Source organism: Pseudomonas sp. GW821-FHT10C09 (assembly GCF_059415465.1).
This window is the reverse complement of record NZ_JBWKNG010000006.1, coordinates 1-96,958: the sequence shown is the minus strand read 5'-3', so window position 1 is coordinate 96,958 and position 96,958 is coordinate 1. Positions and strand designations below refer to the sequence as shown.

83 protein-coding genes and 2 pseudogenes are annotated in these 96,958 nt (G+C 55.4%); 56 read left to right on the top strand and 29 right to left on the bottom strand.

Annotation, left to right across the window (positions count from 1 at the left end):
• Nucleotides 1-368: 368 nt before the first annotated feature.
• The 4 genes and pseudogenes from AC07N8_RS07590 to AC07N8_RS07575 all read right to left on the bottom strand — a co-directional run bounded on the left by AC07N8_RS07590 (nucleotide 369) and on the right by AC07N8_RS07575 (nucleotide 8,811).
• Nucleotides 369-4,190 (bottom strand): hypothetical protein, encoded by a 3,822-nt coding sequence (locus tag AC07N8_RS07590; RefSeq protein ID WP_493142905.1) that lies wholly within the window; start codon nucleotides 4,188-4,190, stop codon nucleotides 369-371.
• A 640-nt stretch (nucleotides 4,191-4,830) separates the two neighbouring features.
• Nucleotides 4,831-6,265 (bottom strand): annotated as a pseudogene (locus AC07N8_RS07585) (IS1182 family transposase).
• A 1,200-nt stretch (nucleotides 6,266-7,465) separates the two neighbouring features.
• Nucleotides 7,466-8,092 (bottom strand): hypothetical protein, encoded by a 627-nt coding sequence (locus AC07N8_RS07580; RefSeq protein ID WP_493142903.1) that lies wholly within the window; start codon nucleotides 8,090-8,092, stop codon nucleotides 7,466-7,468.
• A gap of 266 nt (nucleotides 8,093-8,358) precedes the next feature.
• Nucleotides 8,359-8,811: a hypothetical protein gene (locus AC07N8_RS07575; protein WP_493142902.1), complete on the bottom strand. Its 453-nt coding sequence runs from the start codon at nucleotides 8,809-8,811 to the stop codon at nucleotides 8,359-8,361.
• A gap of 91 nt (nucleotides 8,812-8,902) precedes the next feature.
• Between AC07N8_RS07575 and AC07N8_RS07570 the strand changes: the two genes are divergently transcribed.
• Nucleotides 8,903-9,157 (top strand): helix-turn-helix domain-containing protein, encoded by a 255-nt coding sequence (locus tag AC07N8_RS07570; protein ID WP_493142900.1) that lies wholly within the window; start codon nucleotides 8,903-8,905, stop codon nucleotides 9,155-9,157.
• A 7-nt stretch (nucleotides 9,158-9,164) separates the two neighbouring features.
• On the top strand, nucleotides 9,165-9,401 hold the full coding sequence (locus AC07N8_RS07565) for a hypothetical protein (protein ID WP_493142898.1): 237 nt from the start codon (nucleotides 9,165-9,167) through the stop codon (nucleotides 9,399-9,401).
• A gap of 819 nt (nucleotides 9,402-10,220) precedes the next feature.
• Here AC07N8_RS07565 and AC07N8_RS07560 read toward each other — a convergent pair.
• Together AC07N8_RS07560 and tnpB are read right to left on the bottom strand one after the other, a co-directional pair.
• Nucleotides 10,221-10,355 carry a hypothetical protein gene (locus AC07N8_RS07560; protein WP_493142896.1) on the bottom strand — a complete coding sequence of 45 codons (135 nt, stop codon included), beginning with the start codon at nucleotides 10,353-10,355 and terminating at the stop codon, nucleotides 10,221-10,223.
• A gap of 169 nt (nucleotides 10,356-10,524) precedes the next feature.
• Nucleotides 10,525-10,788, bottom strand: coding sequence for an IS66 family insertion sequence element accessory protein TnpB (tnpB, locus tag AC07N8_RS07555; protein ID WP_493142895.1), 264 nt, complete (start codon nucleotides 10,786-10,788; stop codon nucleotides 10,525-10,527).
• A gap of 978 nt (nucleotides 10,789-11,766) precedes the next feature.
• Here tnpB and ltrA point away from each other — a divergent pair.
• From ltrA to AC07N8_RS07490, 13 genes are all read left to right on the top strand, one after another.
• A complete protein-coding gene (gene ltrA / locus AC07N8_RS07550) occupies nucleotides 11,767-13,053 on the top strand; it encodes a group II intron reverse transcriptase/maturase (protein WP_493142893.1) in 1,287 nt (428 codons plus the stop codon).
• A 590-nt stretch (nucleotides 13,054-13,643) separates the two neighbouring features.
• On the top strand, nucleotides 13,644-15,314 hold the full coding sequence (hutU, locus tag AC07N8_RS07545; RefSeq protein ID WP_493142892.1) for a urocanate hydratase: 1,671 nt from the start codon (nucleotides 13,644-13,646) through the stop codon (nucleotides 15,312-15,314).
• 142 nt (nucleotides 15,315-15,456) lie between these two features.
• Nucleotides 15,457-16,248: an ABC transporter ATP-binding protein gene (locus AC07N8_RS07540; RefSeq protein WP_493142890.1), complete on the top strand. Its 792-nt coding sequence runs from the start codon at nucleotides 15,457-15,459 to the stop codon at nucleotides 16,246-16,248.
• Nucleotides 16,249-16,625: 377 nt separating this feature from the next.
• Entirely contained in the window at nucleotides 16,626-18,716 is a 2,091-nt protein-coding gene (locus AC07N8_RS07535; RefSeq protein WP_493142889.1) for a hydantoinase/oxoprolinase family protein, read from the top strand.
• Nucleotides 18,713-20,392: a hydantoinase B/oxoprolinase family protein gene (locus tag AC07N8_RS07530; protein ID WP_493142887.1), complete on the top strand. Its 1,680-nt coding sequence runs from the start codon at nucleotides 18,713-18,715 to the stop codon at nucleotides 20,390-20,392. Before AC07N8_RS07535 ends, AC07N8_RS07530 begins: the two co-directional genes overlap by 4 nt.
• 81 nt (nucleotides 20,393-20,473) lie before the next feature.
• Nucleotides 20,474-21,196, top strand: coding sequence for an ABC transporter permease (locus AC07N8_RS07525; protein WP_493142885.1), 723 nt, complete (start codon nucleotides 20,474-20,476; stop codon nucleotides 21,194-21,196).
• Entirely contained in the window at nucleotides 21,196-21,921 is a 726-nt protein-coding gene (locus AC07N8_RS07520) for an ABC transporter permease (protein ID WP_493142883.1), read from the top strand. Before AC07N8_RS07525 ends, AC07N8_RS07520 begins: the two co-directional genes overlap by 1 nt.
• The gene (locus tag AC07N8_RS07515) at nucleotides 21,918-22,697 is read left to right on the top strand and encodes an ABC transporter ATP-binding protein (protein ID WP_493142882.1); all 780 of its coding nucleotides are present in this window, start codon (nucleotides 21,918-21,920) and stop codon (nucleotides 22,695-22,697) included. The genes AC07N8_RS07520 and AC07N8_RS07515 overlap by 4 nt, the downstream gene beginning before the upstream one ends.
• Nucleotides 22,698-22,746: 49 nt before the next feature.
• Nucleotides 22,747-23,619 (top strand): transporter substrate-binding domain-containing protein, encoded by an 873-nt coding sequence (locus tag AC07N8_RS07510; RefSeq protein WP_493142880.1) that lies wholly within the window; start codon nucleotides 22,747-22,749, stop codon nucleotides 23,617-23,619.
• Nucleotides 23,620-23,934: 315 nt separating this feature from the next.
• Nucleotides 23,935-24,099 carry a hypothetical protein gene (locus tag AC07N8_RS07505; protein WP_493142878.1) on the top strand — a complete coding sequence of 55 codons (165 nt, stop codon included), beginning with the start codon at nucleotides 23,935-23,937 and terminating at the stop codon, nucleotides 24,097-24,099.
• Between the two features lie 231 nt (nucleotides 24,100-24,330).
• Nucleotides 24,331-25,134 (top strand): N-formylglutamate deformylase, encoded by an 804-nt coding sequence (gene hutG, locus AC07N8_RS07500; protein WP_493142876.1) that lies wholly within the window; start codon nucleotides 24,331-24,333, stop codon nucleotides 25,132-25,134.
• A 169-nt stretch (nucleotides 25,135-25,303) separates the two neighbouring features.
• Nucleotides 25,304-25,876, top strand: a complete 573-nt coding sequence (locus AC07N8_RS07495; protein ID WP_493142874.1) for a HutD/Ves family protein — start codon at nucleotides 25,304-25,306, stop codon at nucleotides 25,874-25,876.
• Nucleotides 25,877-26,307: 431 nt separating this feature from the next.
• On the top strand, nucleotides 26,308-26,562 hold the full coding sequence (locus tag AC07N8_RS07490) for a hypothetical protein (RefSeq protein ID WP_493142872.1): 255 nt from the start codon (nucleotides 26,308-26,310) through the stop codon (nucleotides 26,560-26,562).
• A 412-nt stretch (nucleotides 26,563-26,974) separates the two neighbouring features.
• Here the strand turns inward: AC07N8_RS07490 and AC07N8_RS07485 are convergent, their stop codons facing one another.
• The 3 genes from AC07N8_RS07485 to AC07N8_RS07475 all read right to left on the bottom strand — a co-directional run bounded on the left by AC07N8_RS07485 (nucleotide 26,975) and on the right by AC07N8_RS07475 (nucleotide 29,068).
• Nucleotides 26,975-27,883, bottom strand: a complete 909-nt coding sequence (locus tag AC07N8_RS07485) for a MurR/RpiR family transcriptional regulator (protein WP_493142870.1) — start codon at nucleotides 27,881-27,883, stop codon at nucleotides 26,975-26,977.
• A 220-nt stretch (nucleotides 27,884-28,103) separates the two neighbouring features.
• Nucleotides 28,104-28,649, bottom strand: coding sequence for a cucumopine synthase-related protein (locus AC07N8_RS07480; protein WP_493142868.1), 546 nt, complete (start codon nucleotides 28,647-28,649; stop codon nucleotides 28,104-28,106).
• Nucleotides 28,649-29,068 carry a hypothetical protein gene (locus AC07N8_RS07475; protein WP_493142866.1) on the bottom strand — a complete coding sequence of 140 codons (420 nt, stop codon included), beginning with the start codon at nucleotides 29,066-29,068 and terminating at the stop codon, nucleotides 28,649-28,651. The genes AC07N8_RS07480 and AC07N8_RS07475 overlap by 1 nt, the downstream gene beginning before the upstream one ends.
• 203 nt (nucleotides 29,069-29,271) lie before the next feature.
• Between AC07N8_RS07475 and hutH the strand changes: the two genes are divergently transcribed.
• The 11 genes from hutH (at nucleotide 29,272) to AC07N8_RS07420 (ending at nucleotide 43,051) form a co-directional block, all read left to right on the top strand.
• Nucleotides 29,272-30,840, top strand: coding sequence for a histidine ammonia-lyase (hutH, locus tag AC07N8_RS07470; RefSeq protein WP_493142864.1), 1,569 nt, complete (start codon nucleotides 29,272-29,274; stop codon nucleotides 30,838-30,840).
• Nucleotides 30,841-31,348: 508 nt separating this feature from the next.
• Entirely contained in the window at nucleotides 31,349-32,593 is a 1,245-nt protein-coding gene (locus AC07N8_RS07465) for an OprD family porin (RefSeq protein ID WP_493142862.1), read from the top strand.
• A gap of 228 nt (nucleotides 32,594-32,821) precedes the next feature.
• Complete coding sequence (locus AC07N8_RS07460) at nucleotides 32,822-34,465, top strand: acetolactate synthase large subunit (protein WP_493142861.1); 1,644 nt, start codon at nucleotides 32,822-32,824, stop codon at nucleotides 34,463-34,465.
• 508 nt (nucleotides 34,466-34,973) lie between these two features.
• Complete coding sequence (locus AC07N8_RS07455; RefSeq protein ID WP_493142859.1) at nucleotides 34,974-35,807, top strand: MinD/ParA family protein; 834 nt, start codon at nucleotides 34,974-34,976, stop codon at nucleotides 35,805-35,807.
• Between the two features lie 346 nt (nucleotides 35,808-36,153).
• Nucleotides 36,154-37,260, top strand: coding sequence for an HD-GYP domain-containing protein (locus AC07N8_RS07450; protein ID WP_493142857.1), 1,107 nt, complete (start codon nucleotides 36,154-36,156; stop codon nucleotides 37,258-37,260).
• A gap of 250 nt (nucleotides 37,261-37,510) precedes the next feature.
• Nucleotides 37,511-38,410, top strand: coding sequence for an AAA family ATPase (locus AC07N8_RS07445; protein WP_493142855.1), 900 nt, complete (start codon nucleotides 37,511-37,513; stop codon nucleotides 38,408-38,410).
• Nucleotides 38,407-38,886, top strand: coding sequence for a CBASS system Cap8 protein (locus AC07N8_RS07440; RefSeq protein ID WP_493142853.1), 480 nt, complete (start codon nucleotides 38,407-38,409; stop codon nucleotides 38,884-38,886). The genes AC07N8_RS07445 and AC07N8_RS07440 overlap by 4 nt, the downstream gene beginning before the upstream one ends.
• Nucleotides 38,883-39,383 (top strand): hypothetical protein, encoded by a 501-nt coding sequence (locus AC07N8_RS07435; protein ID WP_493142852.1) that lies wholly within the window; start codon nucleotides 38,883-38,885, stop codon nucleotides 39,381-39,383. The genes AC07N8_RS07440 and AC07N8_RS07435 overlap by 4 nt, the downstream gene beginning before the upstream one ends.
• Entirely contained in the window at nucleotides 39,383-40,282 is a 900-nt protein-coding gene (locus AC07N8_RS07430; protein WP_493142850.1) for a CBASS oligonucleotide cyclase, read from the top strand. Before AC07N8_RS07435 ends, AC07N8_RS07430 begins: the two co-directional genes overlap by 1 nt.
• A 6-nt stretch (nucleotides 40,283-40,288) precedes the next feature.
• Entirely contained in the window at nucleotides 40,289-41,842 is a 1,554-nt protein-coding gene (locus AC07N8_RS07425; protein ID WP_493142848.1) for an SAVED domain-containing protein, read from the top strand.
• Between the two features lie 843 nt (nucleotides 41,843-42,685).
• A complete protein-coding gene (locus tag AC07N8_RS07420; protein ID WP_493142846.1) occupies nucleotides 42,686-43,051 on the top strand; it encodes a histone-like nucleoid-structuring protein, MvaT/MvaU family in 366 nt (121 codons plus the stop codon).
• Nucleotides 43,052-43,466: 415 nt separating this feature from the next.
• On the opposite strand, the gene AC07N8_RS07415 is transcribed toward AC07N8_RS07420, so the two are convergent.
• On the bottom strand, nucleotides 43,467-44,498 hold the full coding sequence (locus tag AC07N8_RS07415; RefSeq protein ID WP_493142844.1) for a LacI family DNA-binding transcriptional regulator: 1,032 nt from the start codon (nucleotides 44,496-44,498) through the stop codon (nucleotides 43,467-43,469).
• 290 nt (nucleotides 44,499-44,788) lie between these two features.
• Here AC07N8_RS07415 and AC07N8_RS07410 point away from each other — a divergent pair, with 290 nt between their 5' ends.
• The 3 genes from AC07N8_RS07410 (at nucleotide 44,789) to AC07N8_RS07400 (ending at nucleotide 48,387) form a co-directional block, all read left to right on the top strand.
• On the top strand, nucleotides 44,789-45,688 hold the full coding sequence (locus AC07N8_RS07410) for a nitrilase family protein (protein ID WP_493142842.1): 900 nt from the start codon (nucleotides 44,789-44,791) through the stop codon (nucleotides 45,686-45,688).
• Nucleotides 45,689-45,700: 12 nt separating this feature from the next.
• Nucleotides 45,701-46,915, top strand: a complete 1,215-nt coding sequence (locus AC07N8_RS07405; RefSeq protein ID WP_493142841.1) for a hypothetical protein — start codon at nucleotides 45,701-45,703, stop codon at nucleotides 46,913-46,915.
• 110 nt (nucleotides 46,916-47,025) lie between these two features.
• Nucleotides 47,026-48,387 carry an amidase gene (locus AC07N8_RS07400; protein WP_493142840.1) on the top strand — a complete coding sequence of 454 codons (1,362 nt, stop codon included), beginning with the start codon at nucleotides 47,026-47,028 and terminating at the stop codon, nucleotides 48,385-48,387.
• Between the two features lie 387 nt (nucleotides 48,388-48,774).
• On the opposite strand, the gene AC07N8_RS07395 is transcribed toward AC07N8_RS07400, so the two are convergent.
• From AC07N8_RS07395 to AC07N8_RS07380, 4 genes are read right to left on the bottom strand one after another with little or no spacing between them, the layout of a single operon-like run.
• The gene (locus AC07N8_RS07395; protein WP_493142838.1) at nucleotides 48,775-50,190 is read right to left on the bottom strand and encodes a tyrosine-type recombinase/integrase; all 1,416 of its coding nucleotides are present in this window, start codon (nucleotides 50,188-50,190) and stop codon (nucleotides 48,775-48,777) included.
• Nucleotides 50,187-50,792, bottom strand: a complete 606-nt coding sequence (locus tag AC07N8_RS07390; RefSeq protein ID WP_493142837.1) for a hypothetical protein — start codon at nucleotides 50,790-50,792, stop codon at nucleotides 50,187-50,189. The genes AC07N8_RS07395 and AC07N8_RS07390 overlap by 4 nt, the downstream gene beginning before the upstream one ends.
• Nucleotides 50,789-52,816: a site-specific integrase gene (locus AC07N8_RS07385; protein ID WP_493142835.1), complete on the bottom strand. Its 2,028-nt coding sequence runs from the start codon at nucleotides 52,814-52,816 to the stop codon at nucleotides 50,789-50,791. Before AC07N8_RS07385 ends, AC07N8_RS07390 begins: the two co-directional genes overlap by 4 nt.
• A gap of 37 nt (nucleotides 52,817-52,853) precedes the next feature.
• A complete protein-coding gene (locus AC07N8_RS07380) occupies nucleotides 52,854-55,142 on the bottom strand; it encodes a hypothetical protein (protein ID WP_493142833.1) in 2,289 nt (762 codons plus the stop codon).
• Nucleotides 55,143-55,231: 89 nt separating this feature from the next.
• Here AC07N8_RS07380 and hrpB point away from each other — a divergent pair.
• Nucleotides 55,232-57,367, top strand: a pseudogene (hrpB, locus tag AC07N8_RS07375) (ATP-dependent helicase HrpB); the annotation flags it as partial.
• A gap of 201 nt (nucleotides 57,368-57,568) precedes the next feature.
• Here the strand turns inward: hrpB and AC07N8_RS07370 are convergent.
• Nucleotides 57,569-58,489, bottom strand: a complete 921-nt coding sequence (locus AC07N8_RS07370) for a LysR substrate-binding domain-containing protein (RefSeq protein WP_493142831.1) — start codon at nucleotides 58,487-58,489, stop codon at nucleotides 57,569-57,571.
• Between the two features lie 225 nt (nucleotides 58,490-58,714).
• On the opposite strand from AC07N8_RS07370, the gene AC07N8_RS07365 reads away from it, so the two are divergent.
• The 5 genes from AC07N8_RS07365 (at nucleotide 58,715) to AC07N8_RS07345 (ending at nucleotide 64,611) form a co-directional block, all read left to right on the top strand.
• Nucleotides 58,715-60,205, top strand: coding sequence for an aldehyde dehydrogenase (locus AC07N8_RS07365; protein ID WP_493142830.1), 1,491 nt, complete (start codon nucleotides 58,715-58,717; stop codon nucleotides 60,203-60,205).
• A 33-nt stretch (nucleotides 60,206-60,238) separates the two neighbouring features.
• Nucleotides 60,239-61,609 carry an aspartate aminotransferase family protein gene (locus AC07N8_RS07360; protein WP_493142828.1) on the top strand — a complete coding sequence of 457 codons (1,371 nt, stop codon included), beginning with the start codon at nucleotides 60,239-60,241 and terminating at the stop codon, nucleotides 61,607-61,609.
• Between the two features lie 378 nt (nucleotides 61,610-61,987).
• Nucleotides 61,988-62,974: an ABC transporter substrate-binding protein gene (locus tag AC07N8_RS07355; RefSeq protein ID WP_493142826.1), complete on the top strand. Its 987-nt coding sequence runs from the start codon at nucleotides 61,988-61,990 to the stop codon at nucleotides 62,972-62,974.
• A gap of 9 nt (nucleotides 62,975-62,983) precedes the next feature.
• A complete protein-coding gene (locus AC07N8_RS07350; RefSeq protein WP_027924262.1) occupies nucleotides 62,984-63,787 on the top strand; it encodes an ABC transporter permease in 804 nt (267 codons plus the stop codon).
• Complete coding sequence (locus AC07N8_RS07345; RefSeq protein WP_027924261.1) at nucleotides 63,775-64,611, top strand: ABC transporter ATP-binding protein; 837 nt, start codon at nucleotides 63,775-63,777, stop codon at nucleotides 64,609-64,611. The genes AC07N8_RS07350 and AC07N8_RS07345 overlap by 13 nt, the downstream gene beginning before the upstream one ends.
• Nucleotides 64,612-64,739: 128 nt before the next feature.
• Here the strand turns inward: AC07N8_RS07345 and AC07N8_RS07340 are convergent, their stop codons facing one another.
• Both AC07N8_RS07340 and AC07N8_RS07335 read right to left on the bottom strand, forming a co-directional pair.
• Entirely contained in the window at nucleotides 64,740-65,816 is a 1,077-nt protein-coding gene (locus AC07N8_RS07340) for an endonuclease/exonuclease/phosphatase family protein (RefSeq protein ID WP_483843021.1), read from the bottom strand.
• A gap of 66 nt (nucleotides 65,817-65,882) precedes the next feature.
• Nucleotides 65,883-66,557, bottom strand: a complete 675-nt coding sequence (locus AC07N8_RS07335) for a YciC family protein (RefSeq protein ID WP_027924259.1) — start codon at nucleotides 66,555-66,557, stop codon at nucleotides 65,883-65,885.
• A gap of 178 nt (nucleotides 66,558-66,735) precedes the next feature.
• Here AC07N8_RS07335 and AC07N8_RS07330 point away from each other — a divergent pair, with 178 nt between their 5' ends.
• The 3 genes from AC07N8_RS07330 to AC07N8_RS07320 all read left to right on the top strand — a co-directional run bounded on the left by AC07N8_RS07330 (nucleotide 66,736) and on the right by AC07N8_RS07320 (nucleotide 68,749).
• Nucleotides 66,736-67,497 (top strand): DUF2076 domain-containing protein, encoded by a 762-nt coding sequence (locus AC07N8_RS07330; protein WP_493142822.1) that lies wholly within the window; start codon nucleotides 66,736-66,738, stop codon nucleotides 67,495-67,497.
• Nucleotides 67,498-67,635: 138 nt separating this feature from the next.
• Nucleotides 67,636-68,115, top strand: coding sequence for a LabA-like NYN domain-containing protein (locus AC07N8_RS07325; protein ID WP_483843019.1), 480 nt, complete (start codon nucleotides 67,636-67,638; stop codon nucleotides 68,113-68,115).
• Nucleotides 68,116-68,137: 22 nt separating this feature from the next.
• Nucleotides 68,138-68,749: a 3'-5' exonuclease gene (locus tag AC07N8_RS07320; protein ID WP_493142820.1), complete on the top strand. Its 612-nt coding sequence runs from the start codon at nucleotides 68,138-68,140 to the stop codon at nucleotides 68,747-68,749.
• A gap of 124 nt (nucleotides 68,750-68,873) precedes the next feature.
• On the opposite strand, the gene AC07N8_RS07315 is transcribed toward AC07N8_RS07320, so the two are convergent.
• Nucleotides 68,874-69,332, bottom strand: a complete 459-nt coding sequence (locus AC07N8_RS07315) for an Lrp/AsnC family transcriptional regulator (protein ID WP_483843017.1) — start codon at nucleotides 69,330-69,332, stop codon at nucleotides 68,874-68,876.
• Between the two features lie 163 nt (nucleotides 69,333-69,495).
• On the opposite strand from AC07N8_RS07315, the gene yedA reads away from it, so the two are divergent.
• Both yedA and rhlE1 read left to right on the top strand, forming a co-directional pair.
• Nucleotides 69,496-70,422 (top strand): drug/metabolite exporter YedA, encoded by a 927-nt coding sequence (gene yedA / locus AC07N8_RS07310; protein WP_483843016.1) that lies wholly within the window; start codon nucleotides 69,496-69,498, stop codon nucleotides 70,420-70,422.
• Nucleotides 70,423-70,500: 78 nt separating this feature from the next.
• A complete protein-coding gene (rhlE1, locus tag AC07N8_RS07305; protein ID WP_483843015.1) occupies nucleotides 70,501-71,835 on the top strand; it encodes an RNA helicase RhlE1 in 1,335 nt (444 codons plus the stop codon).
• A gap of 117 nt (nucleotides 71,836-71,952) precedes the next feature.
• Here the strand turns inward: rhlE1 and AC07N8_RS07300 are convergent, their stop codons facing one another.
• Nucleotides 71,953-73,194, bottom strand: a complete 1,242-nt coding sequence (locus tag AC07N8_RS07300; RefSeq protein ID WP_493142817.1) for a TIGR03862 family flavoprotein — start codon at nucleotides 73,192-73,194, stop codon at nucleotides 71,953-71,955.
• 194 nt (nucleotides 73,195-73,388) lie between these two features.
• A complete protein-coding gene (locus AC07N8_RS07295) occupies nucleotides 73,389-74,309 on the bottom strand; it encodes a histone deacetylase family protein (RefSeq protein ID WP_493142815.1) in 921 nt (306 codons plus the stop codon).
• A gap of 74 nt (nucleotides 74,310-74,383) precedes the next feature.
• Between AC07N8_RS07295 and AC07N8_RS07290 the strand changes: the two genes are divergently transcribed.
• The 3 genes from AC07N8_RS07290 (at nucleotide 74,384) to AC07N8_RS07280 (ending at nucleotide 76,522) form a co-directional block, all read left to right on the top strand.
• Nucleotides 74,384-74,953 (top strand): GNAT family N-acetyltransferase, encoded by a 570-nt coding sequence (locus tag AC07N8_RS07290; RefSeq protein WP_493142813.1) that lies wholly within the window; start codon nucleotides 74,384-74,386, stop codon nucleotides 74,951-74,953.
• Nucleotides 74,954-75,062: 109 nt separating this feature from the next.
• Complete coding sequence (tesB, locus tag AC07N8_RS07285) at nucleotides 75,063-75,932, top strand: acyl-CoA thioesterase II (RefSeq protein WP_483843011.1); 870 nt, start codon at nucleotides 75,063-75,065, stop codon at nucleotides 75,930-75,932.
• A complete protein-coding gene (locus tag AC07N8_RS07280; RefSeq protein ID WP_493142810.1) occupies nucleotides 75,929-76,522 on the top strand; it encodes an HAD family hydrolase in 594 nt (197 codons plus the stop codon). The genes tesB and AC07N8_RS07280 overlap by 4 nt, the downstream gene beginning before the upstream one ends.
• 114 nt (nucleotides 76,523-76,636) lie before the next feature.
• Here AC07N8_RS07280 and AC07N8_RS07275 read toward each other — a convergent pair whose 3' ends face one another.
• Nucleotides 76,637-77,584 (bottom strand): alpha/beta hydrolase, encoded by a 948-nt coding sequence (locus AC07N8_RS07275; protein WP_493142808.1) that lies wholly within the window; start codon nucleotides 77,582-77,584, stop codon nucleotides 76,637-76,639.
• Entirely contained in the window at nucleotides 77,585-78,478 is an 894-nt protein-coding gene (ypfJ, locus tag AC07N8_RS07270; protein WP_027924247.1) for a KPN_02809 family neutral zinc metallopeptidase, read from the bottom strand.
• Nucleotides 78,479-78,505: 27 nt separating this feature from the next.
• Here ypfJ and AC07N8_RS07265 point away from each other — a divergent pair, with 27 nt between their 5' ends.
• From AC07N8_RS07265 to AC07N8_RS07255, 3 genes are all read left to right on the top strand, one after another.
• Nucleotides 78,506-78,694 (top strand): hypothetical protein, encoded by a 189-nt coding sequence (locus AC07N8_RS07265; RefSeq protein WP_483843008.1) that lies wholly within the window; start codon nucleotides 78,506-78,508, stop codon nucleotides 78,692-78,694.
• Nucleotides 78,695-78,739: 45 nt separating this feature from the next.
• Nucleotides 78,740-79,516, top strand: a complete 777-nt coding sequence (locus AC07N8_RS07260) for an IclR family transcriptional regulator (RefSeq protein ID WP_493142805.1) — start codon at nucleotides 78,740-78,742, stop codon at nucleotides 79,514-79,516.
• A 123-nt stretch (nucleotides 79,517-79,639) separates the two neighbouring features.
• Entirely contained in the window at nucleotides 79,640-80,518 is an 879-nt protein-coding gene (locus tag AC07N8_RS07255; protein ID WP_493142803.1) for a DMT family transporter, read from the top strand.
• 49 nt (nucleotides 80,519-80,567) lie between these two features.
• Here AC07N8_RS07255 and AC07N8_RS07250 read toward each other — a convergent pair whose 3' ends face one another.
• Nucleotides 80,568-81,869, bottom strand: coding sequence for an MFS transporter (locus AC07N8_RS07250; RefSeq protein WP_483843005.1), 1,302 nt, complete (start codon nucleotides 81,867-81,869; stop codon nucleotides 80,568-80,570).
• Nucleotides 81,870-82,188: 319 nt separating this feature from the next.
• Here AC07N8_RS07250 and quiC point away from each other — a divergent pair, with 319 nt between their 5' ends.
• Together quiC and AC07N8_RS07240 are read left to right on the top strand one after the other, a co-directional pair.
• Complete coding sequence (gene quiC, locus AC07N8_RS07245; RefSeq protein ID WP_493142801.1) at nucleotides 82,189-84,090, top strand: 3-dehydroshikimate dehydratase QuiC; 1,902 nt, start codon at nucleotides 82,189-82,191, stop codon at nucleotides 84,088-84,090.
• A 102-nt stretch (nucleotides 84,091-84,192) separates the two neighbouring features.
• Nucleotides 84,193-84,870 (top strand): TetR/AcrR family transcriptional regulator, encoded by a 678-nt coding sequence (locus tag AC07N8_RS07240; protein ID WP_483843003.1) that lies wholly within the window; start codon nucleotides 84,193-84,195, stop codon nucleotides 84,868-84,870.
• A gap of 48 nt (nucleotides 84,871-84,918) precedes the next feature.
• On the opposite strand, the gene AC07N8_RS07235 is transcribed toward AC07N8_RS07240, so the two are convergent.
• The 3 genes from AC07N8_RS07235 to AC07N8_RS07225 form a co-directional block, all read right to left on the bottom strand.
• Nucleotides 84,919-85,773 (bottom strand): shikimate dehydrogenase, encoded by an 855-nt coding sequence (locus tag AC07N8_RS07235; RefSeq protein WP_483843002.1) that lies wholly within the window; start codon nucleotides 85,771-85,773, stop codon nucleotides 84,919-84,921.
• A 5-nt stretch (nucleotides 85,774-85,778) separates the two neighbouring features.
• The gene (aroQ, locus tag AC07N8_RS07230) at nucleotides 85,779-86,219 is read right to left on the bottom strand and encodes a type II 3-dehydroquinate dehydratase (RefSeq protein WP_483843001.1); all 441 of its coding nucleotides are present in this window, start codon (nucleotides 86,217-86,219) and stop codon (nucleotides 85,779-85,781) included.
• 141 nt (nucleotides 86,220-86,360) lie between these two features.
• Nucleotides 86,361-87,272, bottom strand: coding sequence for a LysR family transcriptional regulator (locus AC07N8_RS07225; RefSeq protein WP_493142799.1), 912 nt, complete (start codon nucleotides 87,270-87,272; stop codon nucleotides 86,361-86,363).
• Between the two features lie 116 nt (nucleotides 87,273-87,388).
• On the opposite strand from AC07N8_RS07225, the gene AC07N8_RS07220 reads away from it, so the two are divergent.
• The 3 genes from AC07N8_RS07220 (at nucleotide 87,389) to AC07N8_RS07210 (ending at nucleotide 88,677) form a co-directional block, all read left to right on the top strand.
• Nucleotides 87,389-87,592 carry a tautomerase family protein gene (locus AC07N8_RS07220; RefSeq protein ID WP_493142797.1) on the top strand — a complete coding sequence of 68 codons (204 nt, stop codon included), beginning with the start codon at nucleotides 87,389-87,391 and terminating at the stop codon, nucleotides 87,590-87,592.
• A gap of 213 nt (nucleotides 87,593-87,805) precedes the next feature.
• Nucleotides 87,806-88,234, top strand: coding sequence for a DUF4160 domain-containing protein (locus AC07N8_RS07215; RefSeq protein ID WP_493142795.1), 429 nt, complete (start codon nucleotides 87,806-87,808; stop codon nucleotides 88,232-88,234).
• A complete protein-coding gene (locus AC07N8_RS07210) occupies nucleotides 88,231-88,677 on the top strand; it encodes a DUF2442 domain-containing protein (protein ID WP_493142793.1) in 447 nt (148 codons plus the stop codon). The genes AC07N8_RS07215 and AC07N8_RS07210 overlap by 4 nt, the downstream gene beginning before the upstream one ends.
• A 54-nt stretch (nucleotides 88,678-88,731) precedes the next feature.
• On the opposite strand, the gene trmA is transcribed toward AC07N8_RS07210, so the two are convergent.
• Together trmA and AC07N8_RS07200 are read right to left on the bottom strand one after the other, a co-directional pair.
• Nucleotides 88,732-89,811: a tRNA (uridine(54)-C5)-methyltransferase TrmA gene (gene trmA, locus AC07N8_RS07205; RefSeq protein ID WP_483842997.1), complete on the bottom strand. Its 1,080-nt coding sequence runs from the start codon at nucleotides 89,809-89,811 to the stop codon at nucleotides 88,732-88,734.
• Nucleotides 89,808-91,103, bottom strand: a complete 1,296-nt coding sequence (locus AC07N8_RS07200; RefSeq protein WP_483842996.1) for an NCS2 family permease — start codon at nucleotides 91,101-91,103, stop codon at nucleotides 89,808-89,810. Before AC07N8_RS07200 ends, trmA begins: the two co-directional genes overlap by 4 nt.
• 223 nt (nucleotides 91,104-91,326) lie before the next feature.
• Between AC07N8_RS07200 and AC07N8_RS07195 the strand changes: the two genes are divergently transcribed.
• Entirely contained in the window at nucleotides 91,327-91,773 is a 447-nt protein-coding gene (locus AC07N8_RS07195) for a DUF4879 domain-containing protein (RefSeq protein WP_483842995.1), read from the top strand.
• Between the two features lie 80 nt (nucleotides 91,774-91,853).
• Nucleotides 91,854-92,405, top strand: coding sequence for a DJ-1 family glyoxalase III (locus tag AC07N8_RS07190; protein ID WP_483842994.1), 552 nt, complete (start codon nucleotides 91,854-91,856; stop codon nucleotides 92,403-92,405).
• Between the two features lie 7 nt (nucleotides 92,406-92,412).
• Here AC07N8_RS07190 and AC07N8_RS07185 read toward each other — a convergent pair whose 3' ends face one another.
• Nucleotides 92,413-93,651, bottom strand: coding sequence for an MFS transporter (locus AC07N8_RS07185; RefSeq protein ID WP_123433484.1), 1,239 nt, complete (start codon nucleotides 93,649-93,651; stop codon nucleotides 92,413-92,415).
• Between the two features lie 481 nt (nucleotides 93,652-94,132).
• Here AC07N8_RS07185 and AC07N8_RS07180 point away from each other — a divergent pair, with 481 nt between their 5' ends.
• The 3 genes from AC07N8_RS07180 to AC07N8_RS07170 all read left to right on the top strand — a co-directional run bounded on the left by AC07N8_RS07180 (nucleotide 94,133) and on the right by AC07N8_RS07170 (nucleotide 96,818).
• Nucleotides 94,133-95,569 carry a cytochrome ubiquinol oxidase subunit I gene (locus AC07N8_RS07180; RefSeq protein WP_493142790.1) on the top strand — a complete coding sequence of 479 codons (1,437 nt, stop codon included), beginning with the start codon at nucleotides 94,133-94,135 and terminating at the stop codon, nucleotides 95,567-95,569.
• Between the two features lie 3 nt (nucleotides 95,570-95,572).
• Nucleotides 95,573-96,580: a cytochrome d ubiquinol oxidase subunit II gene (gene cydB, locus AC07N8_RS07175; protein WP_109786316.1), complete on the top strand. Its 1,008-nt coding sequence runs from the start codon at nucleotides 95,573-95,575 to the stop codon at nucleotides 96,578-96,580.
• Nucleotides 96,581-96,650: 70 nt separating this feature from the next.
• Nucleotides 96,651-96,818: a DUF2474 domain-containing protein gene (locus AC07N8_RS07170; protein ID WP_123433487.1), complete on the top strand. Its 168-nt coding sequence runs from the start codon at nucleotides 96,651-96,653 to the stop codon at nucleotides 96,816-96,818.
• Nucleotides 96,819-96,958 lie beyond the last annotated feature (140 nt).

Below are 96,958 nucleotides of genomic sequence, written 5' to 3'. Positions count from 1 at the left end.
AGCGGCGCGCAAAAAAGGCGTTTTCAGCCGTCAGTATGCGGGCAGTCTGGAAGAACCGACTTTTTCAACAGAATCGGTCGTTTTCTGCCCTTCACGAAGGGCGGCTTTGGATCGGATAGTGACGGTCTAGCATCGACCGTCACTATGGATGATCAGACTTCCGTCTGTTCTGCCATTTCCAGGGCATCATCGACTTGATTCCCAGGTATCTGACAGTGCTTTCAAGCTTCGTATAACCAAGCAGGAGTTGGACAGCTCTCAGGTTCTTCGTCCTGCGATAGATCAACGATGCCTTGGTTCTCCGTAGCGTGTGGTGGCTATCAAACCAGGGGCGATTCACATAACTATTGAAAGCGGCCTACAACACATCAGGCTTTTGACTCGTCCGGCTCGCCCTCCTCCGGCGTCGCTGCTGATGGGGGAGAAAAATGCAAATTGATTAGAAGGTGATAGAAAACAATATCTTTGCGATCCCGCCGGCGGGTTTCCGTTCCCAGCCAAATGTGGTCGGTGTCGCATAACGCTGTCACCTCTCCTGGCGAATCCTCGGCGACTGTATAGCCAACGTATTGCTGTTTCGAAACGTATGGACCATACCCCGTAACGAGTTCGGAGAACTTTTTAACATCGCAGTATCCGACCATGAACACTGGACTCAGGGACTCAGCGTCATAACCCGCGATCTTGTTTAGGTGCTGAGAGATAACCGTCGTGTCGAGCGAGAATAGACGGAATGCTTCGAATATCGCGATCCGCGTATTGTCGCTTGAAGTGATAAACCCATCGATCTCACCTGGGCTTTTACCGGACGCTGAGTGACCGCCCCGTTTTTGATCTCTAAACCCTACCCGCGCTTGCGCCATCCGATGGTCAAACAACGAAGTAAACCAGTCGTTGATCAAATCCTCCAACATGATCCGGTAGCTCGTTTTTCCTTTTGCATTGTCTTCGACTTGCAAATTGCGCTTACGCAGTACGAGTTCGCGAGCTACCGCCAGGACCGCGTCCTTTAGGTATTCGTGTGGCGGCTGGTCTGGCCTGACAATTTCGACGTAGGTTTCAAAATCTTTGGCAATGACCTGGGCGTAGTGCTTCTGGAGCTGCAGAATTGAGCGCTGAGATCCCTCATTTAAGAGCTGAACCAGATCTTTCATGGAAGGCAGGTCTGCCTCCACTTTAGAGAGTTCAGAGATCAAATCATCAATGCCCAAGTCATCAGGTGTCGACTGATTGAGTTCCTGATAACGCGCCAGTACCTTACGTGCCGTGAAGGCATCGCCACGCGCTATAAGCGCGCTGCAATAGGGTGTAAGAATCTGAAGCCGCGTATGCTGCTCAGCAGAAAGCCTCATCCAAAAACTGTCGATCTCTGGAGCACCGATCAGTCGGTAAGCATCCAGAATGGTGGCCACCCAGGTTTCGCTCATCTGCTCGGGTTCGATTCTTCCTGCACCGTCGAGGAAATAGGCTAAGGCGTGCTGAAGACGGGTATTGTCTTTATCGACCGCGTACAACTGAAGGTGTCCGTAGAATAATACGAAACCATGGTGACCTCGCTTGGTTTGCCGGTAGAGGGAATCCATGAACCGGACACTCTTTGCAGGGTCAGCATCGCTGAAGGCCATAGCGATTATTTGTCGTCTGAAATGGTCGCAGTCCTCGTAGTGCGCGCGATCAGTGGATTGCCCCAATGATCCTTTCCGCTCATGCGGAATAGGCAATTTATCTGCCACTTGCTGAAAACTGGCGGGGTCTGATTTATTGGCTTCGTACAACTCCAAGAGCTGCCATTTGTACTCGTAGCTCTGCCAGACGTTGCGAATGCGAACGATGTTCTGATTGCTGGAGTTCGCAAATCGCTCCTGTGCGAGGATCTCTTTCGCTGACTCTAGTAATCGAGCAGCAGTCTCAGTTCGCCCCGCATCACATGCGGACGTGAAGGCTTGCTCCAGCCCCGTCAGACCCAGGTCATCACTTGCGTAGGATTGGCGAACGTCGATCGCTTCATGCAGTAGTCGTGCGCGGGCGATAACAGCGCATCTCTCCAATAAAACGAACAGATGATCCAAGGGAATAGAAGGTACACACCGAGCAACGAACTCCTCATACAGCTCATCGCGAAATGAATTGGAGTAAGAGCAGAACTGTTCCCAAAGATCGTATTTGTCCGACCCAGGCATTTCTCCAAATAGATGGACGAACTTCTCCCGAGGGCCAAACCCACAAGACCGCACAATCTCCTGCACCCTCGTCGCGACGCCACGCAGCGGTCCGGGAAACGGGGTCGGTCTGCCGAGACACATCAGGACCTGAATATATTGGCTCACCGCTGAAGCCACATCAAACGGATGCGGACTACCGTAAGCAAGAGCCTGCTTCCATTCATCACATCTGTTGGACAAAGATAGAAGGGAGCTCGGCCCCGTCTCAACAATGAGTTTTCCCCACGGCAAGGTGGCAAAGAATGCACTGGGCTCCAGGCTACACAAGCCTTCCAAGTTTGCCGCGAACTCAGCACCGTAATACGCCTGAATTGATTCACGTAACGCTCGGCATGTTGCTCCGGTTGGATCGATCCCTGAGCTTTCCAGACGATCGATAAGCCAGAATCCCAACAGATATTTGTAGTGCTGACGTGACTGCTCGTACCGCGAACCTTCAATCCGTGCGGGAAGATCTGTAAACGCCTGCGCCAACTGGACAACCTGCTGATGTCCAAGGGCGTCTAGGAGGTTCAGCAAGAAACGGTATTCGAACCCTTTAGCGAAATCGGGAGACCTGAACGCGCACTGGTCGCCCAACACCCTCAAAACGGATAGGACGCGAGCGATAAAATCTGGTTCCTTTTCGACAGAACGAATGTACTCTCGGCACACCAGCTGTTGATACCCGTCTTCCAGATTCTGGACATAGGACATATCGCTATTCCGCGAATGTTCAAAGATTTGTTTGGCGAGGTAGTAGAACGCCACGTCGCAGGTCGCAGAGCGGGCGAGTAGCAACACCATGTAGTTCGAGTGCTCGTATCTGGGCAGGACGATGAACAGTATGTATTTGAGGATCGGCCGGCTGTCTGCAAGCTTCACCAAGTCCTCAGTGAAACCTGAGGAAATAAGATGCTGACCCTGGATTCGAATACTGGCATCGACCACGCTGGACAGCAGCCAACTGTAGAAGAGCTCGCTGCGCCCGCGCATTCTTGAGCGATGAAGATCAACAACGAATTCGAGATTGTTTGATGCATCGCCTACCTTCGGCGGGTAAACATCCTCAAGCGAACTCAGCGTCGGCTTAGGAAGCTCCATCGTTCGGGTGGAGCCTGACCTGCTACCTTGGTCACTGACGACAAACTCATGGTGGATTTCCATCGGCCGGATACGGCCTGAGAAATCCTCTTCGTTGATCGATTGCTTGATGTAAAAATCGACATCTAGAGCAAGCTCGGCGTCTTCAGCTAAAAACCTCAAAAGCTGCTTATTGAATTCCTTGCGTTCCTCATGCTGCTGTTGGTCAAAGATGACCGGCATGCCCCATTCGCAATTGACGCGGAAGCACATCATCCAGTGAGAAAAAGCCTCCTCTGGGGTCTGCGTGTTGCGCAGGGTCAGCCATAAACGAGTACTGATCAGTGAACTGAAATTCTGATTACCGGGCGATAGGCTAAAAACGCCGTCCTTAAGCTCGAGTTCCGCAAGGAGCTGCTCCACGGTCAGGTGATCACCAAACTCCACATGCAGCAGCTGCCTAAGCTCTGCCTCTGGACAGGCATAATGAGGCTGGATGCAGCCGTTTCGACCGTAGCGGATGTCTTTAAGATGATTGATTGCCTCAATCAGCGGCACCAGGCTTGGGTCTACTGCGCCCAGATCTCTCACAGAGTCACTGTGAGTGGCGCACCATCCTGCGTAGAAAGAGACCAGCCCCCACTTTTCGAACTGCGAGAGCGGAATGTCAGTGCCAGCAAATGGCATGCCGGATGACCGCGGCCATTGGAGTGTGCCGGCGAGAACAGCCTCCACCGTTTCCCTGTCCAGCATTGGTGTCGCCAGCTTGGCATGTACCAGAAAAATGGAGAACGCCTTGGCCTGACGTTGCTCCTCGTACGAATAAACCTCGACGTCGCGATCCCTCGTCGCATATCCCGCCAATATTGCTTTCAGGTGTCGCCAATTTTCCGAATATTCGTTCATGGTGGTTGCCGGTCCATTGCAAAAAAAGAGTCGCGTAGCTTCAACCGCGCATTATGTTGACCACCCGGCGCGCCGGACAATAGCGTAGAAAGTCGTATTTTTACCCATGATGATTTCTCGCCCGCCCCTAGTGCCGTTGTCAGTTATCTGCAACTCGCCAACAACCTTAGTAATTAGTTGAAGAGGCTCATGCCTTCAACTTCCCACAGGTAGGAAAAACAAGCCTAGGTCGAACGACCGCTATTGGCCGATTCTGTTGAAAAAGTCGGGCATGGTTTGCGCGTCGGAAAAGTACGCGTCCGAGATTGAAATTTTTACTTTTAGCAGAGGCTTCCGGACTCGGATTTCACGTAGCAGCGTGCAAAAAAGGCGTTTTAACCAGTCAATGTTCAGGCAGTTTGGGCAGACCGACTTTTTCAACAGAATCGGCCGGTTTCTGCCTGTTGCGAAGGGCAGCAGCCGACCCAGGCTGTGTGAAAACGTACTGAATACGTCGAAAGTTGAGAACTACGGGCGTTGTCTGCGACAACCAGCAGACGGAAGCGCGAATTGCCTTAGTCAGCTACATAGACGTTCGTAATGCTGTTTGGGCCGCGTCAGCGGCCCAAACGGCTACTAACGGGCGAGCAAGTGACTGGATTTACGTCCTGATCGCCTCAAGCAGTCCTACTATGCCGAAGATGCTCATCATTCGTTTGAGGTTGTAGGCGAGTACATGAAGACTCATTTCGGTACTTACCCGCGGAAGTGTTTTGGTCAGGAAGTGGGTGGCTCCCATCCAATATTTGAGTTCCAAAAGGATGCTCAACAGTCTGGCGGCGAACCTTCATCTTCCCCGGGTCATGTTCCAGCCGAACCTGCATCGCGTCGATTACCGCCTCATGTTCCCAGCGCTTCACACGGCGTTCCTTACCCGTCGTACATTGCTTTTGCATTGAGCAGGACTGGCAGCCCGAGAAGTAGTAACAATGCAATAACATGCCGTCTTCCATCGACGAATGCCGCCTGGTCAGTAGCTGCCCCGCAGGGCATCGATACTCGTCCGACGCAATAAGATAGATGAAATCCTGTTTGCCGAATCGGCCTTCGGCTTTGTTGCCAGATGTGAGGGGTTTCGGTACGAAGGTAGTGATGCCAGCTTGCTCGCAAGCATGGATTTCCAGACCTTTGTAATAGCCTCGGTCGGCCACCACCGTTAGCGATTCAGCCTTGATTTCTTCACGCGCTTGGTTCGCTATATTGCTCAGTTGCGTCCGATCATTACAAACGTTGGTCACCGCATGGGCAACGATCAGATGGTGTTTGTCGTCGACAGCTGTTTGTACGTTGTAGCCAACCGTTCCGGTGCCTCTGCCGCTCGTGGCCATTGAGCGTGCATCTGGGTCTGTGAGGGAGATCTGCTGATCTGGACTGTCGTGGAGCTGCGCCTCGATGTCCTTGAGTTTCTGCATCTGCTTTTTCAGTGTTTCTATCTTTTCTTTAAGCCGCTCTGCTTTGGCCTCGGCTACTTCGGGCGTTGCCCGATCCGCCGAATCCATCGCCGCCAGATATCGATCAATGCTCTGCTCGATCTGCTGCATGCGTGCCTTCACCTTGCCCTGAGTGAAGTTGCGGTCGCGATTATTGACGGCTTTGAATTTGCTGCCGTCGATGGCGATGATCGATTGGGAGAAGAGATTGAGGTTGCGACAAAGAACTACGAACTGACGGCATACGCTGCGAATGGCTTTGCCGTTGTCCTTGCGAAAGTCGGCAATGGTTTTGAAGTCCGGAGCCAAACGCCCCGTTAGCCACATCAACTCGACGTTGCGCTCAGCCTCACGCTCAAGCCGGCGGCTGGACTGAATCTGATTGAGGTAGCCGTAGATATAGATCTTCAGCAAGACCGCTGGGTGGTAGGCCGGACGCCCCGTCGCGGCAGGATCGACGCCCTCAAACCCAAGTGCGCCCAGGTCGAGTTCATCGACGAAAACGTCGACCACTCGCACTGGATTTTCTTCGGCTACGTAATCGTCCAGACACTCCGGCAGCAAGGTGACTTGCGTCCGGGCCTCGCCTTCAATGAATCGCTTCATGATCGCCCCTGCTACGATCTCGACGATGAAAAGGTTAGACGATTACTGGCCCTTTCTCACAGCCTGGCCCCAAAGAGGACGTAAGCTTGCCCCTCATCTCGTGGCATAGCAGCATAGTGAGAATTTACTCCTTCGCTATCACCTATCACGCACCTCCAAGGTCACCATGTCCATAAATCTTGATGAGCTACTGAAAACCGTAGACGACGAACAATCATTCATCGGCTTCATTGAAGCTCTAGGTATGGATTTCGCCGAGGAGCGTTTGCTGGAGGAGACCTCTCCGTCGTCTCCCTATGGACCGGGGGCGTTGGGGTGGGAAATCAACTGAGCCAACCGATCATTGATCAGTGCTTGTTGCGAGCTGAAAAGTAGGCATTGTGCGTTGAAAACACTAAGTTGCTATCCGGACCAATTAGCTCGACAACGAACGGTCTTTGCTGCTGGAGCGGCGAATGGCCGCTCCTGGCCGATTGTGTTGAAAAAGTCGGCCATGGTTTCCGCAGCTGAAAAGTACGCGTCCGAGATTGAAATCTTTACTTTCGTCAGAGGTTTTCAGACGCAGATTTCACGTAGCAGCGTGTAAAAAAGGCGTTTTCACCGGTCAATGATCAGGCAGTTTTGGATGGCCGACTTTTTCAACAGAATCGGCCGTTCTCTGCCGGTCATGTCTCCACAAGTCTTGCTGGTCAAATACGGTGCACATGACTGGTCAACTCGAAAGCAAATGGGGGGCAACCTCGTGCAATTACCCAACTGTGATCTGAATATGGCCGAGAGCAAAATTCTCATGCTCTGAGGAATCCATTCAAAGCATCTGGTCAAGTCCCATGCAAACAGCTGGTCAGGTCCAATGCAAATGGGTGGTCATGCGCCTCTGAATGTGGGTTGTCGATTCAGTCTTCCCGTCTGCTTTCTCCTCTGCGTCCGCGTCAACCAACCGTATGCGTGCGGAGAACATACCTTCCTGAGCTCAAAGCCAAAGGCAATGGTGTCCACCTAAGTTGAAGTGGACAGTTTTAGCTTTATACAAACGCAAGGGTGTCAGAAAAAAGAAAGGGTTTGGTGGCTACTGCCTGTCGGCCTCGCTAGTTAGCGCCAGTGTAAAAGTGGCGTTCGATCAAGATCGAACGCCATTGAATATTCAACATTCTGCTTGGCAGGTCTAACTCGGTGTCTGGGGCACTTGGGGTTCATGACTTAGCCATGGGTAATGCCCGCTACCTCGTCCTTTGCGGCTTCAATAACCCGCTGCGGATATGTGACTAGCAGGTCTTGTGGTCGCTCGCCTCCAAGCAGGCTGCTGACTGAGGCAAACCAGTACGCCATGCCCCAACTGCTCTTCTTGGTTGCCAAGATCTTGATGACTTCCCGCATCACTGGAAGCGGGCGATACGCGGCGTCCTTATCGAGCCCGTAGACGGGGAAGTAATCGCAACCGTTGTGCCGGATCGCGAATAAGCGATTGTCTCGCTTCCATTTGTTGGGTTGCGAGCTGGGGTTGCGCGAGCTGTACTGAGCGAGATGCGCGATCTCATTGGCCGTCACCCAGTCGTTACTTTGAAGGATCTCGGTTTTCGCCTGTGCCTGCATTCGGGCCTCGCGCAGTAACGTCGACGGCACCGGCTGCTTAGGCACCATCAGGGCGACGATGGAAGCAATCGTATCGGCAGGGAGGGGGTGCAGGCGGGCGCAGAATGCTTGGGTGAGCATGTCTATGGAGCATACGTAGGCATCGACCATTTCCTGTGATTTCGCATCCACGGTAATGACAATCTTGTACCTAGAACCCTCAGCGTCTTGAGGTGCGGATTCAATTTCAATCACAGGCGATTCTCGATCGGATACCAACGGTATCGGTATTGAAAGTCATACTGACCTCCGAAAGTTATCGGCGCGATCAAGTTTTGCCAATAACCTATCTATCTTTGAAGGTTGGTTGTCGCAATCACCGCTTGGCAGTAACAACGGTACCTCCTTTGAACTCGGCTGGGGGCATTGATGTTGGTGCTTACTCCGAATTGATCCAGTTGCTGAGTGTCGCTGTACAGATCAGCAAGATGTCGACTTAATCCGGGATTCTCTATAACCGTTCACAAGTGTCGCGTTCGCCCGTACAGTAAATACGGCTCAGTGTCTGGAGAGTTCTCTGGAATCCTATCAGTATAAATACCATTTTCTGTTTCATAGCTATAACCGAAATCCTGAGTCGTGTGGTTAATCATTAATTTAGCGCATATAAGTGTTTCAACCGACCATCCTCCGGAATTTGTCATTTTTTCCGGTAATGCAATAAATACACGATCAATACCTACTTTTTTGCTGAACGAGTATGTGGTTAAAACCTCTTTCAACTCTTTGGCATCGGAAACGATAGAGAGCCGGCGGCTGGTTTTCAGCTCGTCGCCGTGCCAATAGAAAATAAGGAAAATCGGATTGTCACCATCGTACTCTACGCGACGGGCGGTACGCTCCACGTCCTCAAAATGCTCACTGGTCCCCAGTACATCCCAGAGCATTCCGAACTGATCCACTACGTTGAACATAAGCTCTTTCTTACTCCTAAAAATTTCCCAACAAATTCACATTATACTGTGAAGACTGTGGCGGCAAGGTGGACCACAGTTCCTCCCCTCAATGGAGGGGTTTGTGAACGTCGCAACAGCTTTTGGTTTGGTCTTACGAACTGTGAGGAAGCGAGCAAGCCTCACGCAAGAGCAACTGGCTCTTCAGTGCGGTTATCAACGGAACTACATCAGTTTGATGGAGCGCGGACATAACCAGCCTACCTTAGAAACGCTTCTGTCTCTCGCTAACGCTCTACGTTGCGATCCTGCTGATTTGGTGGTGGACACAGTCCGTGTGTTGGCATCCGGCTGCCCTAGCGATTAGACCGTCTATGATCAAGCTGGTACGGCGTTTAAATTTCCCGCTATCCGATTTGTTTTCAGAGCCATTGCCTCCTCGAAGCCATTGTCGATTGGATCGCAAGCTGCATTTGAAGCGTTCAGCTATGAATAACGAAGGCGACCCGCAAACAGCCAGCACAGCTCGGTATCTGGTGCGGCAGAAAGGGCTTCGTCCAAAAAACGGCGGGCTTTCTGAAGACGTTTTGCTGAGAAGCAAACACGCTTAAACCGACACTGCTTGGCCAGGAACCACTTTATTGTTCTGCTTTGCGCTTGCCTTACTAGGCACGTAGGTCAAATACGCCTGGTGTCAGTCCGTTTAGCTTGATTAGTACCAGGCTGTGGGTGTTCAGTTAACGAATCGCGCAGAGAGACGGTGCGAGGTCGGTTCGACTGGAAGCGCTAGCTCAGTCTGGTTGATTTCCCGTTCCTCAAGATCCAGTTGGAGCTAGTCGATAATCATCTCCCGATGCTCGAAGCAGTGTATGCGTCCGGCCAAGTCATCTACCCATGTGTTGCCCTAGCACCTACCTTGTTAGGAAGCAGCGGTGTATGAGTTCGACTGCAGCGTCTCCGTTCGCCTCATACAAGCCGCAAGCTGGCCTGGTCCGTAAGCGAATGAAACTTGAAATAATTTTAGAAGGCCTGGCCGAGTCGCTGTTGCTCGAAGTCACCTCGTTCCCAAGCGACCAGAAAATTCTTATATTTCGAGGCTTCAATCTCGTACACGGCAACCTCCGTAACTTCAGCGAGCCCTTACCGACAAGCTTCATTTTTTGAATTGATGAGCCTCGCATAGTGGACGTTATGGGTAAATTCAGCTCCGGGGCTTCGCTATTTCGGCGCTAAATTCGTCGATCACGACGGCAAAGCTACCATAGCGTCATATTATGCGAACTATCGGATCACCTCGTGGGGCTCTGCCCGATGCTTTTCACCACCGTGGAACTTGAGGACAGCTGAAATTGAGGCTGCCCTTCGACAGGCAGAAAAATGACTTTATAGACGATTATAGAGTGATTATAGAGTGATGATAGAATGGCCCCTCAGCGAGCCTCATCAGCCTCGAACGGCCTCAGGTGAATGGCTTCTTCTGCATCGATACGAATTTTGGCACGTGCAACAATAACCAACGCCTCGGCAATCCAAGCCGCGTCACCGGTGTCATAAGCATCAGCCAAAGGCCTCCACCATTTCCCAGCTATCCAAGTAATCCACTGGGTCAAAAACAGTAATTTTCCTAAGCGTCCGCTGAAGAAACCTTAAGTGACTCAGGCCGGCACCCATTAATGCGGCAGCAGTTGATCAATCTCACTGGCGCGCTGCGTTGGCACCAACGCTTGAAGTTGCTCAGCATCCAGCTCCCATCTCGCAGCATTGTCGAATGCCGGGCCAGTGAAACTTGCCTTGGTTCAATCGGCGAGCAGCCAGCCAGACTCCAAACCCGTCATGCACCAGCACTTTCATACGAGTGGCTCGGCGGTTGGCAAACAGATAAGCGCAGTGCGGCTTCGCCGCACCGAACACCGCGATCACCCTGGCCAGCGCAGTTTCAGTGCCGGCACGCATGTCCATGGGCTCGGTGGCAAGCCAGATGGCCTCGATGCGAATCATTGCGTGAGTCCACGGACAAAGCGGGCACAGCCTTTAGGATCAGACGTTAGCCATTTCACGAACATTGATTGCTCGCCAAATGGCAGCTCAATAATCGCCGACCCTTCTGCCTGCTGTTTGGGTGTAGGTCTCAACGGAACGAAAGCCGGCAACGCCGCTGGCAGCTGATCTCGGTAAAGCGGTAGCCACTTGGGGATCACGTTGGCGTTGATGCCGTGGCTGATGGCAACACTGTATAGGGTGCGCCCGGTTGCAGGCATTCCTGAACAACCTGGGCCTTGAAGAGTTTCGGGTAAAAGCTTCGTTGGCGCATGGAAGTCCTGACGTTAAGGGTGATCGCGTTCGCTCAAATATACGCGCACACCATCGCCCTTAATGCTGGAGTTCGGAAGGTGTGTTGGCTGGACGCTTAGAGCGCCAGTTAAAGCTGGCAGAGGATAGTCGATGAAAGTTCGATACTGGTAAGAAATGGCGAATCAACCAGACCCCGAGTCATGCACGTTGCACCGCGAGGTGCAGGGTGAAGCGTTGACAGGGGAAACCGATGGGCCAGCCATTGAGCCGCGTAATCAGGAATTCGGGATGCCGATGCTGTTAAGCGAAGCAGAAGGCAATACGGAGCATGGCGTTATACGCCAGTCATGCTCTGATCCCGCGCGGTCGGAGACCCTGTGCACGTCGGGAAGTCCTTTGCACAGAAACTGGGAGATCTCAGCGGTGCCCGATGCGCAAGCACCGGGCGGAGCAGGAAAGGCCAAAAGCCGTAACCCTGCTGCCCACGCTGCTGAGAAGTCGGATACGTCCGTAGTACCTGAGAAGCCATAGAACAAAGGGCCGATCCCTGCGGAGATAGTAGAGGAAAGGGACGTAGCCAAGGGAAACAACGACAGGCCTCCCGCGCCCCGGACACAGAGCCGGATCAGTTGCGAGTCGATGGGACTTGAAGGTGTACGTGAAGCAGCCCGAAGGAACAAGGGCATGCAGTTCACGGCATTGCTGCACCACATCACACCACAGTTATTGGCGCAGAGCTTTTATGCCCTGCGCCGCGATGCTGCGGTGGGCGTGGACGGCATGTCGTGGCGAGACTATGAGGAAGGTCTTCTCCAGCGTGTGACCGAGTTGCACGGAAGACTTCACAAAGGAGCCTTCCGGGCAACGCCATCGCGGCGGGTCTACATTCCCAAAGCCGATGGCAGGCAACGCCCGTTGGGTATTGCTTCTTTGGAGGACAAGATCGTACAGCAGGCGGTTGTTACCGTTCTGAATTCGATCTATGAGGAAGACTTTCTTGGATTCTCGTATGGGTTTCGACCGGGCCGCAGTCAGCACGATGCGCTGGATGCGTTAACGGTCGCGCTGAAAAGCCAAAAGGTGAACTGGATACTTGATGCGGATATCACGTCGTTCTTTGATGAGATCGACCATGAATGGATGCTGATGTTTCTGGGGCACCGGATTGCAGACCGGCGCTTGCTCGGGCTTATCTGCAAATGGCTTCAAGCGGGTGTTGTGGAGGATGGCCGTAGGGTAGCTGCGACCAAGGGGACGCCCCAAGGCGCAGTGATATCACCGCTCCTGGCGAATATCTATCTTCACTACGTGCTGGATCTATGGGCAAGGCAGTGGCGCGAGCGCCACGCCCGTGGCGATGTGATTGTCGTGCGCTACGCGGATGACAGTGTGGTGGGGTTCAGGACGAAAGTGCAGGCTCAGCAGTTTCTGGTGCAGTTGCAGGAACGGTTGGCCAGGTTCGGCCTATCGCTCAACGCCTCGAAAACACGACTGATCGAGTTTGGTCGTTTTGCTGTGACGAATCGCAGGAAACGAGGTTTGAGAAAACCGGAGACTTTTGATTTCCTGGGTTTCACCCACTGTTGTAGTGTCAGCCGACGGGGTGACTTCCAAGTACTGCGGCTGACCGTCAAAAAGCGTATGCGTGTGACGCTTCTTGCTATCCGCGAGGAGCTGAGTCGCCGGCGTCATGACCTTGTCCGGGTTCAAGGGCAATGGCTCAAACGTGTGGTAAGCGGTTACTTCAATTACCACGCGGTACCGGGGAACCTGATACGTCTTGGTGGTTTTCGTTTGGCGGTGTGCCGTCTCTGGCGGCAAGCCCTTAAGCGTCGCAGCCAGCGTAATCGGCTTCAATGGTCACGTTACGGACGCCTTGCCGATCTCTATATCCCGAGACCTAGAAATGCACACCCTTACCCTGAGGATCGCTTTGCGTCACATACCCGAGGCAGGAGCCGTATGCGGTAGTTCCGCACGTACGGATCTGTGCGGGGGGTGGCAGGTGACTGCCGTTCCTACCGCGACCGAAGCTGTAACCGAAATGTGTGCTACGCGGCTTGGCGATCGTCATTTTCAACCGCTTGTGGAACCATTTGTAGCTATCTTGGCAGTCGTGGTTAAGCTAATCAGGAGTATGACGGTAAGCGTATTTTTTTGGTCACTCACCAAAAACCTTCAACGTAGAGGTGCATTGCAGGGATGCATAAAATTATTTGAAATCTGCGCGCCAGCGACTATCCAAGCCTTTCAAATGGTAACCGAGTTACTCATTTTTCCGCATTTTGGCTGAATTATGTCTCTTAATGAGTAATTTCGTTACGCGCCGTGCCCGGCATGGACACATCCTCACAACAGTGATTCGCAAAAAGCTCTCAATAAAAAATTAATTTGAAATCATAGTTGATTGTTTTTTATAGATTTTTTGTATTTCATGAAAAAAATTATTCATTGAATACCACTCTGGCCTCTGGCTTGCATCAGCCTGTATATACAGGATGATGTAAGTGCGCTCTTCATTTTATTCCTGTCCAAACAAACAAGCGCACAGGAGTTGAACCATGTCCCACAGCAAATTCCGCGACGTTGTTATCCGTGCATCACGTGGTAATCAGCTAACCGCCAAATCGTGGTTGACCGAAGCGCCGCTGCGCATGTTGATGAACAACCTCGACCCTGAAGTCGCCGAGAGCCCTAAAGAACTGGTGGTTTACGGTGGCATCGGTCGTGCGGCGCGTAACTGGGAATGCTACGACAAGATCGTCGAAAGCCTGACCAACCTGAACGACGATGAGACCCTGCTGGTGCAATCCGGCAAGCCGGTCGGCGTGTTCAAGACCCACACCAATGCCCCACGCGTGCTGATCGCCAACTCCAACCTGGTGCCACACTGGGCGAGCTGGGAACACTTCAACGAACTGGACGCCAAAGGCCTGGCCATGTACGGCCAGATGACTGCCGGCAGCTGGATCTACATCGGCAGCCAGGGCATCGTCCAGGGCACCTACGAAACCTTCGTCGAAGCCGGTCGCCAACACTACAACGATGATCTGAAAGGTCGTTGGGTCCTGACCGCAGGCCTAGGCGGCATGGGCGGCGCTCAACCTCTGGCCGCGACCCTGGCCGGCGCTTGCTCGCTGAACATCGAATGCCAGCAGGTCAGCATCGATTTCCGTTTGAACAGCCGTTATGTCGACGAGCAGGCCAAAGACCTCGATGACGCGCTGGCTCGCATCGAAAAATACACCAAGGAAGGCAAGGCGATTTCCATCGCGCTGCTGGGTAACGCCGCTGAAATCCTGCCGGAAATGGTTCGTCGTGGTGTGCGCCCGGACATGGTCACCGACCAGACCAGCGCCCACGACCCGCTCAACGGTTACTTGCCCGCCGGCTGGACCTGGGAAGAGTACCGCGCTCGTGCCAAGACCGAGCCGGCTGCCGTGGTCAAAGCCGCCAAGCAATCGATGGTTGTACACGTTAAAGCGATGCTGGATTTCCAGAAAATGGGCATCCCGACCTTCGACTACGGCAACAACATCCGTCAGATGGCCCAGGAAGAAGGCGTGGAAAACGCATTCGACTTCCCAGGCTTCGTACCGGCTTACATCCGTCCACTGTTCTGCCGCGGCATCGGTCCATTCCGTTGGGCTGCACTGTCGGGCAACGCTGAAGACATTTACAAAACCGACGCCAAGGTCAAAGAGCTGATTCCGGACGACGCCCACCTGCACAACTGGCTGGACATGGCCCGCGAGCGCATCAGCTTCCAGGGGCTGCCGGCACGTATCTGCTGGGTTGGCCTGGGCCTGCGCGCCAAGCTGGGCCTGGCGTTCAACGAAATGGTGCGCAGCGGTGAATTGTCCGCGCCCATCGTGATCGGTCGTGACCACCTGGACTCCGGCTCGGTCGCCAGCCCGAACCGCGAAACCGAATCGATGCAGGACGGTTCCGACGCTGTGTCCGACTGGCCACTGCTCAACGCGCTGCTGAATACGGCGAGCGGCGCGACCTGGGTTTCCCTGCACCACGGCGGCGGCGTCGGCATGGGCTTCTCCCAGCACTCGGGCATGGTGATTGTCTGCGACGGTACTGACGAAGCGGCCGAGCGTATTGCTCGCGTGCTGCACAACGACCCGGCGACCGGCGTCATGCGTCACGCCGATGCGGGTTACCAGATCGCCATTGACTGTGCCAAGGACCAGGGGCTGAACCTGCCAATGCTTTCGAACTGACAATAATAGTTTGGTCTTCAAACACCGCCCTAGGCGTGCATTTGAAGTGTTCCCAATGGTATTGAGAGCATGGGGTATTCCTAGTGGTGTGAAATACACTCGTCCATGCTCCCCCCTTCTCCTGAGATCAGCGGAGCTAGTCATGATTTCTCAACGCAGCGCAGCCTTGTCAGTATCAAATATTCATAAAGCTTTCGGCGCAAGCAAGGTGCTGAACGGAATATCGATGGATGCGCATAAAGGGGATGTAATCTCCATTCTCGGGGCTAGTGGGTCAGGCAAAAGCACATTGCTTCGTTGTATCAATTTGCTGGAGACTCCAGACGAGGGCTCCATTGTGGTAGATGGTGAAACCATCGAAATGAAGCGCCGCGGTGATGGAGGTCAGTCGCCGCGCCACGTTCGGCAAGTAGAAAAAATTCGTAGCAAATTAGGAATGGTTTTTCAGGGTTTCAATCTCTGGTCGCACATGACCGTTTTGCAGAACGTTATCGAAGGTCCACTGCACGTGCTGAAGCACTCACGTTCGGAATGTGTAGAGGAGGCCCACAGGTTGCTGCACAAGGTGGGGCTTTATGAGCGGCGCGATTCTTATCCTGCTCATCTTTCTGGTGGTCAGCAACAGCGGGTGGCGATCGCACGGGCATTGGCCATGAATCCCCAGGTGATGTTGTTTGACGAACCCACGTCTGCACTCGACCCTGAGCTGGTGGGGGAGGTGCTCCGAGTAATGCGGTCGTTAGCGGAAGAGGGTCGCACGATGCTAGTGGTGACGCATGAAATGGGCTTCGCACGTAATGTCTCGAATCGTGTGTTGTTCATGCAAGACGGCAAAATCGACTGCCAAGGTACCCCGGCCGAGCTGTTCGAGGGGCTGCCAACGGATCGTTTTCGACAGTTTGTATCCAGTCATCAAGAGCGCAGCGCTGGGTGATCTCTGCGGTGGTTCAAATCTTGATAGTTCCTACACGATAGAGCTAGGCGAAAGCAGAGCTAAATTCGTAGGCGACGTTTGTCCGTGGATGTAGTAGTGCGTCTCGGTATGCAGAAACGAGTCCATTTTCAAGCAATCTCAGGATGGCGAATGCGGAGAATGGCTCGCGTTTCGGGCAGCATATTCAGCGACGTTTGACGCTGTCGCCGCTCAGGTCCGGCAGGGGGTTGAATATGCGGATTGATACAAGCTGTAAAGCAGGGCGTGCTCGTTGTCTGAATGCATAAATTTATACTTGCATTGGATGAATAGATAGTTACAATTCCTTTTAGTGGCTTGTAAAACGCTACACATAAAAATAATTTTGGAGCGCATCTATGCTCGACTCAACCGCTGACCGACTACGTCTTCGCATTGGCGTCGATTCTGGAGGCACCTTCACAGACATATGTATGTTTGATGAAATCAAAGGCGAAATTTCTGTCTGGAAGGTGAGCAGTACCCCTCAGGACCCTTCTATGGGCATCGAAGTCGCAGTCGAGCAGGGGTTGCGAGAAGCCTCACGAGTTTCCGGTCGCGCTGCGGATGTCCATTACTTTGGTCATGGCACGACAGTTGCGACCAACGCTCTTATTGTGGGCCGAGGTGCGGAAACGGGCCTTATCACGACGGCAGGCTTCCGCGATATTCTTGAGTTGCGTCGTCAGAAGCGGGACTCGCTCTACGACTTGCAGATGGAAAAACCAAAGCCCATTGCTTCACGCGATAGATGCTTTGAGGTGGACGAGCGGGTCTTGTTTGATGGGGCTGTTTTCAGAGAGTTGGATGAAGGTGGTGTTCGTGCTGTTGCGCGGAAGCTGCGTGATGAGGGTATCCAGTCAATCGCGATCTGCTTTCTGTTCAGCTACGTCAACCCAGAGCATGAGCTTCGCGCCAGACGAATCGTCGAAGAAGAGATTCCTGGCGCCTACGTCACCCTTTCGCACGAAGTTGCGCGGGAGTTCCGTGAATACGAACGGTTTTCTACTACCGTTGTGAATGCTTACCTAGGTCCGGTCATCAAGAACTATCTACAACGCTTGAAGCCGAGGCTTGCCGAGATTGGCGTCGCGTCGCCCGTGCATCTGACTCAGTCCAACGGTGGGATTATCTCATCCGAATCGGCACAGCGTTTTCCGGCCAGGACAGTGCTTTCAGGTCCCGCCGCAGGCGTGATGGGCACTCTTGCCATCGCGAAAACAGCTGGGTTCGATAATCTGATTACGTTCGATATGGGGGGGACCTCTACGGACGTATCGCTTATCAAAGATGGCACTCCAAGCATTTCGAACTTGGCTATCGTCCATGGCCATCCGCTTAAGCTTCCGATGCTTGATATTCACACCGTTGGTGCTGGTGGCGGCTCAATTGCATATGTTGATGCGGGTGGTCTTTTGCAAGTCGGGCCGCGTAGTGCCGCAGCAGATCCCGGACCTATTTGCTTTGAGCGCGGGAACGACGATGAGCCGACTGTGACCGATGCAAACGTCGTCCTCCAAATTCTGAACCCGGTTGCTTTGCTCAATGGACGTTTACCTGTCAATCGGGCGAAAGCTGAAGCGGCTATCGCGAGACTTGGAGAACGGCTCGGATTGGGCGTAATGGAAACTGCGCAAGGTATTATCAGCGTAGTGATTGCTAACATGGCAAAGGCTATCCGAGTGGTCTCTGTTGAACGCGGACATGACCCTCGCGACTATGTGATGTTTGGCTTCGGTGGCGCCGGCCCGATCCACTCCTCGCGATTGGCGCGTGCGCTCAACATGCCGAAAATCGTTATACCCAAGTATCCAGGGATTATGTGTGCGCTAGGCTTGTTGTTGACCGATCTGCGCACGTCCACATCGTTGACTCGCCTGCTTCCTCTTCAAGAAAGCAGCTGCAAAAGCCTAGAAACAGGTTTCGCAGAATTAGAAGTAGATATTGCCCACTGGTTTGAAGAAGAGGAGATTGAAGAGGAGCGCCGTAGAGTCGAATGGTCCTTGGACATGCGCTACGGCGGTCAAGGTTTCGAATTAGCTGTACCTTGCCCTGTAGGCAAATTTGATCGCGACACGATTGAGGCGTTGCGCCAAGCATTTGAAGATGCCCACCTACTTGCGTATGGATACATCGCGAAGACAGAGCCAATCCAAGTGACCACACTTCGGATTGCTGCTGAAGGCCGTGTAGAAAAAGCGAAATTCCCAACCCAGCCGGTATCTGTCTCGAGAGTTGAAGATGCTGTCGATGAAGTTAGGGACGTTTGGATTCCTGAGTCTGGCGGGTTTACGTTGTGTCCCCTGTACGACAGAGAGAAGCTGGGACCAGGACATGCCATTGATGGTCCCGCCATCATCAATCAAATGGACTCAACGACCCTGATTCTTCCCGGCCAGATTGCGCGTGTCGATTCTTACCTCAATCTGATTATCGAGGAGCGTGTATGAACCTCAATAAGTCGACCTCAGTCTTGCAGTCGGAAAATCAGTACGCTGTGAAGCTTGATCCAATTACTGTTGCAGTCATCGGGAGCGCGCTTTCAACCATTGCGGAAGAGATGGGTAAGGCGGTTATCCGAGCGGCATATTCTACGAACATCAAGGAACGTCAGGACTGCTCAGCTGCGCTGTTTGACAACGCCGGAAATACGATAGCCCAAGCTGAACACATTCCTATTCACCTTGGTTCACTGCTGGGGATCGTTGCATACGTGATTGAGCACCACGATATGTCAACGGTTCGTCCAGGTGACGTTTTCATCGGTAACGATGCATACACGGGTGGGGGGACTCACCTGAACGATATTGTCCTGATGGAGCCAGTGTTCTTCAAGGATGAAATGGTTGGATGGGTTGCCAACCTCGCTCACCATTCGGATTTTGTTGATCGCGGCCACGCTCATATCTTTCAGGAAGGGCTTCGTATCCCGCCGGTTCGACTTTATAGAGAAGGTAATCTCCAAGATGGCGTGATGGATCTCATCCTCCTCAACTGCCAAGTGCCCCATGAGCGTAAAAGTGACTTCCGCGCGCAGATGGCTGCCAACCGCCTCGGTGTCCGACGCTTTCAGGAGTTGTGCGAATGCTATGGCAGTCAACTGGTTGCTGATGTTTCTGCAGAGATTCTGAACTACACGGAACGTCGAACCCGTGCTGGCATTGCTCAGATCCCAGACGGCGTCTATGAGTTTCAGCATGAGTTTGACACGAATCTGATTGACGAAATACTGGACCTGAAGGTGCGAGCTACTGTCCAAGGAGACGACTTGTTCCTTGAGTTTCCGGATGCTCCGCCTCAGGTGCGGGCACCTATCAATATGGTGTTTACCGCTCTGCAGGCAACGGTCTTTTTCGCAGTCAAAGCATTGGTCGACCCTGGAATACCGGCGAACTCGGGATTTCATAGGCCAATCCACATTTCGGCTCCTGTGGGAAGCGTGTTGAACTCGATAGCACCTGCCGCTGTTTATAGCCGAACTGATATTGCCATGCGCCTGGTTGACATGATTTTCGCTGCATTTTCACCAGTATTGCCGGAGCGTGTAGCTGCCGCGTCCACCGGAGGCATCCTGCTTACAACTAGCGGTATGCACCCAAGAACCGGCAGATTCTATGTCTATAACGAAATGCAGGGCGGCGGTATGGGAGCACGGGCAGGTAAAGATGGGCTTGATGGAGTCCAGGTGAATACAACCAATAGTGCAAACCTGCCCATTGAAGCACTGGAGACAGAGCATCCGGTTATGGTCGAGTGCTATGAGTTTGTGCAGGACTCAGGCGGACCTGGCAAATTTCGCGGCGGAATGACGATGAGACGTCGTGTGAGAGTACTGGGTCATGTTGCGAACATCTCGGCTGGTGGTACGAATACCCGGCTGCCCCCGTACGGTCTTTTCAGTGGACATAGCGGTACTCCCGCCCGGGTCGAAATGCCTGACGGCGCTCCGCCACTCGATCGCCGGAAAAGTGTGCTTCAGGCCGGCCAAGCAGTGGGAATGGTTGCAGCAGGAGGAGGTGGTTTCGGTGATCCGAAACTTCGGTCGCGCGAATTAGTGATCCGTGACCTGAAGGAAGAGCGGATTTCAGAGGCTGCTGCCAGAGACATCTACGGGCTAGACATCTAGTTTCTTAGATGCGCGGCGTCAACGCGCTCAGTGCGCGAAGGCTAATTAGCAGATCCGGTCATCTAACAGGACATATCCACCATGAACGAAGTTAGCTTTATAGGGGTCGTTGGGTTCGGTCCAAACGGCTGGGGCATGACACTACTACATGGCGCCGCAGTGACGCTCGCTGTAGCCATTTGCGGGATGCTGCTTGGCATGGTTGTTGGCACCTTCGGAGCTTGGGCCAAAGTGTCCAATCGTAGGCCATTTGCAGGCATTGCAGGTGCTTACACCACTATCATTCGCGGTCTTCCAGACTTGCTGATTATTTATGTAATTTACTTTGGCGGGAGCGCGGTTCTCACTTGGATCCAGCCTCTGCTTGGTTCGTCCGGCTTCGCCAGCTTCCCTGCCTTCTTGGCCGGTACCATTGCGATCGCAGTCACATCGGGAGCGCAGGGGACCGAAGTACTACGGGGCGGATTCAATGCAGTCTATAAAGGCGAAATCGAAGCTGCCGTCGCGTGCGGTATGCCGCGGTATTTGCGCTTTCGAAGAATTGTGGCGCCATTAACATTAAGGCATGCGTTACCAGGGTTAGGCAATGTCTGGCTCAGTGCTTTGAAGGAATCTTCTCTTCTATCAGTGACAGGGTTGGCGGAGCTGATGCGACAAGCTCAGGTAGGAGCGGGCTCTACTCGGTTACCGTTTGATTTTTACCTGGCCGCTGCGCTGATTTATTTCATCCTGTGCACGGGTTCGACATTAGCGATTCAGCATGTCGAGCGACGCCACTCACTTAATCTGTTAGGGAGAGCGTGATGGACTTCCAATTTATCTATGAAACATTCATCCAGTTATTACCTGGACTGCCACTTACGGTTGGGCTGGCTGTAATAAGTGTTATTTTGGGTGGGCTCTTAGGGTTTGTGGTTGCTCTATTAAGTATGTCTTCTTTTCGATCAGTGCGAGCGATTGCGTGGCTTTACGTTCAGTTATTTAGAAGTGTGCCGCTATTGGTTCTACTGTTTATAATTTACTACGGTGTTAGCCAGTTTGCGGTTGTTCGTCAGAGTGTGTTCTGGCCTTTTCTTCGCGAACCATTTTGGTGCGTTCTTTTAGCGCTGACGATTAACACTTCTCCATATGCTGCGGAGATTATTCGTGGGGGGTTAAAGTCTGTTAGTCGCGGAGAGCTTGAAGCCGCCTCCGCGTGCGGAATGTCTCGGGTAATGCGGATGCGGAGGATAATTGTTCCGCTCGCGATGAGGCAAGCACTTCCTGCTTATGGGAATGAACTGATAGCTATGGTGAAAGCGACCGCCCTTGCGTCTTTAGTGACACTTATGGATGTCACAGGTATAGCTACCAGTATTGCTTCGCAGACATATCGACCAATTGAAGTGTATGTGTCTGCAGGGATAATCTACTTTGCTATGAGTTATATGATGACCCGCGTGGTGCGTTGGACTGAATATAAATTGAGCGCTAATTTGCGGCCGCCAGTTTTTGGACTTTCTCCAAGTATCAAGGAGAAGACAGCATGAGTAACGTTTATGTACTCCCGCCTTCTGCGGTAGAATTAACGAATATTCGTAAGCAATATGGAAGCTTAGAGGTGCTAAAAGGCATCTCGCTTCAAGCACGGGAGGGCGAAGTAGTCTCAATACTTGGGTCCTCTGGATCTGGAAAGTCGACATTGCTCCGCTGCATTAATTTGCTTGAAACTCCAGATACAGGAAGTATTGTGGTTGCTGGTGAGCGCATAGATATCTCATTTCGTGGGGGTAGTGCGCCGAGGCAATATAATAACAAGCAGATCGAAAGGATTCGCTCAAAGGTCGGAATGGTATTTCAAAGTTTCAACCTTTGGTCGCACAAAACAGTACTCGAGAATATTATCGAGGCTCCTATGTACGTACAGCGCCGTCCAAAAAAAGAGTGTTTGGAGGAGGCAAGGGAACTACTTGATAAAGTCGGCATATCAAATAAAGAAAACGCGTACCCGGCGCACCTATCTGGAGGCCAACAGCAGCGCGTAGCCATCGCTCGAGCACTAGCGATGCGCCCCGCTTTGATGTTATTTGACGAACCAACTTCAGCCCTAGATCCAGAGATGGTCGGCGAGGTGCTCAGGGTTATGAAGGGCTTGGCGAAGGAAGGCCGGACGATGCTTGTAGTTACCCATGAAATGGGCTTTGCCCGCGAGGCATCTAGCAGAGTGGTTTTCATGGATCAAGGTTTAGTGAAGGACGTGGGAACTCCAGATGAAATATTCGGTGGGACGCGTTCAGATCGACTCAAACAATTCCTTGCTGGATAATTTTGATAGTTGCAAAACACCCTAGTACTACTCTAAGAAGGCTAAAATAATGACTAGATCTTTCCCTGGATATGCGCGCCTGGTACTTGCTACGTCGGTATTGGCAGTAACGTTGGGTGCAAATTTTGGAGCAGCTGCGGAAGACGCGCCTCCGAAGGAAATTCGAATCGTGACAGAGGGTGGCTTTGTTCCTTGGAATTACACTAAACCTGATGGAACACTTGCTGGATTTGAGATTGATCTTGCGAACGATCTCTGTAATCGCATGAAGGTGAAGTGCACAATTTCAGCTCAATCATTTGATAGTATGATTTCTGCACTGAATGCTGGTAAGTTTGATGCCATTATAAACGATATGGCGGTTACGCCTAAGCGCGAGTTGGTTATTGATTTTTCCGTTCCCTACGCTGCCTTATGTTATACGTTTGGTACTCTGAAGGAGGGGGATTTGGCAGCGAAATTACCAGCGCAAGACAAGAGGGTCTCTTTGGCAGATGAAGCAGCTTCTACAACAGCGCTAGCTGAAGTAAAAAGCGCTCTAAGCGGCAAAACGGTAGGTACACTTTCCTCTGGAACCTCGGTCGAATTTGCTAATACCTACTTAAAGGGTGTTGCTGTGAGACAATACAAAAGTCCGGAAGCGCGGGATTTAGATATGCTCGCGGGTCGGGTGGATGCCGTGATTGGTGCTAAAGACTCTTTATTGGGCACAGCTGCAAAGCCCGGCAACGAGGGCATGGTGCTCGCTGGTCCGTGTTTTCACGGAGGCGTGGTCGGGAAAGGTGCTGCAGTTGGTTTGCGTAAAGGTGACACGCAGCTTAAAGCAATGTTTGACAAGGCGATTTTAGAAGCACGAGCGGACGGTACAATCAAAAAATTATCGGAGCAGACGTTCCACATGGACGTGACACCGATCGATTGACTTTTTGCATCTGTCCAAGTCTGTTGGTGCTGATTGAACTCGTCATCCTGGAGGTTGAAAGTTGACCTGGGAAGGAATGCTAGTTCTTACATTATTGATTGTGGATAAACTAATCAGCGGATTTCCACTGACAGACGCTACCGCGCGTGGACATGCAGTAGGGTTGAGACCGAATACACCAACCTCGTTCGCAGTGCTGCTACTGCAGACCGGTGCCCGACGACTGAGGCTAACCTAGGCGACGGTCTGTTCGACGCTCCTCGGTACTTAGCCGCGAACGGTCGTTGGGGGATTGGCTCTGACAGCAATATCAGCGTGAACCCTTGGTCCGAACTGTGTCTGCTTGAGTATGGCCAGCGATTGCTACACCGACGTCGCAACGTACTGGCCGAGGTCAATGCGCCAATGATCGCCGACCGGCTGTTCAGTCAGGCGGTGATCGGCGGCGCCGCAGCAACCGGCCGGCGGGTAGTGGGTTAGCTGTGGGGCAGCGCGCCGACTTTGTTGTGGTCGACCGTGATGCGGCCAATTTCGACCGGAACAATCCGCGGCAACTGCTCTTTGCGCTGGTGTTCTGTAAGCATGGCGGTAATCCGGTTCGGGACGTTTTCGTCGGCGGAAAAAAGTCATCAATAACGGCCAACATGCTTCGCAGAGTAACGCACTGCACGACTACCGCACTGCCCTTGCCGTATTGTTGAAGGAGGCTGTATGAGTGACGACGTAGTATTCACCGTGCAACAGGGTTTTGGTCCACTGCTGATCTCCATGCCGCATGCGGGAACTCAACTTCCCGACGACCTATGTCACCGATTCAGCCCTGTCGGGCTTGCCGTGGATGACACGGACTGGCATATCGAATCGCTATATGACTTTGCCACCGAATTGGGTGCATCTGTCCTACGACCAGTGTATTCGCGGTATGTAATCGACCTCAATCGCCCGGCCGATGGTGAAAACCTGTACCCCGGCCAGAACACTACCGGGCTATGTCCGCTCACAACATTTGACGGCGTGCCCTTGTACCTTGATGGACAGGCGCCAGACGAGGCGGAAATAACACGTCGCCTTTTTCGTTATTGGTGGCCATACCATCGCGCTTTGCAGGCAGAGCTCGATCGAATCAAAGCCGCCCACGGCTATGCATTGCTATGGGATGCCCATTCGATTCGATCGGTTATCCCCCATCTGTTCGATGGAGAACTTCCGGTGTTCAACTTCGGAACGGCAAACGCAACCTCGTGCGCCGCGGGCATTTCCGAGGCCTTACTGGCCTCCGCCAAGGACTCTGCGCCGGACTTGTCCGCGGTGTTAAACGGTCGCTTCAAGGGCGGCTACATCACTCGCGCCTACGGCAACCCTGCGCAACAGGTGCATGCAATTCAGCTTGAGTTAGCGCAGCGAAGTTATATGCAGGAGGTTGCACCCTATGCGCTGAGCGAGAGTTTAGTTGCTCGGTTGAAACCGGTGTTGGCTGCGCTTGTAGATCAGTTCATGGGTTTCAAGCCAGGCTAAGTCGGACCTGCTGATGACGGGTTCGTTGCAATGTTAGGTATAAAGCCGCTGAGCGGTCCAAGATCTTGCGCCCTAGAGTTTCCCCAAGTACGCGAAATAGCGCTACGCCGCTCGGCAGCCGGCTTCCCGTTATCGCCACGCAGAACTATTCATAAATAGAGAGATATAGATGAGTCAGGTTAACGTTTTGCGCGCGGCTAATTATCCGCGTATGTGCTGGAAAAACGGCGGTGGAAGCACCGAAGAAATTGCACGCGATACCGGTGATGACTTGGACAGCTTTGGGTGGCGTCTGTCGATTGCCGATATAGGTAAGTCGGGCGGATTCTCTACCTTTGCGGGTTATCAGCGGGTCATATCGGTGCTGCAGGGCCAGGGCATGACGTTGCGGCTCGATGGGCAGGATACACGACCACTTTTACCGCTGGACCCATATGCCTTCAACGGTGAGTGTGAGGTTTACTGCGCGCTGCTTGGGGGGCCGATTCGTGACTTCAATCTGATATATGCACCCGAACGCTTCAGCGCGAGGTTGCAATGGCTTGAGGGTAAACAGCGGTTTTTTAGTACGTCGAGTACGGTATTGATCTTCAGTGTGGCTGAGCACACCCAAGTCAAGTTGGGGAATGTCACGCCTGAATTTTTGGGGCGACATGATTGTCTGCTATTTGACCGTAACAGTGAATTGCATGAAATTGCTGTCACCGGTCGGTGCTGTGTGATCGAGTTGACTCCGCGCTGATCGGATGGATATGCCAGAACTGTAGTTTAAGGAAACTCAGAATACGTCAAAAAATATGCTGAAGTATTCCCTTAGCACCTTATACGAGCAGCCCGTTAGCCAGACAATGCGTCGGAAAATTCAAGCAAACACGCCGAGAACGATTCCTCGCCGAGATGGATCAGATGGTGCTCTAGAGGTGTCTACTAGTGTTGAACTGTAATGCCCAAAGACCGGTGATGGTCGAAAACTCTATCCACTGCGGAGCATTCGTATCCTTTCGGCGAAGTCATCTACTCAACCCTGCAATGCCAAGACATGGTGTGCACTTCATTTAACTGGATACTTCTTCTAGCCCTTATAAGTAGATTTCTCATCCCCTAACTCACCCTATTCCTTTGGTGCGCTACCTAATTGAATACGCTGCACAGCCAGTGGATCTGAAGCAAACTATGAAAACTAATGGTGATCCGATGACTTGCCTTATTTGTTCTGGTTCCGCAGATCGTATCCAGTGCGAAGGGCCATGGGAAGAAAGAGACTGCTCAGTTTGTGGACATTATAGGGTTTCCGATGAGCTCTTATTGATGCTGATGGAGCAGGGGCAAATTTTCGATGTGGACAAAATGAAGGCTTGGCTTACTGACAGGCACGAGGATGGAGTCACCCTTTCCATAGATATTTATAATGCGCTGCTGGTGCTTTAAGTGGTTAGAAGGCTAAAGCTTCTGCCGTAGACACCATGTAGGCAGATACCTTTACCGGACGCATACAAAAAAGCTGCATACTCAACTGTTGCCAAATAAGTTCTTCCTCAGCGATCCGGCTCTGGTGATAAACCCTTTATGAAATCTCGCCATTGCGTCAGATTCACGCATCTGAATCTTAGCTCGAGATTCACAGAAGACGCCACATTATGAGTTTTCGGGACTTGCGGGAAATGCATAAATTGGCGCCGGCGATCCTTACGATCATCAACGATTATTTGGTGGCAAAAGGTCTATCACGGGCGAGCAATTTGCCGGTATTGAAGCGATTCAGGCATATCATGCCATTTCCAACAAAACCTAACGGTGACGCCTATAAGAAGACAGTTGATGACACCAGGAGGCATAGGCCTCAACGTATAAACACTTTTCTACGCATAGATGACCGGTCACCTGCTTCTAGACGAGCCTCTCCTCCGTCTGGCATAGCATCGCACATAGCTTCCAGTAGAGCTGTAACTAGAAAAGCGCTAGAAACGCTGGAATCGAAAACCAGCGACGAACAAATGCGAGATGAAAGACTGAAGTCTGGAACGAGTCCTTGAGTAGGGAACGCGGGATCGGAAATTACAGCAAGACTGAGACCACTCTGCCTGGCGAATTGAAGTGCTTGTATTGTTTCGCGAGGATACAGTGGCATGGCAAAACAAAGAACACATGTGGCTCCCGCGCCCGCTGCCTGCTCAATCTGGTCTTCGGCAAGCGAACCACCATTAGTTATGAGCCGAACATCCGGGTGGACTTTAGCTGCAAAATAACCAAACTGAGTTGCAAGTCCCGCGGATGCACGGAGTCCTAAAACCACGAGTGGAGCGGATCCTGCGAGCGCGCCACCTAACTCTCTTATTTGGCTCATGTCCTCTAGTTGCTCTGACAGCTCTATGAGATTGCGTGCTTCTGCCGCAGCGGCGACCTGATACTTGTTGGCATTGTGAGTATTGGTGTTTGCCGTTGGGGAGGGTTCAGTGAGAGAACGAAGAGCACGCCGCATCTCTTGAAAGCCATCGAAGCCTAATGCTACTGCGAAGCGAGACACTGATGGCTGACTTACATTCGCCAGTTGGGCTAACTCCATACTAGTCAGATAACCTACGTCGGCGGCATGCTGCACCAAAATCTGCGTGATTCGGCGGTGAGCAGGAGTAAGGCGCCGGCCTTCAAGCCTTCGTTCAAGCTCGTTACGCAGTACCGTAGGATCAGCGGCAGCTTGAGGTCCTGGCGCATCAGACTTATTTTTCGGATTTCGAGCTCTGACAGCCAAGGTTGTCTCCAAGTTTGAGGGTAAATATTAGTAAGCTTGGCATGTTACTCGAAGGCGGAGCAAGATTGGTACCGCAAGTACACGATGACAAGACCACTAGACTTAGTTTTTTGCAAAAAATTGTGCCCCGACTTCACCATAGCATCATGCCGGTGAAGGACGGGGCGCTACGTGCGATCTATGAGCTAGGACCGCATCGCCTATTACTGAATGTAAATTTTCACGCTTTAGTCAAGATTCCGGCAATAGCCGCAACTTCCTCCGGCTGACGGTGAGGGAAGGCGACGCCCAGATTCCATGGGAAAATGAAGTGAATCCAGCGATGCATACGAATTACGTAGGTCATCATAGAGCCAGTGAGCTGGACGTATTCTTCTTTGGATTCCAAGGTGTCGAGGGCATCGCTATACATCTGCCCTACCTCATGCATATTCGTCAGACCCAAGTCAGTCATGAACTCGAACACGTTAAACGTACCGGTCAGAAACTCACGAGTCATCTTAATGAGCGTCTGAAGCTCTACATCCGGATACTGAGAAACCTTGAGAAAGCGATAGGTAACGTCTGCGCCTACCAACATCAAATACGCTTCGAGGTGGACCAGGACGCTAAAAGATTGTTGGCCGCTGCCGGCGCCGCTGTCGATGATGCCCCAGCGGATTTTCTGAATTTCTTCGGGTTCTGACAGCCATACGCGTTCGACTTGGCGATCAATCACCGCTTTCGCTTCGCGCCAGTTACCTTCAAATTTCTTAATGCCGGACATTATGAAGCCCTCCGAACGGTGATGTTGATGACACTCCGGCGCGGTTCGGTGATCGTCTGTGCGAAGACAAACTCGCCGAGTTTCTCCAGCGCTGGCAGGTCACTATCGAGAACTTGCCCGAATTTGTTGACTAGCGCGCTTTCAGTGATGGCGCCGTAGGTCAGGCAGATTGTTTGGCCTGGAGCGTACAGGTACACAGCGCCGGGCGAACGTTTCACCATATTCGACTTCCCCAAATGAACAATCTTGGTTGGCATCCAAATGGCCTCGCCAGAAATGACGACGTGGCCAAGCACGGAGTCAAGTGGCAATTGCTCAAGAACCTGTGCGATGACGTCAGGGTTTTCTTGGTTAAGCAGTTGGACACGGAACTTAATGTCCGGGCCCGGCGCGTGAAACTCGAGCAGGTTGGTTGACATGGGAACTCCATCGTTCTGAAAGTTTTTATTTGCGTTGCGAGACAAAGAATAAAACATTTCATTCAGCTGTGCAACGATTCTGACGAATGGAGGTGTTTGATAGGTTTGCGCAGTCGTTTCTTCAGTCTTTAACCCTTATAGAACGTGGCCTCTAGGAGATTCTTAACAATTCTTCACTTGCTGTTGAATGAAAAAATACATTCATGTATATTTCATTCATCGTTCATTCAGTCAAAGGGGAAATCGGCATGATTAAGCTAACACCTGGCAAACTCACCTTGAGCCAGCTGCGCCGTATTGCGCGTGAAAACGTCTCTCTCGAGCTCGACCCGGCCAGCTTCGATGCTATCGAGGCGGGTGCTCGCACCGTTCAAGCAATTGTTGCCAAAGGGGCACCTGCGTACGGCATCAACACAGGTTTTGGCTTGCTGGCAAGCACGCACATCCCTAGCGACCAGCTTGAGTTGCTTCAGAAGAATCTAGTGCTGTCACACTCGGTCGGTGTGGGTGAGCCAATGCCACGACCGGTGGTTCGTCTTTTGATCGCGCTCAAATTGTCCAGCCTTGGCCGTGGCAACTCTGGTATCCGTCTGGAAGTGATGGAAGCTATGGTCAAGCTCTTCAATGCTGACGTGCTTCCTGTAATTCCGGTGAAAGGCTCCGTAGGCGCCTCTGGTGACCTGGCTCCTCTTGCCCACATGTCAGCCACGCTGATCGGATTCGGTGAGGTGCATGTGAAAGGTGAGCGCATGAGTGCTCTCGATGGATTGAAACTTGTCGGGCTTGATCCGCTTACATTGCAAGCTAAGGAAGGGCTCGCGCTGCTTAACGGAACCCAAGCATCCGCTGCTCTTGCAATACAGAATCTGTTTGCGATTGAGGACCTATTTAGCACCGCTCTCGTTGCAGGTGCGCTGTCGGTCGACGCTGCGATGGGTTCAGTTGCACCTTTTGATCACCGTATTCATGCGCTTCGAGGTCATCAAGGTCAGATTGATGCTGCTGCAGCTTACCGAACTCTTCTTAACGGCTCTGAGATTAACCTGTCGCATGCTGATTGCGAAAAAGTGCAAGACCCGTACAGCCTGCGGTGTCAGCCTCAAGTTATGGGGGCTTGCCTCGATCAGATTCGGCATGCCGCCAACATACTGCTGATTGAAGCGAACGCGGTTTCTGATAATCCGCTGATCTTTCCAGAAACTGGAGAGGTTATCTCAGGAGGTAATTTCCACGCTGAGCCAGTGGCTTTTGCTGCGGATAACCTAGCTATCGCTGCCTGTGAAATCGGATCGATTGCGGAGCGTCGTATTGCACTTTTGATTGATGCAACGCTTTCTCGTCTGCCACCATTTTTGGTCAAAGATGGCGGTATCAATTCTGGGTTCATGATTGCTCATGTTACTGCTGCCGCACTTGCCTCAGAAAATAAGTCACTTGCGCATCCAGCTTCTGTCGATTCAATCCCTACCTCCGCTAACCAGGAGGACCACGTATCCATGGCGACATACGCCGCCCGTCGCTTGACCGATATTGCTGATAATGTGGCGCACATTCTAGCCATTGAGCTTTTGGCTGCAGCTCAGGGCGTGGACTTGCGTGCTCCTCATAAGACTAGCCCGACACTCCAATTGGCGATGAAAACAATCCGTCAAGAAGTCGCTCATTATGACGCTGACAGATACTTTGCTCCTGATCTTGTGGCAGCTTATTCATTGGTGCGAAACGGCAGTTTTGCCAAGTACTCACCTTACCCTTTTGCTTCGGCACTGTAAGCAATATAGCTAACAGCTATTTGCTATATGGCGGGTGGGAAGTTGCTAGTTAAGCCTGTAGTGAATAGCTTCGGCGTCTTGGAGGACTGCAGACTTTTGTGCTGGTCATATTAATTTGATTGGGTGTCTGCTGTTCGTTTGACTAATTCGAACATGCCACGGATGGCGGCGGGAAGGTTTAGCAGCCTTACGCTGGTAAGTATAAGTGCGCGTTGCCTTTAAACTTAGGGTGTTGATAAGAAGCTTAAATTGGTGCTTCCCCAGATATTGGGTTTCTACGGCAAGGTCATAATATTGAACAGCTGATTTAAATTTTGCTTCTGTATGAGAGTTGGATGGTCCATACGCCTACTGGAAAGGCGCAAGGCTTTTCTCGATGGTGTTTATACGTCGGGCTAGGGAAGTTGACAGTCCTACCGTGCGGGATGTCGATAGAGTGTTGTGTTGCACGAATAATAACCACTCGGTAAAAATAAAAAATCTGCCATAACTTAATAAGAGGCATGTTATGAGAGTGTTAATAGCGGTAGCGGCTACGATGCTGGTTTTGGGGAGTACCTACACATTTGCTTCGGATGTTTCGGAGTCTGACTTTGTCAAAAATAGTACGCTTAGCGTACTTAACCGAAATTATTATTTTGATCGGGATTACTCGGGAGACAAAGTCAAACAGAGCCAGCGCCGTGAGTGGGCGCACGGTATTATTGCTAAGTTCAGCACCGGATATACACCCGGCATAGTTGGCTTCGGAGTAGAAACAATCGGCATGCTCGGTTTGAAACTTGATAGCAGTTCCGATCGTATTGGTACTGGTCTTCTTGCTAGCTCAGGTAATGGCGTACCTGGGGTTGATGAAGCTCAAGACGAATACTCCAAGGCGGTAGGAGCAGTTAAGGTAAAAATATCAAATAGTGTTTTAAAGGTTGGCGGTCAGATTGTCAAAAACCCCGTTTTCTCGAACGGAGACTCCCGTTTGCTTCCCGAAACGGTGGAAGGCGTGACTCTGAGTAGCACGGACATTTCAAATCTTCTCATCGAAGCGGGTCACCTAACATCATTACGTCGTAGAGATCAGACTGATCATGCCTCGGGACCTTTGGAGGAAGCTGATTATGTTGGCGGTAAATATGATTTTACCAAAGAGCTCAAAGCTTCCCTATACGCATCGAGTATACAGAACTACTGGGATAACCGTTTTGTCGGTGTTGACTGGTCACACATTTTGGATGCTGACCAGACAGTAACCCTACAATACAATGCGTATCAGCAGAAAAGTATTGGGCATGAACTAGGCGGAGATTTAGATAACTTTGCGTTCAGTCTTCAAGGCAGCTACTCCTATCTCGGGAGTACCTTTACTGTAGCTGATCAGCAAACCCGCGGTCGAGGTGCTCATATGTACCTTATTGACGGGACGGACACTCTGTACTTAGCCAACTATATTCAGATAATGGACGGTGTTAACGAAGACGAAAAATCTTGGCAGTTAAGGTATGACTTTAACTTTGCGCAAGTTGGTATCCCAGGCCTGACATTCATGACACGTTATGCGGCGGGTAACAACATCAAAGTGTCAAGTGCAGAAGATGACGGTAGAGAGTGGGAGACTGACTATCAGTTAGGTTATGTAGTGCAAAGCGGTCGCGCGAAGGGGCTGAGCGCGCGAGTTCGTTATGCCGACTATCGCAGCGACTTTAAATCAGATATAAAAGAGCTGCGTCTTATTACAGAGTACCCGCTTAACATTTTTTGATTGCGAGTAAAGCTTCGAGAGTCCCTCCACTGGCATCGAAGTATCTTTTGCCGCCCATCATTGGGCGGTTTTTTTTTAAAAATATTTGGTGGTTTTCGCATGATCTATAAGTGCTGGGTGCTGCTGGTTGAGTCTCAAGCGACTCTTTTAAGTTAGCTTGTTACTTTGTTTTCAGATATGGGTAGTGTCTCAATTTAAAAAATAACTTTAAAAAATTCGAGGTGGAAGATGGCTAAGGCCGCAGATGTTGTAGTGCAATGCTTGGAGAACGAAGGAGTTGAGTATGTTTTTGGTATTCCAGGCGAGGAGAATTTGGATCTTCTGGAGTCACTCAGATGCTCAACTATCAAATTGGTGCTGACACGCCACGAACAGTCCGCCGGATTTATGGCTTCCACATATGGTCGTCTCACGGGCAAGACCGGTGTCAGTCTCGCGACGTTAGGCCCCGGTGCAACGAATTTGGTGACTGCCAGTGCTTACGCCTATCTGGGGGGGATGCCGATGCTCATGATCACTGGGCAGAAGCCCATCAAAAAGTCTAAGCAGGGGCGCTTCCAGATCCTCGATGTGGTTGGGATGATGCGGCCGGTTACTAAATACACGCATCAGTTAGCTTCCGCGGACAACATTCCTTCTCGAGTACGTGAAGCTTTTCGCTTAGCTGAAGAGGAGAAGCCGGGCGCTGTGCATCTTGAGCTCCCAGAAGACATTGCAGCTGAGCATACGGACAACCGGCCAATCAAGCCCAGTTTGCACCGCCGTCCGGTTGCCGAGCATAAAGCTATTGAGGCCGCTGTCTGCAAGCTTAAGGCTGCGCACAGCCCGATCTTGGTTATCGGAGCTGGTGCCAACCGTAAGATCACCGCGAAGGTCCTTAGGCAGTTGATCGATAAGGCTGGGATACCGTTCGTAACCACTCAAATGGGAAAGGGGGTAGTAGACGAGCGCCATCCACGTTTCCTTGGGAACGCTGCTCTATCGGCGGGTGACTTTGTACATCGCGGTCTAGAGGCTGCTGATTTGATCGTCAATATCGGGCACGACGTAATTGAAAAACCACCATTTTTTATGGTTCGTGGTGGTACGGACGTTATCCATATCAACTTCCGATCCGCAGAAGTTGATCCTGTGTATTTTCCACAAATCGAGGTGGTAGGTGATATCGCCAACGCAGTGTGGCAGATCAGCGAAGCACTGGAGCCGCAGTCTCACTGGGATTTCAATCGGCTGATGGCCATTCGTGAGGCTAGCGAGGTCCAAGTTGCCGAAGGAGCTGATGACGATCGCTTCCCAATTTATCCTCAGCGCCTAGTAGCTGATGTCCGGCGTGCTATGCCATCTGAGGGTATCGTAGCCTTGGATAACGGCATCTACAAATTGTGGTTCGCGCGTAACTATAAGGCTCATAAGCCCAACACGGTCCTGTTGGATAACGCGCTTGCGACTATGGGGGCTGGGCTGCCGTCTGCTATGGCTGCCCACCTGGTCTACCCTGAGCGCCCAGTCGTTGCGGTCTGTGGTGATGGTGGTTTCATGATGAATAGCCAAGAGCTTGAAACCGCCGTACGCTTAAAGATGAATGTGACTATCGTCATCCTACGCGACGATGGGTACGGCATGATCCGGTGGAAACAGTCAAATATGGGGTTCGCTGATTTTGGCCTGGATTATGGAAATCCCGATTTCGTCATGTATGCCCAAAGCTATGGCGCCAATGGGTATCGGATTGACTCTGCAGAATCGTTTCTACCATTGTTGAAGAAGTGCATACGTGAACCGGGTGTTCACGTGATCGATTGCCCGATAGATTACTCCGAGAATGACTTCATTCTTAACGGTGAACTCAAGCGTCGTAGTGCACTTGTTTGATTTAAGAAAAATAGATTTGTTATTGTTATAGTTTTTTTAGATTTAGGTGCGGTCGCTTTGTTTTAAGTCGCGCACTCAACTAGTCGGCTATTTCAAGTTGACTTCTGCCACCACGAGTAATCGATAGATGTGTTGTACGAGCGATGAGTCAGGTACTAGGATCACGCGTTCAGGTCATACTCCTTTGCGCTCACCTCAACTCGATTCAATGTCGAGCGGAAAGTTGTGGTTGAGTAGTTTTCGGCTGAGTCAAAATCATACTCAGTGGCGCTCCAATGGACCGTTGGGAGTTCTCCAGTGATTGCGTGCGTTACGGCCATGTTTACGAACCTCCACGCTGAGGTGAATGATGCAGGTCATAAAATATTTAATCACTTTAGCAGTTGGTGGGGTTCTATCGGCATAGGTTGTCTTGGCAGGTGGTATGTATCTGCTTCAATTACCATTGTCTATCTGATAATAGTTAGCGACTATTTGCATGCGTTGTACATGGAAGGGAGTCAATAACATGGATAGTGGACGCTCAATACGGGTTATCGCCGTGACCGGCGGAAAGGGCGGCGTCGGCAAGACGACTGTGGCGGTTAATCTTTCATTAGCGTTGGCGAAACTCGGAAGGCGAGTCGTATTGCTAGATGGCGATCTTGGCTTGGGGAGTATCGATGTGCTGTTGGGGCTTTCCCTGCAATACACGCTTGTCGATTTAGTTGAGGGTCGCTGTGAGCTATCCGATGTAATTGTGCGCGGTCCGGGTGGGGTCCGAATTGTCCCTGCGTCTTCGGGTATTCAGTGTATGGTGCATTTGTCTCCGGCTCAGCATGCAGGCCTGATCCAGGCCTTCAGCGGCATTAGTGACAGTCTCGATGTCCTGGTGATTGACACTGCTGCGGGCATCGGCGCCTCGGTGATTAGTCTCGTCCGTGCGGCCCACGAAGTCCTGCTGGTGGTCTGCGACGAACCGACCTCGATTACCGATGCGTATGCACAGATCAAACTGCTTAATCGTGATTACGGAATGGACCGTTTCCGGGTGCTTGTCAATATGACGCACAGCCCGCAGGAAGGTCGTGCCCTGTTCGCTAAGTTGACTAAGATCACCGATCAATTCCTTGACATAGCTCTGCAGTATGTGGGATCGGTTCCGTACGATGAGTTTGCACGTAGGGCGGTGCAGAAGCAGCGAGCAGTTTATGAACACTTTCCGCGCTCCAAGTGTGCCTACGCATTTCAGAATATCGCTTTGAAGGTCGACACTTGGCCTTTGATAACTAAACCCAAAGGGCAGATGGAGTTCTTCGTTGAGCTACTCGTCCAAAATCGAAAAGGTGACATTTCTCTCTAGGCCGAATGAGTTCTGCGATTGGAGTGTCTGTGTAGAAACATTTTCAGCGCGCTTGAAGTTCAGTTTTGGACTGAAAATCGCGTTTCTACGAAAAATCCAGATCGGCTGAGCAGCTAATAATTTTTAAGTTTCGAATAGTTACGCAAACTTCAATTGTGACGAAGCGATTTTTATACACCCACGGCCGATAGCCGCCTTTCAGTATAGGCTGCTTCAGGTTAAAGCCGGACATCCGCAAGCTCCGACTTTCTCCCAGCGGTTGCAGAGCTTTCTAACCCGGCTTGCCAGAAAGGGAATGATTTAGGTACGGCCTCTCCTTTATTGTTAGGCAATGGAGCCAACATCTATGGATAGCATGCACGGCGTTTATCCGTCAGCCACAGTTCTTGTGATCGACGACACCTCCGATAACCTGATGCTGATTGCGGAGTTGCTCAAGGACAGATATCGGGTCAAAGCAGCCAACAGCGGCGAGAAAGCGCTGTGTCTTCTCCAAGGCAACCCACTTCCCGATTTGATCCTGCTAGACATCATGATGCCGGGGCTGTCTGGATATGACGTTGCGGAGCAGATCAAGTTTGACCCCCGCACTCGCCACATACCGATCATTTTCCTTACCTCCATGGCTACTACAGAAGATGAGATTCGCGGCTTTAGCTTGGGCGCTGCAGACTACATCACCAAACCGGTCATTCCCCCGGTGCTTTTGGCTAGGGTCGCGACCCAGATCAAGGTCAAAGCGGCTGCGGATTTCCTGCTCGATAAGAACGAATTTCTGGAGCAGGAGGTGCAGCGCCGGACCCGCGAGGTGACCGCTATCCAGGACGTCACTATCCACGCCATGGCATCGCTCGCCGAAACCCGAGATTATGAAACCGGTAACCACATTCGCCGTACCCAGCACTACATCCAACTGCTGGCGGAGCTACTTCGCGAGCATAAACGCTTCCACAACTTCCTTGATGAGGAAACCATCAAGCTGCTGTTCAAATCGGCACCCCTGCACGATATAGGAAAAATTGGCATTCCCGATCGCATCCTGCTCAAGCCTGGGCGTCTTACTCTGGAAGAGTTTGAGATCATGAAGACTCACACTTCATTGGGGCGCGATGCCATCCAGCACTCGGAGGATCGGTTTGGGATAGACGTCAACTTCCTTCAGTTGGCCAAGGAAATTGCCTACTGCCACCATGAAAAATGGGATGGCAGTGGCTATCCGCAAGGGTTGGCCGCCGATGACATCCCCATTAGCGCCCGGTTGATGGCCTTGGCAGATGTCTACGATGCGCTGATCAGCCGCCGTGTTTACAAGCCCGGCATTTCCCATGTGCAGGCTGTGGAAATAATCCGCGAAGGTTGTGGTTCGCATTTTGACCCAGATATCTGCGACGCCTTTCTTGTCAATGCCGAGCTGTTCCGGGAAATCGCCTGGCGGTTCGCCGACAGTGATTAGGAGATGTAAATGCAGTTGCACGATGCACCGCTCTCGGCGCCAGACACTCCTGTTAAAAGCTTCGTGCGATGGCAAATTGACACGGTGCGGTAAGATCAGCAGTATGCCATTGGATCCATTTTTTACACTCTAGCAATCCTCGGATTCTGAATGCGGTACGCGAATTTGTACTCTCGCCCTGGAGCTGGAGTGCACTGACATTAAACCTGCACCATATCGATGGTGCTCGCTGAAAGAGGGCTGTGCCGCGATGTCATCATTCGGAGAATTACCCAAGGGGGTTCATCAGATCGTCACATTGCCGTCGCCTCGACTAGGCGACCTGTGGAGTTCTATTTTCCTTGACCAGGGTATAAAAGATCAGTTGCTCGGTCAGGCGGTGGTTAATTTCACTGTCCGAAAGGTGGTCCCGCGTACCGTCCTGCCCTTGCACGGAACGATTTTGCTGGTCGGCGAGCCGGGGACTGGCAAAACTTCGCTGGCCCGAGGATTAGCTCACAAGACAGCAGAAATTTTTACCAATCAGAAGTTTTCCCTGATTGAAGTCGATCCTCATGCGTTGGGTAGCGCCATGATGGGGAAAACCCAGAAGGCGGTTTCAGACCTGTTCGGTCAGACAATCGCTGAGGCGGCGATGGTCGGCCCCACCATCGTGCTGCTGGATGAAGTGGAAACTCTTGCCGCTGACCGCAGCAAGCTCAGCCTGAGTGCAAATCCAGTGGACATCCACCGGGCTACGGATGCCGTGCTGGTTCAGTTGGATCTGCTCGCCGAGTCGCATAAAAATCTGTTGTTTATCGCTACCTCAAACTTTCCGCAGGCGGTAGATGAAGCGTTCACCTCACGTTGTGATTTGGTTCTGGAAATCCCACTCCCCAATCGCGAGGCGTGTGGGCAGATATTGACTTCCTGCCTTTCCGACTTGGGCAAGTTTTTCCCCGCAGTTGCCAAACTGTCTCAGGCCTCGGGCTTCGCTGAAGTCCTGCAAGAGGTTTTTGGCCTGGATGGCCGGGCCATTCGTAAGCTCGTTGCCAGCGCGATGACGCTTCGTAAGGAGGTCGCACTCAAGCCCGACGAGCTGAAGGTGGCAGATCTGTTGCAGGCGGCCAGAGCTTCCAAAGCAGTTCGCTTGAGGAGGAAGTCCGCATGAGTTCGGTAATCAGCCGCGTCATTCGAAGTTTGCCTCAGCGCAGCACGGCCGATACATGGAGCTTTATCGTCGATCTGCTGACCAAAGGCGAGCAGGGCGAGAAACGTGACGAACTGCTTTCCGTGTCAGGCGTTGCCAGTTCGATTATTGCGGAGCAGGCAGCGAAGGATGCTGCAATCGTGATCACATGTGACGGACCACGCACGCGGATTTACTGCCTGTATGACGATGACGCGCTTGCTGTCGGAGACGAGAAAGAAGATCGGTTTGGGCACGATGCCCTTAAGGGGGACTGGGCGGTTTCATTACCGTGTCCCGAAGACGATCTGGCTTGGGTCCAACGGGCGTTGAAAGCCAAAAGTTCTCGCATTACCGCCCGTGACATGACTCAAAGCCTAGGGGACGAGTCCTTCGGGACCCAAGCGGCGACTGACAGCGCCTTCACCGTTGACGTCGACAGGTTCTTAAAATCATGACGACCGTCTCGGTTTATTCCTATACCCAATCCGTCACCTACGTGACCGATAACATTCTCAAGAGCCTGAAAGACATTCTCCGGGTCAGCGGCCTGGATCCGGGGGGGCTAGTGGGGGATTGGGATGTCCTACATCGGGGAATCAAGGCGTGGATCGATTCCAAACATCTCGAACTAGTGATTCTCGAGATCCACCACCCGAAGACTGACGCTCTGATTATCCGGTGGGATATCGCCGTGTCGTATACCTGGGACAGTTCCGCCGGTAGCTTCTGGACCGATACCGAGCAGCTGAAGTATGCGATCAAGAAGGCTGGCGTGATGCCGTCCGATGCTTCTTACCGTGTGGTGGTCACCACTGCCAATGGCCGACCGGAGGTCTCAGGGTGGAGCACCTGCAACTTGAGATCAACCGAGGGTTTTGTACGTCAGAGCTTGGGTACCACTATTGAACACAACGGTCTGGGCGCGAATACCACCTACTGGAGAAGTACCTGATGCTGACAATCGATGAGGCGTTTCGCAAGTTCAAGAGTCGGTTGGAGCTCAACGACAAGGAGCAGAAGAACGCAAACGAGCGTCATACTGAAATTCGTGAATTCGTCCGTTCGAAGTTTTCCATCGACAACGATTTTCTGACTGGCTCCTACGCCCGCTACACCAAGACCAAACCACTAAAAGATATCGATATCTTCTTCGTGATGATGGAGTCTGAAAAGCATTACCGGAGCAAGTCCGCTGGCGTAGTTCTCGACGATTATGAAAAGGCGTTGATCGACAAATATGGGAAGGCTGCAGTCCGCCGCCAGAGTCGCTCGATCAATGTCGACTTCGGGGTCGAGGTCAAAGAGGACGACAAGACCGATTATAAAATTCTCAGTATCGACGTGGTGCCAGCGTTCGCTTGCGGTGAGGACTACGAGATTCCAGACGATGATACGGGTAAGTGGATCAAGACCAACCCCAAAAAGCACGCTGAGAAAGCCACGAACGCCCATCAGGCCTACGGCAATGAGTGGAAAGGTCTGGTGCGGATGGTCAAGTACTGGAATAACAACCCAAAGCACGGCGAGAAACCGATCAAACCCTCGTTCATGATCGAGGTGATGGCGCTGCAGTGTTTGTATGGAGGGTGGGGCGGACAGTTTGACCGCGAGCTGCAGAGCTTCTTCGCCACCTTGGCTGATCGGATCGGCGAAGTCTGGCCGGATCCGGCCGAGCTGGGGCCGCCCATCAGCAACTCAATGGACCCGCAGCGGGTGGCCAGTGCGCAGTGGGCGCTGCGTCAGGCAGCCGAAGAGGCGGGACAGGCAATCCATCTGGTGCGCCAAGGCAAGAGCGGCGAAGCCCTGAAGGCCTGGCGCGCGTTACTCGGTCCCATGTTCCCTCTGAGTTGAATCTCCATGGCACAAGCAGTTATCACGCGCCGTGATGGCGATGTTTTTCAGGCGCGGATGTTCTGGCTGCACGCCGCGCGCTTGCTGGATCCTGAGAGCAATGTATTACGGGTCGGCTTTGAGTCAGGGTTAAAAGGTTTTGATGACATCTGGATTGAATACGATCCAGGCAAGGCGCCGCCGGACCATGTTGGACAGGCGCTGCGGTTTGAGCGGATGCAATGCAAATGGCACGCGGTGCCTGGATCGTTCACTCACGTCGATCTGACGACCCCCGAGTACATCAACGCCACAACTACCTCGCTGTTAAAGCGTGCGCTGGACGCCCACCGTCACGATGCGGCGAACGATCAGGTCTCAAAGCTGATTTTGGTGACCAATCACGGCGTCGCAGCGGAGGACATACTCAAACGGCATATTCGGCAGCGCTCGCTGAACCTGGACGTGAATCAGTTGTTCGATGGCAGTACGCCGCGCAGTGCCAGGGGGAAACTGAGAAAGCTATGGGCCGAGCATCTGGGCATCGACGAAGATGAACTTAAACAGCTGTGTGGCCGGCTCGGATTTCACCTGACCCGCGATTCGCTTGACGGGCTCCGTGAGTTGCTTGATCAGGCCTGTCGGGTCAATGGATTGATTCGCCCTGCCCCCAACGCGAGTACAACCCCCTATGACGGCAATATTTTCGAGTGGGTAGGTCATAAGCGGACCGAGTACACGCGTGAATCGTTCAGGGATCAGTGCGCCCAAGAAGGTCTGCTGGCAAGCAAACCAGTGAACCCTGTCTATACCTTCGGCGTGAAAACCTTCGAGCATGCCTTGGACCGCCTGGACAACCGCTGTGTCGAAGTGCTGGACCTAGTGCCAGAGTTTGATGACCGAAGTATTCGCAACACCGATGCCTGGCGCGACTCGCTGCTGCCCAGACTGCGGGAGTTCCTGCTCAGGCTACCGACACGTGAGGGGCGTATTCGGTTGGCGATCGAAGCGCACGTGACGCTGGCGTTTGCCGCGGGCGTCCTGCTGGATACCAAGTCCGGGCGCCTGGTCGAGCTTGAGCAAAGGTCGCCGGTATTGAAGATCTGGGCGGCCGATGATGAGCCTCTGTCGTCCATGCATTCGACATGGGTGTTTGAGGAACACGAACTGGATCCTGAGGGGCAGGGCACTGCTTGTGCGGTAAGTGTCACCCGGGATACTGAAGGCGCCGTGCGTCACTACCTCGGGCAGAGCGGGCTGAAGTTGCGTCGGTTACTGGTCGCCAGACCCAGTGCCGGCGTGTCGGCGCAATCGGTCGACTCCGGTGCCCACGCTAATGCGTTGGCCGAGCAGTTGTCGACAAGAGTTCGTGCTGACCGTGATGCTCGTCCGTGCTCGCGGCTGGAGCGTTATCATCTGTTCATCGCAGCCCCAAACGCCTTCACCTTTTACTTGGGGCGCCAAGTTGCGATGCTCAAACCGCTGACACTCTACGAATTTGATTTTGGGTTTCAGGTGGACAACTCCTATCAGCCGTCACTCGTCTACCCGGAAGTCGCTACGGTGCCCCCTGTGGTGTAATCGACTCACCAAGTTCATCGAGACTGATCGGTAGTGATGAGAGTGCTGTCTGCTAGCGGATGGGGGGCTCCCCCGGGTCAGTGTCACCTTGGCTCTATCGAGGAGTCCAATGATCCCTTGGCGTTAGTCATTGTCACTTGGATGAGCAGAGCTTCAGTCGGATGCGCACTACTTATTTCCTGAGCCAATAAATAATGATCCCGGCCAAACGTATTGGTATTCCCCTTGGCGAGAAAACATGCGCCTAAGAATCTCAGAAAAAGTCTTATCGCCCAGCGACGGAAGACACAGAATATTATCTACCTTGGCTTTAAAAATTCTGCATGCGAAAACCATAGCTTATCGAACATTTTTCGAACAAGTCTATTCCATGTAGGAAAGGAGGATGTGACGCCGGGGAGAGGTTTCGAGTTGAGACTGAATCCCGCACCGACCATAACCGCTGACCTCGATTTTGGCCATCTCCAAAGATCCTTCTGAAGCTGCAAAATATGATTGAGGTCGTTGGTGATCATCCGTGCTTGCTTGTTAGGGCTCTCGAAAAAAGCAGATGATAGCTGTCTGCCATGCTTCTTGTCGAAAGGAATGGTGTTCTCGATTTCAGGTTTGTCTTCTCGGTGCAAATTTTCCTCTTGAGGCGGGTGGAGGTGAGTAGCCTTTAAATCAGTCATACGTTTTCAAGGAGGTAGGCAGACTATTGCCTGATCCTGCGGATTAAAAGTTAATGAAAGAACAATTTAAGCAACCGTAGGCGATTAAGCGTTTAAGCTCTATTGATCTGCTAATTTTTTTCAAGTAGAAATGGCTCGAGTATTCTTAAAATAATTGTCTATGAGAATTTACATGTCCAAACTCGCAGAATACCGCCAACTCGAAAAACACCTTGCCGAACAGCTCCAAGCTCTCGAGGCGCTGAAAGGCGACGCTGGCCTCAAGAAAGAAATCGAATTTGAAACCAAGCTGCGCGCTCTGCTTGCCGAGTACGGTTACAGCCTTCTGAACGTGATCAACCTGCTTGATCCGAAGTCTGGTCGTCGCGCTCCAGCAGCCGAGTCCAAGACCGGCACCCGTAAGTCACGCGTGTTGAAGGTCTATAAAAACCCTCACACCGGTGAAGTCGTCGAAACCAAAGGCGGCAACCACAAGACTCTGAAGGAGTGGAAAGCAGAGCACGGCTCCGCGACGGTCGAGTCTTGGCTGAGCAAGTGATTTTTGGTTTGAGTACAAAAGGGCCCTTCGAGAGCCTTTTTTATCGCACGGATCTTAATCAGAACCGATCATTAATTGATCACCTATGAGCTGGGCAAGTATCCGCAAAGGTCAGCCGAGAGCGCTTCAAAAGTCAGATTACTTGTGGAAAGTGTGCTGTCTAAGGTCGAGCACTCGAACAACCTGCTGGCCATTCAAGCTGGAGCACTGCCTGCGCCATTAGCGCTGTATCTACAGCATTCTCTACCAGCTTGAAGAGGGCCTCCCGTTCATCCGGCTCACCGCTGAGGATGGACGCATCATGATTGCGGGTGTGGGTTTTGCGAGTCGAGCTACAAGAGTCTATGTAGGCGAGGCCTTTAACATTATCTTGATGCCCGAAAATGCATGCTATCCATCACGTTAACTTATAAAGTTAATTCAATCGAACAAGTGAACTGTCTCTGGCGACTAGTTCGGGCTCGAGCCTGATTGAGCTAACCGTCCTTCCTTTGATTTTTTGAAGTAGCAGTTCCATAGCTCGATATCCCATTTCATGCATCGGCGACCGAATGCTGCTGAGTGGAATCGGAAGCTGCGCAGCCAGAGGGGTATCGTTGAAGCCGACAATTGCTATGTCGTGCCCTGGTGTTAGGCCGAGTGCACGCGCCGCACCCATGACGCCAATCGCGATGAAGTCATTTACGGCGAATACGGCAGTAGGGCGTATTGATCGCGAGAGAAGCTTCATCCCTGCTTCATAACCTGCGGCGGTATCAAAATGGCTTGGGACAATCCAGTCAGATGAGATATCGATGCCAACAGTTCGACAATAACCAACAAAGCCCGCTGCACGCTCTACGCCGGTACTTGCAAAGGACTCCCCTGCAATCACTGCGAGTTGCGTATGCCCTTGAGAAATGAAGTGCTCAGCTGCTAGAGCCCCACCCCGGTAGTCATCGCAAGTGACAGAACAGTAATCGCCAGCGCGACGGCTAACCAGTACAAACGGTATGCCTCGTCCTGCGATGTCCTTTAGGAACTCATTGGCCGAGTCCACATGTGCATCACCAATAATCAGTCCGTCAACTCGGCGTGCCAGCGCCATTTCACCCAGCTCTCGCTGGATGGCTGGTGAATCCTGGGTATTGGAAACGAAGGTGAAGACCCGATTCTTATAGGCAGCTTCGTCAATGCCCTCGTAAATCGTTGCCAGTACAAGGTCGGACAGCCTCGGTACGAGTACGCCGACCGCCTGACTACGTTGTGTTTTCAGGCTGGTAGCGTGCGGGTTTGGGCGATATTGCAGCTCGGCAGCCAGTTTCCTAATTCGCAACACTGTCTCAGCGGATGCCGCCAAAGCAGCGTCATCTTGTGAGCCATTCAAGACGCGGGAAACGGTGGAGACAGAAACGCCGAGCTGCTGCGAGAGTGCTCTCAGTGTGATCGGTTTTCCTGGTGTGCTCATACATTCCTTCTCACGCGACTATTTCAGCCCAATAGGGGGCGAAAGCCCGAGATTGTCAAACGTCTGAGTGTGCGGGCTTTGCACCAAATTTTGAACACATCGGACGAGTTTCGGCGCTTTTTCTAGAAAAAATCGTCTTTTAGGCTTCATTCTGCGCCGACGAATGGACAATCCTACCATATTGACTTTCCAAATATTCAGGGCATAGTTTGCCTACCCAAACGTTTGGGTAGTGATCCGTCGCCAAACCCAAACGTTTGGGTTAAAACAATAAAGACGAGGTTTCAGCGATGAACGAAAGTACGAAAGAGAAAGTGAGTCCAGTTCGAGTGGCTGTGGTGCAGTTCGATCCTCAGGTCGGCATGGAAAACCGTGAGCGCAATTTGAGGCACGGCTTGGCAATGGCGCTACAGGCAGTCGAAGGTGGTGCGAACCTCATTGTGTTGCCGGAGCTTGCAAACACGGGCTATCTCTTTACCAATCGGCAGGAAGCTTTCGAGCATGCGGAAGGTGTGCCGAATGGCCCTAGCATCCAGATCTGGATGGACTTCGCGAAGAAACACGACGTTTATCTAGTCGCTGGTGTTGCCGAGCGAGATGGAATGCAATTGTTCGACACGGCAGTTCTGCTGGGCCCTGACGGCTTTATTGGCAAGTACCGCAAAGCCCACTTGTGGAATATGGAGAAGCTCTGGTTTACCCCTGGAAACTTGGGATTCCCGGTGTTTGACACCCCTATCGGGAGAATCGGTCTGCTAATTTGCTGGGATATCTGGTTCCCAGAGGTGCCCCGGATTTTGGCTCAGCAGGGCGCCGACATCATCTGCAGCGTTAACAATTGGGTATGGACTCCACCGCCCCTGTTCGACGAGACCGGCAAATGCATGGCCTCGTACCTGACGATGACTGCCGCCCATGTGAACAACGTTTTCATAGCTGCAGCCAACAGAGTGGGGACTGATCGTGGTGAGCGGTTCCTGGGCTGCTCGCTAATTGCCGGAACCAACGGATGGCCGATTGGCGAGGTCGCGCCGTCAGAGGGTGAGACCATCGTGTGTGCTGACATCGATCTGGTCTCCGCTCGTAGCGCACCGATCTGGAACAGTCTCAATGATCTGCCTCGTGACCGTCGGACAGACCTCTACGATTCCATGCTGGGTTATACCGGCCACAGCGCGTTTCCACGTTGAGGGCCTGCCAGCATGGGAAACTCAACTGTGGTCAGCAAACTCAAGTCTTCTGAAGTTTCCATTGTATTGAATGCAATCGCTGCTGCTGCGCTAGTGCTTATTGTGGCTGGAGTTGCTCATCTGGCCACGTTAATAGGCACCTCGGGTACTTCGCACTGGCCTGGATTTGCTGAACTCATGCAAAGTCTGCCGCAGCCGCTCGCGTGGCTGCGGTGGTTCTTGGGTGACATGAGTGAGGCAACCTTCTATAAACACGAGTTCGCTTCGGTAGGAATGTTGCTCGGTGCTCTGCTAGCACACTGGGCGTACAAACGAGGGACGCGCTGGCAAGGTTTCTCCGTTTCCTATGGAACTGGGTTATTGCCTTGGATATTGTTTAGCTCGTCTCTGGGCTTGATTCTGAGCAATCTCCTTTGGAGCTGGACAATCGTGCAAAGCAGCGCGTGGCAACCCACTTTTGTGACCTTCGTGTCGTTACCAGCTGCCATGGTGCTGATGTTCGGGAGGGGATGGAAAGTCGCGATAGTGGGTGCCGTGATGGGAGCACTTCTGGTGACTCCGATAGCGCTGGTTCTGGTGAATTACGTTTGCAACCCTCTTAAGCTGCCAAGCATCATCGGCAACGTCAGTTCAATGGCGCTAGGTAGTGCGGTGGCGTTCGTAATTTGTCGCCTGGTTCCAGCATTGGTACGTAATAAGCTGGCGCCGGTGGAGGCGCCCAGCCCTGGAGCCACGACTCCCCTTGTGTACGGCCCGAGCTGGACGGTCAGGCGAATTCTTGCTGATTTCACTGAGTCACCGTTCGTGGGCAACGAACTGGCCAGTATCGGCTTGATCTTAGGTCTGCTGTTTGCCATCAGTTTGAACCCGCTGAGTCCAGTGTATGGCACTGGTCTTGCTGCACAGGTATTGGTGGGTCAAGTACTGGCCTCCGCTATTGGTGTACTGCTGTGGCGCAGACAATGGATGGTAAGAGGTTGGTATCCGACCTATATACCGGTGGTCTCTGTGACACCTGCCGCAATACTGACCTATGGTGGTACGCCCGTAGTGATTGTCATCAGTGCGTTGTTAGGTGCGCTGATTGGGCCACCGCTAGCCGCTGCCATCTCTGACCGTCTGCCAAAGAGCTTTCATCCATACCTTGGCAACGTGATATCAATGGCGATCTGCACATTGGTGGTTTTGCCAGTTATCGGCATGTTGCCTGGTGTGGCCACACATTAGACCAGTCCTACTCATTAATTATATCGAGGTGCGAACCAGTCGCAGTTGAGATACACATCGATGTGTGCGGCTGGTTCGTGATTAATGGTTCTCGTTTGGTCGGAAGTAAAATGAAAATGAATCCTCCGTTGTTAGGTTTTTATTCGGGAGTCTCTCTGCAAGAACTGGGGCGGCGTCTGCGAATAGGTGAGTTCACTTCAGTGGAGTTGGTGCGCAAAAGCCTCGAAGCATATGAATTAATTAATCCTCTGGTTAATGCTTTTACCTTTGTGGCTACAGATTTGGCTTATGAAGCAGCCTCAATGGCAGATAAAGAGCTGGCAGCGGGTATTGATCGAGGGCCGCTCCATGGGATACCCGTCGCAGTTAAGGACAACATTTTTACTGCGCGGATCCCAACAACAATGGGGTCGGCACATTACAAAGGGTATATTCCAGATAATGATGCCGAGTGTGTGCAGCGCCTGAAATCAGCCGGGGCGGTCATCCTGGGTAAAACAACCACGCATGAGTTTGCCTTTGGCCCAACCGGAGACTGCGCGGCTCAAGGCCCTACGCTCAATCCGTGGGATACATCTCGCATGGCCGGTGGCTCAAGTTGCGGAAGTGCCGTTGCAGTAGCATCTGGAATTGTGCCAATTGCTATTGGAACTGACACAGGTGGTTCAATACGAATACCAGCGGCGCTCACTGGCGTGGTCGGTTTCAAGCCGAGTATTGGTAGGATTTCTACAGAGGGCGTCTTCCCACTTTCGAAGACTTTGGATCATGTAGGGATTTTGGCTAACAGCGTAGAAGACGTTGCCCTAGTGCTAAGAGAAATTTCTTCAGAGAAAAAAACCTCAGATTCGGATGTCCGTGTGGAACCAGAAGAGCTCAAGCTAGGCTGGGTCTCACCAGATACGTTCACGCTAACTGATCCTGTAGTTATAGACAGTGTATTCCAGTGCGCAGATGCACTATCTGGTGGGAAGATCTCCGGCGCCAGTGATGTTGTAAAGCTGGCTGGAGAGCTTCGCCGCGCATTTGGATTGATTCAAAAGAGCGAGGCATATGAAGTTCACTCGGAGCGAGTGCTGTATCACCCAGAGCTGTATCAGATAGAAGTTCTAGAGCGCCTGTTGGCGGCGCAAAGCGTGAAAGGCTGGGAGTATGTTCAAGCGATGCATATTCGGCAGTCGCTTCAACAGTCGATGTTAAAGATATTCCAGGAGTTTGATCTGTTGGTCATGCCGACGGTTCCAATTCTAGCTCCAAAATTATATAAGCGAGCACTTGAGATTAGTGGAAGCAGTGTTCATGTTCGAGACGCGCTCCTGAGCTTAACCAGTCCTTGGAATCTGTTAGGGCTTCCAGCGATAAGCATTCCTTGCGGATTGGTGGAGGGACTGCCAATAGGACTCCAACTGATTGCCCCGCTCGGGAAAGATGATTATTTACTCGAGATCGCTAATAAATTTTTCACTCATTAGCTGACCTAGGTTGAGCGTACATTTTTCTACTTTTTTGACCATGATTTGAAGAACATTGGAACGGTCAAATGGTTGCCTATTCGATAGCGTAAGGGAATGTCGACAGCCCTTTAAAAATTCGTGCCTTTTAAGACTTTTTGATGTGTCGGCGATACTTGGGAGGCTTCGGCCTCCATTTTTTTTGCAAGTTTCATTGCAGGTGTGCATATCAAGCGCTTACGGAGTAATCGTCCCTCCTGGATAGCCGCTGCGTTACCGAGCGGTTTGTAGGCCTGGAGAGGGATGGGCCACAGGTGGCATCTCCTCACTAACGAGCGCCTTGGGTGCTGACGCAAGCACGTATACCAAGGGACCCAACTCTGACGTACGAGGCGTGAGCCAGTATGGCTAAGTACGGTTTCGAGCGATTCTAAAATCTTCGTCTCTTAGCCGCTGTAGCTCCAACAGTTCCATTTCGTATTCGTCGATGGAAAGGTCAATTTTCAGTCGATTCAGTAACTCTCGTTGCTTACGGTCGAACAGCTCCATGGCGGTGGTCAAATGTACTGAGGATACCGTAGTGGAATACTTAGCTACTCTTTTGAACGCTAGGTGAATGTAGTGTTCAACGGACTCGGGGGACTTGTGCCCTGTCCACATCATTACCTCAGCGATGAAAGTTTTGCTATCCAGTAACGCTTGTCGAAACTGGTCGGAATTCTGCATTTCATGTTCTTTGATGAGCATCACAAATTTGTTGGTGATGAAAGCGTGCCTGAACATGTGTGGCGAAATTTTCTCTCTGATACCAGCCTGCTTTTTGAGAAGTGAAATTTCCGAAGTGATTGTGTCTGGGGATATGCCTCTGGCAAATGTTTCTGATATGAAAAGGAATCCGTCGTCTTTCTTATGTTTACTATTTTTTACGATCTTTCGGCGGTGAATGTCGATGTGTTTTTTTAGATCGTTCAAAATCATTTTGTGGATCGGTATCACTCGCTCGCTTGACGCACTCTGTTTCCAGGTTTCCAGTCTCAGCATAGGCTCTTCCATTGCAAAGGCATCAAGGACGTCTTTGACCCGGATGCGTGATATCTCCCCTCGCCGTGCCCCGGTATGCTCGAGGAGAAGGAGCATAATCTTCCGCCTAGACTTAATGAACCGTGAGCTGGAAGCTTTGTCTACTGCATTCGAAAGGCGTTTAACGTTTTCTTCTGATATAGGAAATACTGTGCGGGTGCGTCCCCCTAAGCTCAGGGAGTGGTGGTGGACGTAGGTTTTTTTAATGGAACGGCCGTCCCTATACTTAATCGTGAAGGAGTTGTACGTGATTCTGATCGTTCCTCCGGGAGAGACAAATTCCGGGTTTTCATTAGTTCGTCCAACAAATTCCAGGAAAGCTAGGCAAACACGGCCAACTCCTAAGATGGTAGGTTCAGTCTTCTTCTTAGATGCGGGATAAAGTGGTGAACTCTCATCCCTCAGTGAATCTATGAATTCAGTAAAATCTGAATCGGTGAGCTGAATAAAGTCAACGTTTGAGTGATAGCAGTAGCGGATCAGCTGGCTGATTTTTGACGCATACTCGCCGAGCGTGCCACCTTTAGTTCCTCGGGTGGACAAACCTCGACTGCCGCCCCGACCAGTTCGTTCGGTCAATGAAATAATATATCGATTAGCTGGGACGCATGGCGCACCGTTTGGCCAAGTTATGAATGGAATGTTGGTGAAGTTATTTGTTTCCACCTTGCCCAGCGCCATGTGTGAAAAAAGCGTAAGTTCTTTCACTATGGAATAAAGTTGTTTTGAACTACTTTCTGTCATTGTCTGTACTCATCCAGACTTACCACGGAAGGTTCATTAGGCGCAGGCAGCTTGTCAAATGGCGGGGCATTGAGGCTGGCCATTGCCGTTAGCGCCTGTATTGCTTCTTTGGCACGTAAAGCTCTAACCCCAGTAGAAGGAGCGTCTCTGACGCTTTTGATGTCATCCAGTGCTCGACCGAGCGCTTGTAGCAATACTAGGTTTACTTTCTGATGCATGCTCATTTCCTGCTCTAATTCAGCCACTCGTAAAGTCAGACCAACCTTGGTTCGCTTGTTGGAGCGCTGCTCCCTCCGTCCAGCAGCCTCCAGAGCGTCTAGGGCCGCAACTCGAAGCTTATTTAGGCCATCAAAACCGGTAGGTAGATTTGTTTCGGCATAGCTCTTAAGGGTATTCAGGCTCACTGGTGTGGTGGATTTAATTGTCTCACCTACTTCGAAGGTGATACTGAGCGCCGCTGTAGAACTTTGGCTTTTGAGGGCGGTAATCAGCTCTTTATTTTCGAAGAATTTATCGGGCGCCTTATGAATCTGTTGAAGGCACTCGATAAGTGTGTTAAGTGCTAATGTGTTACGTTCAATACGGGCATCAATTTTTTTCATGTGCTCACCTGTTTGACTTTTGCAACTACCTTGAATTGCTGTCCTGCATCGTCTTCAAAGAACTCAGGCTCAATCTCGATTGAGCCTTCTTCCATAAGATCTGTGAGGTAGTCCTCAAGCTCTTCCGTGTCGACGACAGTAAAGTCTTCCGTGCCATACCTAGACTTAAGCAATGCCGCAAGGTTTTCATAGCTTTCAATATCACCATTATGAAGTGCTTCTGCCACGAACTGCGCCTTGGCACCTCGTAAGGTAGCGCCATCCATGGCCTCAGTAATGTAGTGCCAGACATGTTTGACATCAGTGTGACCCATCATCCATTGCAACGTCTCCAGCCCACCAAAACTGCTGGAGTAGAAAAAAAGCATCGCAAAGAATCGGCGCAGTTGATGCTGGCGAATATAATAACGCTTGCCCTGATCGTTGATTTCAGTCTCGAAGTAGTCGCAGAATAGATCAAGATTTTGGTTGTAGGTGTGTGAACTTATGTTCGAAAGCGCTAGGTCTCCCCTAATGGAGGGGCTAGAAAAAAGCTCCTTCATTTCGCTAACATACCCTAGGCGTTTAAGGATTTTATGCATCCGGATAAGGTTTTTTATCATCTGCACCGCAATTGGTTCGATTGGCCTTACTTCCAGTTGCCGAGTTCCAAAAAGCCTATAGGTACTTTTGCGATTGGAAAATACCAGCCATTGTTCGGTTGTATCCAGGCAGTTTGAAGTATGGAGATCTTTGAGCTCACCAACCCGCCTCGCCATCAATGCACCGACCACGATCTGCGCGCCGCCCACGTATACCTTGACCAACTCAATCAGACCCTTGTTTGAGCGTAGTTTTGTGAAATAATCTGATTTTGAACCTTTAGTGCGACTAGCATACGCCATTCCTACGGTGCGCCGGGACAAGCCAAAATTCTCGATTCCTAATGAAGTCAGCTCAGCGCCAACTGCGTGTCGAAACTGTGAGTCATTTAACTCGCTGAAGGAGATATTTTTCTTTTTGCAATAGAGGGCTACCTTGCACCAGCCATCGATGATTTTTTTTCCATGCTTGATATGTAACTCAATGGCATTTCTAACTGCTCCGAACACAACGCGTGACGGGAGTGTTCTGAACCTTCCAGCGGTTTCAGTTTCAATGATAAAATTCTTTGCGCTGGTGAGATCCGCAGCAGATGGTGCCGGCAGCCCAATTTCATGTAGGTTGCCTAAGCTGTAAAGCATTTTTCTGTACTCGCGATATTTGGCATCACCCATCCTTTCACGGTTTGCCGTGGTTACCGATATCGGAAGGTATTCACGCACAAAATGGTCAGAATGTTTAACGCAAAGAATGTCAATAGTCGGCTTGTCTTCAAACCTTCCCTTGAGTGTGTTTCGATAAATATGTTTGGAGATTATAACGGAATTCGGCGCATGCCCCTTGTCAAACGTTAGTCTGTAAAGTTTTTTTAGATAAATAGCTGCACGGACATGCGGAATCATATCCAGAGGTATGTCGAGCGTATTGTTATCAATCTGATCAGGAGTGATTTCGGTGAGCTCAGGCCATTCTTTGAGGGCTCGCTGAATATCAATTGGACTAGCTTCAACAGCTAATTTCAAGAAATAGAGAGAAACACGCTTTGACCAACCATAAACCGATTCGGCAGTGTCGTTGGTAGAGCTGATTTCAGACAGAATTAGTTTCAGACTGTCCCTGCCCAAACCGGCTAAACCATACTGGGCTAGTTTAAACTGTTCTGCGTTCAACAAGATAAAGTCAATAATGTGGAGCGCTCGACCCAGATGGTTAGCTCTCATTTCATTCGAGTTTGAAAAAAATTGAGCTTGGGAGTTGGTAGAGGCGGTCAGAAAATACTTTAGGCCGTACAGCAGTTCTTCGTTCTTAGGGGTGATGAGGCGGCTGCCATCGTTGAGTTGTACATCCCAATCTATGACTTTGGGTTGTTTGAAGCCAAAACTGTATTGCCAGAGATTCTCTTCAAAATCGCTGATCAACCAGTCGGTATGCTTCAGTGCCATGCAAGGTTCCTCATAGAAGGGAACCAAAAAATCTAACTCAGGCGGCAGCGACATAAATAACTTTGCTCATACGTATCGGATTGCAATGGAGTTTAGCGGCGTCGAGGTGTTCTTTGAGAAGGCTATCATGGCCACGCTCAATCTCATCGCTCACGGCCTTCGAAACTTCCGCCCAGTACCTAGCCTTGCCGCTCACTTGATGCTCTTTATCGGAGGCTTTGACCGCTGCCTCCAGGGACAGGAGCGCTGTCATTATCCCGACGTTAATCGAGATATAGATGCGGCCATAGCCTAGCGCTACTTGTTCGTCGCTTGCCTTGTTATCAGGGTTTCTGAGATGACTTGGAATATCTTTCAGGGCATGGTTTTTCAGAAAGATATGCAGTTCTTCCATGCTTTCGAAATTTGCTGCTTCCAGCAGGTACGGGCTATCTTTCATGGCCTCGCAGATGAAGCTGCGTTGGAATATACGGATCCATCTGGTTTGAAAGAAGGAAAGAATCGCATCAGGAAGATATCTTCTAAGCAACTTGGTGTCATACTGAGCATGGCCCAATGCCTTGGCCATTTCAGTAACGCTTTTGGTGCGTAGGTATACTTCTACACCACAGGATGAACGGATAGTTGAGAGTGATACTCGCTCTAAAAACTGCTGCATGCCACAGGGCAACATATGTTCGTAGGGCGCGAACTGCTCTTGTAGGGTTTTTAGCAATATAGGAGTCGCTTTAAACTTGGAGCGATTCCATTTAGGTAGTCGAGCGCTGGCGGGACGCGAGAATCCTGCACCGCATGTAATGAAGAGCTCTTTCCAGGCTGGATTACCCTCCCGTCGTGAAGCCTCTCTGAGCGGTTGGGTTACCTCAATGATTTCTTCCACCCATTGCTGCGACCTAGCGTTGAGCTCGATCACCTGCTCGCTAAATTTTTTACCCCTTCGGTCTTTGTATCCAATGAGGTTGGCTCCGCCATCGGACTTGATGTAGCCAATGTAATCTCCGTTGTCGTCACAAAGTTGAAATTCGTCAAAAAAACCACTTGTGATTTCTGGGTGCTCGCATACCAAAAGACACTGAAAGGGAAATAGTTTTTCAGATGTGGGTAAGCCAAGCAAATCGGCAAGTTTTTCCACACTATCATTGCCGAAATGAGAGGTAATATAATTCCGGGATGACTGGAGGCCATCTTTCTCAAAGGTAGCGCAGATGTTTTCAGGCCCGATCTCTTCCACGCTTTTACAGGATGCTCCTGAATGAATCGGTGTGCCGACCTTCGCCAACGCGTTACGCTGGCGAACTCTTGACATAAGCAACCGGCATTGATCGAGCGCCCACAACTTAACAATCTTGATGTCCGTCGCGATCCTGCGGAATAGAATCTCGATTGCCTCCTCGTCGGTAACATGCAGTGGCACCGGCGTAAGCAGTTTTTCATGCACTACTACACCGTCTTCCCGGACTTTTTTCCGACTGCTAAGACCTAGGTCTGACTTTGCGGTCGGTTTTGGGAGGCCGCCTTGATACGGGGTGGCCCATTTACCCGTCTCGATGAAAATTTCCTCGCAGTTGGAAATGAACCTACCCCACGCTTTGATCTGTGAATTGAGGTTTAACTGGCGATGGTAGGCATCAAGGAAATAATCCTTCATGAATGCGAGGAAAAAGGCCTTGATCATCTGGGGATGCTGGAACGTCACGGCTGGCCAGTCTTCGCTGTGCTCTGAGAGGAATTTGGCCATCTTGGTCACATCTGTGTACCCAGGAGCAGCCATTTTTCTGAAGAACAGCCGCCACTGATGGTAAAAATCTTCGGTGAAATCCTGACCGTGGCTCGCCCACAGGCAGGGAAGGTTGAGGTAATAAACCTTCCCTTTGGAGGATTCGATACCCCAGCAACTCCAATACTGGATACGTTCAGCATGCAGCTTGGTGCGATGCTCCTCCCAGACCGATACGTTGTACGCCATGCCCCGTTCGTCGTACCCAAGCTGCTCCATGGCTGGAATCTCGGCACGTAGAGCGTTATGGACAAATCCAAACAAACGAATGAATGACTTCCGTGTAGCCGGTACGTTGTCAATCAGGCTGGTGTCATTCAAGGCCCCTAAGAAGCCTTTAACAAGGTCTAAATACCAATGGCTAGACAGACTGAGGTACGACACCTTCGCTCCCAGTAGGTCGCAGTAGCATTCAAATAGCTTCAGCGGTATTCCTGCAGTGACACTGCCCACTTCCTTCGCGGTTCGTTGCAGCAAGTCGACGACCTCAGGCGAGAGGGCCGTGAAAGGGTAGTTGACCAATGCTGAGTTGTTTTTGATAATTGTCAAATAGTTTTGCTCATGTATTAGTTCCTGAAAGTCTTCTATATCGGCGTTTCCATATATTTTGATAGGATGGTGCAATCGGTCAAGTGCTGGAGCGCAGCCTCGACGCCGACCTGGCCTTGGCCCTGAGCCTGAATGGCCGCGAGCTGTTTCGCGACGATCAACCGCTGAAAATCCTGCTGATGTCGGCCACCCTGGAGGGCGAACGCCTGGCCGGGTTGCTCGACGATGCGCCAATTTTGCGCAGCGAAGGCCGCATGTACCCGGTGGCGATGCGCTGGGGGCGGCCGTTCCAGCCCGGTGAGTTTATTGAGCCGCGTCTGGTACAGACTATCCTCGAAGCCTTGAACGATGAAACCGGCAGCATCCTGGTATTCCTGCCGGGACAAGCGGAAATCCGTCGTGTGCATCAACAATTGGCCGACGCCTTGGGTGATAGCCCGCAGGTGCTGCTTTGCCCGCTGCACGGTGAGCTGGACCTGAATGCCCAGCGCGCGGCGATAGATCCGGCGCCGACCGGCAAGCGCAAAGTGGTGCTGGCGACCAACATCGCCGAAACCAGCCTGACGATCGACGGCGTGCGCGTGGTGATCGATGCCGGGTTGGCGCGGGTGCCACGTTTCGACCCCGGCAGCGGCATGACCCGCCTCGACACCCAGCGCATCTCCAAGGCCAGCGCCACGCAGCGCGCGGGCCGGGCAGGGCGTTTGGAGCCAGGCGTGTGTTATCGCTTGTGGTCGCAGGATCAACACGAGCAACTGGCGGCCTACGCCAGTGCGGAAATTCTCTCGGCGGACCTCGCCGGCCTGGCGTTGCAACTCGGTCGCTGGGGCGTGACGCCGGGTCAGTTGGTTTGGCTGGATGTCCCACCGGCCGCCGCTTATGCCCAGGCTCAGGACTTGCTGGATCGACTGGGTGCATTGGACGGTGAAGCGCTGACCCGTCACGGACAGGCCATGGCGGAACTGCCGGCGCATCCACGCATCGCGCATTTGTTGTTACGTGGTCAGGCGCTGGGCTTGGCTGACATGGCCTGCGATGTCGCGGCGTTGCTCGGTGAGCGCGATATCTTGCGTGGCGCTGGCGCCGATCTGCACAGTCGCTTGGTGCTGTTGTCCGGCGAAGAACGCGCCGCGCGCGGTGCTCAAGGTGGCGTTCAACGGGCCCGGCAACTGGCGCGGCAATACCGTGGTTATCTGCGCGGCAAAGCCTCGGAGCCGGTCAGCGATACGGATCATCCGCGCTGGCTCGGCGCACTGCTGGCGCTGGCCTATCCCGACCGCGTTGCCCAGCAGCGCCGTGCCGGTGGCGCGGAATACCGTTTGGCCAACGGCCGCGCCGCGTTGTTCGCCGAGGCTGACAGCTTGATGAAACAGGCGTGGCTGGTGATCGCCGATCTCGGCAGTCGTCAGGGCCAGCGGGAGGAGCGGATTTATCTGGCGACGGATTTCGATCCGGCGCTGTTCGACTCGGTGCTCGCCGAGCAAGTGCGCATCGTTGATCAACTGGATTGGGACGAGCGTGAAGGCGTGTTGCGCGCCGAGCGTCAGCGCAAGGTCGGTGAGCTGATCCTGAGCCGCGAACCGTTGACCGGTCTTGATGAATCTGCGCGCAGTCAGGCGCTGGTCAATCTGGTGCGACGCAAAGGTCTGGAGTTGTTGCCGTGGACTCCGGAGTTGCGTCAGTGGCAGGCGCGGGTGGCCTTGTTGCGTCAGTTGGATATGGCCGGCAAGGGCGAAAGTGAATGGCCGGATGTCAGCGACGCCGCGCTGCTTAAAGCCCTCGAACATTGGCTGATGCCGTATCTGGGCAAAGTCTCGCGGCTCAGCCACTTTGCCAACCTGGATCTGTCGAGCATCGTCCATAACCTGCTGCCATGGCCGCTGCCGCAACGGCTCGATGAGCTGGCGCCGCATCATCTAAGCGTGCCGTCGGGGTCGTCGATTCGTCTGGATTACAGCGAGCAACCACCAATTCTGGCGGTGCGTTTGCAGGAACTGTTCGGCCTGGCCGAGACGCCGCGTATTGCAGGTGGCCGGCAAGTGGTCAAGCTGCATCTGCTGTCGCCTGCTCGGCGGCCGGTGCAGGTGACCCAGGACCTGGCGAACTTCTGGCGCAGCACGTATGCCGAGGTGAAGAAAGATTTGAAGGGGCGGTACCCGAAGCATTACTGGCCGGATGACCCGTTGGTGGCCGAGGCGACGGCGCGGATCAAACCCCGCAAGTAATCCTATGGCTAAACACTAACCCTGTGGCAAAGGGGCTTACCTGTGGCGAGGGGGCTTGCCCCCGTTCGACTGCGCAGCAGTCGTAAAACCAGCTGATACGGTCGTCCTGAAAAAGTGCGGGTGACGGGTTTAGGGCCGCTTCGCGACCCAACGGGGGCAAGCCCCCTCGCCACAGGGTGCTCACTTGGCTTTAGACTTTCATTAGGGCCGGGAGCCGGCCTTCGCGGTTAGCTGCTCCCGACAATAATCGGCAAACAACTGCGCAGGCTTGGTCAACTGCCCGCGCTTGAGCCACGCCGCCACCAACCCTGAACCGGTGACGTCTTCAACGATGTCCACGCACACCACTTTCTGCCCGTCGTAGGTGCATTCCGAGTGCGGTCGCGTGACCAGGATCGAAAAGCCGAACCCTTGCCCGACCATGCCCCGGACCATCTCGATCGACGGTGAACTGAAGGCAATGTTCGGCGACAGGTTCAATTCCTCGAACAGGCTGACGAAGTAGGTCCTGCTCGGTTGCACGTCCAGCAGAATCATCGGCTCCAGGCACAGGTCGCGCAGCGATACCTGCTTGAGTTGGGCAAAGCGATGGTCCGCCGGCAGCAACGCATAAGGTCGCTGCGCCGGCATCAGTGGCTCGGTCTGGATGGTGGCGTCGAGGTCGTGTTCGTACAGGATCGCCAGGTCGAAGGTGCCCGACGTCAGGCCTTGCACCAGTTCCTGCTGCTCGCCGTCGCGGATGCGGATTTTCACCCCCGGATACAGCGCTGAAAACCCGGCAATCAGTTGCGGCAGGTACAGCGGCGCGACCGTTTCGAAGCAGCCGATGTCGATCTGCCCGGCCACCACGTCGTTGTCGGCCAGGGCGTTCTGCTCGAACTCCTTGGCCATGCGCAGCAGTTCCTGAGCCTTGCGGTAGAAGCGCGCGCCGCTCGGCGTCAAGGACACCCCTTGGGCGTGATGACGGATCAGCAGTTGCACGCCGAAGCTGTCTTCCAGGCCTTTGATCGCCGTGGAAATCGCCGGCTGGGCGATGTACAGCTTGCGCGAGGCCTCGGCGACGCTGCCGCATTCGACGGTGGTGATGAAGTATTTCAGTTGACGCAAGTTGTAGGCAGCCACGGCAAACCTCGGGGTGGATGATCAAGGCATCCAGGCAATTTTCGCGCCGACTGCGTCCGTTCTGACGACGGTGTTGTTGTGCTTGAACAATAACCACATACCGCGCGCTGGGGGAGGTTGGCTGCCCAGTTTTTTCATGGTCTGCGAAAACATTTTTACTATTTTTCGTGGACACGGGGCTGGGCCACCATCCAATCACAAGAAAAGCCCTTGGAGCATCTGAACGTGTTCGAGCTTGCATATTGGCAAAACAAAGCCGCAGCGCTGCAGTTTCCCGACCAGGCCGTGATCGACGGTAAACGCCGTTCCGCGCAATCCGGCCAGACGTTCGCCGCGATCAACCCGGCCACCGGGCAATGCCTGGCCAACGTGACGGCGTGTGGCGATGAAGAGGTCGACGCCGCTGTCAGTAATGCGCGGCAGGTATTTGAAGCCGGCATCTGGTCGGCGCGCTCGCCAAGTGAGCGCAAACAGGTGCTGCTGCGCCTGGCCGACCTGATCATGGTCAATCGCGAAGAACTGGCATTGCTCGATTCGCTGAACATGGGCAAACCGGTGATGGACGCCTACAACATCGACGTGCCGGGCGCGGCCGGGGTGTTTCGCTGGTACGCCGAAAGCCTCGACAAACTCTACGACCAGATCGCCCCCAGCGCGCAGAACGTGCTGGCGACCATCACCCGTGAAGCCCTCGGGGTGGTCGCTGCCGTGGTGCCGTGGAATTTCCCGCTGGACATGGCTGCGTGGAAACTCGCACCGGCCCTGGCCGCCGGCAACTCGGTGATTCTGAAACCCGCCGAACAATCACCGTTTTCCGCCCTGCGCCTGGCCGAGCTGGCGCTGGAAGCCGGCCTGCCGGCAGGCGTATTGAACGTGTTGCCGGGCCTCGGCGAGCAGACCGGCAAAGCCCTCGGTTTGCACCCGGACGTTGATTGCCTGGTGTTCACCGGCTCTACCGAAGTCGGCAAATTTTTCATGCAATATTCTGCGCAGTCGAACCTGAAACAGGTGTGGCTGGAGTGCGGCGGCAAGAGCGCGAACCTGGTGTTCGCCGATTGTCAGGACCTCGATCTGGCCGCTGAAAAAGCCGCATTCGGGATCTTCTTCAATCAGGGCGAAGTCTGCTCGGCCAACTCGCGTTTGCTGGTGCAACGCTCGATTCATGACGAGTTCGTCGAACGCCTCATGGCCCAGGCCGAGCGCTGGTTGCCGGGCGATCCGCTGGACCCGTCGAGCGGCGCCGGGGCGATTGTCGACAGCCGCCAGACCGCGCGCATCATGAAGTTCATCCAGCAAGCCGAACGTCAGGGCGCGACCAAGGTGTGCGGTGGCCGGCAGTCGATCTTCAACGGCTCTGACAACTTCATCCAGCCGACGATTTTCACCGGTGTGACCCCGGACATGCCGCTGTTTCGCGACGAAGTATTCGGCCCGGTGCTGGCCGTCACGGCGTTCGATGACGAGGCCCACGCCTTGCAACTGGCCAACGACAGCGTCTACGGTCTGGCGGCGTCGCTGTGGACCGATGACCTCAATCGCGCCCACCGTGTGGCGCGGCAATTGCGAGCGGGAACGGTCTCGGTCAACAGCGTCGATGCACTCGACGTGACCGTGCCGTTCGGCGGCGGCAAACAGTCCGGTTTCGGTCGTGACTTGTCGCTGCATTCATTCGATAAATACACCCAGTTGAAGACCACCTGGTTTCAGCTGCGCTGATAACAGCCGCTAAAAAAAAACGGAGAACTGGCGATGACCACACCACGTGAAACCCGCGACTACCAGGCCGCCGACGCTGCGCACCACATCCATGCATTCGTCGATCAAAAGGCACTCAATGACGAAGGACCCCGGGTGATGGTTCGTGGCGAACGCCTGCACCTGTGGGACAACGACGGTCGGCGCTACCTCGACGGCATGTCCGGGTTGTGGTGCACCAACCTCGGTTACGGGCGCAAGGATCTGGCGGCGGCAGCGACTCAGCAACTGGAGCAGCTGCCGTACTACAACATGTTTTTCCACACCACTCACCCGCAGGTGATCGAGCTGTCGGAGCTGCTGTTCAGCCTGTTGCCGGGGCACTACAGCCACGCGATCTACACCAACTCCGGCTCTGAAGCCAACGAGGTGTTGATCCGTACCGTGCGCCGTTACTGGACAATTCTCGGCAAGCCCGAGAAGAAAATCATGATCGGTCGCTGGAACGGTTATCACGGCTCGACCCTGGCCGCGACGGCGCTCGGTGGCATGAAGTTCATGCACGAAATGGGCGGCATGATTCCGGACATCGAGCACATCGACGAGCCGTATTTTTTCGCCCACGAAGGCAATCTGACCCCGGCTGAGTTTGGCCTGCGGGCAGCGCAGCAACTGGAAGCGAAGATCCTCGAACTGGGTGCGGACAAAGTCGCAGGCTTCATCGCCGAACCGTTCCAGGGCGCGGGCGGGATGATCTTCCCACCAGAAAGTTACTGGCCGGAAATCCAGCGCATCTGCCGCAAGTACGACGTGCTGCTGTGCGCTGATGAAGTGATCGGCGGCTTCGGTCGCACCGGCGAATGGTTCGCCCACGAGTACTTCGGTTTCGAGCCGGACACCTTGTCCATCGCCAAGGGTTTGACCTCCGGTTACATCCCGATGGGCGGGTTGATCCTGTCGAAGAAAATGGCCACCGTGCTGGTGGAGCAGGGCGGGGTGTTTGCCCACGGCCTGACGTATTCCGGGCACCCGGTTGCGGCGGCGGTGGCGATTGCCAACCTCAAGGCCTTGCGTGATGAAGGGGTGGTGACGCGGGTCAAGGATGACATCGGCCCGTACCTGCAACAGTGCTTGCGCGAGGTGTTCGGCAATCACCCGTTGGTGGGCGATATTCAAGGCGTCGGCATGGTCGCGGCGTTGCAATTGGCCGAGGACAAAACCAGCCGCAAGCGCTTTGCCAACGAGAACGACATCGCGTGGCGTTGCCGCACGATTGGCTTTGAAGAGGGGGTGATTATTCGCTCGACGCTGGGGCGGATGATCATGGCACCGGCGTTGATTGCCAGTCGTGAAGAGATTGATGAGCTGGTGGGCAAGACCCTGAAAGCGGTTGATCGTACGGCGCAGGAATACGGCCGACTTTGATCTTGTAGCGCTCTTGCGGGCCTCTTCGCGAGCAGGCTCGCTCCCACATTGGATTTGTGTCGATCACAAGTCCCTTGTGGGAGCGAGCCTGCTCGCGAATGCTATGGCCGATTCACCGCACCTCGCACCTTTTGCACCCACCTCGAGCACCCCCGCCCACACCGCCCTTTTCCAGTGCGCGCTACACAGCTTTTTCATCATTCGCCTCGACATATTTCCTAATTTTCCTTCTCCCCGCACTGGGCCAACATCGACTTCGCCAGTCAGCCCGATGCTGCCCGCCACAAGGTCCATCAGAGACCTGAGGTGACAGCTGATTTTCAGGGCCGCTGGCCGTACTGCCCATCAAAACTAAATCAACAGCTTTGGGAGTGCTCCATGATCAAGTCCTTGCTAACCCGCATCGCTCATCCATTGGCGATCACCGCCATCGCCGCCACGGTCGCCACCAGCGCCCAGGCCGGCACCCTGTCTATCGGTCACACCACCTGGGTCGGCTACGGCACCCTCTACCTCGCTCAGGACCTGGGCTACTTCAAGGAAAACGGCTTGACCGTCGAACTGCCCGTCGTCGAGGAGGCGTCGATGTACATGGCCGCGCAGGCTTCGGGCGAGTTGTCTGGCTCGGCGTCGACCATCGACGAAGTGCTGAAATACCGTCCGCAATTCTGCTTCAAGGCAGTGGCCGCGCTGGATGACAGCCATGGCGGCGACGGCGTGCTGGTGGGCAAGGACGTCAAGAGTCTGCAGGAGCTCAAAGGCAAAGCGGTGGCGGTGAACGAAGGGTCGACCTCGCAGTTCTGGTTGTCGTATTTGCTGAAGAAACACGGCATGACCATGAGTGACATCACCGTGCAGAACATGACAGCTGACGATGCTGCCACTGCGTTCATCGCCGGTCGCGTGCCGGCCGCCGTGACGTGGGAGCCGCATCTGTCGATGGTGCGTGACAAGAAACAGGGCAAGGTGCTGATCGACAGCAGCAGCACGCCGGGTGTGATTGTCGATGTGGTCGCGCTCAACTGCGCCGTCATCGAGAAGCAGCCGCAAGACGTCAAGGCACTGGTCGCCGGTCTGTACAAAGCGGTCCAGTACACCAAGGACCATCCAGAAGAAGCCTACAAAATCATGGCCAAAGGTGTCGGCGGTTACCTCGCCGATCCGAAGGAGCTGGCCGCCGCCGCGCAAGGCGTGCGCTTCTACGATCAGGCCATGAGCGAAAAACTCCTCGGCTCGCCGGGCAAGCCGGGCGACAGCGAACCGCTGATCAAACTGGCCAATGAAACCGCCAGTGAATTGCAGGGCAAACCCTACAACGTCAGCAATGACGACTTGATCGACAACCGTTTCGTCACCCCGCTGTAGGAGGTTTGCATGTTCAAGCGCAATTCATGGCTGAGCCGCTGCATCACGCCCAAGACCGGCCTGCCGGTGCAGGTGATCTGGAGCGCAAGCGGCCTGGCCTGGGTGTTGTTGATCGGCCTCTGGGCGGGGTTGTCCTATGGCGGCGTGGTGCCGGGCATGTTCCTGCCGACACCGGGTGCGGTGGCCGAAGCCGCCGTGCGCCTGGGCCGCGACGGCACCCTTGGCCTGCATGTGTGGGCCAGCCTCGAAGTGGTGATGGTCGGTTTCATTGTCTCGTCACTGGTGGCGGTGCCGCTGGGGTTGCTGATGGGCAGCTTCCGTATCGTCCAGGCGTTCCTGGAGCCGATGGTCAATTTCATTCGTTACCTGCCGGTGACCTCGTTCGTGCCGCTGTTCATTCTGTGGATCGGTATCGGTCTGGAGCAGCGGGTCTCGGTGATCATCTTCGGTGTGTTCTTCCAGCAACTGGTGATGATCGCGGACGTGTCCAAAGGCATCTCCAAGGACTTGATCAACGCGTCCTACACCTTGGGCTCGACCCGTCGCGACGCGGTGCTGCATGTGATTGCCCCGGCCTCGTTGCCGGGTGTGCTCGACACCTTGCGCGTGACCATGGGCTGGGCCTGGACCTACCTGGTGGTGGCCGAACTGGTCGCCGCTTCCAGTGGCCTGGGTTACTTGAGCCTTAAAGCCATGCGTGGTTTTCAAGTGGATGTGATTTTCCTGGCAATCGCGATCATCGGCCTGTTGGGCCTGGTCACCGATCAACTGTTCCGTTTCCTACGTCTGAGGATCGCCGCATGGGCTCAGTAAGCGCCGTCAACCCTCGCTTCGTCACACCCTCGGCTGCCCCGGTGCAAGCCGCTCCAAGGCTGCAAGTGGACAAGGTCAGCCTGCGCTATCAGAAACCTGATGGCGGCATGTTCACTGCGCTGGAGCAGGTGTCGTTCGAGGTGCCGGACCAACAATTCGCCGTGCTGGTCGGGCCTTCGGGGTGCGGCAAGTCAAGTTTGCTGTACCTCACCGCCGGCCTCAATGAGCCCACCGAAGGCGAGATCTACGTCGGTGGCCAGCAAGTCCAGGGGCCGGGTGCGGACCGTGGCATGGTGTTCCAGAGCTACACACTGTTCCCGTGGCTGACCGTGCGCCAGAACGTCGAATTCGGGCTCAAGCGTCGCGGCATGGCGGCTGCCCAGCGCAAGGAGATCGTCGACTATTACGTCAATGAAGTTGGTTTGAGCGGGTTTGCCGATAACTACGCCAAGCAGCTGTCCGGCGGCATGATGCAGCGTGTGGCGATTGCCCGCGCGCTGGCCAACGATCCGCAGATCCTGCTGATGGACGAACCTTTCGGCGCGCTGGACAGCCAGACGCGCCTGCAAATGCAGCAGCTGTTGTTGCGGGTCTGGGGCAACAGCAAGAAGACCGTGTTGTTCGTGACCCACGATATCGACGAGGCGGTTTTGCTCGGCGACCGGGTCTACGTGATGGGCGCCAGGCCTGGGCGGATCAAGCAGATTCTGGACGTGCCGATCGAACGCCCACGGACGCTGGACATGGTCATGGAACGCTCGTTTATCGACATGAAGCGCAAGATCTTCGGGCTATTGCATGACGATCTGGAAGAGGTGCATTGAACCGATTCCCAGCCATGCACAATCCCCGTGGGAGCGAGCCTGCTCGCGAAGGCGGCTGTACCTTCAACATTGATGTTGCCTGATACACCGCTTTCGCGAGCAGGCTCGCTCCCACAGGTTTTGTATTGTCAGTTGGCGGGCAGCAGGAACCGTGAAATCACCGGCAAGTGGTCGGAGATGCGCAACGTATCGTCCTGCCTCACCATCGCCTCGACCCGTTTGATGTGTGGACTGTAGAACAGGTAGTCAACCGTGCGGTCCGGGCCATTCAAGCCCGGATCGTTAGGGTAATGCGTCAACCACTGGGACCGATCGGCGCCGCTGGCTTCGTTGTTGGTCGGGATCATCGGGTACTTGTCCCACAGCACATGCAGCGCGCTGTCGGCCGAGTAGGGTGTGCGTTGTTCCTCGGGCAGTCGGCGAAACTGCCCGAGCGGCAACAGATTGAAATCGCCACCGATCAACCACGGCGTGCCACGGCCTTCGAATTTATCGAGCACCTTGGCGACAGCCGTCACTTGGGCTTGCAGCGTTTCGTCGGGCTGGGTGACGCGGTCCAGATGGGTATTGAGCACCGCCATCTGACCGCCGTCGTTCAGCGGTAGATAAGACACCAACAAGGCGTTTTTCGGTTTGAACTGGCGGCTGATCAGGTTGACCGATGCGACCGGTAATTGCAGGCGTTCGGCATGTTCGATCTGGTAGCGGCTGAGCGTGGCCAGTTGTCGACCGACGCTGCCGAAGATGTGCGGATCCGGCACAAAGTCGGCCTTCCAGTCGAAGGCGCGGGCGCTGCATGGATAGAGGTCGGCGACACGCTCTTGCAGCAGCTTGAACTGGTTCTGGTAATCGCTGGTCTTGGCGTTGTCATCGAGTTCCTGCAACAACACGATGTCGGGGTTTTCGTCGCGAATCACCCGCGCCACTTCATCGAGGCTGAAAGCCATGTCCTCGGGGGTAGGGTTTTCATCGGTGCCCTGTGCCAGGTCGTTCCAGAACACATAGCGTTTACCCGCCAGGTACTGAACGTTCCAGGTCATCACCTTCAATGCCTGACCGGGCACCAGGGTGGGCGCTTGAGTCGTGCAACTGACCGGTAACACTTCCTTGGAGTCGGGGCGCCAGGTCAGGTTGTAAATCAACAATGCGATCACGCCAGTCACAATCAACAGGCTCAGCAGGGTGTAGCGCAGTAGACGGGTCATGGCTCGGCTTATAGCGTTACAAAAGATGGCCCCGAGCATAACCGAGACCGGAGCTGAAGCCCACGGTCAGAGCGGCCCCTCGATCTTCTCGGGTGTATCGCCGATCAGCATGAACAAGCGGAACAACACCACGCTGGTGAACAGTTGCAGGAAGCTGTGGGCGCTGTCGATCAGCAGGGAAATCACCGGGTTCTGCGGGTCTGGGTACACCGCGAGCGTGGCGCCCTTGAGCACCCACAGCGGCCCCATCACACACAGGATGCACACCAGAATGCGCATGAAGTGGCCGCGAGTCAGGCGCAGGCTTTCTTTCATGGCCGCCAACGGGGCCATGCCACGCAGTACCAGCAAGTATTCGCCGAAAGCCAGGGTCACCATCAGATAGATACCGGGCAGGAAGTACAGCGACAGACCGAGCAGGATCAGCAGGGTATTGAGCGCTGTGAGCAAGGCGAAGCGCGGCCACAGATACGCCGAGCGTGTCAGCAGATCACGGTTGCGCGGCGACTCACCTCGACTGCGGGCGTCGAGGAACAGGATCAGGGCGGCGGTGTACAGCGGATAAACCAGCAAGCCGACGATGACACTGACGCCGGGAAAACTGTCCGGCTCGGTGGAGTGGTCGACAATTTGTTGCAGCAGCGCCTCGAAGATCACCAGCGGCAGGCACAGTTGCACGATCTGTCCCAGATTGCGCTTGAAGAAATACAAGGAGTCACGCAGCACATCAAACGGATTCATCAGTCGGTATCGCAGGTCATAAGCAGTTACACACTGTAACCGATGATGTACCGCCCGAAGCAAACGTAAACCTTAGGTAAAGCTCATTGAAACAACTTGTTTCAGCCTCCATTAAGGTTGAGCACCTTATCCTCTTTGGAAAAGGACAACGATTTTCCCGGCAATCTACGAGGTCGCCATGAACAGCGAAGAACAAACCCTGATCGATGGACTGTTTTCCCGGCTGCAACAGGCCGAAGCGGATTCAGCCCCGCGCGATGCCCTGGCTGAGGCGCGGATCAAGGAACACCTGACTCGCCAGCCTGCGGCCGGCTATTTCATGACCCAGGCGATCCTGGTTCAGGAAGCCGCCATCAAGAGCCTCGACGAACAGAACAAGCAACTGACCCAGCAAGTGCAGCAATTGCAGGCCGAACTGCAAGCGGCCAAGGCGCAGACAGCGGCACCGGCGCCGAGCGGTGGTGGCTTTTTGTCGAGCATCTTCGGTGGCAGTACTCGCGATCCACAGCCCGCACCGACCCAGAGCGCCCCATCGTCCACGGGCGGCTGGCGTGAACCGGCACGGCCATCGTTCAATTCACAGCCGCCGCAGCAGAACTTCGGTGCCGCACAGCCACAACAAAACTACGCCCCGCAACAGCAAGCGCCGTCGGCTGGCAGTGGTTTTCTCGGCGGCGCGCTGAAGACTGCGGCCGGTGTCGCGGGTGGCGTGATGCTGGCACAAGGCATCAGCAGCCTGTTCCATCACAATCAGCAGCCGGAAGTGGTTGAAGTGATCAAGGAAGAGCCGGCGCAGGTCAATGACCAGAGCAACGGCGGTTGGGGTGATGACCAGCGCATGGCTGACAACTCCAACGATCAGGGCGGTTTTGCCGACACTGATTACAGCGACGACAACTCGTCATTCTTCGGCGGCGATGACGACGATTCCTTCGTCTAAGACGCCATTCGTCCGGGGCGCGACCGTGCCCCGGGCCGATTATTCGCGGAACAATCCTTCGGGCTGGCATACTGGGCGACTTTTCGGGCCAGGTGCCTGATCTCGCCTGCGCGCCTGTGCGCCAAGAGGAAACCCGCGGTGAAAAAAATCGCAGTGTTCGCCGATGTCCAAAACCTCTATTACACCGTGCGTCAGGCCTATGGTTGCCACTTCAACTACGCCGCGTTGTGGGCTGACATCAGCAAACAGGGCGAGATCGTCGAGGCCTACGCCTACGCGATCGATCGTGGCGACAGCAAACAGCAGCAATTCCAGCAGATCCTGCGCAACCTCGGCTTCACCGTGAAGCTCAAGCCCTACATCCAGCGCAGCGACGGTTCGGCCAAGGGCGACTGGGACGTGGGCATCACCCTCGACATCATGGACGCCGCCGATCACGTCGACGAAATCGTGCTGGCCTCCGGTGACGGTGATTTCGACATGCTGCTGGACCGCATCATCAGCAAACACGGGGTGCAAGCGGTGGCCTACGGCGTACCGGGCCTCACGGCCAACTCGCTGATCCGCGCCGCCAGCCGTTATGTGCCGATCGAAGGCGCGTTGCTGCTCAAGAATTGATTTTTACGGAGTTGAAACAGGTTTGGAACGCATAGCAGTCATCGACTTTGAAACCACCGGGATCTCCCCGAGCAGCAGCTGCCGGGCCACGGAAATTGCCGTGGTGATCCTTGAACAGGGGCGCATCGTCGAGCGTTACCAAAGCCTGATGAATGCCGGCGTACGCGTGCCGGCCTTCATTGAGCAACTCACCGGCATCAGCAACGCCATGCTGCGCACCGCGCCTTCGGCCGAGCAGGTGATGAACGAGGTGAACGAGTTCGTCGGCTGCACTCCATTGCTCGCGCACAATGCGGCGTTCGACCAGAAGTTCTGGGACTTTGAGCTGGGGCGGATCAAGCGCACGCGTTTGCAGAACTTTGCCTGCTCGCTGCTATTGGCCCGTCGGCTGATGCCCGCTGCGCCGAACCACAAGCTTGGCACCCTCACCACGTTCGCCAACTTGCCCGATACCGGCAAGGCTCACCGGGCCATGGCCGACGCCGAGATGGCCGCGAACCTGACAACGCACCTGATGGAAGAGTTGCGGCGCAAGCATGGGCTGCGCGAGTTGTCCCATGATTTGCTGTGCGGTTTGCAAAAAGTACCGGCGGCGAAGATCAACGAACACCTCAAGCGCCATCGCGGGTTCTGAAACCACCGCTGAACCCTTGTGGGAGCGAGCCTGCTCGCGAAAGCAATTTATCATTCGACATTGATGGTGACTGACACTCCGCTTTCGCGAGCAGGCTCGCTCCCACAGGGGATTTCCCTCTGCCTTAGATTGTTTTGCCATTGCCTTCGATGTGCCCCAACGGCACCCGCTTCTCTATCGCGCTGGACAACACAATCGACGTCTTGCTGAACCCGAACTTGGCAATCCGGTTGATCAACTCTTCCAGTTCCGGCATCGAGCCCACCGCCGCTTGCATGATCACGCACGGATCGCCGGTCACCCGGTGGCATTCGGTCAACTGCGGGATTTTGATCAAATCATCGTAGGTCTTCTGATTACCATGCTGGTTCAGGCGCAGTTCGATCACGCACTGGATCGGCAAGCCGAGCTTGGCCATGTCGACCTTCGCCTGGTAACCGGTAATCACGCCATTGGCTTCGAGCTTGGCCACGCGTTCGGCCACGGCCGGGGCGGACAGGTTGACCTTGCGCGCGAGGTCGGCGTAGGACGCACGACCGTTTTCCAGCAGGGCGCTGAGGAGCATGCGGTCGTATTTATCCATCGGCGTATACCTTGAAAATGGCTGACTTTCGAAAGCACGGTTTATAGCGCTGATCTCCGTGTTTTGAAAAGTGTACCGGCGCTATAAACAGGTTTTGTAACTTATTTTTAGCGCTTGGCCTTTCTAGAATAGCGGTTCACATTGTTCTGTCATCGAGCTGCCCATGCCTGGCTTACGTCGTTTCCCCTTACCGTTGATCGCCGCTTTTTTCGCGTTGTACGTGATTTGGGGCTCGACCTATCTGGTGATCCGCATAGGCGTGGAGTACTGGCCGCCGTTGCTGCTCGCCGGGATCCGTTTTGTGCTCGCCGGGACGTTGATGTACGCCTTCCTGCGCTGGCGCGGGGCGCCGGCACCGACGTGGGCGCAGTGGAAAGCGGCCGGCATGATCGGGATCCTGCTGCTGGCCTGCGGTAACGGCGGCGTCAGTGTCGCTGAACACATGGGAGTGGCCTCCGGTGTGGCGGCATTGGCGGTGGCGACGGTGCCCTTGTTTACCTTGTTGTTCGGCTATTTCTGGGGCGCGCGAAATACCCGTCTCGAATGGGCCGGGATTGCGCTCGGGCTGATAGGCATTGCCATGTTGAATCTCGGTTCGAACCTGCAATCGAGCCCGTTGGGTGCGCTGTTGCTGGTGTTTGCGGCGGCGTCCTGGGCGTTCGGGTCGGTCTGGAGCAAGCACGTGCCGTTGCCGGCGGGGGCAATGGCCAGTGCGGTGGAAATGCTGGTCGGTGGCGTGGCGCTGCTGATCGGCAGTGCCGTGAGCGGCGAGCATCTGCAAGCCATGCCACCGATTGAAGGCTGGGCGGCCTTGGCGTATCTGACGTTCTTCGGCTCGATCATCGCGTTCAACGCTTATATGTACCTGTTGAAAAACGTGCGTCCGGCGGCAGCGACCAGTTATGCCTACGTCAACCCGGCCGTGGCGGTGTTGTTGGGGATCGTGTTTGTGGGCGAGACCATCGGAATCGAAGAAGGGCTGGCGATGCTGGTGATCATCAGCGCCGTGGTGTTGATCGGATTGCCGCAGTGGCGTCGGGCACCTGTGCAGCCGGCTGTAGTCGTGCCGACAGAATCCCGTGTGAATTAGGGTAAACTGCGCGCCATTGCATCTTGTGTTGCACACTTGTTTTGAAAAACCCGCGCTGAATTTTCCTACGGTAATCCCATGACTTTCGCCACCCTTGGCCTGATCGAACCCTTGCTGCGCTCTCTCGAGACGCTCGGCTACCAGACCCCGACGCCGGTTCAGGCGCAAGCCATTCCGGCGGTGCTGGCCGGTCGCGACCTGATGGCTGCGGCCCAGACCGGTACTGGCAAGACGGCCGGTTTCGCGTTGCCGCTCCTGCAATTGCTGGCCATGGAAGGGCCGAAAGTCACCGCCAACTCGGTGCGCGCACTGATTCTGGTGCCGACCCGCGAACTGGCGGAACAGGTTCACGAAGCCGTGCGTCAGTACGCCGAGAACCTGCCGTTGAGCACTTACGCGGTGTACGGCGGCGTCAGCATCAACCCGCAAATGATGAAGTTGCGCAAAGGCGTCGACCTGCTGGTGGCCACGCCGGGCCGTTTGCTCGACCTGTTCCGCCAGAACGCGCTCAAGTTCAATCAGCTGCAAACTCTGGTGCTCGACGAAGCCGATCGTATGCTCGATCTGGGTTTTTCCGAGGAGCTGGGCAACATTTACAAGGCGCTGCCGAAGAAACGCCAGACGCTGTTGTTCTCGGCGACGTTCTCCGACGCGATCCGCACCCTGGCCGGGCAGATGCTCAACGATCCGCTGAGCATCGAAGTCAGCCCGCGTAACGTGGCGGCCAACACGGTTAAGCAGTGGGTAGTGACGGTCGACAAGAAGCGCAAGTCGGAACTGTTCGTTCACTTGCTGCGTAAAAGCAAGTGGAAGCAGGTGCTGGTGTTCGCCAAGACCCGCAACGGTGTCGACGCGCTGGTGGAAAAACTCCAGGGCCTGGGTATCAATGCCGACGGCATCCACGGCGACAAACCGCAGGCGACGCGTCAGCGCGCGCTGGACCGTTTCAAGGCCAGTGAAGTGCAGATCCTGGTCGCTACCGACGTCGCGGCCCGTGGTCTGGACATCGAAGATTTGCCGCTGGTGGTCAACTTCGACCTGCCGATCGTGGCTGAGGATTATATCCACCGCATCGGGCGTACCGGCCGTGCGGGTAACACCGGGCAGGCGATTTCGCTGGTGTGCGCCGATGAAGTGAATCTGCTGTCGGCCATCGAGACGTTGACCCGCCAGACCTTGCCTCGGCAGATGGAGCATGACTTCGAGCCTGAGCACCGCGTGCCGGACACCGATGCCAGTGGTCAGGTGGTGAAGAAGCCGAAAAAGCCGAAGAAACCGAAGACCTCCGGTGGCGGTAAACGCAATTTGGGCAAATGGGTTGAGAGCGGGGATGCTTCGGCGCCGGAGCCTTCGATCAAGCCTGTGCGTAAAGTGCCGGTGTTCAACACTGGACCGCGCAAACGTAAGCCTTAAATACCTGCGGCGTCTGTCAGGACGCCTTCGCGAGCAGGCTCGCTCCCACAGGGGATTTGTGGACGACACAGATCCAGTGTGGGAGCGAGCCTGCTCGCGAAGGACGCGCCTCGGTCTTCAGCCTTGGTGGTTCAACCACCCCACCATCCCCATTCCCGCCGCACGACCACTGGCGAAACACGCGGTCAGCAGATAGCCGCCCGTCGGCGCTTCCCAATCCAGCATCTCCCCCGCGCAGAACACGCCAGGCAATTGCTTGAGCATCAAGCGTTCATCCATCGACTCGAACATCACACCACCGGCGCTGCTGATGGCTTCGTCCAGGGGGCGGGTTTTCACCAGCGTCAGCGGCAGTGCCTTGATCGCTTTGGCCAACAACACCGGATCGGTGAAGCAGGCGGCAGGCGTCAGTTCTCGCAGCAACGCGGCTTTCACGCCATCAAGGCCCAGCTGACTGTGCAGGTGTTTGGACATCGAACGTGAACCGCGAGGTTTGCTCAGCGCTGCCTGCACTTTATCCACAGGCTTGCCCGGCAGCAGGTCCAGATGAAGGGTCGCGGAACCGTTGAGGTTGATCGCTTCACGGATCGGTGCGGACAGCGCGTAAATCAAACTGCCTTCAATCCCGGTCGCCGTGATCACGCATTCCCCAAGCCGTGGCATGTCGTCATTGAGACCGATGGCGATGTTTTTCAGCGGCGCACCGGCGAATTTACTGACCATCAATTCGCTCCAGGCCTGCACCTCGAAGCCGCAATTACTCGGTTGCAACGGCGCAAGTCCTACGCCGCGTTGTTCCAGTGGCAGCCTCCACGCGCCATCCGAACCCAGGCGCGACCAACTGCCGCCACCGAGGGCCAGCAGGGTGGCGTCCGGTGTCAGGCGTTTTTCACCTTCGGGGCTCGACACGTTCAGGCTGCCGTCGGCATTCCAGCCGAGCCAGCGGTGGCGGGTGTGGATAACTACGCCAGCATCGCGCAGGCGTTTGAGCCAGGCGCGCAGCAAGGGCGCGGCTTTCATGTCGGTCGGAAACACCCGGCCGGAACTGCCGACAAAGGTTTCGATACCCAGGTCGTGAATCCACTGGCACAGCGCGTCGGCGCCAAAGGAGCGCAGCAGCGGCGCAATCTGTGGCGCGCGTTCGGCGTAGCGCGAGAGAAACGCCGGGTAGGCTTCGGAATGGGTGATGTTCATGCCGCCGACCCCGGCCAGGAGGAATTTGCGTCCTACCGAGGGCATGCCGTCGTACAGGTCGACTTTGATCCCGGACTGGCTCAGCACTTCAGCCGCCATCAGGCCGGCGGGGCCGCCGCCGATGATGGCGACGTGAGGGGGGAGGGCAGTGGAGGATCGGGTCATGGAATGCGCTGCGGCCTGGCGGGATAAGCCGGGCATTCTACCAGCCTGCTCCCACAGGGGGATTTGTTGTGTTTTCAATATGTGGTTAAAAAACAATCACCGCTGTGTAGGCTATACGCCGTAAGGGCTGTAGGCCCTTTCACTCAGGTTATCCACAGGCAGTTCCACAGGCATTGTGGGTAAACACTCACGGTTCAATGACAACCTGATGACTGCCACACCCGTTGCGCGCTGTGATGCAGAATCCCGTGCCGCCGCGCCAACGCCTTGCGGTCCTTGCTGTAACCGCCTCCGATCACCCCGACCACCGGAATGTCCCGGCCCAGGCAATGGCGCATCACGCTTTCATCACGCGCCGCCACGCCTTCGTCCGTCAGTTTCAAATAGCCCAGGGCGTCGTCCTTGTGCACATCGACCCCGGCGTCATACAACACCAGGTCCGGTTGATAGAGCGGCAGCAAATAGTTGAGCGCATCGTCGACCACTTTCAGGTAGTCGGCGTCGCCCATGCCCTTGGGCAAAGGAATGTCCCAGTCACTTTCGGCTTTGCGTGCAGGAAAATTCTTTTCGCAGTGCAGGGAAACGGTCACCGCGTCCGGGGTGTTGTGCAGGATTCGGGCAGTCCCGTCGCCCTGATGCACATCGCAATCGAAGATCAACACCCGATTTACCCGGCCGCTTTCCAGCAGGTAATGGCTGATCACGGCCAGGTCATTGAAGATGCAGAAGCCGGCCGGGTAGTCGTAATGCGCGTGATGCGTGCCGCCAGCCAGGTGACAGGCCAAACCGTGTTCCAGCGCCTGTTCTGCCGCCAACAACGAACCGCCGACCGCGCGCACCGTGCGCCGGGCCAGGGCTTCGCTCCAGGGCAGGCCCAGTCGCCGCTGGTCTTCACGGGACAACTCGCCACTCATGTAACGTTCGATATAGGCAGCGTCATGGGCGAGGGCGAGAATCTCCGGAGGGCAGAGGTCCGGGCGCAGCAGATCGGCGTCCCGGGTCAGGCCGCTGTCCACCAGGTGATCGCGCAGCAGGCGAAACTTGTCCATGGGGAAACGGTGATCGGCCGGAAACTCGGGGCTGTAGTCTTCGTGATAAATCAGCGGCAGCGGCATGATGATTTCATGTAGGAATGAGAGAAGGATCCTACCAGCGATGTAGACTTGCGGCATGGAAACGGGGGAACGCAATGGAGCCAATACTGCAACTCGAAAGTGCGCGACTGCTGTTGCGGCAGTGGCGCGATGAGGATTTGCCCGAATTTGCGGCGATGTGTGCCGATCCGCAGGTAATGCGATATTTTCCGGCGCCGTTGAGTCACCTGGAAAGTGCCTCGTTGATCGGACGTATTCGCGGGCATTTTGCCGAGCACGGATTCGGCTTGTGGGCGCTGCAACGCAAGGTCACCGGCCAGTTCATCGGGTTTACCGGGTTGGGTGTGGTGGGCTTCGACGCGCCATTTACCCCCGCGACCGAAATCGGCTGGCGCCTGGCCCGCGAACATTGGGGCCTGGGGTATGCCAGTGAAGCGGCGTGGACCGCTCTGCGTTGCGGGTTTGACCGGTTGGGGCTGACAGAAGTCGTATCCTTTACCACGCAATCCAACACGCCTTCCGAGAAAGTCATGCAGGCGATCGGCATGCACCATGATTCAGCCGATGACTTCGAGCATCCGAAGCTCGCAGCCGGCCATCCCCTGCGTCACCATGTGCTGTATCGCATCACCCGTGAACAATGGCTGCAAACCTTGCATGGATAAGCCGCCGCGGACGTTTACAATGGCCCCCATCTTATTGGCCTGGGCCAGAAACTGAATCGACCGTCGCAGCCAAGACTGCGCGGCAATGTTTTGCGTGAGGAGAGCCTGAATGAGCCAAGTGTTGGATGATCTGGTTGAGTTGCTGACCCTGGAACCGATCGAAGAAAACCTGTTCCGTGGCCGCAGCCAGGACCTGGGTTTTCGCCAGTTGTTCGGCGGTCAGGTGATCGGTCAGTCGCTGTCGGCAGCCAGTCAGACCGTTGAAGAAGCGCGGCATGTGCATTCCATGCACGGGTATTTCCTGCGGCCGGGCGATTCAGCGTTGCCCGTGGTTTATCAGGTGGATCGGGTGCGCGACGGCGGCAGTTTCAGCACGCGGCGGGTGACGGCAATCCAGAAGGGTAATCCGATTTTCACCTGCAGCGCCTCGTTCCAGTACGACGAAAAAGGCTTTGAACACCAGGCTCAAATGCCTGTTGTGGTCGGACCGGAAAACCTGCCGACGGAGCTGGAAATCACTAAGAGGCACGCGCACCTGATCCCCGAGCACATGCGCGAAAAACTGCTGTGCCCAAAACCGATCGAATTCCGCCCGGTGACCGAAAAAGATCCTTACAACCCGCTGCCGTCCGACCCGATCAAGTACGTCTGGTTTCGTGCCGACGGTGCCCTGGCCGACTCGCCGGCGCTGCACAAATACTTGCTGGCCTATGCGTCGGACTTCGGTCTGCTGGTGACCTCGATGCAGCCCCATGGCAAAACGGTATGGAACAAGGATATGCAGGTCGCCAGCCTCGATCACGCGCTGTGGTTCCATCAGGATCTGCGTGCCGATGACTGGTTGCTCTACGCGATGGACAGCCCTTGGGCCGGCAATTCCCGTGGTTTCAACCGTGGCAGCGTGTTCAACCGCGCCGGACAACTGGTGGCCTCGGTCACTCAGGAAGGCCTGATTCGTCATCGCAAGGATTGGGCATGAGCCTGGCCGAGGTGCGTCATTGGGTGTTCGACATGGACGGCACCCTGACGGTGGCCGTGCATGACTTTGCGGCGATTCGCATGGCATTGGCGATCCCGGCCGAAGACGACATCCTGACCCACCTCGCCGCGTTGCCGGCCGATGAAGCGGCGGCTAAACATGCGTGGCTGCTGGAGCATGAACGCGATCTGGCGCTGGGTTCGAAACCGGCGCCAGGTGCGGTAGAGCTGGTGCGTGAGCTGGCCGGGCGCGGTTATCGCCTGGGCATTCTCACGCGCAATGCCCGGGAGTTGGCGCACGTAACGCTGGAGGCCATCGGCCTGGCCGACTGCTTCGCGGTGGAGGATGTGCTGGGGCGTGATGAAGCACCGCCCAAGCCGCATCCCGGTGGTTTGCTGAAACTGGCCGAGGCCTGGAACGTGCCGGCGAGCGAGATGGTGATGGTCGGTGATTACCGGTTTGATCTGGATTGCGGTCGAGCGGCAGGGGCACGGACGGTGTTGGTGAATTTGCCGGATAACCCGTGGCCGGAGCTGACGGATTGGCATGCGGCGGATTGCGTTGCATTGCGGGAAATGTTGTTGGCTTGAGGACCCCTTCGCGAGCAGGCTCACTCCCACATTTAACCGAGTTCTCCCAGAAGAATGCGGTCGAATGTGGGAGCGAGCCTGCTCGCGAAAGCGCCAGTTCAGGCGCCACCGAACTCACTGCCCAAACAACACCTTCTGCCCCTCTGGCGACGTCAACATCCCATCCCCGTTATGCCCAATCCCCGGCACCTCCACCAGTCGCTGGTTCACCCCACGCGGGTTACGACGCAGCAAATAGTCAAAGTAGAAATGCCCGCGAGCCAGCCGATTGGTGCCCTGGGCTTCAGCCTCGCACCCCTTGTCCAGCGCCGCTTGCTGCGGGTCCGTGTCTTGCTGCCCGAGCAGATACGTCACGTCACGCTTGACGTAATTGCCTTCAATCTGTGGCGCCGTTTGCCCACTGGCATAGAGAGGTAAATCCGTCAGGCCATACTTCCAACGGTTGAAACCAGGGCATTTCGCGTGATCGAACGCCACAGGCCGTCGCTCATCGAAATACGCGTACGAGGAGGGGTTGGCGACCACATAACGGACTTTCACACCCGTTGGTTGATCGTGAGCCAACAAGGCATAACGCTGAACCACCTGGGCACCACCGGAGTGACCGGCGATGACGATCTCTTTCACGTCCGGAAACTGTTGGCGGTCGCTGACCCTCGCGATGATCTGATCCAGTGCCCCAAAGGAACTCAGTGCAAACGGGGCTGTGGATAAACCGCCGGCCATCCAGTCGTTGCCTTGCCAGCGCAGTACGGAGTCCGCCACGGGATGCAGGGCGACATCGGTTTCATTGAGAAATTGTGGGGCGATGACCAGCGTGGTCTGGCTTTGTCCGGCCAGTTCAGCCGCCTGCTCAGCACTCTCTCGGTAGGTTCCGGCGTTGCGCAGACGGCCGTGGATAATGATCAGCACACGTTCGATTTTCGCCGGCGCGGCGCCGAGGCTGACCGCCATCTCGCCTTCTTTGAGCAACAGCCGGCCGGGGCTGAGTTCTTTGACCGCATGTTCGGCGGCTTGGGTGCTTGCGCAGGTAAACAGTACAGCTAACAGCCACTTATTCATTTACAGGTTTTTCGCCGCAAAGGTGTCGCACTGGCCCACCTGGCCTTGTGCAAATCCGGTTTTAAACCAGCGCACCCTTTGCGCTGACGTACCATGGGTAAACGAGTCCGGCACCACGCGGCCCTGACCTTGCTGTTGCAAGCGGTCATCGCCGATGGCGTTGGCGGCGTTCAGGGCTTCTTCGATGTCCCCCGGTTCCAGCCAGTTCAGACGCTTTTGTGCATTGTTGGCCCAGACTCCGGCCAGGCAATCGGCCTGAAGTTCCTGACGCACAAGTAAACCGCCGTCGCCTTCCATCTGCCGGCCTTGGGCGCGGGCGGTCTGAATTTTCGCGGAAACACCGAGCAAGGTCTGAACGTGGTGTCCGACTTCGTGAGCAATCACGTAGGCCTGCGCGAAGTCACCGGCGGCGGAGAAACGTTGCGACATTTCCTGGAAGAACGCCATGTCCAGATAGACCTTCTGGTCGGCCGGGCAATAGAACGGACCGGTCGCCGAGGTCGCCAGACCGCAGGCGGAATTGACGCGATTGCTGAACAGCACCAGGGTCGGGTTCTTATATTGCTTGCCGGCCTGCTGGAAAATCTGGCCCCAGGTGTCTTCGGTATCGCCAAGGATCGAGCGCACGAATTCGGCCCCTTCATCATTGGCCGGTGGTGCCTTGCGCGTTTGATTGGTGGCGGGCGCCGACTGCTCGCTCATTTGCCCGGTGAGTTGTCCGAGGATCTGCATCGGATCCTGGCCGGTGATCCAGCCGATCCCGACAATCAGGATGATCGCGGTCAGGCTCAGGCCCTTGCCGCCACCAAAACGCATCCCGCCACCACCGCCGCCGACATCATCACCACGGGCGTCCACCACGTTGTCGCTGCGTCGGCCTTTTTTCCATAGCATGTGGGAATCCTCTGATTGTCCGTGGGGATGAGTGTTGCTGGTGTGGGGGAGCGGCGCCAGTCCGGTCGTCCGGGTTTCGGCTATTCCCGGCAATCGCCGGCGTTCGCCAGCAGTATTCCAGACTTGTATGAACGTGGACTCCTCATCGAATTCCGTCAGGCGCCGGGTTTTTATCGAATGAGCCTGTCGTTCGTCGAGTTCCAGATTTCGCATTAACGGGTTCGTCTTCTAGAATCAGGCAAATTGTGTGTGGAACCTCCTATGGCCGGCAGTCAGATCGAACGTGTTTTCAGTGTGCTGGAAAGCCTTACCAGTGACCCGCGTGGTCTGCCGATGCAGACGCTGGCGGAACAACTGGAGATCCCGAAAAGCGCGACCCATCGCTTGCTCGCCGAGCTGATCCGGCTGGGCTATGTGCGACAGAATACAGAGAACCTGCGCTATCACCTGACCACCAAACTGGTGGCGATGGGGTTTCGTTATCTCTCGGGCAGCGGCGCCGATATCGTACAGCCAGTGCTGGATCGCCTCGCGCAGGAGACCGGCGAACTGGTGCGCCTGGGCGTCATTGAAGGCGAGCGGCAGATCTGGATCGCCAAGTCCCAAGGTGCCCGGTCCGGCCTGCGTTACGACCCGGACATGGGCCGCGATGCGCCGTTGTTCTACACCGCATCGGGCCATGCATGGCTGGCGTGCATGAGCGATGCCGAGGCGTTGTCGCTGGTAGAACGCCAGGGCGGTGAGCGCCCCAAAGACCTGGGACCGAATGCGCCGCGTTCCAATATTGAATTGCTGGAGCGCATGCGTCTGGCGCGCGAGCAGGGTTATGCCTGGGTTGAAGAGAGTTCGGCGGTGGGCACCTCGGCGATTGCTGCCGTGGTGCGGCACCCAAGCGAGGGGCGGGTGATGGGGGTGCTGAGCATCGCCGGGCCCAGTGCGCGTATGCCGGGCGCGCGGTTGCATGAGTTGGCGCCGCTGTTGATGCGATATACCGAAGAGTTGTCGGCGGCGAGCCTTGCTTCAGAGTTGTTCAGCTGATTCGAACACACCACCCATCCACAGTGAAACCGTGCGATGTTCGAACACTTTCGGCCTATGCTTGTATAGGAATCTGGAACCAGGTTCTAAATTATTGGAATTCGCCAGGCACAAGGGAACCCCATGACCGTCAGCACTCCGCTCTCCGGCGTAAACCAGCCCTTCAAAGGGATTTTGCTGATCGTCGTCGCCACCTTCCTCTTCTCCAGTCACGACGCCCTGTCCAAATACCTCTCCGGTTTTTATCCGATCGTCATGGTGGTCTGGGCACGTTATGTGGTTCACACCTTGTTGATGGCGGGGATTTTCCTGCCGCAATCCGGTTTGCGTGTGCTGCGAACCAAACGGCCATGGCTGCAACTGATGCGGGCGTTGTGCCTGTTGGGCACCAGTCTGTTTTTCACCACCGGTTTGCAATACATCCCGTTGGCCGAAGCCACGGCGGTCAACTTTCTTGCGCCGGTGCTGGTCACGGCGCTGTCGGTGCCGTTGCTGAAGGAACACGTCACCCGCGGCCAATGGATCGCGGTGATCTGTGGATTTACCGGCGTGTTGATCATCGTCCACCCGGGCGGCGATCTGTTCACACCAGCAGTGCTGCTGCCGCTCTGCTCGGCGCTGTTTTTCTGCTTCTATCAATTGCTCACCCGCAAGCTCAGCAACATCGACAGCCCGACCACCAGCAACTTCTTCGCCGGCCTGTGCAACACCCTGGTGATGAGCGCGCTGGTGCCGTTCTTCTGGCAAGTCCCGAGCCTTGGGCATGGACTGATGATGGTGGCGCTGGGGGCGTGCGGGATGACGGCTCACTTGTTTCTGACCCAGGCGTTTCGCTACGCCGCGCCGGCGTTGCTGGCGCCGTTCGGTTATTGCCAGATTGTGTTTGCCGGTCTGCTGGGCTGGCTGCTGTTTGCCCACACGCCGACCCTGACCACTGTGGTCGGGATCGCGGTGATTTGCTGCAGTGGGTTGGCAGCGGCGTGGCAACAGAGTCGCCGGTAGGACAAACAAAAAGGCAGGCCTGGAATCAGGCCTGCCGGGGGACGGAAACTTACTCGGTGACGGCAGGAATCTTGCGCGGTGCCATGAAGTACATCCAGGTCAGGGCAATGAAGTACATCGCTGGAATCAGGGTGAACAGCACGGTGTAGTTGTTGTTGGTGACGGTCAGGATGTGGCCGACCAACTGCGTCATGAACATCCCGCCGATGGCTGCGCACATGCCGCCAAAACCGAACACCGTGCTCATCATGTGTTTAGGCGTGTAGTCCATGACCAGGCTCCAGATGTTCGCGGTCCAGGCCTGGTGCGCGCCGATAGCCAGGGAGATTGCAAATACCGCGACCCACAGGCTGCTCGAACCCGCCGCCATGATCACGCCGACGATGCAGCAGGCGAACAGGAACATCGACATCAGCCGCGCCTTGATCGGATTCATCCCGCGACCGATCAGGAACGAGGAGAGGATCCCGCCACCGACGCTGCCGAAGTCGGCGGTCAGGTAAATGATGATCAGCGGAATCCCCATCTGGGTCACGTTGATCCCCAGGTTGTATTGCTGATTGAGGAACGGCGGCAGCCAGTACAGGTAGAACCAGAACACCGGCGCGGTCATCGAGTAGGCGAGGGCGAAGGCCCAGGTGCCACGCATGCGCAGGATTTTCGAGAACGGCACGCGAGCTTGTTCCGGTTCGACTTCTTTCTGGATGTAGTCCAGTTCCGATTGTTTGACGCTCGGATGATCTTCCGGGTTGAAGTATTTCAAACCCCAGAACAGCAACCAGATCCCGCCCAGTGCCGACATGCACAGGAACGCGGCCTGCCAGCCCCATACGTGGAGGATCAGCGGCAGCAACATCGGGGTGAACATCGCACCGACGTTGGTCCCGGCGTTGAAGATGCCGGTGGCCACGGCGCGTTCGCCGGCCGGGAACCACAGACGCGTGGTCTTCACGCAGGCCGGGTAGTTGGCGGCTTCGGTCAAGCCAAGGATGAAGCGGCAGACCATGAAGCCGACGGCGGAAGTGGCCAGGCCGTGAGCGCCGGTGGCAATGCTCCAGAGCAGCACCGCGCAGAAGAACACGCGCTTGACGCCGACCCGGTCGATCAACCGGCCCTGCAGCACGAAACCGATGGCGTAGCCGACCTGGAACCAGAAGTTGATGTTGGCGTAGTCCATCGCCGTCCAGCTCATTTCCTTGGCGAGGATGGGCTGCATGACGCCGAGGGCGGCGCGGTCGATGTAGTTCAGGGTCGTCGCGAAAAACACCAGCGCCAGCATGCCCCAACGGGTTTTGCCGACGGCCATGGCGCCGCGGATCTTGTCGCCGATGCCGCTGCTGGCAGGCGTCATGGAGGCGTGCTCCACGGGAGAACTTTGAGAAGGAGTCATGTAGTCCACCGATTATTTTTATGTGGTGTTCTGGGTCTTTGGTAACCGAGCCCGACGGTGCATGACCGGTCTCAATGTGGAGTCGATGTTGCGCAGTGGACAAAAAATCGTCAATTCACCAATGGCCATTGTGTTCGATAATCGAACACAAAACTAACCGGGTAGTACACTTTAAATTGCTGTACGAGTTCGTCCAGCCAATAATTCTCCCCACGTTAAACGCAGACATAAAGCGTGCGATATCGATAACAAGACTGTCTCCACCACCGGGAGTCGAAACATGCAGCGTTCCATTGCCACCGTGTCCTTGAGCGGTACCCTGCCGGAAAAACTCGAAGCCATTGCCGCCGCCGGTTTTGACGGGGTGGAGATTTTCGAGAACGACCTTCTCTACTACGACGGTAGCCCACGGGAAATCAAACAGATGTGCGCCGATCTCGGGATCGCGATCACGCTGTTTCAACCCTTTCGGGATTTCGAGGGATGTCGCCGTGACCGACTGCCGCGCAATCTGGAACGCGCTGAGCGCAAGTTCGACTTGATGCAGGAACTGGGCACGGACCTGGTGCTGGTGTGCAGCAATGCTTCTGCCGATTCCATCGGCGATGAACAAATCCTCGTCGACGACCTGCGCCTGCTCGCCGAACGTGCCGGCGTGCGCGGGCTGCGAATCGGTTATGAAGCGCTGGCCTGGGGCCGGCATGTGAACACTTATCAACAGGTGTGGAACATCGTCCGCCAGGCCGATCACCCGAGCCTCGGTGTCTTGCTCGATAGCTTTCACACGCTGTCGCTCAAGGGCGATCCAAGCGCCATCGCCGAGATTCCGGGCGACAAGATCTTCTTCGTGCAAATGGCCGACGCACCGATCCTCGCCATGGACGTGCTGGAGTGGAGCCGGCATTTCCGCTGCTTCCCCGGCCAGGGAGAATTTGATCTAGCGGGTTTCCTCGCGCCGATCATCAAGAGTGGCTACACCGGCCCGCTGTCGCTGGAAATCTTCAACGACGGTTTCCGCGCTGCGCCGCCACGGGCCAACGCCGCCGACGGTTTGCGTTCGTTGCTGTACCTGGAAGAGAAAACCCGCCAACGCCTGGCGCAGGAAGCTCAACCGGCACCCAACCTCGACATCCTGTTCGAGACACCCACCGCCAGCGAATACAACGGCATCGAGTTTCTCGAGTTTGCGGTGGATGAAAGCCTCGGCGCCAAGCTCTCCCATTGGCTGGAACGGCTGGGTTTCGTCAAGGCCGGGCAGCATCGGTCCAAGAGCGTGAGCCTGCTGCGTCAGGGTGATATCAACCTGATCCTCAATTCCGAGCCTTACTCGTTTGCCCACAGTTTTTTTGAAGCGCATGGCCCCTCGCTGTGCGCCACCGCCGTGCGGGTCAAGGACAGCAGCAGCGCGCTGGCCCGAGCCGTGGCTTACAAAGGCCAGCCGTATCGTGGGCTGGTCGGCCCCAATGAACTGGAATTGGCAGCTGTGCGCGCACCGGACGGTAGCCTGATCTATCTAGTGGATCAGGAGGCCGATGTCTACGGCACCGACTTCAACCTGTACCCGGCCGCCGTTGCCAGTGGCGGGCTCAAGCGTATCGACCACATGGCCATGGCATTGCCTGCCGACAGCCTCGACAGTTGGGTGCTGTTCTACAAGAGCCTGCTGGATTTTGAAGCCGACGACGAAGTGGTCCTGCCTGACCCGTATGGCCTGGTTAAAAGCCGTGCGCTGCGCAGCCGCGACAGTTCGATTCGCTTGCCGTTGAACATTTCCGAGAACCGCAACACCGCAATCTCACACGCGCTGTCGAGTTATCGCGGCTCCGGTGTGCATCACATCGCGTTTGATTGCGATGACATCTTTGCGCAAGTCAGCCGTGCGAAAGAGGCGGGCGTGCCGTTGCTGGACATCCCGCTCAATTACTACGATGACCTCGCCGCGCGGTTCGACTTCGACGATGAGTTCCTCAGCGAACTGGCGTATTTCAACGTGCTGTACGACCGAGATGCCCAGGGCGGCGAACTGTTTCACGTGTACACCGAGCCGTTCGAAGGGCGGTTCTTCTTTGAAATCATTCAGCGCAAAAACGGCTATGCCGGTTACGGCGCGGCCAACGTCGCGGTTCGACTGGCGGCGATGGCCAAATCCCGCAGCGGTGCCATTCGTCAGGCCAAGTTGTAGGAAAATCGTAAACACCGGGACAAACCGCTGCCACGCGGCTTCCTTCACTGTGCGCAGCGGCCCATAATCGCCAGCTTGTGCAGTGATGGCCGTGAGCCCGCAATGACAATGACTTCAGAACGCTCCGCAGTGCCCGTCGAACCGATCGCCGAGCCCCGCAAGAGCCGTAAAAACAACCCGGAAAAGACCCGCGAGAACATCCTTCAAGAGGCGATTGTCGAATTCGTCCAACAGGGGCTTTCCGGTGCTCGCGTCGATGCAATCGCCGAGCGTATCCACACCTCCAAACGCATGATCTATTACTACTTCGGCAGTAAGGAACAGCTCTATGTCGAGGTGCTGGAAAAGCTCTACGGCGACATTCGCAACACGGAAAACCGCTTGCACCTGACCGAGCTGGCGCCGGTGGAGGCGATTCGGCGTCTGGTGGAATTCACCTTCGATCACCATGATCACAACGTCGATTTCGTGCGCATCGTCAGCATCGAGAACATTCACAACGCCGAATACGTGAAGCGCTCCGATGCGATCAAGGCGATGAACAATACGATCCTCGATGCACTGGGCGAGATTCTGCGTCGTGGTGCCGAAGAGGGGCTGTTCCGCGCAGGGCTAGTGCCGCTGGATGTGCATCTGCTGATCAGTTCGTTCTGCTTTTATCGCGTGTCGAACCGTCATACCTTCGGTGAGATCTTCCAGATCGACTTGCCGGACGAAGCCATCAAGCAGCGCCATCGGGCGATGATTTGCGAGTCGGTGTTGCGTTACTTGCAGGCCTGATATCAGGTGAGGGGCTTTCGCCTCACTGCAGCCCCTCACCGCATCCCCTCAGTCGTTCATGCTCTGAAAGTGCGCGAGCATTCGCTGCGCATCCGGCACCACGCCGCTGAACAATTCAAACGCCTTCACCGCCTGAAACACCGCCATGTTGCCGCCATCCAGCGTGCGGCAACCGAGCGCGCGGGCGTTGCGCAGCAGTTCGGTTTCCAGCGGGAAGTAAACGATCTCCGCCACCCACAAGGCTGCGCGAAGCAACTCGACCGGCACCGGCATGCCCGGCAGTTTTTTCATGCCCATGGGCGTGGTGTTCACCAACCCGTCCGCTTGGGCCATTGTGCTTTGCAGATCATGCCCGGCCACTGCACGGCCAACACCGAAATGTTGATTGAGATTGTCTGCCAACGCCTGCGCGCGGCTGATCTCCACGTCAAAAATGCTCAGCAGTTGTACGCCTTCGCTCAACAGCGCGTGGGCCACTGCCGCGCCTGCGCCGCCGGCTCCCATTTGCACGACGCGCGCTCGGGCAGCGTCCTTCAAGCCACGGCGAAACCCTTCGGCAAAACCCAGGCAGTCGGTGTTATGGCCGATGCGTTTACCGTCCTTCAACACCACCGTGTTCACCGCGCCGATGCCGCGGGCTTCCGGCGACAGTTCGTCGAGCAGCGGGATGATCGCCTGCTTGCACGGGAAGGTGATGTTCAGCCCGGTGAAGTTCATTCGTTCGGCGGCCATCAGCAAGTCGGGCAGGGCGCTGCTGTCGAGCTTCAGCTGATCCAGGTCGATCAGGCGATAGAGGTAGCGCATGCCCTGCGCTTCGCCTTCATGCTCGTGCAGCGCCGGTGTGCGGGAGGCTTGAATTCCGGCGCCGATCAGCCCGGCCAATACGCTGTGGTGCTGAGTCATCGTGTTCACCCCTTCAATTTCAGACTGAAATGTTCCAGCGCCAGGCGATAACCATGGCTGCCGAAACCAGCCAGCACGGCAGTGGCGATGGCCGAGACAAACGAGTGATGCCGGAAAGGCTCGCGAGCATGGACGTTCGACAGGTGGACTTCGATCACGGGCAGTTCGCTGGCGACGAGGGCGTCACGAATCGCCACCGAGGTGTGAGTCCATGCGGCGGGGTTAATCACAATCCCTGCGCAGCGACCGCGAGCGGCGTGAATCCAGTCGAGCAATTCGCCTTCGTGGTTGGTCTGGCGAAACTCCACGGCCAGGCCGAATTCTTCAGCGGCACGTGCGCACAGCGCCGAGATGTCTGCCAGGGTTTCGTGGCCGTAAGTCGCCGGTTCGCGGGTGCCGAGCAGGTTCAGGTTCGGGCCGTTGAGCACCAGAACGATAGGGGGCATCGAGGGTCTCTCCACTTATTATTTTTGGAATCGGCTGTAGGTTTCAGCCTGTGGAGATAAATTGTACTAGCTGGTTAGTTTGGTCAATTGAAGAGACGTCCCGAAGGGGATTTGTGTGCGGTGATCGGACGGCTTCGCTGTTTAGCGAGGCAGGTGCTCAACCAGAAAGTCGATAAAAGCGCGCAACCTCAGGGGCACATGGCGGCTTTGCGGATACAGCAACGTGAACGGTCGCGAGCGGCCGCTGTAAGGCTTCAACACTTCTACCAGCGAGCCATTGGCCAATTCGTTTTCGACGATAAACCGATACGTCTGAAACAGCCCCGCCCCGTGTTTTGCCAAGGTCACGCCACCGAGCACATCGTCAGAGCAACTGAAACTACCCTCGGCGAGAATCTCCCGCGGTGCGCCATTGTCATTGAACAGCCAGGCGATCCGCCGGCCGCTGCTGGGCAGTTCGTACTGGATGCATTCGTGTTGTGCGAGATCGTCGAGTGTTTGCGGGACGCCTGCGCGCTTGAGGTAATCAGGACTGGCAATCATCACCAGCGCGGCGTCCTCCAGGTGTCGGGCGATCAGGCCTGAGTCCGGAATGGCCCGCACGCGAATCGCCATGTCATAGCCTTCGCCGACGAAATCGATGTTGCGATTGCTGATGTGCGACTCGACCTTCACGTCAGGAAAGCGCGCCCGAAACGTCGGCAGCAACGGCAAGATCCGGTGGTGTGCATAAGTCGTGGGAATGCTGATGCGCAAGGTGCCGGACGGTTGCTGCTGCTGGCCCATGACCTCGCGCTGAGCCTCGACCAGCTGCGCCAGTGCCTGACGACACTCTTCGTAGTAACGGCGCCCGCTGTCGGTCAACTTGACGCTGCGGGTGGTGCGCGCAAACAGCCGCACGCCCAGGCGCTCTTCCATGCGAGATACCGAGCGGCTGACCGCGGCTGGCGTCACGCCCGCCACCAGTGCGGCGGCCGTAAAGCTGCCGGCCTCGGCGGCGAGGCAAAACAACTCGATACTGCCCAGCTGAAGATCATCAAAGACACGCTGCATGATTGATTACACCGGGGATCAAATGAGGGACGCAATGGCGTCACTGTAGATGAAATCACCGTGGCAGTGCTTTACTGGCGCGGCGTCTTTTTTCATAACCGGACAGGAGCAGCATCATGCCTTTCGTCAGCGTGCGTATTACCCGTGACGGTGTTACCCGAGAGCAGAAAGCCCAGGTCATCGCCGAAATCACCGAGACGTTGCAACGTGTCCTCGGCAAACCTCCAGAGTTGACCCACATCGTGATCGAGGAAGTGGACAAGGATAACTGGGGACATGCGGGCCTGACCGTTACCGAGCACCTGAAGCCCGCAGATTGATGGATTACAGATCAATACAGCCGCCCTCGTGGCGGCTTTTTTGTGGGCGCAGTGAAAGGATTGCTTACTATTTTGGCGCCGTCATGGGCGAGTCAAAAAACGTTCAAGCGCTAGGCTGAAACCAGTCGATCATCAAACAGATCAACCGCCAATTATCGGGTTCTTCAAGGAATGGAGAATCTTTGCACTCTATAACCTAACGGATGGGTTAGCATGAACGTATGTCGCTACAAGGGCTTTTCATTGGTCATCATGTTGCGCGATGAACATTGCCCGCCGCATGTCCATGTCGATGCACAGGCGTGGAGCGCACGCTTCAAGTTCAGTTTCTGGCACAACGGCGTGGAGCTCTGGGATGTCGTTCCTCATTCACAGCGCCCCCCTTCAGCTGTACTCGAGGGATTGCGCCAGGCGCTGCGGCAACCGGTGCATTTACGGCGAGCACGCGGCATCTGGTGGAGCAAATTGCGCACCGCCTGTCTCGATAATCAGTTGTGGGATTGGGAGGGCAATGAAGTGGTCGTGATGAAACGAATCGCCAGCACCACTTATTTGATTGGCTCGGCCAGTTACGAGCCCGACGTAAACAAAACGCTGTTGTCCCTGACGGGGGCTGCCGAGGGAGTGGAAATCGAATTATGAAAACCATACAAGCGAGCATTCAGGCGGATCGCCCCGTCACCGAAGAAACGCTGGAACAGGCCATTCAGCGAGGCGAGTTGAGCCGTCGCAGCGGTTTGAATGCGAGAGCCGTGGCGTGGACCGGGCATTGCCTGGTCATCAGCTTCGAGGACGGCAGTGGCGTGCTCCTGCCGGCGAAAAATTACCCGGAGTTTGATGGGTTTGACAATGAGGATTTCGCCGACTTGAAAGTGGGCTTTTCGGGAACCGCGCTCTGCCATGAAGGCAGTGATTTGCAGGTGTCTATCGCCGGTTTGATTTCCGCGAGCAAGCCATTGATGGACATGGCCTCATCCGTTATCGCCTCGCGCAATGGGCGCCAGAGCAGTGTCGCCAAGGCCGAGGCTGCGCGGGCCAATGGCAAAAAGGGCGGGCGCCCGCGCAAGGTCGACACGGCACTTTGATTCGCCCACAAAAAAGCCGTCGTCATGACGGCTCGTTTGTATTGGCACCAGCCATCAACGACGGGTCAACAACACCCCGGATTCCATGTGATGCGTCCACGGGAACTGGTCAAACATCGCGCACTGAGTGATGCGATGTGTGTCGTGCAACTGGGCGATGTTCGCCGCCAGCGTTTCCGGGTTGCAGGAAATGTAGAGGATGTTGTCGAAGCGGCGGGTCAGCTCGCAGGTGTCCGGGTCCATGCCGGCGCGGGGCGGGTCGACGAACACGCTACCGAACTCGTAGCTCTTGAGGTCGATGCCGTGCAGACGACGGAACGGGCGGACTTCGTTCAGCGCTTCGGTCAGCTCTTCGGCGGACAGCCGCACCAGGGTGACATTATCTACGGCGTTTTCGCTGAGGTTGCTCAGCGCTGCATTGACCGAGGTCTTGCTGATTTCGGTGGCCAGCACTTTGCGTACGCGAGTCCCAAGTGGCAGGGTGAAGTTGCCGTTGCCGCAGTACAGCTCGAGCAAATCGTCCGGGCGATCACCCAGGGCGTCGTAAGCCCAGTTCAGCATCTTCTGGTTCACGGTGCCGTTGGGCTGGGTGAACGCGCCTTCCGGCTGGCGATAGCTGAAGGTGCGACCGCCGACTTCAAGCTGCTCGACCACGTAATCGTGACCGATCACTTCGCGTTTGCCTTTCGAGCGACCGATGATGCTGACGTTCAGGTCGGCAGCCAGTTTCGACGCGGCTGCATGCCAGTGTTCGTCCAGCGGGCGGTGATAGCACAGGGTAATCATCGCATCGCCGGCCAGGGTGGTCAGGAACTCCACCTGGAACAGTTTGTGGCTCAGGGCGGCACTGGCTTTCCATGCCGCCTTGAGCTGCGGCATCAGTTCGTTGATGCGCAGACTGGCAATCGGAAATTCTTCGATCAGGATCGGCGTGCGTTTGTCTTCCTGGGAAAACATCGCGTAGTGCCGCTCCCCGCCTTCACGCCACAGGCGGAATTCGGCGCGCAGGCGGAAGTTCTTCAGCGGAGAGTCGAACACCGCCGGTTCTGGCGCATCGAACGGGGCCAGCAGGTCACGCAGGCGCGTGACCTTTTCTTCGAGCTGAACGGCGTAGGCCTGGGAATCAAAAGTCATGCGTTGAACCAACCCAACTTGATCACGAACAGGATCGACAGAATCACCAGCGCCGGATTCAGCTCACGGCCACGACCGGACATCAGCTTGATGGCGGTCCAGGAAATGAAACCGAAGGCGATGCCATTGGCGATCGAATAAGTGAACGGCATCGCCAGCGCGGTGATCACCACCGGTGCGGCAACGGTGATGTCGTCCCAGTCTATTTCGGCCAGGCCGGAGGTCATCAGTACGGCGACGAACAGCAGGGCCGGTGCCGTGGCAAATGCAGGAACGCTAGCCGCCAGTGGCGAGAAGAACAGCGCCAGCAGGAACAGGATCGCCACCACGACGGCGGTCAGGCCGGTGCGGCCGCCCGCACTCACGCCAGCTGCGGATTCGATGTAGCTGGTGGTGGTCGAGGTGCCCAGCAGCGAACCGGCCATGGCCGCGGTGCTGTCGGCGATCAGGGCGCGGCCCATTTTCGGCATGTGGCCGTCCTTGCCCATCAGGCCGGCGCGCTTGGCGACGCCGATCAGGGTGCCGGAGTTGTCGAACAGGTCGACAAACAGGAAGGCGAAAATCACGCTGACCAGACCGATGTCCAGGGCGCCTTTGATGTCCAGTTGCATGAAGGTCGGGGCCAGCGATGGTGGCATCGACATCACGCCGCCGAACGGGGTGAAGCCCATCACGATGGAAATGATGGTCACCACCAGAATGCCGATCAGCACGGCACCGCGTACGGCCAGGGCTTCGAGGGCAACGATCAGGGCAAAACCGAGGGTCGCGAGGATCGGGGCCGGTTGTTTCAGGTCACCTAGGCCGACCATGGTCGCCGGGTTGCTGACCACGATACCGGCGTTGTGCAGGGCGATCAGCGCCAGGAACAAGCCGATACCGGCGGCAATCGCCGAGCGCAGCGGCAGCGGGATGCTGTTGATGATCCATTCACGGATGCGGAAGATCGACAGCAGGAAGAAGCACACTGCCGAGATAAACACCGCACCCAGCGCCACTTGCCAGGTGTGGCCCATGTGCAGGACCACGGTGTAGGTGAAGAAGGCGTTCAAGCCCATGCCCGGCGCGAGCGCAATCGGGTAGTTGGCGATCAGGCCCATGATCGTGGAGCCAATTGCCGCGGCCAGACAGGTGGCGACGAACACCGCGCCCTTGTCCATGCCGGTCTCGCCGAGGATGCTCGGGTTGACGAACAGAATGTAGGCCATGGCCAAGAAAGTCGTGACGCCCGCCAGAATCTCGGTCCGCACGTTGGTGTTGTGTGCCTTGAGTTGAAACAGCCTTTCCAGCATGTCTGCTCCCCGTGGCGCGCCCGGCGCCGTGAATGTATCGACCTCAACAGCAAAGCACAGACCGCTGAACGCGCCTGGGAAATTACTGTGGGCCGGAAAAAGCCGCGCATCATACCAGCAGCGTGGGGTTATGGCTGCTTATGGCTGCGATCGTCGTCGATGTTTTGCCGTCAAGCGAAGTGAGCCATACTGCGCGCTGGTTTTGGGGGTAGTTATGTATTGCATGAAAACGCGTGGGATCGCTGCTATTGGCGTCGTGGTTGCCTTGCTGTTGGGCGCGCAGAACGCCTCGGCGGCGATGGCGCCAGCGTTGAGCCAGCTGAAAGTGCTCAAGGTCGAATCGCCCGGTTGCGGTTTTGAAGACATCGCCGAGGGGCAGGACCAGACGCGCTGCGACCACAGCGGACCGCACATCAAGGTCTACGTGCTGGAGGTCGGCTATGGCCGTCAGGCGTATGTCGCATTGGACGGGTTCGAAGTGAACGGCACCCGCACGCCGGTTTGTGCATTTGATACCGGTAATCTGACGGAGTGTACCGTCGGGAGAAAAACCGTCGGCTATCTGTATGTCCTGGACCTGGACGGCAAGCAGAGCGGCAACTTCACCTTCAGCGACACCTCGATCAACCCGCCGGGCAACACGATGTCGACGCAGCTCTATATCAAATAACGGCAGCAAGTAACGGCTGCACTCGAACAAGCGTCAGGAAAGCTGACTACGCTTTAAAGATCATCCTGTGGATCGCACCCATGACCTTTAGAGCTTTGATTACCCTCGCCGAGGGCATCGATGACCTGCAAACAGTGACCCTGGTCGATGTGTTGCGCCGCGCCAACGTTGAAGTGGTGGTGGCCAGCATCGAGGGGCGGCGCATGCTCACCTGCGCCCGTGGCACCCGGCTCACGGCCGATGCCATGCTCGTTGATTTGCTGGCCCAGCCGTTCGACCTGATCGCCTTGCCGGGCGGCGCAGTCGGCGCGCAACACCTGGCGGCCCATCAGCCCCTGCAACAACTCATGAAGGATCAAGCCGCCGCCGGACGCTTGTTCGCGGGCATCGCCGAAGCGCCGGCGGTTGCGCTGCAACAGTTTGGTCTGTTGCGTCAGCGGCGCATGACGTGCCTGCCCTCGGCCAGTCATCAGCTGTTGGGCTGCAACTTTGTCGACCAACCAGTGGTGGTCGACGGCAACTGCGTGACCGCCCAGGGTTCCGGGGCGGCTTTGGCATTTGCCCTGACACTGGTGGAACAACTCTGCGGCAAAGCCACGCGCCTGGCGGTGGCGGGGGAGTTGCTGGCTTAAAAGCCGGTCAGACCTTCACTTCCTCCACCGGCACATGCATGCGGTCGCGATTGGCCAACGTCGGGAACAGCTTCACCCAGGCCCCGGTGACCACCAGCGTGCCGATCCCGCCCATGACCACCGCTGGCACGGTGCCGAACCAGTGGGCGGTCAGGCCGGATTCGAATTCGCCCAACTGGTTTGAAGCGCCGATGAACAGGCCGTTCACGGCGCTGACCCGGCCGCGCATTTCGTCCGGGGTTTCCAGTTGTACGAACGAGGCGCGGATCACCATGCTGATCATGTCGGCCGCGCCCAGTACCACCAACACCGCCAGCGAGAACCAGAACGAGGTCGACAGCCCGAAGGCGATTGTGGCGACGCCGAACACACCGACGGCGGTGAACATCACCCGTCCGACGTTGCGTTCAACCGCGAACCGCGCCAGGAACAGCGACATCAACAGCGCGCCGACGGCCGGCGCAGAACGCAGCAGGCCCAGCCCCCACGGGCCGGTCAGCAGGATGTCTTTGGCAAACACCGGCAGCAGCGCCGTCGCGCCACCGAGCAAGACCGCAAACAGGTCCAGCGAGATCGCCCCGAGAATGTCCGGGCGACTGCGAATGAAGCGAATGCCCGCCAGCAGCGAATCCAGCGTTGCCTTCCCCTTGTTCAGCGGCGTCTGCCGGGCCGGCAGGTTGAGCATCAACCCGCAGGCAATGATGTAGAGGATCACGGTCGGGCCATACACCCAGACGCTGCCGAAGGCGTAGAGCAAACCGCCGAGCGCCGGGGCGACGATGGTGGCTGACTGCTGCGCCGATTGGGCGGCGGCCACCGCGCGGGGAAACAGCGCACTGGGCACGATGCTCGGCAGCAGGGCCTGAGTGGTGGGCATTTCGAAGGAGCGCGCGGCGCCGAGCAGGAACGCGAGGATGAAGATCATTTCCCGCGTGACGTGATCGGTGGCACTGCCAATGGCCAGTGACAGGGCGATCAACGCTTGCAGCGACTGGCAGATCGCCGCGACCTTGCGCCGGTCATAACGGTCCGCGACGTGCCCGGTGTGCAGCATGAACAGCACGCGCGGGGCAAATTCCACCAATCCCACCAGGCCCAGATCGAGCACGTTGCCGGTCAGCTGGTACAGGTTCCAGCCAATGGCCACGGTGAGCATCTGAAAACCACTGGCGGTGAACACCCGAGCCAGCCAGAACGCGATGAAAGGACGGTGATGACGTAACAGCAAGGGCTCTTGGCTGGGCATCTGCGGGGAAATCTGGGAGAGGGAAGGGCGAGGTTATCACCAACCTGTAACCAGAAGTTGCAGGCGCCGAAAATATACTTAGCTAGACACCGATCGCAAAAACACCCAATTCCCCCTGTAGGAATGAGCCTGCTCGCGATGGCGTCGTATCAATCGATACCCCTGTGTCTGACACACCACTTTGCGAGCAGGCTCGCTCCCACAGGGGAAATGTTGCGACGCATGTCAAAGGCCATGAGGCAACTTGTCACGCGGCAAAAGACCACGCGGTTCATCCCCGGAAATGGGACTACTCTTTCAACGTTGATTGATCCAGATCAAAACCCCTAAGGAATTGATCCGGCGGCCACCAGGCCAGACTCCCTGCGTTGTGAGGCTTTCAATAAAAAGAACGAATTCGAATTCGCCGCACTCCATACCCGTGGGGCCGTTGGGTGCAGGCTTCCAGCCAGCAGCCGTATTACCTGACAGAGGAAGACTTATGTTCGGTTTAGAGGCACTTGATCTCGCCCGAATGCAGTTCGCGTTTACCATCTCTTTTCACATTCTGTTCCCGGCCATCACCATTGGCCTGGCGAGTTACCTGGCGGTACTCGAAGGTCTGTGGCTGAAAACCCATAACGACACCTACCGCGACCTGTATCACTTCTGGTCGAAGATCTTTGCCGTCAACTTCGGCATGGGGGTGGTCTCCGGGTTGGTGATGGCATATCAGTTCGGCACCAACTGGAGCCGTTTTTCGGACTTCGCCGGATCGGTAACCGGGCCGTTGCTGACCTACGAGGTGCTGACCGCGTTCTTCCTCGAAGCCGGTTTCCTTGGCGTCATGCTGTTTGGCTGGAACAAGGTCGGGCGCAAGCTGCACTTCTTCGCCACAGTCATGGTGGCCATCGGCACGCTGATCTCGACCTTCTGGATCCTGGCGTCCAACAGCTGGATGCAAACGCCCCAGGGTTTCGAAATCGTTAACGGTCAGGTGATTCCCACCGACTGGCTGGCGGTGATCTTCAACCCTTCATTCCCGTACCGCCTGATGCATATGGCGACGGCGGCGTTCGTCGCCACCGCGTTCTTCGTCGGCTCTTCGGCGGCCTGGCACTTGCTGCGCGGCAAGGACAACCCGGCGATCCGCACCATGCTGTCGATGGCCATGTGGATGGCCTTGATCGTGGCGCCGATTCAAGCCGTCATTGGTGACTTCCACGGCCTCAACACGCTCAAGCATCAGCCGGCGAAAATTGCCGCAATCGAAGGTCACTGGGAAAACATCGGCGACGAACCGACCCCGTTGATCCTGTTCGGCTGGCCGGACATGAAAGCCGAGAAGACCAGATTTGCCGTCGAGATTCCGTATCTGGGCAGCCTGATTCTCACCCACTCGCTGGACAAGCAAGTCCCGGCGCTCAAGGAATTCCCGCCTGAAGACCGGCCCAATTCGACCATCGTGTTCTGGTCGTTCCGGATCATGGTCGGCCTGGGTTTCCTGATGATCTTCACCGGGTTGTGGAGCCTGTGGCTGCGCAAGCGCGACAGGCTCTATACCTCGCGACCGTTCCTTTACCTGGCGTTGTGGATGGGGCCGTCGGGCCTGATCGCGATCCTCGCGGGTTGGTTTACCACCGAAATCGGCCGTCAGCCGTGGGTGGTCTACGGACTGATGCGCACGGCGGATGCTTCCTCCAACCATAGTTTCATGCAGATGAGCATCACGTTGATTCTGTTTGTGGTGGTGTATTTCGCGCTATTCGGTGCGGGCCTGGGCTACATGATGCGCCTGGTGCGCAAAGGGCCGAAGATCGACGAAGGCAAGGAAACCAACGATGGTGGGCCTGGCAAGAAACGCACACCGGCCCGTCCGCTGTCCGCCGCTGACGATGATGGTGCCGACAGTGACCACAGCCTGACCAAGGAGATTTGAGTCATGGGTATTGATCTTCCGCTGATCTGGGCCGTGATCATCATCTTCGGCATCATGATGTACGTGGTCATGGACGGCTTCGACCTGGGGATCGGGATTCTCTTCCCGTTCATCCCGGGCAAGACCGACCGTGATGTGATGATGAACACCGTCGCCCCGGTCTGGGACGGTAACGAAACCTGGCTGGTACTGGGCGGCGCTGCGTTGTTTGGCGCCTTCCCGCTGGCCTATTCGGTGGTGCTTTCGGCGTTGTACCTGCCGCTGATCCTGATGCTGATCGGGCTGATCTTCCGCGGCGTGGCTTTTGAGTTTCGCTTCAAGGCCCGCGACGACAAGCGCCACCTCTGGGACAAGGCATTTATCGGCGGCTCCGTCACCGCGACCTTCTTCCAGGGCGTGGCGTTGGGTGCCTTCATTGATGGATTGCCGGTGGTCAATCGACAGTTTGCCGGTGGTTCGCTGGACTGGCTGACCCCATTCACCCTGTTCTGCGGTGTGGCGCTGGTGGTGGCTTATGCGCTGCTGGGTTGCACGTGGCTGATCATGAAGACCGAGGGCAAGCTACAAGAGCAGATGCACGACCTGGCACGGCCGCTGGCCTTCGTGGTGTTGGCGGTGATCGGTATCGTCAGTATCTGGACGCCTTTGGCCCACGCTGAAATCGCCGCCCGCTGGTTCACCCTGCCCAATCTGTTCTGGTTCATGCCAGTGCCGATTCTGGTGCTGGTGACCATGTATGGCTTGATCCGCGCCGTCGCTCGCAATGCGCACTACACGCCGTTCCTGTTGACGCTGGTGCTGATCTTCCTCGGCTACAGCGGTTTGGGCATCAGCCTGTGGCCGAACATCGTGCCACCGTCGATCTCGATCTGGGACGCCGCCGCACCTCCGCAAAGCCAGGGCTTCATGCTGGTGGGCACGTTATTCATCATCCCGTTCATCCTGGGCTACACCTTCTGGAGCTACTACGTGTTCCGCGGCAAGGTCACCCACGAAGACGGTTATCACTGACACTGTGGGAGCGAGCGTGCTCGCGATGGCGTCCTGACAGGCGCCATCGATCTACCTGAGGATCGATGCAATGACCGGTAAACATTCCCTGCACGACATTGAAGAAGCCGAAAAAAAACCGCTGTTGCAGCGGCTTGGATGGCTGGCCCTGATCTGGGCCGGTAGCGTCGGCGCCCTGTTTATCGTGGCCAGCCTGATGCGCATGTTCATGAATGCGGCAGGCCTGACCACACACTGAAGATCTCATCCCGTTGCCTTGGAGGCACGGATTCACAACCCTCCCGCGCGGAGGGTTTTTTTTGGTTCTTCACGGATTACCGGGAAAGACGCTCTTGATCTTCATGAAAAAGAATTCGCTATCCCGGTAACCGTACGCCA

What these genes read in the sequence shown, in the direction of transcription:
- AC07N8_RS07590 (WP_493142905.1), bottom strand. Translation starts at nt 4,190, where the DNA reads ATGAACGAATATTCGGAAAATTGGCGACACCTGAAAGCAATATTGGCG.
- AC07N8_RS07575 (WP_493142902.1), bottom strand. Translation starts at nt 8,811, where the DNA reads ATGTTCAACGTAGTGGATCAGTTCGGAATGCTCTGGGATGTACTGGGG.
- AC07N8_RS07570 (WP_493142900.1), top strand. Translation starts at nt 8,903, where the DNA reads ATGGAGGGGTTTGTGAACGTCGCAACAGCTTTTGGTTTGGTCTTACGA.
- AC07N8_RS07565 (WP_493142898.1), top strand. Translation starts at nt 9,165, where the DNA reads ATGATCAAGCTGGTACGGCGTTTAAATTTCCCGCTATCCGATTTGTTT.
- tnpB (WP_493142895.1), bottom strand. Translation starts at nt 10,788, where the DNA reads ATGATTCGCATCGAGGCCATCTGGCTTGCCACCGAGCCCATGGACATG.
- ltrA (WP_493142893.1), top strand. Translation starts at nt 11,767, where the DNA reads ATGCAGTTCACGGCATTGCTGCACCACATCACACCACAGTTATTGGCG.
- hutU (WP_493142892.1), top strand. Translation starts at nt 13,644, where the DNA reads ATGTCCCACAGCAAATTCCGCGACGTTGTTATCCGTGCATCACGTGGT.
- AC07N8_RS07540 (WP_493142890.1), top strand. Translation starts at nt 15,457, where the DNA reads ATGATTTCTCAACGCAGCGCAGCCTTGTCAGTATCAAATATTCATAAA.
- AC07N8_RS07535 (WP_493142889.1), top strand. Translation starts at nt 16,626, where the DNA reads ATGCTCGACTCAACCGCTGACCGACTACGTCTTCGCATTGGCGTCGAT.
- AC07N8_RS07530 (WP_493142887.1), top strand. Translation starts at nt 18,713, where the DNA reads ATGAACCTCAATAAGTCGACCTCAGTCTTGCAGTCGGAAAATCAGTAC.
- AC07N8_RS07525 (WP_493142885.1), top strand. Translation starts at nt 20,474, where the DNA reads ATGAACGAAGTTAGCTTTATAGGGGTCGTTGGGTTCGGTCCAAACGGC.
- AC07N8_RS07520 (WP_493142883.1), top strand. Translation starts at nt 21,196, where the DNA reads ATGGACTTCCAATTTATCTATGAAACATTCATCCAGTTATTACCTGGA.
- AC07N8_RS07515 (WP_493142882.1), top strand. Translation starts at nt 21,918, where the DNA reads ATGAGTAACGTTTATGTACTCCCGCCTTCTGCGGTAGAATTAACGAAT.
- AC07N8_RS07510 (WP_493142880.1), top strand. Translation starts at nt 22,747, where the DNA reads ATGACTAGATCTTTCCCTGGATATGCGCGCCTGGTACTTGCTACGTCG.
- hutG (WP_493142876.1), top strand. Translation starts at nt 24,331, where the DNA reads ATGAGTGACGACGTAGTATTCACCGTGCAACAGGGTTTTGGTCCACTG.
- AC07N8_RS07495 (WP_493142874.1), top strand. Translation starts at nt 25,304, where the DNA reads ATGAGTCAGGTTAACGTTTTGCGCGCGGCTAATTATCCGCGTATGTGC.
- AC07N8_RS07490 (WP_493142872.1), top strand. Translation starts at nt 26,308, where the DNA reads ATGAAAACTAATGGTGATCCGATGACTTGCCTTATTTGTTCTGGTTCC.
- AC07N8_RS07480 (WP_493142868.1), bottom strand. Translation starts at nt 28,649, where the DNA reads ATGTCCGGCATTAAGAAATTTGAAGGTAACTGGCGCGAAGCGAAAGCG.
- AC07N8_RS07475 (WP_493142866.1), bottom strand. Translation starts at nt 29,068, where the DNA reads ATGTCAACCAACCTGCTCGAGTTTCACGCGCCGGGCCCGGACATTAAG.
- hutH (WP_493142864.1), top strand. Translation starts at nt 29,272, where the DNA reads ATGTATATTTCATTCATCGTTCATTCAGTCAAAGGGGAAATCGGCATG.
- AC07N8_RS07465 (WP_493142862.1), top strand. Translation starts at nt 31,349, where the DNA reads ATGAGAGTGTTAATAGCGGTAGCGGCTACGATGCTGGTTTTGGGGAGT.
- AC07N8_RS07460 (WP_493142861.1), top strand. Translation starts at nt 32,822, where the DNA reads ATGGCTAAGGCCGCAGATGTTGTAGTGCAATGCTTGGAGAACGAAGGA.
- AC07N8_RS07455 (WP_493142859.1), top strand. Translation starts at nt 34,974, where the DNA reads ATGGATAGTGGACGCTCAATACGGGTTATCGCCGTGACCGGCGGAAAG.
- AC07N8_RS07450 (WP_493142857.1), top strand. Translation starts at nt 36,154, where the DNA reads ATGGATAGCATGCACGGCGTTTATCCGTCAGCCACAGTTCTTGTGATC.
- AC07N8_RS07445 (WP_493142855.1), top strand. Translation starts at nt 37,511, where the DNA reads ATGTCATCATTCGGAGAATTACCCAAGGGGGTTCATCAGATCGTCACA.
- AC07N8_RS07440 (WP_493142853.1), top strand. Translation starts at nt 38,407, where the DNA reads ATGAGTTCGGTAATCAGCCGCGTCATTCGAAGTTTGCCTCAGCGCAGC.
- AC07N8_RS07435 (WP_493142852.1), top strand. Translation starts at nt 38,883, where the DNA reads ATGACGACCGTCTCGGTTTATTCCTATACCCAATCCGTCACCTACGTG.
- AC07N8_RS07430 (WP_493142850.1), top strand. Translation starts at nt 39,383, where the DNA reads ATGCTGACAATCGATGAGGCGTTTCGCAAGTTCAAGAGTCGGTTGGAG.
- AC07N8_RS07425 (WP_493142848.1), top strand. Translation starts at nt 40,289, where the DNA reads ATGGCACAAGCAGTTATCACGCGCCGTGATGGCGATGTTTTTCAGGCG.
- AC07N8_RS07420 (WP_493142846.1), top strand. Translation starts at nt 42,686, where the DNA reads ATGTCCAAACTCGCAGAATACCGCCAACTCGAAAAACACCTTGCCGAA.
- AC07N8_RS07415 (WP_493142844.1), bottom strand. Translation starts at nt 44,498, where the DNA reads ATGAGCACACCAGGAAAACCGATCACACTGAGAGCACTCTCGCAGCAG.
- AC07N8_RS07410 (WP_493142842.1), top strand. Translation starts at nt 44,789, where the DNA reads ATGAACGAAAGTACGAAAGAGAAAGTGAGTCCAGTTCGAGTGGCTGTG.
- AC07N8_RS07405 (WP_493142841.1), top strand. Translation starts at nt 45,701, where the DNA reads ATGGGAAACTCAACTGTGGTCAGCAAACTCAAGTCTTCTGAAGTTTCC.
- AC07N8_RS07400 (WP_493142840.1), top strand. Translation starts at nt 47,026, where the DNA reads ATGAAAATGAATCCTCCGTTGTTAGGTTTTTATTCGGGAGTCTCTCTG.
- AC07N8_RS07395 (WP_493142838.1), bottom strand. Translation starts at nt 50,190, where the DNA reads ATGACAGAAAGTAGTTCAAAACAACTTTATTCCATAGTGAAAGAACTT.
- AC07N8_RS07390 (WP_493142837.1), bottom strand. Translation starts at nt 50,792, where the DNA reads ATGAAAAAAATTGATGCCCGTATTGAACGTAACACATTAGCACTTAAC.
- AC07N8_RS07385 (WP_493142835.1), bottom strand. Translation starts at nt 52,816, where the DNA reads ATGGCACTGAAGCATACCGACTGGTTGATCAGCGATTTTGAAGAGAAT.
- AC07N8_RS07360 (WP_493142828.1), top strand. Translation starts at nt 60,239, where the DNA reads ATGACCACACCACGTGAAACCCGCGACTACCAGGCCGCCGACGCTGCG.
- AC07N8_RS07355 (WP_493142826.1), top strand. Translation starts at nt 61,988, where the DNA reads ATGATCAAGTCCTTGCTAACCCGCATCGCTCATCCATTGGCGATCACC.
- AC07N8_RS07350 (WP_027924262.1), top strand. Translation starts at nt 62,984, where the DNA reads ATGTTCAAGCGCAATTCATGGCTGAGCCGCTGCATCACGCCCAAGACC.
- AC07N8_RS07345 (WP_027924261.1), top strand. Translation starts at nt 63,775, where the DNA reads ATGGGCTCAGTAAGCGCCGTCAACCCTCGCTTCGTCACACCCTCGGCT.
- AC07N8_RS07340 (WP_483843021.1), bottom strand. Translation starts at nt 65,816, where the DNA reads ATGACCCGTCTACTGCGCTACACCCTGCTGAGCCTGTTGATTGTGACT.
- AC07N8_RS07335 (WP_027924259.1), bottom strand. Translation starts at nt 66,557, where the DNA reads ATGAATCCGTTTGATGTGCTGCGTGACTCCTTGTATTTCTTCAAGCGC.
- AC07N8_RS07330 (WP_493142822.1), top strand. Translation starts at nt 66,736, where the DNA reads ATGAACAGCGAAGAACAAACCCTGATCGATGGACTGTTTTCCCGGCTG.
- AC07N8_RS07315 (WP_483843017.1), bottom strand. Translation starts at nt 69,332, where the DNA reads ATGGATAAATACGACCGCATGCTCCTCAGCGCCCTGCTGGAAAACGGT.
- yedA (WP_483843016.1), top strand. Translation starts at nt 69,496, where the DNA reads ATGCCTGGCTTACGTCGTTTCCCCTTACCGTTGATCGCCGCTTTTTTC.
- rhlE1 (WP_483843015.1), top strand. Translation starts at nt 70,501, where the DNA reads ATGACTTTCGCCACCCTTGGCCTGATCGAACCCTTGCTGCGCTCTCTC.
- AC07N8_RS07300 (WP_493142817.1), bottom strand. Translation starts at nt 73,194, where the DNA reads ATGACCCGATCCTCCACTGCCCTCCCCCCTCACGTCGCCATCATCGGC.
- AC07N8_RS07295 (WP_493142815.1), bottom strand. Translation starts at nt 74,309, where the DNA reads ATGCCGCTGCCGCTGATTTATCACGAAGACTACAGCCCCGAGTTTCCG.
- AC07N8_RS07290 (WP_493142813.1), top strand. Translation starts at nt 74,384, where the DNA reads ATGGAGCCAATACTGCAACTCGAAAGTGCGCGACTGCTGTTGCGGCAG.
- tesB (WP_483843011.1), top strand. Translation starts at nt 75,063, where the DNA reads ATGAGCCAAGTGTTGGATGATCTGGTTGAGTTGCTGACCCTGGAACCG.
- AC07N8_RS07280 (WP_493142810.1), top strand. Translation starts at nt 75,929, where the DNA reads ATGAGCCTGGCCGAGGTGCGTCATTGGGTGTTCGACATGGACGGCACC.
- AC07N8_RS07275 (WP_493142808.1), bottom strand. Translation starts at nt 77,584, where the DNA reads ATGAATAAGTGGCTGTTAGCTGTACTGTTTACCTGCGCAAGCACCCAA.
- ypfJ (WP_027924247.1), bottom strand. Translation starts at nt 78,478, where the DNA reads ATGCTATGGAAAAAAGGCCGACGCAGCGACAACGTGGTGGACGCCCGT.
- AC07N8_RS07265 (WP_483843008.1), top strand. Translation starts at nt 78,506, where the DNA reads ATGAGTGTTGCTGGTGTGGGGGAGCGGCGCCAGTCCGGTCGTCCGGGT.
- AC07N8_RS07260 (WP_493142805.1), top strand. Translation starts at nt 78,740, where the DNA reads ATGGCCGGCAGTCAGATCGAACGTGTTTTCAGTGTGCTGGAAAGCCTT.
- AC07N8_RS07255 (WP_493142803.1), top strand. Translation starts at nt 79,640, where the DNA reads ATGACCGTCAGCACTCCGCTCTCCGGCGTAAACCAGCCCTTCAAAGGG.
- AC07N8_RS07250 (WP_483843005.1), bottom strand. Translation starts at nt 81,869, where the DNA reads ATGACGCCTGCCAGCAGCGGCATCGGCGACAAGATCCGCGGCGCCATG.
- quiC (WP_493142801.1), top strand. Translation starts at nt 82,189, where the DNA reads ATGCAGCGTTCCATTGCCACCGTGTCCTTGAGCGGTACCCTGCCGGAA.
- AC07N8_RS07240 (WP_483843003.1), top strand. Translation starts at nt 84,193, where the DNA reads ATGACAATGACTTCAGAACGCTCCGCAGTGCCCGTCGAACCGATCGCC.
- AC07N8_RS07235 (WP_483843002.1), bottom strand. Translation starts at nt 85,773, where the DNA reads ATGACTCAGCACCACAGCGTATTGGCCGGGCTGATCGGCGCCGGAATT.
- aroQ (WP_483843001.1), bottom strand. Translation starts at nt 86,219, where the DNA reads ATGCCCCCTATCGTTCTGGTGCTCAACGGCCCGAACCTGAACCTGCTC.
- AC07N8_RS07225 (WP_493142799.1), bottom strand. Translation starts at nt 87,272, where the DNA reads ATGCAGCGTGTCTTTGATGATCTTCAGCTGGGCAGTATCGAGTTGTTT.
- AC07N8_RS07220 (WP_493142797.1), top strand. Translation starts at nt 87,389, where the DNA reads ATGCCTTTCGTCAGCGTGCGTATTACCCGTGACGGTGTTACCCGAGAG.
- AC07N8_RS07215 (WP_493142795.1), top strand. Translation starts at nt 87,806, where the DNA reads ATGAACGTATGTCGCTACAAGGGCTTTTCATTGGTCATCATGTTGCGC.
- AC07N8_RS07210 (WP_493142793.1), top strand. Translation starts at nt 88,231, where the DNA reads ATGAAAACCATACAAGCGAGCATTCAGGCGGATCGCCCCGTCACCGAA.
- trmA (WP_483842997.1), bottom strand. Translation starts at nt 89,811, where the DNA reads ATGACTTTTGATTCCCAGGCCTACGCCGTTCAGCTCGAAGAAAAGGTC.
- AC07N8_RS07200 (WP_483842996.1), bottom strand. Translation starts at nt 91,103, where the DNA reads ATGCTGGAAAGGCTGTTTCAACTCAAGGCACACAACACCAACGTGCGG.
- AC07N8_RS07195 (WP_483842995.1), top strand. Translation starts at nt 91,327, where the DNA reads ATGAAAACGCGTGGGATCGCTGCTATTGGCGTCGTGGTTGCCTTGCTG.
- AC07N8_RS07190 (WP_483842994.1), top strand. Translation starts at nt 91,854, where the DNA reads ATGACCTTTAGAGCTTTGATTACCCTCGCCGAGGGCATCGATGACCTG.
- AC07N8_RS07185 (WP_123433484.1), bottom strand. Translation starts at nt 93,651, where the DNA reads ATGCCCAGCCAAGAGCCCTTGCTGTTACGTCATCACCGTCCTTTCATC.
- AC07N8_RS07180 (WP_493142790.1), top strand. Translation starts at nt 94,133, where the DNA reads ATGTTCGGTTTAGAGGCACTTGATCTCGCCCGAATGCAGTTCGCGTTT.
- cydB (WP_109786316.1), top strand. Translation starts at nt 95,573, where the DNA reads ATGGGTATTGATCTTCCGCTGATCTGGGCCGTGATCATCATCTTCGGC.
- AC07N8_RS07170 (WP_123433487.1), top strand. Translation starts at nt 96,651, where the DNA reads ATGACCGGTAAACATTCCCTGCACGACATTGAAGAAGCCGAAAAAAAA.